Source organism: Zobellia galactanivorans (assembly GCF_000973105.1).
In the GTDB taxonomy this organism is placed as follows: domain Bacteria; phylum Bacteroidota; class Bacteroidia; order Flavobacteriales; family Flavobacteriaceae; genus Zobellia; species Zobellia galactanivorans.
The window spans coordinates 3,879,133-3,994,475 of record NC_015844.1 but is presented as its reverse complement, the minus strand read 5'-3'; the positions used below and the strand labels follow the sequence as shown (position 1 = coordinate 3,994,475).

Genomic DNA, 115,343 nt, shown 5'->3' with positions numbered 1-115,343 from the left:
CCGATGAAGCTATAGAGGCCATATTGATGATTACCCCTTTGGTCTTCTTTAATGAATCAATACCGGCATACATACAATTGTACACCCCTTTGATATTTACATCGTACAAGCGATCTAAATCTTCTTCCTTACAGTTTTCTAAGTTTCCGATGTGGGCAATACCCGCATTATTGATCAGAATATCTATGGGGCTTTCTGCCGTTATGGCCTCAAATGCGGCAACTACCTCTTTCTGGGCCGCCACATTGCAGCTATAGGTATAGGCCATACCGCCCATATCTTCAATAAGTGTTGCGGTTTCCTTTGCATTTTCTTGGTGCATCTCCAAAATATGAAGAATAGCACCTTGTTCGGCAAGGGCCAAGCAAATGGCCCTGCCTATACCGCTACCGCCACCGGTAACCACTGCCGATTTATCCTTTAAACTAAATTTCATAGGTATTTTATAATGTTGTGCTTAATTCCTTTTCCCAATAACTCCCGTTCGGAAAGCTGTACTCCGCCAAGGATCCGGGTTTCATAGTAATACTATAACCAGCCATGCTAGGTGGCATATACGCCCCATTTTTGATAACTACAGGATCAAAAAAATGTTCGTGCAAATGGTCTACAAATTCAATAATACGATTTTCCAAGGAACCGCTTATGGCAATATAGTCGATCATTGACAAATGCTGTACATATTCACAGAGTCCGACTCCCCCTGCATGCGGGCAAACCGGAATATTGAATTTAGCCGCCATGAAAAGGATGGCCAATATTTCATTGACGCCCCCTACCCTACAGCTATCTATCTGGCATATTCCTATGGCATTGGCCTGCATCAATTGCTTGAACATCACCCTGTTCTGACAGTGCTCGCCCGTAGCCACTTTAATAGGCGCTACCGCCTTGGCTATCTTGGCATGCCCTAAAATATCATCAGGACTTGTAGGTTCTTCAATCCAATATGGGTCGAATTTTTTCAGTTCGGCCATATTTTCGATAGCTTCGTCCACATCCCATTTTTGGTTGGCATCCATCATTAACCGTAGCTCGCTCCCAATTTCTTCACGAATGATGGCCGCACGGCGCATATCATCTTGCAAATCCGAACCGACCTTGATTTTCATATGGTCGAAACCTGCTGCCTTTGCTTCCCGACAAAGCCTACGCATCTTATCATCGGAATAGCCCAGCCATCCTGCAGAAGTAGTATAGGCGGGATAACCCGACGCTTTCAAACGGGCTATACGTTCTTGCTTTGTTCCTTCATTTTTCTTTAGCATGGCCAAGGCCTCTTCTGGCGTGACCGCATCGGTTATATAGGTAAAATCAACGCAACGAACCAACTCTTCGGGAGTCATGTCGGCCAACAATTTCCACAAGGGCTTCCCTTCCGCCTTGGCGTATAGATCCCATACGGCATTGACCACGGCTCCGGTAGCCAAATGTATGACCCCTTTTTCCGGCCCGAGCCATCTCAATTGGCTATCGCCCGTAATCATTTTCCAAAAGGCACCCATATCGGCCGTAAAACTTTCCAGTGTTTTTCCGACGACCAAAGGCGCTAAGGATTGGATGGCAGCCGCACATAACTCATTGCCCCTCCCGATGGTAAACGTCAAACCGTGACCTTCGAGGCCGTTCTCGGAATCGGTCTTTAATATTACATAGGCCGCGGAGTAATCCGGATCAGGATTCATGGCATCGGAACCATCTAGGGACTTACTCGTTGGAAAACGGACATCTTTGATTTCGACCCCCGTAATTGTTATCTTCTTTGACATAAATTCTATATTAACAGCGCAAAATTAAACGCTCATGTTTTTGAAAACCACCTTATAATCTACCTAAAGTGATACTTTTTTTGCCCAAAAATGGATTTCACTTGCAATTAAGACATCAAACAACCATAAAAGTAGATTAAAGAAAGGTTCCTAAAAACTTTAAAATCACCCTTTTGAGCAAGCCGCATTCAAACTAAAAAGGAAACTTTTATTTGGAAAAGCATTAAAAGAAAAGCTACTACAAGCATTTACGCTTTTCTCTACCCCCTTATTTCCTTACACTTGAACTACCGAACTACTTTCCGAAGTTCTTTTAACAACTTCAACGATTCACTTGATACGGAACCATCTTCATACATTTCTAAATTAATGGAGAGCGGGTATCTGTTGTGTTGTGCATTTTTAACATAGCCACGAAGTTCTTCCACCGAATATTTTGATTTTTTGATGGGCGTATTAAAGTCTATATGCCCCCATCTTTCCTCTAGCGGAAAACAAGTGTGGGCCATAAGGCCTTTGTGCTTACCATCGACAAAGCTACCTTCATCTAAATTTTCAAACTGTTGTAGTCCTTCCCCCGAATAATAATCTTGATACTCGGTTACCCTAGGTAAAATCCAAGAATTATAGGTCAACACCCTTTCTTCGTTGCCCTTTCTGGCCGCTTGGCTCATTTCTTTAAACGACGCGCTCAGCACGCCTTCCTGGGTACCGTCAAAACGGGAATCGTAATAGCGTTGCCCCCCGTCAAAAAACCATCCGTTCAATTTATCACCATACCTATTGCCTACTTCCGCGATAATGTCGTTTACGTTTTTATACAATCGACTTTTATCCGCTTCATAACCTCCGGCATGGTTTAACCATTCAGGGTCTGTGGAATGATAGCAGTCATAACCATAGTGGTAATAGAAAATCAGTTTAATGTTTTTGGCATAAAGTTGGTCGGCCATTTCCCCGAGCAAATCGCGTTTTGTAGTACGGCCTTCAATCAATTTATCCAAAGAGGCTATGGGTGCAGAAATATACTGCTGTCCCCAGGTAATCGACCAAATCACATACGCCGCCCCGGTTTCCTCGACCATATCGACAAACTCTTGCACATCAAAATCGTTTATTTTTTTCTCCCAATCCTTGATGCTATCCCCTTCTTTAGGTATTGCCCTATTGGTCCATTGAAACATAAGTCCGTATCCGGCATCCTTAAACCAATCGGGGTCTTGCCTTACGGATAAAGCCTCATCCATTATTCCTTGTGCAACACTTGGCCTTGTCAGCTCCAAGGCTGAAATTTTGATCGTTTCTTTTGACTGGATCGCCAACTCGATCGTGTTACTTCCTTTTTTAAGCTGAACACTCCCTAAATCTAGCCTACTCCAGTCTTCCGACTGTACTTTTACATTTCTTTTTTCTCCGTTACACAAGAGCTCTATGGTAGCATATTTGCCCAATATTTCCGCAGTGACCGAATACACTCCCGATGTAGCTGCCCGCACTTCCCAAGACAAGGAGTGCTCCCCTACGGCAGTTGATTCTACCCATAGGAACATAAAATTCAATACCTTGGGCTGCATGTTTTTACTTTTTAATGCACTCCCTGCCGAAAGCACATTAATCGTTTCTGAATCTATAGGAATAGGAGAAAGTGTTTCATTCGTAATTTTATCTACCGTTTCCGCATAGGGATCCGGGGCCTCTTGTGCCATCAAAGTTAAATTTACCGAAAGAAGAAAAAGTAAACAGCATCCTTTTACCAGCGTTACCATAGGGAAGTCGATTTTGAAGTTCTTTTTTTTAACCATTTTTGTTGCCTTGTATTTCGGCCCTATATGCCATTGAAAGCCCTTAGAACCATAGTTCCAAGGGCCTAAATTTGCAGTTATTATTGATGCTTTTTAAATTTCAATCGGCTACAGCTTTTCAATATAGACGTAATAGGCCGGGTGCACCCTTTTGTCTTTATCGATCAACTGGGCTTCCATATCGTATTTACCGGCAGAAACCTTGGCGGTAAAGGACACTTCTTTCTGGCCCTTTTCAATTTTAGCCGTCTTTTCCAAATCGGCTACGTAGATATAGGCCTCTTCAAAATCGGACTTTGTACTTGCCGGCATAGCCCTTTCTAGTTCAACCCTTTGTTTTTCCGCTGGGAAAGTTTCGTTGATGGCCAAGCCACTTTCCCTTGGGAAACGGCACAGGCTAATTTTGTAATCGCCATCTTCTACGAATTCAATTTTCCAGTTTCCCGTGGCCTGCGAGGCGTTCGTTGCACCGTATTGATGCCACATATGTCCGAATTTACCCGTCATCATATCATGTGAGGAAATGCGGCTAGGGTTTTCTTCGGGCGAGCCCACTTTAATATAGGCATAACGTTCATTGACGTTTTCATCCATAATGGACTGCCACCATTTTTCATAACCCACGGCCAATCTTTCCGCCACTTCGGGATGCCTATCGAATACATTTGTGGTCTGGCTACGGTCTTTATTCATATCATACAGCTCGGTTCCGTTTACCAGGCGCCAGTTATCGTCCATAACGGAGTATTTTCTGTATTTTACGAGGTTCTGTAAGCGTTGGGTATCCATATATAAAATCCTATTCGGCCATTCCTCGGCTTGATCGTAGAGCAAAGGCTTTAGACTTGTACCGTCCAAGGGCTTCACCGGATTAAAATCAAAACCTAAAAGGTCTACGAACGTAGGCAATAGGTCGTAATGTGCGACCAATTTATCTATATCCTTACCTCCGGTAAGTTCTCCATTGGGCCATCGGATAAGTAATGGAACCCGGTGTCCACCTTCGTACTCACTACCCTTCCCTCCTTTTAAACCCGCGTCAAAAACCTTATTTCCTCCAGCGGTACCATTGTCCGTTGTAAAAATTAGAATGGTGTTGTCGGCAATATCCAAAGCCTCCAACTTATCTTCCAGAAGCTTGAAATTGTCATCTATATTGGTAATCATTCCGTAGAACCGTTGAAACTTCTCTGCCAGTCCGTCTACCCCTTTATACATATCCATGTACTTTTTAGGTACGTTCAAAGGCCCATGGGGAGCATTGGTAGCGATGTAGCAAAAGAAAGGCTTATCCTTGTTGGTCTCTATGAAGTCCAATGCCTCCGAAAAGAACACATCGGTACAGTAGCCCTTGTATTTTTCGGTTTTACCATTGTGCCAATAGGTATCATCAAAATAGTCGTTGTTCCAATAATCGGGGCCTTGGGTAATTCCCCCGCCCCCATGACGGACCACCTCATGAAACCCTCGGTCTTCAGGACGGTAGGGATAATTATCCCCCAAATGCCACTTACCGAACATACCATTGGTATATCCGTTTTGGGCAAAAATCTGCGGTAGTATTACTTCGTCTTCAAAAAGAATGGAACGCCCTGTAATCGTATGAAAAACATTGAGTCGATTGGTATGTCGCCCGCTCATTATGGCCCCTCTACTAGGCGCGCAGGTAGTGGATACGTGATAATTGGTAAACCGCACCGCATCTTTATAAAAGGTGTCAATATTCGGGGTTTTGATATAGGGGTTTCCATAACATCCCAAATCGCCCATACCCTGGTCATCGGTAATCACTACGATTACGTTCGGTTTTTCTTTGGCTGTACTTTGCGCCCGCATGACAAATGCCGACGCACAGACCCATACCATAAACATTGAAAGACTTTTTACGGCAAGTTTCCGATTGTTACCACATACGATCTCCTTACCGCTGGTTACCATTTTTAAATTCATTTGCATTGCTTTATATATCTAAAAATTATTTTCTATTCCTATGTACTAACAGCATAACTATTTGAAACAAGGGGACATTAATAGCCCGGATTTTGGACCAAGTTCACATTGTTACGTAGTTCATCGGTAGGAATGGGAAATAACAATTCGCGTTCCGTCAATGTTGGGCCGTAAGCAAATTGATGCCCAACAAAATCCTCAAAACTCCCTGTTGAGACATTAAACGCCTTTCTTAACCTGACCATGTCGAACCAAGTAACGTTCTCATAACTAAGCTCATGCCATTTTTCCTTCCAAACCGCTTCCCGAAACTGGTCTTTGCTAAGTCCTTCCAGATTAGGCAATTCCGCCCTGGTCCTAATTTCGTTTACGGCATTATATGCCGCCGTGGTAGGTCCTGAAACCTCGTTCGATGCCTCGGCATAAATTAGCAGCACCTCGGCATAGCGGATCAGGTCCCAATTTAGATCGCTACTGGCCGTTTCAAGATTGGCCACGATATCAAAATGCTTATAGAGAAAATGGCCTCCCAAGACTATGGTCTCATCCCTATCGAATTTAGAGGTATAGGTGGTGTAGTAAAATTCCTTTTCCGCAATCCTTTTATCGTTCTCGTCATACGAATTCACAAAATCTTGATTGGCATAAATGGCTCCCGTTTGTTCCGAGTAAGCCGAAATATTCATGTTATACGGTATGACCAAGGGTTGCCAATCGGAAGGATCTACAAAGGCCTCGTATTGAACCATAAAGATGTTCTCGCCTATATTGTTTTGCTCTGGGTCATGTAAATCGGCATAGGTAGGGAACAAGCTATATTCGGCCGAATCGATTACTTCCTTGGCCTTGTCCGCGGCTTTTTTATAGTACTCGTCTCCCTTTTGCAAGGGGTAGCCCGCCATGGTCAGGTATACACTGGACAATAATGATTTGATCGCCCCAAGGGTCACCTTTCCCGTACCATCGTTAAACGGGAGGCCCGACGCCTCTGCAGTAGTCAAATCTTCTACGATTACCGCATAAATATTCTCCACTGTTTCTTGGGAGGAATACAAGTTTTCCGAACTTAGATCGATCGGGTCGGTAATTAAAGGAACGCTACCGAAAATCCGGACGAGATTATAATAGTAATAGGCCCTTAGAAACCGGGCTTCCCCCAATATTTGATTTTTTTTGCCTTCATCCATAGCAATATCAGGAATGTTCGCAATCGCCAAGTTGGCATTGGCTATACCTTTATAGCTGCTGTCCCAGTATACCTTGCCATATGCATTATCCGAAGTATTGGTCAAGTTTCGGATGATATTGCTGTTATCGGCCTGCCCTAAATCGCTATCGGCCAAACCTGTAGCAAATTCCAACATGAGCCAAGGACTACCTCCGTAGGATCCCCCGCGTACTTCCCTCAAATTGGAATAGATAGAATACACGGCAGATTCTGCATGCTCCGCAGTCTTAAAATAACTATCAGCGGTAATATTGGAAGGGTCGGTTTCATCAAGAAAGTCGGAACACCCTACTCCCGTACCTAGCAAGAGCCCCATCAGCGCTACTTGAATTCTGTTTTTTATACTATTTTTCATGTTTGTCTATTTTTGTTTAGAAAGTTGCGTTCAATCCGATCATAAATACCCGAGGCTTTGGGTATTGATCAAAGTTTACCTCTCCTTGTCCAAAAGTGTTATCAGTGGTTTGCACTTCTGGATCATAACCTTCGTATTTTGTGCTTACAAAAAAGTTTTGTGCCGATGTGTATATCTTCAACCTGCTCAGCTTTAATTTTTCAGAAATATCCGGTGAGAAATTATAGCCCAACAACAGGTTTCTCCCCCTAATGAAAGACCCATCTTGGATCATGTGGGAGGTATCTAAATTATCATAACCGGCAGATACAGGTCTCCACTGAGCAATTTCCGTATCCTGATTTTCAGGCGTCCATGCATCCAATACCGTAGCAAGACTGTTGGCTATACCCTGTCTGTTTTCTTGTGGACGGGTAGTGATGTACATAATATCATTACCGTACTGAAACTGTAGATCGACCAACAGTTCAAAATTCTTGTAACGGAAGGTGTTGATCAAACTTCCGTAACCATCGGGAATCCCTTTTCCGATAATGGTCCTATCGGCTTGGTTGATAACCCCGTCATTATTTCTATCCTCTATTTTGACATCTCCAGGAAGCCTGAAGTATTTTGCCGCTTCTTCGGCTTCATCACTTCCCCATGTACCGAGATTGACCAGGCCAAAGAAAGAACCAACGGCCTCCCCTTCGCGAATGATGGTCCGACTAGAAAAAATATCGCTTCCACCCGAAAGCGCAACTACCTCATTTTTATTCATGGCGATGTTGAAATCGGTGTCCCATGAAAAATTATCGGTTGCGATATTCCGAGTACTCAAAGAAAATTCAATCCCCTTATTTTCCATACTCCCAATATTTCGAAATACAGAGGCATAACCACTACTGGTGGGTACAGGTGAATTCAAGAGCATATCTTCGGTCAACTTACGGTAGATATCCGCCTCAAAGGAAATTCTTCCATCAAACAGGCCAACTTCGATTCCGGCATCAACTTGGTTTGTTTTTTCCCATTTCAAATCAGGATTGGCCAAACGGTCGATACCAATACCGTTCACTACCGAGTTATTCACCACATAGGCATAGTTCCCTAAGCCAGGTAATGCTCCGTATGCAGGTATTTCTGAGTTACCGGTAACCCCATAACTTGCCCTTAATTTAAGGTTGGATATCGTTTTAGATTCTTTCAAGAAATTCTCTTCGGAAACTTTCCAGGCCAAGGCCGCTGAAGGAAAGAAGGCGTATTTATTGGTATCCCCGAATTTAGACGATCCATCTACCCGGCCCGTGACCGTCAAGAGATACTTATTTTGAAGACCATAATTGATCCGTCCGAAATAAGAATTCAGCCCATAGGCGAAAGCACTTGAAGTCGGATTGCCGACCACTGATCCCGCGCCTAAATTATCGAAGCTAAAAAAGTCATCCGAGAAATTTTCGGCTCGGGCACTAAATGCCGTGTTATTTATATGTTGCCATGATATCCCCAACAAACCGGTGATGGAATGGGTATCAGCAATTTCCTTGTTATAAGTCAGGTAATTTTCAAATTGCCATGAAGTATATTCATTAGCTGATCTTTCTGCGTAACCGTTTGTATTCGTTCCAATAAAACTTAGTTCACGGCCCGCATATTCATCGGTTTTTTGCTCTACGTTATTTACACCTATGGAAGTTCTAAAATCCAGTCCTTTTGCCAAGGTAATATTGGCGAATATGTTTCCTAATATGGTATTGGTGCGCAAGAAATTCTTGTACTCCTCTCCTACCCTAACCGGGTTCGGACCTCCTTCCATTCCTGGATAATCGGCATTACTGGCCCAGCTACCATCTGGATATTTTACCGGTACGATAGGAATATTTTCAATCATATTTCTACCGACCCATGAGGCGTGAATAATTCTTTCCTTTTGATTGTTATAACTAAGACTACCGCCAACTTTGAGCCAATCCCTAATATTGGAATCGAAGACAAATCGACCGGAATACCGTTTTAGCCAAGAATCTTTCATGATGCCTTCTTCGTCCATATAACCAAGGAAGGCACCGTAACTACCTTTCTCGGTTCCTCCCGTAAATGACAGTTGGTGGTTCTGGGTGAAGGCTGCCCGGGTTACCTCATCTTGCCAATCGGTATCGTAAAGGGGATTGCCATTGGCATCAAAAAGTTTCGGGTCGTTTCTTTTTAAGGCCGGGTCGGTATACTTACCATTGGCAAAGCCTACGGCATCGTATTTTTCCGCATTCTGATAGGCGACCTCCTCGATCATTAAAAATTCTTCCGAGTTCAGCACGTCTACTTTTCTAGAAAGGTTTCCTATACTGTAGTAACTGTCATAACTGATTTTTCCTCCAGATCGACTTCCTCTTTTGGTAGAGACCAAAATAACCCCGTTAGCCCCTCGAGAACCATAAATTGCCGTTGCCGAAGCATCTTTTAAAACTTCAATGGAAGCAATATCGTTAGGGTTAATGTAATCTATGGGAGAGCTGTTATTGCCCAATCCCGATGAGACCAATATAATACCATCAACTACGTACAAAGGATCATTGGAAAGGCTAACCGAAGAATTTCCCCTAATCCTGATATTGGATTTTCCTCCCGGCCTACCCGAGTTAATGGATACGCTCACACCTGGCATCTTACCCGATAGGGATTGGGTAAGGGAAGCAGCCGGACGCTCTTGCAATTCCGCTGACGACACAGAACCAACGGCCCCGGTCAAATCACTTTTCTTTTGGGTACCGTAGCCAATTACAACCACCTCATCAAGGCTGGCGGCGTCTTCCTCCATGGTTACATTTATAGTGCCTGAGGCCCCAACCGTAATAGATTGCGTTTTCATCCCTATATACGAAAAGACCAATACATCGCCGGAACTCGCCGTAATGGTGTAGTTTCCGTCAAAATCGGTCTGTGTTCCCGTTGTACTTCCCTCAAGCAACACATTTACTCCTGCGAGAGGTATTCCCGCATTATCCAATACAGCACCTTTAATTTGCTGTTGTACCGTTTCAAAATTCGGTCCTGAACCTATGGGAATCGTACTCGCATGTACTTCCGGCAGAAATGTCGGCATCAGGAATGCACAGAAGCAGACCTTAAGAAGCTCCTTGTGGGCTATCCGAAAAGGATAGATTTTGGTTTTCCGTTTTTTCATTTTCCTAGTAATTAAATTAGTTTGAGTAGTCGGGCCTTCAAGTTTAGATATACCGTACAAATGACGCTTCAAAGGCTACATATCGTCATAAATAAAAACCGAATAATATCATTTCAATAAAACGACATAGCCAAAACTAAGAATATGAAAATCAACACACTACCCAAAAAAATACCAGATTCAATACTTTTTTTGCAATTATAGCCCTATCCATCGTTTATATAGATGATTTTTACACCTAAACTTGCAATGCCTGTATTTCCATTAGAGCAGTCTTAAAAACCCTTGCATTTTATACTAGTTTATTCTTAAAGAGAAAGGACTCCCGTAAAAAAATGCTCCTTTTCCGGAGTACTCTTGATTCGTTCTTAATCTTCAGAAGTAAGCCTACTCCGCACTTCCGAAAAGCAAGTTGAAGGCGGGTCTATAGGCAAGGACTTTTTAAACGTTTTGAACTTTTGCATTAGTTCCTTTACTTTTTGGGGATTTTCAGCGGACATATCTTTCTGCTCCGCCCAATCGGACGTAATATCATAAAGCTCCTCCCTTCCTAATTCTTCGTTTGCCAGCAACTTCCAATTTCCCTCTTGCACCCCTGCACTTGGCCAAAAATCGGGTCGGTCATTCGGAAAACGCCAATCCCAAAAAATCGGTTTTTGCCGCTCAAAAGGTTTTCCCATAATAGCCGGGACGATACTTACCCCATCAGGCTCATAATTTTCGGGATAGGTAGTTTTTGCCAACTCCAAAAAGGTAGGCAGTAAGTCGACCGTAGCCAATTCGGTAGTTTTATCGACTACGCCGGCAGGCGTTTTACCCGGCCAACGCACTAGAAAGGGAATACGCACCCCGCCTGCGAACAAAGACCGTTTTTCCCCCTTGAGTCCTGCTGTTTCACCTACGGAATAATAGGTGCCCATACCAGGGCCCGTGGAATTGTCTTCTATAATTTTCTTTTTCCCTGTAATTTCGGGTCCGTTATCCGAAGAGAAAACGACCAAGGTATTTTCATCCAAGCCCAAGTTTTTCAAAGTTTCGAACAACTCACCGATACGGGCATCATATTCGGCGATCACAGCCGCATAAACCTGTTGCTGCTCATTTAGATGGGCAAATTGCCGCATATACTTTTCCTTAGGATAATGCGGGGTATGTGTGGCGTGGATCCAAGCGTTTACAAAAAACGGCTTCTCCTTGTTCCGTTTTACAAAATCAATCGTTTTATACAGCGTTGAGTCGGCCTGCATTTGATGCAGCTTACTCGGCAGGTTAAACGCCCCATATTCGTCATAGCCATATTCCAGTGGACTGGGCGCATCTTCAACATGGGTATTGGAAAGGTGCCATTTTCCAAAGTGGGCCGTGGCATAACCCGCTTCTTTTAGCATTTTTGGAAGCAAGGGGGCCTGGGGATTTAACCAGTCGGGCATACCTCTTTGCATATGGGATTCTACGGATGCGAAATGCCCGTGTACACTTTGGCGCGCCGGAAACTGGCCCGTCATAACCCCGACCCTACTGGGCGAACAAACCGGGTTTACCACAGAGAAATTCTGAAAATCGATGCCCTCCACAGCCATTTTATCAAGGTTGGGGGTTTTACAAAAGGTACTACCATGAACACCCAGGTCGCCGTAGCCCCAATCATCCGCAAAAACGAATATGATGTTGGGTCGGGTATCTTGTTCAACCGCTATTTCCTTCTTAGCTTCTTGTTTTCCGCCACAGGAAAAGAATATGAAGGAGCTAAAAAGCAAGAGTTGTATTCTTAGTTTCATTTTTGCGTCTTATTTATTTTTATTCGCTCTATGGTGAATTACGACTTCGTCCAATCGGGCATATTCCACCCTTCTTTTACATAGGGTTGGGGCTTACCGGGTGTAGTTCTACCCTCTTCAATGATTTTGTTAATTTTCTGGGTAAGCCTTTTTACTACGTCGGGATAATCAAAATAAAGATTTGTGGTCTCTCCTGGGTCTTTTTCCATATTGTATAATTCGTATATGGCTTCACCTTCTTTGGGTTCAATGGCTCTAGGTTCTAAAGAACCCCCGGAGCCTCGAAACATATTCAGTTTCCATTTTCCGTCGCGAATGGCAAAATGGCCCGATACCGAATGGTGGATTACCGGCCCTCTTAACGAGCTGTCATAGTCTTCCCCTTTTAGAATGGGCCATAAACTATAACTGTCCTCCCCAGCATTATCGGGAAGTTCCACTCCAAGAATATCGGCAATGGTAGCCAGGTAATCGGTCTGGCAAACGGGTACATCTGATTTTGTCCCTGCCTGTATTCCGTTGGGCCAACGCATAAGAAAAGGAACCCGATGGCCTCCTTCATAGATATCTCGTTTACCTCCTTTAAAGTTGAGGCTGCTATAGTGTCCGTATTTTTCTCGCTGATAAACGTAGTTGGTTTCCGCTCCGTTATCCGAAGAAAAAATCACTAGGGTATTGTCTTCAATTCCATTCGATTTTAATGCTTCAAGAACTTGTCCAATTCTATAATCGGTTTCTTCCATAAAATCACCGTAATTGCCACAGTTACTCCGCCCTTGAAAATCGGGATGCGTGCAATGCGGTAAATGCGGACTCGTCAATGGCAGGTATAAAAAGAACGGCTTGCCGGTTTTGGCCTCCGTTGCAGATTCGCCAATATAATCAACCGCTTTATCAGCAAATGTTTTTAAGACCAATTCATCGTTAAACGAGGGCGCCACTTCTACCCATCCCCCTGTGCCTTCTATGCGGGTGCTTCTATAGGGCGGTGTCATTCGATACCCTTTCGGATTAATACTATCGCTAAATGCCCGAGATCTTTTGTCGGCCTTCTTTTTGGTCCATAAGACAGGTGGATCCAAGACCCTATCATTCTCCAAATACGTTAAAATACCGTAATTCATAGAGGCGGGAATACCGAAGAAATAATCAAATCCCTTCTCTATTGGACCATCCGTAAAAGGCTTTGACCAATCACGGTCTTTCCCCAGGCTTCCTTCAAATTCCATTTGAAGATGCCACTTTCCTATCATGGCGGTTGTATAGCCGTTTTCTTGGAGCAGGGAAGCTATGGTCATCCTGTCATTTTCTATCAAACAAGGCCCGTCGGCCCCCAAGACTCCTTTTTTCAGGGAAGTTCGCCAGCTATAGCGCCCGGTTAAGAGCGAGTACCTAGACGGTGAGCAAACCGCATCACTGCTATGCCCATCGGTAAAAACGATGCCCTCATTGGCCAATTTATCCATATTGGGCGTATTGAATTTAGCATTGGGGTTAAGGGCACTTACATCCCCATACCCTTGGTCATCGGTATAAATTATGACGATATTGGGTTTTTGGATGTTTTGTGCCCCCGCGATCATTGAAAACAACAACAATAAAATTCCGAAGGTTTTGTGTTTTGATATATTCATTATCGACCGTTTCATGAGTTTTTTGATTCTTCCTTTATAACCCTCTGTCCATTTTAAATATAGGGTATGAAGAGGGTACAATCGAGTCTTACTCTATACTTCCTTCCGGTGTCAATCGTATTTCTTTTAGACTTGCGTTCTTCCTTTTCCCATCTACCAAAGAAACCGTTATGGTATGCTTTCCGGCCTTGTCAAACTTTATGAGTCCCATTTCGTAGTAATTATATACCGCCGAAGAATTCTGCTGGTTCTGGACGACCACTCCCTCGTCTGAAGTAATGTTCCAAACCAAGCGGCCTTCACCTGCATAATTCAGTTCGGTTTGATAATAGCCTGGGTCTTTCACCTCTATCTCCCAAGTCACTTTACTTCCTTCCTTCCAATCTTGGGCCTGTTCGATATGCTTCCATTCCCCAAATTTCTCCATCCATCTTTTCTCGGAAATGGCACATCCCTCCGCTTTAGCAAAGTCAACCGGGAGCACCGTGGAGAAAACAGGATCTAGGGCATTGGAAACGGCCACTTCGGGGCTTCCCTCTATTTCTAGCGCTATAACCGATATTAATTTTTCGCTTCGTCGTGCCGGTAGAGAAATGGCCAGCCAACCATCATGAATTTCGGTTTCCAGTTTTTGACCTTTCCCATCCACCCATAGATCGGCAGACTTGACCGTATTCTTTAACCCCGGAAGCCATAATTTGCCATCTAAGGGCCATTGGTAAACACAAAGGTTCAATTTGCCATCTTCCGCTACGGTTACATCGCCCCATGGCAGGGCATGGCCCCATGGCGAAGCCCCTGTTTTATAGACCACCTGGGGATATTTTCCTATCCATTCCCCCGAAGCCCTAAGCGACTCTTGGGCCTCTACTGGAATTGTTCCGTCCGGTGCCGGCCCTACGTTTAACATGTAAGTCCCACCACGGGCCACGGTAGAAATGATGCTCTTTAAAATCCGCTTTGGACTTTTCCAATTTTGGTCGTACCAAGCATAGCCCCAAGAATCGTTGGTAACGTCTACGGTTTCCCAAAGTCCGCCAATATTTTTTCTGGGGATGTTCATATCGCCCAAAGACTTATAATCGCCCAAACCATGGCCTGCCCGTCCTGAAATCATGGCATTGGGTTGGTGCTTGCGCACGACCTCTACCAATTCTTCCACATATTTTTTCTCCATATTGCCGGGCGTATCGAACCAGACCATGGCGATATCGCCATATTGGGTTACGATTTCCTTGACCTGTGGAAGGCATTTTTTCTTGAAGTAGTAATCGAACCCGACCTCTTTACCTTTTTCGTTCACCTTGGGTCCCCCATTGCCTCCGGGAAAGGTCCAATCTTGATTGTGCGAATAGTAAAAGCCAAAACCCAGCCCCAGTTCCTCGCAGGCCTTTGACAGTTCCTTCATGGGATCTCTGGCAAAAGGCGTGGCCTTTACGATATTGAAGTCGTTGCTTTTTGAATTGTACATGGCAAAACCGTCGTGGTGTTTGCTGGTTACCACGATATATTTCATTCCCGCATCCTTGGCGAGCCGGGCAATGGCCATGGCGTCAAAATTTACCGGATCAAAGCTTTTTGCCTCGGCCATATACTCGTCTACCGGAATATTGGCGCGTCTGGGGTTCATTATCCATTCACTAATACCATAGTAGGTGCTGTCTTTCCACGTATTCGCAATCTTCGAATAGATGCCCCAGTGGATGAACATGGCATAATTACCGTCATCAAATAAGCGCGTTCGAGATTCAGGGGCGTTTGCTCCCAATGAATTTTGATGCCCCCACATCTCGTCCATATTCTTTTCCTTTTTTTGCCCGAACAAGGAACCACTTTGTAAAAGGAAGGTGACCAGGAGTATCGATATTACATTTACGCTGTTCTTCTTAAGTTTCATGATCTCGACTTTAATTTGAATTCGACTAATTATGGCATCTATTATGGACGATTACTATCGACTTTCCATATAGGCAAGCTATACGTTCTGACTTCTGAATTGATGGTGTTCCTTATGAGTAAGCGCTTCGTCAGGAAGCTTGCTCAAATTGTTTTATTGGCATCGGGAACTCAAGATGAATACACGGTCAAAAAGCAAAAGCCTCACTAAAGAACACCTTACGACCAGATTGGAACTATACCCATCGACCCACCCGATTTTTTTAGATTTTGAAATAGAATATATTTATCATCCTTCCTAATCGCAACAATAGGCTTAGTGCTTGATTTCGAGTAAAATCTAAGATAAATGGCTTACGACTAAGAAATACACAATTAAACCCTTAAACTATCAGAATAACCCAAACAATCAGAATAATTTTTATCAATATTTCAACACGGTTAAAACTAATCATCTAGGCCGTGGTCGACTACCAAAAAAAATACCAGATTCAATACTTTTTTTGCCCAAAAAGACCAATTCTAGTCGTTAGAGGAGTGATATTTCAAATACGCGGAAGGTGCTAGGCCATGAATAACCTTAAACTGTCTATTAAAGTTGGAGATATTATTAAACCCGGATAAGTAGGCAATGGAGGTGATGCTCTCTTTATTTTCCAAAAGCAACCTACAAGCATAGCCTACCTTTATTTCATTCAGATATCGGGTAAAAGGCTTTTTATGGGCCTTCATAAAGAACCTACTAAAAGCCGATTTGTTCATACCTATCATTTCGGCTACATCACTGGCACTGATCCCATCATTGAAATTCTCGAATACATAGGCATATATTTTGTCCATACGTGAATCATCGGCCTTTTGAAAAGCATTTACAAAACTGGCACTCGACAGCAACTGATAGTTATCGTGCTTAGACAGATGGGATAGTACTTCAATGATCTTATATACACGAGTGGTGGGGTCTAAGTCGATAAGTCGCATAATTTTAGCTATAAGGTCTTCATGCAGTCCGTTAAACTTAACACCCCTATCCGCCCGGGCCAGAAGGGCCGATATCTGTTTCATTTCGGGAATATCGAAAAACCCCTTTCCCAAAAAATCCCTTGTGAAGTGAATGGCCAATGCTTCGGCCTCTAAGGCGCTATCGGGCTGAAAATAAACCTCATCGTTCAACCACATATGCGGAACGTTCTTGCCAATGAGCACTACCTCTCCTTCTTGAAATTTTTCGATACTGTCGCCAATAAACCGTGTACCCGAGCTTTTTAGAATTACGACCAGTTCAAGCTCAGGATGATAATGCCAAACCCTCAAGAAATTAGGGTACAGATTATGATTGACCGAAAATGACCGGTCCGATACAGATGCCCTATTTAATAAATGAAGTTTCATCTACCACTATTGAATTAAAAAGTCACTCTTTTTTCCATTTTATCCTAAACGCCGATGCCTCCCGGAAACACAAAAGTTTATGATGCGCATTACTTGGTACCCTAGTAAACGAAAAAAAATAGGCTAAGAAAATGCTACTTTTTGAACCAATTATATACTTTTTACAGTTTTGAAGGAAATCCTTTTGGCAAGGGAGGTACATTTAAAACCTCCTTTTCGTCCGGAGCCCGGTTAGATGTTGTTTGTTTATCGCCATACCAATACATCCCGACACCATAGCCCATTTCACAATCCGTCCAACTCCAGACTTCCATATCTAATTTCAATGAAGTCTCAAAAGGCATAATATCAAGAGCACGGGTCCTAGTTTCGGTACTATAGCCCAAAGTGTTTTTTTCCTTGGTTTTTTTTCGGTTCAACTTATTGTACACATAACTTCGGGGTTGTGCATGAAAGGGGTGCTCATAAAAATCGGTGCTTCTTCCTCCCCAGGAATAGGCGTAATAATCTTCGGTTCCCGTTCCAAAAATGGACGGAAAATCCTCTCCATCGACCCATATTTTTTCATCGCCTTCGCCCCACCATCTTTCAACAGGGTTCATTACCGTTAGCGCATCCCCCACATATACACCACGGCCTTTAAGCGTAACGTAGTTCCAGTCGGAAAACGGACGGGTCGGTACGGGATATTGCCCTCGCCACGCCGCGTTGAAATACATACTTTGGTCATCCCATTCCCATGTGCCAACGGTGGCTTTTAAAACCAGGTCTATAGGGACATCCCCAAAATTAACCACGGATATTTTTCCTGATTTTTGATAAGGCATAACCCATCTGCAAGTCATTGTACCATCTTCACTTACCGTTCTATACCAGCCCTGAAAAGGGTTTAACCCTATACCACTTCCAAAAAAATCCCCTATGGGAGACCAAACCGTCTGTTCTCCATCAAACTCTATTTTTAAGACCACAGAGCGCATTACTTCCGGGTTTTTATAATCCTTTAATTTTACACTAAGCACCCTGATCGCGGCATTCCCTATGGGGAGTTTTACCGATTTCCCTTCTTTAGAACCTAGTTTCGATTTTAATACCACCTGTTTTCCTTTATGATGGTTTTCAGGATCCAACAATAATTTACCTACCTTTTGAGCTGTGGGCATGGCCTTATCAAAACCTGCCTTTGTAAAAGTCTCTACCTGTGTGCCTTCACGGTAGGCCCTATAGGTAAACTGGTAAAAGAACGGTCTTGAATCTGTAGTGATTTTGCAACCTTTCGCAAATGGAATCGGAAAAAAAGATACTGCCGACCGTAAGGATTGATGGGCCAAGGGATATGGAATTAGTCCGGTTCCATCAAGCAAACCCAACATATTCCCTTGTAAAACAGGCTCAGGGTTTCCATCTAAATATATTTTGATCTGTATATCCGTATCAGGTTTATCCGGACTCAAAAAGGGCATCCAGGTACGCACAATGGCCCCGGGTCCTTCATAATCCATCAACACCCATTCCTTTTTCCCGTTTTTCTCTTCTATTCTAATAAAATTGTGATCTTTTTCACTGCTGTTAAAATCCTTGTTCGTGAACCAACCTACAGAATCCGCAGGAGTTTTAGAGGCCCTGTTATAGCTGCTTTCCTGTTCTAACCTAAAATTGGTTTTTGGAAAGCGGGCTATAGCATCTCGATCGACCATATCATTCAATAAAGATGCAATGGAAACTTTATCTTCGGTTTGGGCAAAGGCCGTAAATACCGATACCGTAAACACTAGGCTCAGGATCGCTTGAGTTGATTTCATATTTTTTAAAACTGCCGTTACCATTTTTCTAAAAGTGGGTTACTTGGTCTTGCCGGGTTGGTCCCATAATCGATACGGGTCTTCGTGGGCTTCCATTTCCGCCAGCAACAAGGCTTCCATTTCCGCCAGCTTATCGGCATATTTAGGATTATCCGCCAAATTGGTCAGCATTTCGCCTTCCTTTTGGTGTTCTTTTAAATACTCATTCGGATTTTCGGCTAGGTTAAACAGTTGTGTTTCCCGTACCGCTCCGTCCATTACATCGTACTTGATCAGTTTCCAATCATCTTTCTTTACGGTACGCATACCGGGTTTTGTTCCTCCGCAGTATACACCGTACAACACATCCCTAACCGTTTCTTTTTCACCTTGTAAAACAGGCTTAAAGCTTCTTCCTTCTACGGTTTCAGGAATTTCAATTCCCGCCAGGTCACATAAGGTAGGTAAAACATCCAACAAATAGACATTCCCCTTCGTACGCTTACCCGATGGGAGTCCGGGCCCTTTTATGATCATAGGTACCCGCCATGTATGTTCGTATAGGTTTTGCTTGCCCATAAGTCCGTGTCTTCCTATAGACATTCCATGATCCGAAGTATAAACAATATAGGTATTGTCCAATTCGCCCATGGCTTCCAACTTTTTGAGGACCTTGCCCAGCTGGATATCGATATTTTCGGAACAGGCATATTCCCTGCCCAATTCATTTCTAACGGTCTGCTCGTCCCTATTCTTCCAAACCCCACTTACGCGTTCTTCATCACGAAGTTCCGGATGTCCGTGGAAAAAAGGATGTGCTTCCAAATAATTGTCCTGAAGCGGCGGTTGCTTATCATTCGCGGGAGGAAGACTATTCTTATCGGTATGGTTGACCGCCCCGTACTTTGCCAACAACTCTGGCGTACCATCTCGGGTATCATGTGGATGGGAAAATCCAAAATAAATGAAAAAGGGATCTTCCTCCTTCGTTTTCTCCCGATCCCCCAAATACTCTAAAACCTGTTTGGAGTGCCAAGCGCTTCCGGTTTCTTCCGTGCCCCCTCTTTTTGTGGCATCATGCACTACCGTAAATTGTTTATTGGCCCCAGGATATGAATTTCCTTTTTTACAGGTTCTCATAGTGTTATAGCCGGCCCTATTGAATATAGCCCCTATGGTCTGTTCGTCCAATTCATGAGGAGCCGTATTTTTTTGAAATTCCGCACTAGGTGGCAAATGCCAAAGGGTACGTCCCGTCATTATCATATGTCTGGAGGGTGTGCATACCGCACCGTTCATCGAGCCCATGTGGTGGGCGGTTTCTATAACCGTACCCTCCGATGCCAATTTTGAAATAACAGGGGTTTCCAATATGGACTTTGGATCGTACACCTGTAAGTCATAAGGCGATTGGTCATCCACCAAAACAAAAAGAAAGTTCGGTCGTTTTTTAATTTCCGTTTTTTTCTCCTCGCTTTTGCAGGATGCTAAAACCATCATCACTGAAAAAGCCCATAAGAACCCCCTGTTATAAATTTTCATCTTGTACTCTATTTAAAAAATATTGTTCCTCTATTATCTACCCATCCAGCCACCGTCAACCAACATTACGGTGCCCGTCATATAATTTGAAGCTTCCGAGGCCAAGAAAACGATCGGCCCTTTGAAATCTTCCGGTTCGCCCCATCTTCCGGCTGGTATCCGTTGTAAAATAGAGGCACTTCTATCGGCATCTTTACGTAAGGCTTCTGTATTGTCCGTAGAAATATATCCTGGAGCAATGGCATTTACCTGTACCCCTTTGGAGGCCCATTCGTTCGACAAGGCCATGGTCAATTGGCCAATAGCCCCTTTTGAAGCGGCGTATCCCGGTACGGTAATTCCTCCTTGGAAAGTCAATAAAGAAGCTGTGAAGATGATCTTCCCGCTTCCTCTCTTGACCATTTCCTTGCCTATTTCCCTAGACAGGATAAACTGGGCATTTTGGTTCACTTCAATGACCTTGTCCCAATACTCATCTGTATGCTCGGCAGCCGGCTGTCTTAAAATGGTACCCGCATTGTTTACCAAGATATCTATCGTAGGATTTTCATTTTTTACCTTTTCGATAAAAGTGTACAAAGATTTTCGATCGCTAAAATCACATTGGTAGGCCTTAAAGCTTTTATTCAATTCGGTGATCCGCTTCTCTATTTTCGAACCCGAAAGTTCTAAGGTGGCGGAAACGCCAATGATGTCCGCACCTGCTTCGGCCAAGGCCTCGGCCATGGCAAAACCGATACCGCGTTTGCAACCCGTTACTAAAGCCGTTTTTCCTTTTAAATCGAACTTATTCAATATCATATCCCTTCTTACTAGTATTTATTAAAATCTTAAAGTACGCTCTGTAGCGGTTCGCCGTCCATATCGGTAAAAGCCTTGTTCTCACCGGCCATTCCCCAGATAAACCTGTAGTTACTGGTACCTGAACCCGAGTGAATCGACCATGGCGGGGATACTACGGCCTCATAGTTTTTCATGGCAATGTGCCGCGTTTCTTGAGGCTGTCCCATATAGTGCATAACAATATTGTCTCCTGGAATATCAAAATAAAAATAGACTTCCATCCTACGCTCATGGGTGTGCGGTGGAAAGGTATTCCAAACGCTACCTTTTTTCAGTTCGGTATACCCCATGACCAACTGGCAACTTTGAATGCCGTCTTCGTGAATGTACTGGTACAAGGTTCTCTCGTTACTGGTTTCCACAGCGCCCAACTCTACAATATTGGCATCGGATTGCGTCGCTTTTTTAGTGGGGTATTCCTTATGCGCCGGAGCGGAATTCAAATAGAATTTTGCAGCGTCGGAACCATCCGCACTGGCAAAAGTAACTTCTTTAGAGCCTTTGCCTACGTATAGGGCTTCGAGGTTTGCAAGTTCAAATACTTCACCATCTACGGTTACGGTACCCTTGCCCCCAACATTGATTATTCCCAATTCCCTTCGCTCTAAGAAATAATCGGCTTTCAACTCGTCGTAAGTTGGCAATGAAAGGCCTTTTGATTTTGGAAAAGCGGTGCCATAGATAAAACGATCATAATGTGTATAGATCATTTTTATGGCGTCTTCGCCCATAAGGTCAGAGCTATGAAACTCTTTCCGTATTCTCTGTGTGTCGTATAATTTGGCATCATCGGGATGCACAGCGTACTTAACTTCCATGTTATAATTTTAGATTTAATTATTTTGTTATCATTTTTTGAAGTTCTTCCAAGGTTTTTCCTTTGGTTTCAGGCATCATAAAGATGACGAACAGCAACTGCAGTACCATCATTCCGCTGAAAAAGAAGAAGACTAGACCCGGGTTGGATAAACCGCCCATGGCTATGGGCATAAAAAGCGTGATCAATGCGGCCAATACCCAATGGGTGGAGCTACCGAAGGACTGGCCTTGCGCCCTTAAATTGGTAGGGAATATCTCTGAGATAAAGACCCAGATGACCGCACCTTGACCAATGGCATGTGATGCTATGAACAGGAATAGGAAAATAGGAACCATTAGGCCCTCCCACTCAAGAATAAAGGCCAAGCCTACCATGGTCAGTGAAATAATATATCCTACCGAACCAATGTACATGAGCACCTTACGTCCCACTTTATCGATCAAGTAAAGCCCTAATAGGGTAAACACCAAATTGGTAACACCGATACCTACACTACTCAGCAGGGCCGTATTTTCCCCTAGGCCGGCAGAACTGAAAATTCGTGGGGCATAGTAGAGAAAGGCATTGATTCCCGACAATTGATTGAAGAAAGCAATCAAAAAGGCCAACATTAGGGGAAACTTGTATTTTTTGACAAACAAGGCCGATTTCTCGGTCTGTTCCTCTTCCAATTGAGCGATGACCAACTCGTCCAATTCGGTTCCGGTGAGTTCCAATTGAATTCTTTTGGCCCCTTCCAAATCGTTTTTTTTCTCTAACAACCATCGTGGACTTTTAGGTACGCCTACCATGGCCACCGTATAGACCAATGCAGGGAGGGCCTCTATACCGATCATCCAACGCCAAGGTTCCGAACCGAAATCCTTCAACAGGTAGTTGGAGACAAAAGCAATTAAAATACCGAAGACGATATTGAACTGGTACAAGGCCACCAATCTACCACGACTTTTGGCCGGTGCAATTTCAGATACATAGGTCGGTGCGGCAACGGTCGATGCCCCTACCCCTAGCCCCCCGAGAAAACGGAAGAAGGAAAACAAATAAGGATCATCTGCGAGACCCGAACCCAAGGCCGATACAAAGTATAATACCCCTATCCATAAAAGGGTATTCTTTCTCCCTATTTTATCACAAGGGATAGATGCAAAAATAGCCCCCAATACGGTACCCCATAAGGCCATTGACATGATGAAGGTTCCGTGAAAGAGGTCCGAGGTTCCCCACAAAGCTTGCAATTGTTGGTCGGCGCCAGAAATCACCACGGTGTCGAAGCCGAATAAAAATCCAGCCAAAGCGACTACAAATGAAGTAAATAATAGTTTGGTTTTCATTGGGTTTATTTAGGTTGTTCAATGGATAGGGATAGTGGACTTGCCATTATCTGCACTTGTTTTTTTAAGAGGTCCTCCCAATCTTCCACAGAAGCTACCTGTCCGCTTTTTTCCCATGCAAAACCAGCATAGTAGCTCAATTCCTCTTGAGGTTCGGTAATGATCAACAGATTACTTTGATCTGTGACTTCGGACTTGTGGAGTATCGCATTTTTGACTATTTCAGGAGCTATAACGACCCCTTCGCCCACTTTTGAACCATCGATGGTTTCCCAATGACGGAACCAGCCTTCTTCCTTATATATCGCCCCTTCACCCTCGTTTTTGTGCAAGGTGATCCCTATGGTATAATTGGGCACTTCCCTTTCGGAAGAAAGACGTATATCGAACTTGGAAAAATTGGAGCCCAAATCGAGGGTTATCCTTTTTGTCTCTTTTACTCCGTATGCACTCCACGGGGCGTAATCCAATTCAAATACCGTACGCAAAGGACCTGCCGCCAATGTTCTTGAAGCCGTAAAATTATTGGAAACAAGAAGGCTGTCGTTTTCCCAGATACCGATACCCCCGGTACCCCGGCTAGCGCCTACGTGATAAGGGTCATAGCCTTCGCCATGGTCTATATGGTAGTAGCCCGGTTCGGTCAAATGGGCCTTGTACCACTTGTTGATTATTGACTTATCGGTTCGTTTTAACCATAGGTCGATACCGCTTGAAAGGGTGCTGCCGGGTACGCCTTCCAAAGCCTCTTTTTCGCCCGTAGGCCCGTAGGTCCTAAAGGCCACTTTGTCGTTCTCCCATGTATAGTCGTCGGTTCTTTCTGGTACGAGACGGGAATAGGCTATGACATCGCTTTCGGGTACCGTTTTAGTGCTATCTACTAGAATGATGAATTCCGAACTCCCGTTGGCCGGAACTTCGGCCTGAAAAAGTAGTTCGTCGTTCGCGCCGTCTTGGTCATAATCGATCCATTGGGTGCGGAGGTATTCTTCATTGCCTACTTTCTTTACTCGGATATCACCTTCCTTATTATTATTTAATAGTGCGCCCAAGTCGTTAATGTCTGCGCCCACAACTTCATTTCTGGAAAAGTTAAGGTCATTTTTAACCATAACCGAAATCGTTTCGGTCTTAGGCGTAGGTTCGCAAGATACCATCAAACAAACAATTGTTAGATAGGTAAAGTTTAAAGGATGGGTTAGATTTATTTTCATTGTTCTATTTTTTTATTTTCTAAACTGAAGACCTTAAAATTATCTATGGTCATATGATTGTTAACCGTTCTAAGTCCAAAATGCCCCGAGGTATAAGGCTTAGGGTCATAGAAATCAATAATCCGTTTCCCGTCTCGGTAATATTGAATAATTCCGTTATAGGCAACAATCTTGATCTGGGTAAGCTTGTTGGGTTTTATCAGGTATTTCTTTTCCGACAAATCATGTTCCGGTAGCAAGGGACGCTCCCCGTTTCCTGTATATCTCCGAAAACGAGTTTTTGAATTATCGTGTCCACCAACACCCATGTAATACAAGCGGAGGCTATCGTAATTAGAGAACTTTCCGCCCCTATTTTCTGAATTGGCAAAAAGGTCTTCAGGATTGTCCATATCCTTTGCCATCCAAAAACAGTTTAAATCGGATACGCGGTCTTGCGGGCCGCCTTCATCGATAACATAGGCATCATAGGTAATCATAATCGGACCTTCGAGCTTCTTGGTGAGCCAAACGGTACATCCGGAAACATCGGTGATTTCCATTTTTTCGTTTTTTTGCTCGACCCTTCCTTTCGGCATCTGCTCCACTTGCCAGTTTCCCAGCCCTAGTTGAAAAGAATCCAAAAAAATCAAACTGGCGTTTGCGCTTAGTGTATCATTGATCACAACGCGCTCATCTTGGCCCATGGCCTTAATCGAAATTGACAAAACCAATAATAAGGTCAATTGTATTTTCTTCGTTATTCTTCTACTCATATACTTTTGTATCTTCTTCATAAATGTTACGTTCCCTATTTTTCTCATTTTTAATGCTTCAATACGATTCGAAAATCGACTAAAGATACAAGTTGAAAAGATAATCAGGGGTACATTACAACTTTTCTACACTGACAAAATAAGCTCCGAGGGTCTCACCAGTATCTAATGTAAACCAGGTTTGCAATTCCGCTTCGCCCTGTGTCAGGCGTACCGTGAACTTTACATATTCTGCGGAAGGGTCAACATCTACCGTCTTATCGAAATCTTGGACTTTCAACCTTGCCTTTTCAATATTCAAGGCTACACTCGGTTTACTTTCACTAACACTGGTTCCCGAAATGGCCGGTCTTATCGGGGCTTTTGCATTTAAGGGCAGTTGGGTCTCTTCGGGCCATCTACGGAGTTTTACCTCATAGCTTCCCGTTTCGTGAACATGTAGTGCCCAATACCCGTTATCGATATAAGCCGTACGTATATGCCTCTGATGCCACGGGCTATCACCTGTAGTATGCCAATCGTGACAATACAATTTAGCGGGGTTTTCCGCTTCATGGCCTACATATATTCGAGGCAGGTCTTTATAACCCGGCGCCAAATTGTTCCACCAAGCGTCATAGGCCCGTTTGTATTCCTTTATTTTTTCAGGATGTTTATCCGCAATATTCGTACGCTGTTCTGGATCCTTTTTTAAATCATACAGCTCCACTCCATCGATCAGCCTCCATTTTCCCTGCATTAGGGAAGTCCTTCGCCACGGCTCCGGCACTTCGGTGCGCTGTGAATTGGCAATGACGATTCGGTCTTTAAACTGGCTATTGTCTCCGTTCAATAAGGGAACAAGGCTTTGTCCGTCAAATTCGATATCGGCATTGGTCTTCAGCCCGCACAGTTCTACAAGGGTGGGCAATACATCATAATGGGCGGTCAGTTCGTCAATATCCTTTCCTACCGTAATGCCCCCGTTTTTCCAATGTAAGAACAAGGGAACCCGATGTCCGCCTTCATACTTACTCGCCTTAATACCACGCATACCCGCGTTGTACCCTTTGCTCACGAAGCCATCCAAGCGATGTCCTTCAACCCTTGCCCCTTGGGCAGTACCATTATCGGTTGTAAAGATAATGATGGTGTTATCGAGAATATCGGAAGCTTTCAAGTACTCCATCAACTTGCCGATGTTCTTATCAATATTCGCGATCATACCGTAAAAGGCAGGGAGCGGAATGTTTTCATTGTCTTGGTAAGGTGCCGAAAACTCATCGGCCACAAAATAGGGCGAATGCGCGACATTGGTAGGCAAATAGCAAAAGAAGGGGTTGTTTTTATTCGCCTCGATATACTTAATGGCCTCGTTGAACCAAACATCGGTACAATAACCTTCGTATTTCTTCAGTTCCCCGTTATGGACATACATATCGTCAAAATAGTCGTTGTCCCAATAATCCATGGTCTGCTCCATACCGCCGCCACCATGGCTTAAGACCTCATCAAAGCCTTTATCTTGGGGTCTAAAAGGATAATTATCGCCCAAATGCCATTTGCCGAACATAGAAGTTACGTAGCCATTCTCTTTAAATATTTGGGCCATGGTAGTCTCTCTTTCCAATAGTAGGGAGCGACCGTTAATGGTATGCCAGACCCCTGCCCTATTCGCGTGGTGACCGGTCAACAAGGCCGCTCGCGTGGGGGCACAGGTCGGGTTGACGTGATAGTCGGTGAACCGTGCACTTCTAGCATGCAGGTCGTCGATATGGGGAGTTTTGATATAGGGATTTCCCAAGGCGGCAATATCGCCATATCCTTGGTCATCTACCAAAATAAGAATGACGTTGGGCCGTTCTTTACTTTTCTGTCCATATCCCATATGAACCGTACAGAACAAGAGGACGGCAAAGCCTAGGTGCTTGAGCCATTTTCCATACCCCTCTTTACGAATTGATATCATAAAATATTATTTATAATTTTCTTCGATTAATTGGGCCAATACCGCCGGGTAGTTTTCCCCAATAACGGTACCCCCGTTTTTTACGCCCGATCCGTAGGTAATAGAATCCCCAAAACAGACAATCTTTTTATTTTCTCCGATGAACTGGTTCTCCTTGAGAAAATGAAAAACGGATTCAGCAATAAACCGATACCCCAAGGCCGTAGGATGCACCCCATCTTTGGCCCCACTGTTCCCTTCATTTCTAAAAAACAGGTCTTTATTGTGTTCCGGCAAGTTCATTTTACCAAAAGCTTGATAAAGATCCAAATAGCCCACTCCATTGTCATGGGCTACGCCTTCGACTATTTTTCGGGCGGTATCCAATTTTACATTTGGTGCTTCTTTAAACAAGCGCCGGTCGTGTCTTTGAAATAGGTATACCGAATCTACCGGCGGCGGTGACATCAATAACACCGATGCCCCGACCTCTTTGATCCGCTTTACGATTTCCCATAGGTTGTTCTTATAAGATGCATAGGATATCATCTTCTTTGAATTGAGCATATCGTTCGTACCGACCAATAGGATAACAAAATCGGGCCGATGTTCCAACACATCCGTATCCGATCTTTGCAATAGATCTAGGGTCGTATTTCCGCTCACCCCGGCATTACGGATTTGGGCTAGGGCCGTATTTACAGCTAGCAGGAAGAGAAAAATGACCCCGATGTTCACCTTTAAAAGCTTCATTTTAGTTTTCCGGATTATATTCCAAAACCTGTCCGTCTGCCAATAGCTTTTTCCGAAGTTCCCCATACGGCACATCATGAATGGCCCTATCTTTATCTAAGGCCATACTTGCCAAGGTAGCCGCGCTCTGCCCGAGAATCATAAAAACGGGCTCCATACGAATGGAACCAAAAGCGATGTGGGAAGACGAAATCGCCGCAGTGACCAATAAGTTTTTGCATTCCTTCCTTTTAGGGAGGATGGTCCCCAAGTGAATCTGATAAGGCTTTTCGGGCTCGACCCCTAAATCACCTTCGTTCTGCACATATCCTTCCTTGGTAACATAACGTTGTACATTGTGCGAATCCATAGCGTACGACCCCATACCTATGGGTTTTCGCACTTCGCTTTTTCCCAAGATTTCATTATCGGTCATCACAAACTCCCCGATCATACGCCGAGCCTCTCGCACATAAATTTGATAGGGCCAGTGGCCATTATCAACAAATTCGTCTTTGGCCAGCCCCCATTTGCCTATACTTGTTCTAAACCTTTCAGGTACGCTTTCATCGTGTCCCCAGAAATAAAGCAAGCCTTTATGGTAGTTGATATGCTCTTCTAAGATTTCCTTTCTTTTTTCATAGGAAGCCTCAGGATACTCGTAGTTCATACCGATGTTATCCGAACTAAACGGCCCTACATTGTTCACATCTCGTTTCATATTCGGGATTTTGCCCCCTCCAAACATGGAATAACGCCCCGCCTTAAAAACCCTTCGCAACAACTCATATTCCTTAGGATCATAATTTTCAGGTTTTTCAAAGGGCACGACATTCCCTTCCGCATTGGTCGTACACAATCTATAGTTGTAGGCCTGCACGCGCTTATCCCCTGAGCCTTGTTCCCCTGGGGCTTCCGCCGATATACGCGGAAGCAAGCCACTAGTAGAATCGCCTGGAATTATATAAGGACTAATATTTAGTTGTTGAAAATTATGGCTGTGATGATAAACACCTTTTTGAACCCCGTTCCACTCCTCATTGTACACACTGTTTGCCTCACGTCCCACATGGTAGTTCACCCCTGCCGCCGCCATAAGGTCTCCCTCGTAGGTTGCATCTACAAAGATCTTGCCTTTGTAGCTTTCCCCATCCAACATGGTTATGGAAACAATTTCACCATCTTTTACTTCAACCCCGTTTTCTCGGTCTAGCCATTTATCGCGAAGGATGGTAATATTATGGTCTTTGACAAACTTTTCAAAAATCTGTTCGGCTACATGGGGCTCAAAAGTCCACATGGTCTTAAACTCATCATCAATGGCCGTGGTACCTTGTCCTTCATTGCCGTATTCACTTCTAGGTTGCCAGTTCCAGGCTTCCTCATTCTGATAGTGCTTATACACTTCTTGGTAGAACTCTTTTGAAATACCGCCAATCACCCTTTTGTTTCCCAAATCGGTAAAGCCCAAGCCACTAGCCGACAGCCCCCCAATATGCTTTTCGGGACAAACAATCAATACCGACTTATCCATTCGGGCCAATTGGACTGCCGAGGCAATCGCTGCCGATGTACCTCCGTAGATAATCACATCTGCATCTAAGTTTTCTGATTTTTCCCGTGACGTACATCCTATCTGGAGTATACATACACACAAGCATAAAATAAAGCGAATTGACATGGTTTTCATCATCTTATTCCGTGATTTTTAGTTGGATCATATTTAGGCTTTCGTCGAAACTTTGGGATTTCACATTTTGACCTATGTCTACGGAAGTTCCCGCATTCTTAGCATGGATACTGAGCGTGGTATTGGCCTGTCCTTGAAATTCAACTTTTAAACTCCCTGAATTAAAATCCTCAACCAATGCGGTGTATTTTGAGTGGGAATGCATTAGGGCCTTCCCGTCCCTTCTCAAGTAGCTGCCGTGGCCGATGAAGAGTTCATCTATATTTTCGATATTGGTCACATCGGCCCCTTCCTTAAAAGTTAAAATAGTGAGATAAGCATCTGTTTCCCAACCATTCATATCAATCACGCTGTTCCTATGCTTTAGCCTTCCATCTGCCAACAAGTTCAAATACACTTGGGTAGTCTTGCCGTCTTGGGTGATGGACACGCCTAAAAAATCCGTCCCTTCAAAGCGTTCGATGACAGGGAGCTTCCCTTTATTTTCCTCATCCTCCAAAATAATGGCGGAAACAAATTTGGTCCGCGCCGTTTCCTCAAAATGACTGATGGACCAATAGGGTTTGGTCTGTTCGGGGTGATGGTCTTCATAGCCCATTTTTTCCGTCAGCAGCATATGTTCGGGGAAATCATGAGGGCGTTCACCTCCTGGAGGAAAAGTCTCTGGAAAAAGTGGACGAACCAAAACCTTGGCATCATCTTTCTTTATCGTCAAATCGATACCCCCTTTTAGCGTTGATTCGCCGTTGTAGTGCAGCAACCACTCAAACTTACCCGGCTTATGGGCCAAGAGGTCGTCTATGACCAAAATAACATCGCCTACCCAAACAAAATTTCTGTAGTTGCGAGACAATATATGGGAGTACGGTCCAGTAGCATTGGCCAAAAGGTATTTGAAATTCTCGCCTTCCATCAAATTATGGAGCGAACCTTGGTTTGTCACCCCAAAGTATATATCCTTTCGATTTTGCCCTTCGCCATTGAAAATTACCACGTTATGGGCTTCGCTCTGACAGTAGTATTCGGTATAAAGGGGACTCAAATAAGAGGCATTTCCTGAATCGATTATCAAGTTCTTTCCTTTGTGGAAGAGAATATAAGACCCCGCATCGGCATGGGTATGGTTCCAGGTGAAACCGGACTTTACCGCAAGCATGGTGGCATTATCGTCCCAAGAATTGCGAAGGGTCGCCCAGCCCATATCCTTATACAAATGTGATGTGGGTAAGTCGGGAACGAAATCATCGGCCAACTTAGGAAGCACGGGGTGTAACAATAGACCATTGGGCGTTTCCAATTGCATCCCTTCATTGTCGCTCCCTTGGCTTACCTTGTCAATATACCAAGCGTATTTATCATCGGTATAGCCTAAATGCCATAATAGGGTTACACAGCTATTACCCGTTTTATTGATAAACGAATCGCCGAAATTGACCGACAAGACCTTATCGTCTTTCACATAATAACTGGTCTGTATAAAGAAATCCCCTATTTTATCCAGAATAGGCAGCTCTACCTGCTTGACCTCGGGCAAGGCCGATTGAAAGGCATAGCGAAACAATAAATATTGCGAGACCCCATAGGAGGCATAGTTGATACTTTCGTAAAACCCGCCATCTTGATCAAAAGTAGGAGGCTTGTTTTGAAGTACGCTACCGGAGTAATCTATCCATTCTTTGGCGGTATCCGCAATTTCATCGACCCATTTTTGGGCTTCGGGAATTTCGTTTCTGATCGCCAAGGAACTAAAACCGGCCATGTACACACAGGCACTCCACCAGTTATGGCCCATGGTATCGAAGGTATGAAAGTCGGTATTAGGAAGCAGCCAGTCTTCTCGGGCAGGCGTTATTCCCACCTTAACAAAATCTTCCGCGATTTCCTGTCTTTCGTTTTCCGTCAAATAGTTATAAATACAATCGTATCCAATGGCAATATAGAAACTCGTATGTGAGGTCTTCAGCCCCCCCTTCCACTTTGGGGTCCGACTCAAAAGCGTTTTACTTTCCCAAGTATCCCTTTTTGTGTAATCGATTAAAATCGCCTTTATGGCTTCAGCAAATTTCGGTTTACCCGTCATGCGGTAGGCCAGCCCCAACAATTGGCAATCGGCAGCCTTCAATTTGTCTTTTTTTAGGAGTTTTTCGGCTTTTTTGTATTGCGCATCCCAACTCTTACGAACCGCTTCGTTACGGGAAATCTGGTTTTTCAGTTGTTTTATATTGGCATCGGTATGTAGAAGGTAGTTTCTTTCTTGGGCCTTCCCTACAAACACCAAAGCAAGAAAAATATATAGAAGTGTTCTTTTCATCGTTTCATTTTCACAATTGGTCAAAACTCAATGATCGGCCTATTGCGGCTAAAAAAACCAAGAACCAATCACATTACAATGTTATCGGTTCTTGGCTATTTATAATATAATATAGTATTCAGGCTCTATAAATTATAGCCCATTGACCGTATATCGGGCGATAAGGCATCAGATTCAAAAAAAAAATTTACTTCTACTTCACAGTGTTCGAATGTATTTTAAACCATCATTATCCCCATGAAGTCGTATGTATCTTTCCTTGACCAACATCATTCCGCCCTTATCTTATTTTCATTTTAAGGCTTTTTTGATCGCTTCTTTTACCAAGGGTTCCATAACCTTGTACCCTTCAAGGTTCGGATGTACGCTATCCCTACCGTACTCGCTTTTCAAGCCTTTTTCACCATCTACCATAGGCGTGTAATAATCAAGGTATACGATCTTGTTCTTATCGGCATAGGCCTTGATCCTTTTGTTAAGTTCGATAATCTGGTCGGCGGGTGCGATCGAGGGGCTCCAAGAATAGCTATTGGCCGGTAATGCCGAGGCCAACACAACCTTTATACCATTGGCCTTGGCGAGCTCTGCCATTGAAAAGATATTCTTTGCGATCATATCGTTGCTGATGGGCCCACGGTTACCGGCAATATCATTGGTACCGGCCAAAATAACGACCGCCTTGGGTTTTAAATCGATAACGTCAGGCCTGAAACGCAATAGCATTTGAGTAGTTGTCTGCCCACTAATACCGCGATTGATATACGAGGGGTTTTCGGTAAAAAATTCGGCATGGTGCTTTCCCCAGCCTTCGGTAATGCTATTCCCCATAAAAACTACGCGATCTTCCTTTTTAGAAGGGGCTTGTAACTGCTCGTTGTCCGCCCTATATTTTCCAAAGTTCGCCCAATCGTCCTTAGTCAACAAGGTCATTTTAATCACGCTGACGGCAGCATCAGGTGCCGTTTTCGGAAGCTGGATCGTCAAGCCTTTATCGGTGAGCCCCGCTTTCAGTTTAGTACCGTCGGCCAATAACGAGGCCCTTTGTAATTGGATATCCCTATTGATTACCAATTGTCCATCTTTCGGCCAATCAAAAACATGGGCATAAAGAATATCATCCTTAATAGTATAACGCCCCCATTCAGGACGGTCGTAAGGACTGGCACTGCTTCCGTAAATGGCCTCACCGTTGACATCGGTCCAATCGCCAATTTCCTTTAATCTTTCTACACTTTCCGGGGGAAACTGGCCAAGTCCGTCAGGACCTATGTTCAAAAGAAAATTACCGCCTTTTGATACGATATCTACCAAGTTCTGAATCAACTTTTTACTGCTTTTCCAGTTTTTATCGGAAGGTTTATAGCCCCACGACCCGTTCATGGTCATACAAGACTCCCAGTCGGAATCGATGCCCGTAGCCGGTATCTCTTGTTCGGGCGTACCGAAATCACCTGCAAAATTCCCTTCGCGGTCCATACCTTCCATTCCCATACGGCCCTTGTCTACCCTATTGTTGATAATGGTATTCGGTTGGATCTCGCGGATGAAGTCGTACATTTCCTTGCCCATTTCGGTGGTGTAATCGGCAATCCAATCGCCGTCGAACCAAACCACGCCTATATCGCCGTAATTGGTCAACAGCTCTTTTACCTGGGGTTTTAGGTAATTCTTAAAGTATTCGGGAAATTCAGGGTTCACAACAGTTTGGTCTTTTTGACCTGCATTATAATTAGGGAATAAATTGCCCTGCGCCTGAGGATGATGCCAGTCTACGATGGAGTGATAGAAACAGAAAACGATATCCTGCTTTTTACAGGCATCCGACAACTCCTTGATCACGTCTCGCTTAAAAGGTGACGAATCCATGATATCATAATCTGACACCTTAGAGTCCCACAGACCAAAACCATCATGGTGTTTTGAAGTGATTACGATATACTTCATTCCGGCATCCTTGGCCATAGCAACCCATTCATCGGCATCGAACTTAACGGGGTCGAATACAGGAGGTAATTTTTCGTACTCCTCAATGGTATAATCTAACTTGTCCATAATCCATTCGGCACCCCCTCCACAGATTTCTCCGTTTCTTTCCCCTCCGGGAATGGAATAGACGCCCCAATGGATGAACATTCCAAATTTGGCATCGCGCCACCAGGCCATACGTTCATCATCAGACAGTTTTTTTACTTCCTTATCTTGGGCCAGGCCCTTTCCCAAAGTCAATATCGCAACAAATGCGAACAAAATTGATTTTACTATTACTTTCATTTTCTCTTGATTAAGGTTACTTGGTTCTAATAGATAATTGTATTTCCGATTGATTTCTAACTACGGTAATGTCTAATTTTTCTTGGGTCTTCGTTTCCATAACGACATTGATGAAGTCCCTTATTCCTTTTAGCCTTTTCCCATTGGCCTGTACGATTACATCCCCCGCTTTTAGGCCCTTGTTCAGTACGGCCGGACTTTGCTCCCAAACATTTAAAACGATGACACCTTCGGCCGTGTTAAGACCGTAGGCCGACTGCTCTTCTTTTGAGGAGACGTTTTTCAACTTGTTCCGCAACCAGGTCATAACCGGTGCCGTTTCCGCCCCCTCCTTCGTTTTTTCATTCAAATTAGGGACTTCAGGTGTTTTGGCAAGCGCTTTCAACTCGGCCTTTTGCACGCCAAATTTGTCCATCGGGAAATTTTTAAATCCGATTTTGAAAGCAGGCGAATTTTCTAGAACGGAAAAGTCAAGGTGTGCGGGATCCTTGAACAAGGGGTCTCCATAAGCACTGTTCAAGTCCCTATCATACAGTCTAGATTTCATCATACTTACTTCATTAGGGAACAAATTATAGTCCAATTCCTTTCCCCAACCGTCTAGCCTTATATCTTGATAGGCCTTTTGGACAATGTTGTGCCGGAATACATCTTGGCTGTTTTTAAACCATACATGGGGATGCAGGGAGTTGTTGACCATAATGTTATTCTCTGCGACCCTAGCAAATCCTTCCCTTAGTTTTAAGCCATTGTTCAACAGTAAATTGTTGTAGATATGGTAATTGGAAGACCCATCGTCTAAATCAATATCCCAACCGTGGTCACAACGAAAGCGGTTATTCCTAATGATAGTGGTATGCACGGCATCCCATTTCCACATATTGGGGTTCGCATCGGTCAAACTGTCCATCACCGCTCTTTTGGGGTGCCAAAACCTATCTCTCCCCCACGAATTGAAAGACCCATGATCACTGGTCTCCAATACGGTATTGAACACATCATTGTATTCCAAAATATGTCCGCCCCAAGTACCGTCACCAATATTGATGCCCGCCCTGGGCACATCGTATATGCTATTGTGCCGAACGGTAATATCCATAGCCATGGAAATTTGAACGCCAGCCGTTTGCTTTTCTATTCTTCCTATTCTGTAAATGAGGTTATCCTCTACCAAGCATTCCCTTGGGAAAAGTTCGTTTTTAGGACCCGACACGGTATCCATTTCGCTTACCGGAACAAACTCTTTATAATTAAAGGACGGTGAACGTACTGCCGACGGATCGCCTATAAAGGATATGGCACTGGCCCCCGAATCATGAATATGATTTCCCTTGATCTCAAGGTTTTTATTATACTTACTTGCCAAGATTACATTACCGCCAAGGTTCGTGAATTCGTTATTGGTCACCTTGCAATCCTCCGTTCCCTCCAAGAAAACGGCGCCGCCTCGGTATATCGTCCAATCGCTTCTTAAGAGAGGCTCATATTCGTCCATAAAGGTGCGTTGCGAATTCTCAAACTTCACCCCTTCTATGGTGACATTCCTTACCGGGTTCTCTAAGGTACCCGTAAGCTGAATTAAATTTTTTAGTACGGAAACCTCAAATTGGGCCGTATTCAAATCCATATCGTCCAAAGGCCAGTAGTAGAGCTTGTTTTCTTCTGTATTCAGGTACCATTCTCCCGGGCTATCCAATTCCTCAAAGACATTCTCTACCATTCGGAATACTTTGTGCGGTTTAGAGGCCCTATTGTTTTGATGTCCGCCTTCAAAAACCGGGTTCCCGTCGGCGTCAATACCTGTAATTCGAAAATGGAAACCGCCCCATCTACCACCATGTAAGGCGTGAAAATAGGTTCCAACCGGGTTCTTCCATGATGCCACACGTTCTTTGGACAAGGCATCTTCGGCAAAACCCTGCCAATACTGTGCGGCTTCATCGTAATTGGGATATCGGGCCAGAACCTGTGGTTTCCCATTGACCACAAATTGGTCGAAACTTGAGACTTGCCCCACATCGGCTACATACATATGGTCTTTATATTTCTGCCAATCCAATTGTATGGGCGCCGCCCCTTTTAAAGTCACTTCCGACGCACTCGTACCCTTAATGGTCAAATTACTCAATGAAGGAGGTATGGTAATCGATTCCGACAAGTAATAGGTTCCGGGGAGAATATTTATAATTATATGGGCTTCTGGGCTATTTTCTTTTAATTCCGATGTTTTTTGAACCGCTTCCGCAACGGTCGTATAACTGAGGCCATCGCCCTTTTCATTTTCCGCAGTTTGGGAAACATAAATCTCTATGGGTTTCTCTTCTTGAGTACACGAAAAAAGAAGAGCTATAAAGCCGACTAGAAATAGTATTTTATTGAGTTTTTGCATGTTTTTTTGATCTGTTTAATATGTAATCAAAACCTTGTCGTAGCTTTTGGAAAGCTTAAACACGACTTGGCCCGAGTTATTCCTATTGGTGGTTCCCTTTCTGCTCGCTACGAGCTTGCCATCTTCGAACAAGTGTATTTCAGGTTGACTTCCCTCCTTTGGCAGGGGCATGTTGATGGTTATGGGCTTATCATTGCTAACGGCATACCCATTTGGAGCCTTTTCCAGTGTAAAGGAAAATGGGCTTCCCGATGAAACGATATCCCAGCCATGCGATTCAAACTTTTCCATTCCCGACAAAAACATGAATTCGATATCGGCCTCGTTATGGGTCGTCCGTAAAATGGACAAGAATCCTTTTTGATAGAAACCGTCTTTAGATACCACATCGCTTTCCGAGGCATTTAAAACCGTTCGGTCCAAGGTGGTTTTATCGTTTAACAACACATCGATAATCTGCGTGTTCGGGTACTCGGGCACAGACGAAAAAGACACATTTGCTATGGGGTTGGCCTCCCCTTCCATAAACGGATTGAAAATTACCGCGAAGGGATGCTCCCAAGCCGCTTCGTCCCTTTTCAAGATTAAGGTCGGTATGGGTTTTTCAAGAACCTCTTTAGGAGCGGTACCCTCACTAAGGGCATTCGATTTTGGCGAATTGACCTTATACAAAGTTTGGTTTTCACTTCCCTTGACCCATAGTTTCATGAAATTATCGGGACTTTCACTGCTTTTTAGGGTAAAAATGGCTCGAATATCCCCAGAATTGATCGTTTTCGTCTTATCCGTAAAATAATCATAGCCCTTTAAATCCCCTTTGATAGAAGACAGTTCATCTGTAGGCATTGTTTTTAAGGGGTTATTTTTTACGTCAAAAAGCTCTAACGATTGCCCTAGGTTATGATAGATATATTCGTGCTTCTGCCTTCCTCCCTTTTGTTTTTTAGAGCGAAATACATCGATTACATATGGTTTTTTAGTGTTGGAAGCAATTACCGCCGTAAAGCGTTGCTGGTCGGAAACCGTCTTAGGTTCAACAAAGGACACGTTCGAAAAAGTTACTTTATCAAAAGAAGGTCTTTCCCCTGATTTCGGAAACACATTCTCCAGCTTAAAAGGAAAATAGGTACGCATGGCCGCATAATCCGATTGACCATCGACCACTACGGTGTTATGGGCCGGAAAACGGGAATAAAAATTCCTATGGTCATCATGCCAATAACTCGGTCCGCGCCCCATATCGGTACCCAAAACGTAATTGTTCGCATACAACTCCAATGAAATGCCATTGGCGTGGGCATGGTTACCAAAAGACCCAACTATAGATGCCATTACCGCATTTTCTCCCTTTCCCATGCGCTGGTTGAGCATACTTACATTAGGCGCATAAAAGGTGGGCGACACGAGCTTATCGGTGTTTACATCTTCCTTTGAATGGTTCTCGATCAAATGATCCGTATAGAAAAACAGTTCAAAGAAATCTTTCGCCCTTCGGTCATATACCCCCTCATTTACCATTTGCGATAGGAGTCCCGATATCAATTTCTCCTTTTCCACTTGACCGTACTTTCTATAGTTGGCCACCAAAAGTTCAAAGTTTTCCGGGGGAAGCATTTTATGGTGGGAATCGCCAAAGCCAACGGTATACCCACTCGGAAACAAATACTGAAAAGAAGCCAAGGCCGCCCTTTCCACAATAGGGAAATTGGCAAACTCATTGGCATTGGTAGCATGGTCCAATAAAGTGAATATGCGTAAAAAGGTAGTGATTACATGAACCGAATACGAGGCGCACTCGGGCCACATGGCATTTTCTTGGTCATAAACCAACAAGCTTTCCTTGATGGCAATTTGCCGATCCGTAGATATATTGAAAGTATGGTCTAAAAAATACTCCTGTCCCTTTCCGTTCTTGTAATTTTGATTTCCCTCTAGCACCAAACCGATGTAGGTAAGAAACCTGGCTTGGAATAGGTTCCAGTTATTATCGGGAATTCCCTTCTTGATAATCTGGTCGCCCCATTTTTGGAATACGGCCACCGAAGTATGGAGGTCTTTTTTATTCGCCTTAAAGTAATTGTAGAGAAAATCGTAGGTGGTTACCAAGGAGACCACAATGCCTTCGTGAATGACTTCAAAAGTGGCGAGGCCCGAAATGTTGGCCTGTTCCGATTTTTCAAGATCTATGGGCGCATCCCTATAGTACATTCCCTCCATATAGGTAAAGAAAACGGGGGCGGCAAAATCGGCATATTTTTGTTCGCCGGTAAGCCAGTACAAAAAAGCGGCATCCGCCACGAGTTCCATGATCTGTTCGTTGATCTTATCGATGGCAAAGCCTGATCGGGAAGGGTGTACCCATTCCATTTTTCCGCCTTCCTTATGCCTTAGATACAGGCCCCGAGGGTCGTCGAAGTAGGGTTGCACCTCTTCCAATTTCGGACGCTCGTAATCCGTTGCCCAATCACGTGTACCCGAATACCTCACCGTGGGAACGGGAGCCTTTCCTTTGGAATGTGAAAAATCACCGCCTTTTAAAAAGACTTTATCATGTTTGGTGTTCCAGTTCATTTGAAGCCGTGAAACCAACCATTCGGGATCCTTTTCCCAATAGGAAATATACTTTGCCAATCGCTCCTTCTTCGTATTGACCAGTTCCTTCTTCCATTCAACACTTTCCAAAGATTTTACAAAAACCGCTCTTTCTTGATCGGTTACGTAAATTCTTGGATGCGCCGTGCTTTGTGCCATGGCCATAACCGAAACCCATACCATACAAATGGCAAACCACATTTTTTTTCCTTTTACTTGCTTCATCGCCTTTCTAAGATTCATTCGCATGCTATACCTTAAACCTATTCCTTTGTGGTTGTTCTATCCCCTTAATACTGATTCGGGTGTTCGTAATCCCCTATTCTGTGGTAGACATTCCTTTTCAAAGGGATTTGCATACCGTCGCTATCTTCCAACCAGTCGTAGAGGCTATTGGCAAACTCCTTTATCATGGGTTGTAATTCGGGTTTATCGATAAGGTTGACGATTTCATTGGGATCGTTTTCTATATCGTAAAGCTCGTTCGTATCCCAAATGCCATTGTAACGTATGTATTTGTACTTATCCGTACGAACGCCAAAAACCGTCGGCGTCATGGGGAAATCGTATTCAAAATAATACTCATAGAATATTTTGTCGCGCCAGTTGTTTTCGTCTCCTTTAAGCAATTGAACAAATGATTTACCCGGCATATGATCGGGTTTTTCAAGACCGGCACACTCTAAAATAGTTGGGGCTATATCTACGTTCTGAACCATGCGCTCTATGGTCTGTCCTCCTTCAAAAATTTCAGGACAACGTACCAACATAGGCACCTTAACCGATTCTTCGTAAAAATGACGCTTGTCTATCAGGCCGTGTTCCCCCCAACTAAATCCATTATCCCCCATATAAATGACCATGGTAGATTCATCGAGGCCATTGGTCTTTAGCCAATCCATGACCGCACCCACGCTTTCATCAACCCCCATTAAGGTTTCGCAATAGCGCTGTACCAAGTCATCAAAAGTGCCATCGGCCCTACCGTGGTACATATAATCTACACCATGCCAGCTATCGCGTTGCTTTTTCACCCATTCCGGCCAGTTCAACTTTTTATAGGCACTACCGATGGTTTGGGTGTAAGAGTCGGGTTTTTCTATTTTTTTACCCGCGTACATGCCCTCATGGCGTTTGGCCGGCTTAAACATGGCGTGTACGGCCTTGTGCGAGAGGTACATAAAAAAGGGTTTATCGACATCCCTTTTATCCAACCAATCGACCGCGTGTTCGGTCAATAGATCGGTCACATAGGTGTCTTTATCGTACTGTATGTTCTTTCCGTTGATGTTAAGGTTGGGCGCGTAGTAATCTCCCTGCCCCGCAAAACTTTCCCAATGGTCAAAACCGGGTCTCGGACTATCATTGTGATCCCCCATATGCCATTTTCCAAAAAAGGAGGTTTGATATCCTGCTTTTTGAAGGTATTCAGGGAAGAAGGTCAGGTTTCCCGGGTTGGGCGCCACATTATCCACTATGGTATGCACATGTGAATATTCTCCCGTTAGGATACTAGCCCTACTTGGCGAACATAAAGACGTAGTTACAAAGGCATTTTTCATATGTGCACCTTCCGCCGCCATCTTATCCATATTAGGAGTCTTCAACCAAGGCACCTTTCCCGTAAAGCCCATAAAATCGTAGCGGTGGTCATCGGTCAAGATAAAAATGACATTGCGCTTTGCGTGGCCCTTGAGTTTCTTTAGGTTCAGGTTGTTTTTTTTCTTTTGTGGCTGTTGAAATCCGAAACTAGGATTGGGGGCAAACAGCAACATGGTAATTGCGAAAACAAAAAACTTATTTTTCATATCTACTCTATTTTTTGGTCAGTTAGTTTTATATGTCCTATAAGGACGTTCGCCCGTTTTCCTTCTATTGATTTAGAGCCTTCGTATCCTTAATTACGGGCCCAAATATGGCTATCGTCCAGCAGCTCTTCGTATTCTTGAACCAGTTCCGTTTTCATCCGTTCGAAAAGTTCAGGATGCTTTTTCGACACTTCTTGACTTTCCCCAATATCTTCCTTTAAATGGTACAAGACAAAATCTGAGAGCTTCGCCTTTTTTACCAAGGCTTCATTTCCGCTATGGATATTAAGAATCTTTGGCAGGTAGCCCTCTTCCGTTTTGAGTCGGGCCATTATTTTCCAATCGCCCTTACGCATGGCCACCACATGTTCGTTAAGGGCATTGTAAAAACTCCACACCAGTGGTTTTTGGCGCTCGATAGTACCCGTTTTTAGAAAGGAGGCAATTGATTGTCCGTCCAATTCCTTTTGAGGTAAGCCTGCGCCTGCCAATTCAGAAAAAGTAGGCAAGAAATCCAAGGCCGATATGACCGCATCCGTAGTACCGTTATACGTATCCTTTCCTAACCAGTTGATGATACAAGGCACCCTAAAACCCGCTTCGTTGGTCCATAACTTCATTCCCCTTAAATCGCCTGGGGAACCAAAAGAACGTTTGGCCTTGGGATACCTATTTAAGGTCTCAGGCCCATTATCCGAAGTAAAAACGACCAAGGTATTTTTATCCAATCCCTTTTCTTTTAAGTAGGCCATCAAACGCCCCACGGCAATATCTACATTTTCAACATTGGCAAAAAACTCGGCTTCCTCCTTAATATCCGTAAACGCGAGATATTTCTTGACCAGTGTTTCCGGGGAAGCTATGGGCTCATGCGGCTCATGAAAAGCTACCTCAAGAAAGAATGGACTGTCACCCTCCTTTTTATCGAGCCAATCTATGGCCTCGTCTACGATCAGTTGGCTACTATAGCCCTCTAAGGGGCCAACCTTGGAACCATTACGTACAAAATTCTTAGGGTTTTTATGTGTAGGTGAGGCATTGTTATGGGTCGCGAACCAATGTTCAAAACCGAAGTGGTCCGGTTGTGGTTGTTTTTCAGAGTTAAACAGTGAGCTACCGTGCCATTTCCCCACCAAACAGGTACTGTATCCGACCTCTTTGAGCAAGGCCGGAATAGTTTCCTCTTCGGCCCTTAAATGCACCACATCCTTCAGGTCTTCCCTTGGGGTATTTCCCCCAACAATAAAATCGTACAACCCGGCCCTATTGGGACTTCTCCCGGTTAAAAGTCCGATTCTCGAAGGCGAGCAAACGGGAGCGGTCGAATAAAAGCTGGTCAGTTTGATACCTGACTCCGCCAATGCGTCTAAATTAGGGGTTTCTATCAAGGGATGGCCGTAGGAAGAGAGGTCGCCATACCCTAGGTCATCGCATAAAAGTACAATGATATTCGGCTGTTCCAATTTCTTCGCATGACCTTCTTCTTTGGTCGTTTTACAGGAAATTAAAAGTCCACAGCCTAAGAGTGCAACAAGTATTTTTATAGCGCCAATACGTCTCTCTTCCATGGGATTAAATTTTCGGTTTTCCTTTTAGGTAGCCAATGGATTTCAAAAATATATCGGCCTCACGGGTCGTTTTGACATAAAATTCGCCATTACTTCTGGGCTTATTAAAAAATCCATGGGTTTGGTCTTTGTACAAAAAGATATCGCAGCGGCTTCCTACCGCCTCCATTTTCGTCTTATATTTTTCTATGGTAGCTACCGGTATCAGGGCATCCTTTGTTCCTAAAAAAATAATCGTAGGAGGGGTTCCCCCTTTAATATTGTGCATTGGGGAGATTTCCATGTGCCGCCCTCCCATTCGTTTGTACTCAAATCCCTCCGGACCATTATCGATCACGGGATTGTAAAGCACCAAGGCATTGGGTTTTGCGCTTATGGAAAGGTCGTCGGTAGCTTCGTCCAATCTGTCAAGGGTTGCCGTGGCGGCCGCCAAATGCCCACCGGCAGAACCTCCGGAGGCGACTATTTTATTCGGGTCTATATGGAATTTATGAGCATTGGCCCTTACGAACCTCATAGCCGATTTTGCATCGCTGACCGCTTCAAAGGGTGTGGTTCCGTGCCTTGATTTTACGCGATAATCGACCAAAACCCCGATCATACCCCTAGAGGCAAAGTATTTGGCCTGGTCTTCAAATTGTGTAATGGTACCGCCATTCCATCCCCCTCCAAAAAAGAATACTATCGCAGGGTATGCTTTTTTTTGCTTGATCTTTTCGGGATATAGAAATTGCATCTTTAGCGTGTCGCCATCCACAATTTTATAAACCATCTCCTTAGGAGGAACAAACCCTGCACTATTTTCTTTTTGGGCATGGAACTCCAATGCAAAAAACAACGCTAAAACTATTAAAACCTTTCCCTTCATCTTTTCTATGCTTTTATTAAAACTATTCGGTTCTCCAATATAAGGTAGAAAAAGTACCTTATATCGATGGTTCGTAAAAATCGCCAATAGCGTGGCCCTTCGAGAGGTTTTTATTGTTTTATAGAAAGCCCCAATTTCTTCAGACGCAACAAAGCTTCCATATAATAGTAATCGGCATACACAATGGGCATATCAATTTCTGAATTGCGGGGATGATGACCTGTGGAATGCAGTAGAAGTGCTTGATTTGTATCCCCACTTAAATAGGTGTCGGACGACAACTTTTCGATTAGGTCTTTAGCGGCCTGTATATATTTTTTCTTTTGGTCCTTTTCTTCTACCAATTCAGAAAGTTCAAGCATGCCGCATGCTGCAATTGCCGCGGCAGATGCATCCTTGGGTGCATTCGGGATCTTGGGGTCGTCAAAATCCCAGTACGGGATACCATCTTCGGGCAAGCGTTCCAAAAAGTGATCCGTGAGTCGAATAGCGGTATTTAAAAAGTCCTTATTACCCGTTTCCCTATAGGCTATGGCGAAACCATATATGCCCCAGGTCTGCCCCCTGGCCCACATCGAATCGTCGGCATAGCCTTGGTGGGTCATTCCCTTTAAAAACTCACCCGTTTCATCGTCAAAAGAACCCAAATGAAACATAGAAGCGTCATCTCTTACCAAATTATCCATGGTAACCTTTGCATGACTTTCGGAAAGATTATACAAATGTTGGCTACCACCATTCTTCGCCGCCCAAAAAAGCAGCTCCAAATTCATCATATTATCTACAATGGTATTGTGCTTATATTCATCTTTCTTTATAGGCCAAGACAAAATACTACCTACATTTGGATTATACAGCGTAGCCAAGGTATCTGCTGCGGCCAATAACACTTCTTTGTAGTCTTCGTTCCCGGTCAACCGATAGCCGTTGCCGTAGCTACAGTACAACATAAACCCGATATCGTGGTTTTCTGCGGGGCTATAGGCTATTTGCCTTAGGGCCTCCGTAGATTTCATGGCGCTGGTCTTTAAACCAGAATCTTGGGAATGTTCATAGGCATACCATAAAACCCCCGGCCAAAATCCGCTACACCAATCACGGGGCCCTACCGTCTCCCATTGGGTCTGTCCTTTATGAATATTTCTGGGAAATTGATCGACACTCTTTACCGTTTTCTGTACGTCCTTGATTTTCTTGACATTTTCATCAAGTATTTTTTCCGGAGAAAATTGAACCGTTTCTTTCTTTTGTGAAGCACATGAAAACATTAAAAACGAAGCGAATAAAATTAGCTGTAGCCTGACTCTCATCTGAAGTGTTTTTCGATACCTTAATAGGATATCATTAAAATTGTTTGATTAATTCAAAACAAAAAACCGGTTCTGCGACCCACAAAATACGGTGCGCTATGGCCGTGTCTTAACGTGGTTTTTTGTTCCATACAATTTTACCTAGAATGCAGATAAAGACTCATAAATTATGATTCATAAGCTATAAAAAATAGCCTTTTGCCCCCGCCAAGGGCGGGTACGCCCCCTCTTCGTCCGTTCGGAAGGATTTTTCTTTCCTTTTGCAGAAGATGTAGTGCCCTATAAAAAATAGACGGTTATCGCCCCTTAAAATAGGGGTCCTTTTTTGCGGGAAATTCAATGTTATGGGACTCGCGATTTGCTTCCTTCCTACCCCAACAAAGGCCTTCATTTTCCCTTAATGCCCTGTTTATGGTACTTCAAAACGCCCTGTCTCATTCACCTTATGACATTCCCTTAGTGAATCATTTATTTTTTCCACAGAAAGACCTATGGGTTTTGGCCAAGGAACATCCTTAAAATCCCCTCTGTACCCAAGCCTTATATTTTCGTTTTTTCAGGTCTCTTTTTTTACGAATACCACAATTTTAGGCCTGTATAACTGATAATGAACAATAGTTTATCATCTATGAATGATAATTTATCGCCCCTACCTTCAATTATTTTTAACATTGGCTTAACAATTTTTATGGATACATGTTCAACGATATGAATTCAAAAAACTAATTCAACAAAAACTATTAAATAACACTTTTATGACCACTTTGAAAAAATTTCGAGCCAACCTTAAGTATGTTGCCGGTCTATTAGGAATCTTAGGGTTTCTGATAAGCGGTACATTTACGCATTTATATGCTGCGACAAGCAGTATTAGCCCTCTTGACATCACGGCTGTTCAAGACCTGACCGTTACAGGTACGGTAACCGCCTCTGAAGACGGTATGCCGATTCCTGGGGCAAACGTTATTATAAAAGGAACGACCACAGGAACAACGACCGATTTTGATGGAAACTTCTCTATAAAGGTCGCTTCTTCCAACAGCGTACTCGTATTCTCTTCTATCGGGTTCGCAAAACAAGAAGTAACGGTAGGGAATAACACCACGATCAATGTCGCACTCGACATGGATGTCAGTGCCCTTGAGGAAGTCGTGGTCGTAGGTTTCGGTACGCAGAAAAAAGCGACGCTTACCGGTTCGGTTACCCAAGTAAAAGGTGACGATATCATGAAAGGTAAAGGAACCTCCAACGCGGCCTTGGCATTGCAAGGTGAAGTACCGGGGGTTGTCGTTACCCGTACCTCTTCACGACCAGGTAACGAAGGCACCAACATTAAGATACGGGGTGATATTTCGGTAAACAACATTGGGCCCCTCATTTTGTTAGATGGTCTAGAAATACCCGAATGGCAACTTGCCACCTTAAATGCCAACGATATAGAATCGTATTCCGTATTAAAGGATGGTGCTGCCGCTATTTATGGTACCAAAGCTGCAGGTGGGGTTATTTTGGTTACCACAAAAAAAGGGAAACAAGGTAAAATGAAAGTGAATTACAAAGGGGAGACCCAAATGAACATTCCCCACGATTTTCCTACGGCCAACCTACAAGAATGGGCCCAACTATGGTTACGGGCAGGTGACAATGACGGAATCAGCTACGTAGATACCGATGGTATCACACAACAGGCGGCCCCCAACTATCGCTTTTTCACAAGGGACGAATTGGTCTCTATTGTTGACGGCACCCTACCCATGGCCCCTGATTCGTATTTCTGGTTGACCAAAGAGCATAGGTTTGACGATGTGAACCAGTTCGATGCGGTTTACGGCTCTACCCTATCGCAACGTCATGATCTTTCGGTTTCCGGGGGTAGTGAAAATGCGACCTATAGAAGTTCCATCGGTTATGCCAACGAGCGTTCGCCCATTTCCTTTGTATATGATGGAGCCAAAAAATACAACTTCAGAACCAACCTTACCTATCAGATGAGCGATATGGTAAAGACCGAACTTACCGTGTCATATGACAATAGATTGGTAGACGAACCCACCCAAGGTGTGGGACACGGGGTTCAAGATATGTACCTTTTCCCTTTGTACAACCCCCAAGGACAATACTACGATATCTTTGGTGCCAACAACCTATTGGCCAAACTTGACGAAGGTGGACGTATCAGAAACAAAGAGGAAATTTTCCGCTTAGGCGGTGTGGTTACCTTAAACCTAGATAAGTATGTAAACGGATTATCACTTAAATACAACGGTAATTTCAGTTCTAGAAACGGTAGAAAAACCGAAAGGACCACCTCTGTAACCATGTACGACTGGGAAGGCAATATCAGCTACACCCCTACTACCCTATTGACTTCAGGGGTCAAGATCTACGAAACGGAAATCATGTTTCAAAACCATGTCATACAGGCCAATTACAACAAATCTTTCGGGAAACACAACATTGGTTTCCTTTTGGGCTTGACAGCAGAGGAAGAGCAAAGCTATAAGTACTTTCAGTCACGAAGCAATATGGCTTCCGATGAGCTAGACGATATCAATACCGGTGATGTTACCACCCAAGTGAACGGGGGATCGCCAAAAGATGCCAACGGAAATACCTTTAACTCGGGAAGTAATGCCGTGGGACTTGTATCGTATATCAGTAAATTAAACTACGACTATAATGGCATTTACCTTTTAGAAGTCTTGGGACGTAGGGATGGTTCTTCGCGACTACACCCCGATTATAGATGGAAAAATTTCTACAGTGCCTCGGCAGGTATACGTTTATCTGAAATGGCATTTATGAAAGATGGTTTTTTCAACAACTTAAAACTGAGAGCTTCTTATGGTGAAACGGGTTCGGTAACCGGTATCGGTGCATATGACTACATTTCGAACATCACCGTTGGAACCACAATTTTCGGTGCTAGCCCCGCTTTGGCCAATACCGCTAGAATTGCCTCGCTTACCTCAACGGAAAGAACCTGGGAACGCGTGGCCACGACCAACTTCGGTATCGATTTTTCGATACTGAACAGTCGCTTGAGCGGTAATGCCGAATACTTCACAAGAAAGAACAACGATATGCTTATCCCTATCACCTACCCTCAAATTCTTGGGGCATCGGCACCAAAGACCAATAGTGGTGATTTTAAGACCAATGGTTGGGAGATTGCCTTGAACTGGAGAGACCAAATCGGGGAACTCAAGTACAACATTGGCGTAATGGCCTGGGACAGTGAAAGTGAGGTAACCCGTATGGAAGGTGCTACAGCCATCAAATTAGGTGTAAACAAATCGAGTGGATCAGATGCCAATATCATTGAAGGAAAACCCCTTAATGCAATCTACACGTATAAGACCGATGGTTATTTACAGACAGAAGAACAGGTTTTAAACTACTACAACCAATATGGCTTTGTAGATCCTGCAAATCAGTTGGAAATGAAACCCGGTACGGTTCTGCCCAACTATAGAAGTGCCGACCGTCTGGTGCCCGGTACGGTAAACCGTATTGATGTGAACGAAGATGGGGTGATCAATGAAGACGACCTCGTTTACTTTGGTGATGCAAATCCCCATAAGAGTTATGGTATCAACCTTGGGTTAGAATACAAAGGTTTCGATTTCAGTGCCTTCTTTCAAGGCGTCGGAAAGCAGAACATCGTTCGCGAAGGTGCCTTGGCCTACCCCTTTAGAAGCTGGTGGACCAACCAAAACTCGGCCTTCTTGGGTACTACTTGGACAGAAGACAACCCCAATGCGGAGAATCCTGCAAGCTTTTACAATGGTCAAAGGAAAAACTGGAACTACGGTCACATTAACGACATCAACGTTATCAAAGCTTCGTATTTACGCGCCAAGGTGTTGACCTTGGGCTACTCCCTTCCTCAAGATGTATTGGCCAAATCAGGACTTGAAAGAGTGAGACTATCGGTTACCGGAAACGACCTCTTTGTCATTTCGAACGTTAAGGATGGTATGGATCCTGAAATGGGCAGCAGTGCCAACCAAGGAAACACCGTACCCTATACCTCTACGGTATTATTAGGACTTGAAGTAACATTCTAACAACCATTAAAGATCAATAAGATGAAAAATATTAGATTAAATTCAAGAATATCATACCTGATGCTACTGCTCTCGGCAGTGTTTTTAGGAGGATGTGAAGATTATTTGGAACAGCTCCCCCAAGATTCGTTAAGTGAAGCGGTCTATTTTGAGACCCCCGAGCAATTTACCAGTGCCGCCAACCTGTTCTACACCCGGTTGGGCTTTGACTACGGGGATGAATCTTCCGACCTTTCGGGAAACATTTCGGGCGACCCGCTATACGGCCAAGGAAATTCCATTACCCCGACAAGCGATGATATTTGGGAAGACAATTATTCCTACCTGCGCCCCCCCAATCAACTCATAGAGAAGGCGGCGGATTATCCTGGAGAGTTTTCGGAAATAGCCGAATCTGTGGCTACGGCCTATTTCTTTAGGGCCTGGCACCACTTTCTATTACTAAAACGCTTTGGAGGTGTGCCCTTGGCGACCGAAGCGTTCAACCTAGATTCAGAAGAGAGCATTTCAAAGTTTTACGGCCCTAGAAACAGTCGTTATGAAGTGGTAGGCCAAATCTTGAAAGATCTTGACCAGGCCATAGGCGACCTGCCTTCCCAAAATGACTTGGCAGATGACAAGCAAGGGAAACTTACCCTAGAAGCCGCCAAATCTTTTAAGGCCCGTGTTCTTCTTTACGAAGCTACCTGGGAAAAATACGTGGGTGCAGCCACCGATGGCGACGGAACCAGTGAAGGGGCCGGATCAAACAAACCCGCCGATTACCCCTCTATAGCGGAGATGTTCAACGGAGCCAAGCAAGCCGCCAAGGAAGTTATGGATAGCGGTGCCTATGAATTATGGGACCAACGCGATGCCATTGGGGAAGAACACCTCTTCTATTTGTTCAACTTAGAAGATGGGGGCTCGAACCCGGCCGGACTTTCAAAAGCCGATAATAAGGAGTTCATCTTTCAAACGGTATATGATTTCACCCTAAGAAAGATCAATCAGAACCTGACCCATGCCAAGCCCGTCAGTCCGAGTAGAAAATTGATGGACATGTACCTTTGTACCGATGGCCTACCCGTACAGCACTCCGATGTTTTTGAAGGATACGACGATATGGCCTCCGAATTCGAGAATAGGGACTACCGTTTAAAGAGTTTCGTAAACGAACCCTTGAAGCAGTACTGGGGATGGGGTTCCAATACCAATGGCGGAGGGGCCCAATACGGTGTTGCCTTTGAAGATAGCGGTATTAATTACGACTACAGGTACGTACCTCAACTGACCTCTCCCGGTGGTGCCAGAAACGTAGGCTACCAAGGAAGAAAATTTACCACGGAGTACAGATTGCGGGAAACCAAGGAAGAGTCGTACAACTACCCACAAATTCGTTTGGCGGAAGTGATGCTCATCTACGCCGAAGCAACCTGTGAAATCAACGGTGGTACCATCTCTGACGGAGATCTAGACATCTCGATCAACAAAATTAGGGAGCGCTCCGGTGTGGCCCCATTGACCAATGCCTTGATCGCCCCTTTCCCTGACCTGAACATGTTGGGCGAGATACGCCGTGAACGCGCCATAGAATTAAATGGGGAAAACTTCCGCTTTGACGACCTTAAGCGCTGGAATGTTGCCATAGAAACCCTTAACAAAAACGTATGCCTTACCTATATCGAAGGTACCGAATACGAAACGGCCTTAAACCCTAAAGATCCAGGAAACCCTATTTACGTAGCCGGGGCATTTCCTTACGGGTTGACCCAATCGGAACAGAGTGTATCTACCTATTCAGGTATAGCCACCACAAAACCGGGAGCTTTGATCCTTGATCCTTCCGGTAACCGAAACTGGACCTTAAAGAATTATGTGGATCCCATACCAACGGATCAAATAGAACTTAACCCCGCACTAGTACAAAACCCGGGGTGGTAATATTGTTTTTCTGCGAGTTGGGTAGAAAAATTGTTTTGTAGTTTTGAGTTATTGACTAAAGCAGCTGTACTTTCCGTACAGCTGCTTTTTTTTAATGCCCCCAAGCCAAGATGGCTTATTCCTTTGGGGCTTCCTTTTGCTCCATGAATTCCGTTGGGGTAACACCGAATAGTTCCCGAAATGTTTTACTGAAATATGCGGTGGAATTGAAACCGGTCATATAAGAGACTTCCTTTATGGAATACTTGTTCTCCTTCAATAGTTCGGAAGCATACCTCAAGCGTACCGTACGCATGTAGTGGCTTGGGCTTTTCCCCGTAAGGGAATTTATCTTTCGATAGAGTTGTGAACGGCCAATGCCCAATTCCTTGAGAAGGTCTTCCTGTTTAAAGTCCATATCCCCTACGTTGTCTAAAATGGTTTTCGTTACCTTGTCCAAGAACACCTCGTCCATGTTATTGGAGGTGACCTCACTAGCGGGAAAAATACCACCGATTTCCGAAAACCGCTGTCTAAGTCTCTTTTTTGTTTCCAAAAGATTGTTTATCCGGGCAATGAGGACCCGCGTTACAAAAGGTTTTGACAAATAGCCGTCCGCACCACTGTGATAGCCTTCTATCCTATCATCGTCAAGACTTTTGGCCGTCAACAATAATACGGGAATATGGCAGGTTTCAAATTCATTCTTTAACTTCTTACAAAGCTCGAAGCCATCCATGACGGGCATCATTACATCGCTTATAATAACATCGGGGAAATGCTTTTTGGCCATTTTGAGTCCTTTTTCCCCATTGGCGGCCTGTTTTACCTGATAGAACTCCCTTAGGTCATTGACCAAATGGGTACGCAGCTCTTTATTGTCTTCAACCACCAGTACCGTTGGGCGGTCTTTATCGTCGGGCTGTTCCTGAAAATCTTTGGCGGCCACCAATTCATTGGTCGTCAGCATTTCGTATTCAACGGCCTTCATGGAGTTGATACGGAATTCGTTCTTGATATTTTCCGTTTCCATAGCTTCCTTGTCGAGGTTCAATGGTAGGCGAACCCTAAATTTACTTCCTTTGTCGGCCTGGCTTTCCACCGAAATATCACCACCGTGCATTTCAACCAAGGCTTTGCTAAAGTTCAGTCCGATACCGGTTCCGGTCTTCGAGGGATCTAGATTGTAGAACCTTGAAAAAATGTTCTTCAATTGCACCTTATCAAGTCCTCTACCACTATCCTTAACCACGATCTCTACATAATCGCCCATTTTTTCCCTAGAGAAAAAGAACGAATCATAAGTGGTTACCTTTTGGGTGACCTTGTTGATGGAAACATCGATCGTCCCTTCTGGCGGCGTAAACTTAATGGCGTTGGAAATGAGGTTGGTGATTATTTTTTCCACCTTGTCCAAATCAAAATGGGCCTGTATATTCTTTGCATCGGAAGTAAACGTATAAGCTAGGTCCTTCTGGTCGGCCAGATCTTTAAAGAGCATAAAAATATCTTCACAGAACGCAACGATATTCCCTTTCTCAAGCTGAAGCGGCATCATGCCCACATCCATCTTTCTATAATCCAAGAGCTGGTTCACCAAATGCAATAACCTTCTGGCGCTACGTTGGATCGTCTGTGCCGAGTTCATCATCGGACTTGACTCATTGATGCTCGAAAGTATTTTGTCTACCGGGTTCAAGATCAAGGTCAATGGCGTTCTGAACTCATGGGAAACGTTTACAAAAAACTGTAGTTTCATTTGATCCAGTTCGTGCTTTTGGTCTTCCCTTACCTTTTGGGTGTAGTAGTACATAATGGCCCAAATGAGCAAGCCGCCGGCAATGGCATAAATGAGATACATCCACCACGTCTTCCAAAAAGGCGGCAGGATCTCTATGTTCAATTTGGCCGAACCGGCATTCTCCCATTTGCCGTCGACCGAGGCCTTGACCTCAAAGACATAATTTCCAGGTTGTAGGTTGGAATGGTTCACCACCCTATTATTGCCTATATTGACAAAGTCGTCGTCAAGCCCGTGCATCTTATACGCGTATTGCACTTGTTCCGGATTTTCAAAATACAGGGCTACAAATTCAAAAGAGATGTAGTTTTCATCGTATTTGAGTGTGATGTTCCCTATAGAATCCAAAGCACTGTTGATCAAGACCCGTCCGTTTATGGAATCGCCCTTGACCACCTTTTTGTTATTGAGCTTAAAGCTTGTGATCAGTGGATTTAGCTTTACATCGGCCGGAAGCTTTATATTTTCGGGGTGGAAGATATTGAAGCCATTGATTCCCCCCGCCAATATTCTGCCGTCTTTGGTCTTATGAATCGATTTGGTCTGAAACTCGGAGCCTTGAAGTCCGTCGTGTACATTGAAATTTCTAATCTCATCGGTTTCAGGGTTTAAAAATGAAAGTCCACTTTTTGAGGTAATCCAAAAATTGTGATTATCGTCTTCCTCAAGGCCTACCACTAGATTATTGGGAAGTCCGTCATGTGAAGAATACGATTTTATCCGTTTCAAGGTATCGTCAAGGACAAAGATTCCCGAGTCGGTGCCCAACCAAATATTGCCCTTGTGGTCTTCGGTAATGTAGTTGATCCTATTGCCCTCTACGCCCTCTTCATTGACCCTTTCAAAATCAATTTCCTCCGGTGCAAACTCTTGAAGTTTATCGAGCGCTACTACGTTCAGGCCCAGTGTTGTTCCGATCAACAAGCGCTTTTTGGAATCGACATACAAATACAAGACAATATTGCTCGTCAATCCAATGTCCTTTACGGCCGTATTCTTGTACTTGTAAAACGTGCCCGTTTTGGGATCCAGCAGGTTGAGGCCTTCGGTACGCAGGCCGATCCATATTCTTTTTTCAAAATCTTCAAGGCCTGCCCATACGGAATTCTGGTCTATTGATTTCGGGTCGAACACATTATGCTCGTACCGCGTAAAGATTTCTTTTTCGGGATCAAAACTGTTGAGTCCCCCATCTAGGGTACAGATCCATATTTTGCCATCGGAAGACTCGAAGGTGTACAAAATCTTGGTTGAAGAAAGCGACCGTTCATCGCCGGGGACGTTCCCGTAATGCCGATACGACTCGTTTTTTTCATCGAACAGATCGAGTCCACCATTGTAGGCCCCGAGCCATATCCTCCCCTTGGAATCTTGTAGAACCGACTGTACGATCTTTTCACTTAGTCCGTTCGCCTCGTTGGGTTGGTAGTAATAATGGCCGAAAGAATATTTTGAAGGATCTAATTTGCTCACCCCTTTATCATAACTCCCGATCCACAAAATGCCATCACGGTCTTCGTATATAATAGACGGTTTATCATTGGCCAAGGAGAAAGGGTCAAAAAGGTTGTTCGTTATCTGCCGGGTTATGGCCTTCTTCTTCTTGTCGTAAAGAAAGATACCATGGCCATCGGTAGACAACCAGAAAACCCCCTTATCATCTTGATAAATATTGCTTACGGGAATATGGGAATCGGCCAAGGAAAGGTGTTGGAATTCATTTTTCTCGCGTATCCAAAATATCATATCCGACATATCGTTCCCTATCAAAAAATCCCCATCGTCGTCAATAAACACCATTTTAGGAATATGGTTGAGCTCATACGGGTTTCCGCTATCGATAAAGACCCTGTCGAAATCGTCTTTAGACCGGTTGTATTTGTTGAGATATTGGCCATCGGTCGTAATCCACAACTCGCCTTCCCTACCCATTACAATGGCATTTACACCATTGGAATCTAAGGACCTATCATTGGTGGTGTCGTTTAAATAGTATGAGAATTTTTCGTTGTGCAGGTTATCGGCATCGGTCAGGTCTATTTTAACCACGCCATTTTCCGTAGCTACCCAAATGGCATTGCCTACCGCATCGTACTCGACATCGTTTATGATCTTTCTCGGACTGGTTGACAAAGACAATGGCCCATAGAGGTCGATAAGGGTAAACTTATCGGTTTCCTTATTATAGACATTCAGGCCATTATTGGTACCCACCCATAGTTTTCCGTACTTATCTTCGGTGATGGTATTTATTCTATTGTTGCTGATGGAGGTGGTATCGTTTAGCACCGACCTAAAGATTTCAAATTCGTAGCCATTGTATCTATTGAGTCCGTCAATCGTACCAAACCAAAGGAAGCCCTCCCTGTCTTGAAATATTTCGGAACAGGTACTACTGGATAGGCCTTCAGGGGTCTCAAAATTTTCGAATTTTAGGGTATTGAACTGAGCCTCCAATGTAAAGGAGATAAGGAAAAGGAAAAGACAAATATGTTTGGTGATAGGCATGTATGAATTTTACTTTGACAGGTCCGTAAACGGCCCCTTTAGTTAACCGACAAAATCTACGAAAAGATGCGTTAGAACCACAGTAAAATCGCCATTAATTTTCAATATTTGGCGAGAATTTCGTTGTATTTGACGAGAATAAGTCGGGAAGCCCAAACCCCAACCTTTTCCAAAACCTATAGCTGCTTTTCCTAAAATCGGACTCTTTTATCCTATATTTTTAGAAAATCTAGCCAGAAGGTGACTTTTGTCACTTTCCAAACCAAAACTTGCCCCTACTTTTGTCAAGTGAAACCATCTCAACTTGTCATATCGCTTCTATTCTTGGCCATAACCCTGGCGGGTAGCTTAAAGATTGTTGGGACCATAGGCTACTATACCCTGTTCACCGAAAATTTTATCGAAACCCTTTGCGAAAACAAGAATAAACCGGAATTGCACTGCGATGGAAAATGTGCCCTCTCCCAAATGATCGCCAACGAAAACGACAAAAACGATGGCATCAACCTCGATTTTCTAAAAATCGAAACGGTACTCTTTCTACATACCGTTTCCGAGATCCATTTTCCCTTTACCCCGCTTACCCCTACTTTTGATGTGACCTATACCGACAACTACCGCTTTCGTTTGATGGACCGCATCAAGCATCCGCCTAGGGTCTAAAATGATACCCCACTCCTATTCCGGAGGCTTCAAGGCTTCCGAAAACATCATTATACATCATTTTAAAGCATTAAACTATGGATTTTAAATATCTATTGGTATCCCTATTGTTTTCCATTGGGCAATTCAGCATGGCCCAAAATTTCACCGGAACGGTACTGGATAGCCAAAATAACAGTCCCCTCCCAGAAGCACACGTCATACCACGGCAGGGCAAGGCCACCTACACCGACGCGGATGGAAATTTTCAACTTTCCATTCCCGAAGAAGGAACGACCCTCACCATTTCCTATATGGGCTACAAGCCCATAGAACAGTTTATTGGGCCTTCTGACACCACCACAATATTTCTCTTGCAAGAGGCGCCCATTGAGGTAAACGGGGTAATGGTAACCGGTAATGCCAAGATCGACCCTGTATTTGCGGTAGTCACCAACGACTATGTCAAGAAAATAGTACAGCCCAGAAATGTGGCCGACCTCTTTAACGACCTCAACGGCTTTTCCCTCATCAAACGAGGCAACTATGCCATTGACCCTTCGTTCAGGGCTTCGCAGTACGAACAGCTCAACGTACAGTTTGATGGCGGTACCAAGGCCATGCACGCCTGCCCCAACCGTATGGACCCTATTACCACCCACGTCATTCCGGAGGAAATAGAAAAAATTGAGATCATTAAGGGCCCTTATACCGTACGCTACGGCGCCACCTTTGGCGGTATCGTAAATTTGGTCACCCAAAAACCGGGCATTGATGACTATGGCCTGAGCGGAAGTGTTCAAGGGGGCTATGAGAGCAACGGCAATTCATTGGTCTCCATGGCCCGCATACAACAGGCCACGGAGAAGTACGATGTGGTAGGAAACCTAGGCTTTAGGGATTTTGGCAATTACGAGGATGGCGACGGCACCGAGATCCCTTCCTCCTTCAGAAGCTTGGATTACGGACTGCGACTCGGCTATAACTTTACCGAAAACCAACGCCTACAGGCCCATTGGCGACAGTCGTACGGAAGGGACGTATTGCATGCCGGACTCCCCATGGATACGGAAGAGGACAACAGTTCCATCCTTTCCCTCGATTACAGCCTACAAAACCAGGGCGGGCTACTTAGAGGGATAAACGCCAAGGCCTATTACAGCTATGTCGACCACTTGATGACCAATGCCCAACGCCCTACTTTTATGATGGTCGATGCCGTTTCCGCCGTAGATGCCGTTACCGCCGGGGGAAAAGTGGAATTGGAACTCAAACCTAGGAAAAACCTGAACCTGTTCACCGGGGTCGACTTGCTCCATATTGCCCGGGACGGACAACGTACAAGATTGGTAAAACAAAATGCTATGGGGCCCTTGGACACCCCCATGGAATTTACCGATAAGGTTTGGCAAAATTCCTATATCGACGATTTTGGCGTGTTCCTAGAAGGGAAATACGCCATTGGCCCTAAGACCATAGTAACCGCAGGTTTGCGCTATGATGGGGTAGTATCGGAAACCAAAGACCCCGAAGCCGATTTTGCCGCGCTGTACACCGACCTGGATCAACGCACGGAACACAACATCAGCGGTACGGCATCGGTAAAATACGCCCTCTCGAGTCAGTTTTTAATGGAAGTGGCCTACGGAAGAGGGGTGCGTTCCGCCAATATGATCGAACGTTTTATCAACCACTTTAGCGTGGGGCAAGACTCCTATGAATATGTGGGCAACCCCAATCTCGATGCGGAGGTCAACAATCAATTCGAAGTGGGCTTTAAAGGAAAAATTCCCTTGGAAGGCAAGGGTTGGGATCAATTCACTTACGGTAGCTCTTTTTACTATTCCTTCTATAAAAACTACATAGTAGCCCTTATCGATCCCAGCCAAAGCCGAAAGTTTATGCCCATGCAAGAACCCACAAGCGTTAAGGTCTTTCGGAATTTAAACGATGCCTATAAAACCGGGTTTGAAGTGAACGCCGGTATTGACTTTCTAACTGATTTCAATTTTACCACCGAGCTGTCTTATGTCTATGCCAAGAATAAAGACCTCGGCGAATCCCTTCCCTTGGTGCCGCCTTTGACCACTCGTTTCAAACTCGGCTTTGAGAAGGAAAAATTCTGGGCCAACGCCAATTATACCTTAACCTCAAAACAAGACCACATTGCTTCTTCCTTTGGGGAAACCGAAACGGATGGCTACAATACCTTGGATATCCGCCTTGGGGTCATTCCCTTGAAAAATATAACCATTGGGGTCGCCGCCTTAAATGTTTTCGATACCACCTACCACAACCACTTGAACTTCGCCTTTAACAACCAGGCGGATTTTGGCAGCGTACCGATCAATGATCCGGGGAGAAACCTATCGGCCTTTGTACAGTACCGTTTTTAAGACCCTCTGACAAATACAATGGCCTCGCCCTATGAGATATAGGGCGAGGCCATTTTTATTAGGGGTATGCCATCGGTTGGGGCCGATGCCAGGGCGACTTACATCTTACAGCCTTTGCCTTCCTTCTTGATCCCCAGTTTTACAAGGATGGTTTCCAACAAACACCATTTGGTAAACGCCGACTGTATCAGGTTTACCCCAATAAATACGGTAAACCACAACCAGTTGATGTTTACATACACGGCCAAGGCCACACTTAGCAAGACCATGGTCCCTACAATTACCCTAAAATATGTGTTTAACATTGCAATACGTTTTAATGATTAAATAGATCTTTCAATAGGAACCACAACCGCCTTTATGGGGTTATTGGTATCCAGGTTTTGATTGAATGCTTCGATAAGTTTGAACAGGGCATCGATATTCCCGTCCTCGGTAAAGGAGAAGAACATACTCGATTCCACTCCCCCTTTTTCACTGGGGAACCAACTTGATGTCCGGAGCGTTGACGTGGCATTTTTATACCCATCTATGTCCGAACCACTATAGCTCTCAATGCCTGCCTCCTTAAAGAGTCGCAGAATTTCCTTTTCGAATTCTTCCACAACGGTTACGATCAGTAGTTTCATTTTTTCTTCTTTTGGGTTAATCCTCTTTCGTATCACCTACTTCCCTACTTTCCGTTTCGGGGTAGTTCTTGCGTTCGATCATATAATACACCAGCGGTACTACCAACAAGGTTAGCACGGTAGAGACGATGGTACCGCCCATCAGAGAGATGGCCAAGCCCTGAAAAATGGGGTCGAACAAGATCACGAAGGCACCGATCACCACGGTTCCCGCGGTCAATAAAATAGGGGTGGTTCGTACGGCGCCGGCCTCAATGGCCGCTTGTTTTAAGGGAACGCCCTCCGCCAAGCGCAGATTGATAAAGTCGATGAGCAATACCGAGTTCCGCACCATAATACCCGCCAAGGCGATCATTCCTATAAAAGAGGTAGCGGTAAAAAAGGCGCCCATGATCCAGTGTCCCAAAACAATACCGATCAGCGATAAGGGTATGGCCACCATCATAACAATGGGTGCCTTAAAGTTCTGGAACCATCCAACGATCAAGATGTAGATCAAGATAATGGCGCCCATAAAGGCGATACCCAAATCTCTAAATACCTCTAAGGTAATCTGCCATTCTCCGTCCCATTTTACGGTATAGTCATCCTCGAAATCGGGCTGGCCCAAATACATTTCGTTAATGGTATACCCCTGGGGCAGGGCAATTTCCTTTAGCTTTTCCTCCATTCCCAAGATCGCGTAAGCGGGACTCTCCAATTCCCCGGCCATATCGGCCAGTACGTACACCACGCGTTTTTGGTTTTTACGGTAAATGCTCTTGGCACTTGTCGTTTCCTTAATGTCTACCAAATCCGATATCGAAACCATGTTCCCCTGTTTCGAGGCCACTTTCAATTGGGCAATATCCGAAATGGTCGATTTCTCCTTTTCATCCAAGGCCAATACCAGTCCTATTTGCGTACTCGCATCCTCATCGTAGAGGTTGGTAATGGCCCTGTTCGATAAGGCCATGTTCATGGTATAGGCAATTTGCTGGGGCGCAACCCCGTAGAGCATCGCCTTTTCCTTGTCGATCTCGAACTGATATTCGGTCTGGTCGGCTTCCACCATCCAATCGACATCCACCACATCGTCGGTAGCCTTCAAGATATTCTGAACGCTGTTGGCGATCCGCATCTGTTCCCCGTAATCGGGACCGTATACTTCCGCAACGATCGTAGAAAGCACCGGAGGTCCTGGTGGTACTTCCACCAGTTTTACGTTGGCATTGTACTTGGCCGCTATCTTTTGAATGTCGGGCCGAAGCAACTTGGCAATATCATGGCTCTGGGCCGAACGTTCGCCCTTGTCGATCAGGTTCACCTGAATATCGGCCATATTGCTACCACCGCGTAGATCGTAATGGCGTACCAGGCCGTTAAAGGTTATGGGCGCCGAGGTACCCACGTAATTTTGATAGTTCACTACCTCGGGGCGGGTAGACAGGTATTGTGCTATTTCCTGGGCCACCACTCCCGTACGCTCAAGGGTCGTGCCCTCGGGCATATCGATCACCACCTGAAACTCGTTCTTGTTATCGAAGGGCAACATTTTTACGGCAACGGACTTCGTAAAGAACAAGACCATGGAGCCCATGAGCAATAAGAAAGTCAAGCCCAAAAACATCCAGCGTTTTCCCTTACTTTCGATCAAGGGGCGTTCAAATTTGTTGTAAAGCCTGTAGATCAAAGTTTCCTCCAAGGGCTTTTCCTTTTTCTCCACCTTTCCTTTTTTCTCCTTTTCCCTAAGAAAAACATAGCCCAAGTACGGTGTTATGGTCAAGGCCACGAAGAGGGACAAGATCATGGCAATCGATGCGCCAATGGGCATCGGGGCCATATAGGGGCCCATCAATCCCGATACGAAGGCCATGGGCAATACCGAGGCGATTACGGTAAAGGTCGCCAAAATGGTAGGGTTCCCCACCTCGTTAATCGCATAGAGGGCCGCCTGTTTAAAAGGCAGGCGCTTCATCTTAAAATGCCGGTGCATGTTCTCGGCGATGATGATGGAGTCGTCTACCACGATACCGGTAACAAAGACCAAGGCAAAAAGCGTGATCCGGTTCAGGGTATAGTCGAGCATATAGTAGCTCAACAGCGTCAGGGCAAAGGTTATCGGAACCGATAAAAATACCACCAGTCCGCCCCGCCATCCCATGGCCAGCATCACCACAAGGGTTACGGCAAAGATAGACCCGATAAGGTGCAACAGCAGTTCCGACACCTTGTGCGAAGCCGTTTCACCATAGTTTCGGGTAATTTCCACATGAACATCGTCGGGAATCAAATCCGCCCGCAAATGCTCTACCTTATCGATTACGATATCGGCGATCTTCATGGCATCGGCCCCCTTTCGTTTCGCTACCGAAATGGTAACCGCAGGGTACTCCGATCTATGATCGGCCACCTTATCGCTGCCCTGCCCAAAACCGAGGGACACGTAACTCTGTGGAATTTCAGGTCCGTCTACAATACTGGCAATCTGCTTCAAATAAATGGGGCGGTTCTGCTGTACGCCCACCACTAGGTTTTCAACATCGGTGACCGAGGCCAAAAAGCTGCCCGTATTCACCAAAAATTCGGTATCGTTCTTGTCAAAACTACCGGAACTCAACTGGGCGTTGTTCGCCTTGATCATTTCAGAGACCGATAAGAAGTCCAATCCACTGGCGGCCAATTTATCCTTGTCCAAAACCACCCGCAATTGGCGGTCTTGGTTCCCGATTTTATGGGTCACCGCCACGTCGTTCACCTTCTTGATCTCACTCTCCAGTTCCTGCGCCATCTGGCTCAACTGGTAGCCATCGTAATTTTCGCTCCACAGGGTGAGTCCCAACATGGGCACATCGTCGATGGCCCGGGTCTTCACCAAGGGAAAGGTTACGCCCTGGGGCATAATATCCATATGCTTGTTGATCTCGTTGTAGAGCTTTACGAAGGAGCGTTCAATATCCTCGCCCACGTAAAACTGTACGATCACCATGCCCTGTTCCTTCATCGAGGTCGAATACACATACTCTACCCCCTTAATGTTCGAGATCAGTTTCTCCAAGGGCTTGGTCACCCGGCTTTCCACTTCAGTGGGACTCGCCCCGGGGTAGCCCACAAAAATATCGGCCATGGGCACGTCTATCTGGGGTTCCTCTTCCCTCGGGATCAAAAACGAACTGTACACCCCAATGACCATAAACACAATCATCAACAGTACTGTCAACTTGCTGCCTATGAACATTTTGGCAATTTTACCTGCTAATCCTTCTTTCATCGCTATTTATCTTATTTTGGGCGTTCGGGCGGGCTTTTCACTCCTACTCCTCGTGTTCTTGATCGAAGACCGATCAAAAACACTGTGGGGTATCCGTTGCAATCCCTAACGCAACCGCTCGTTATCTTTTATTCTGTTTTACTGTATACTCACCTTGGCCCCGTTGAACAACTTTCCGTCGGAGGAAACAATGTATTTTTCGTCTTGTGAGAGTCCTGATAATACTTCCACCTTGTCCCCGAAGCTTCTTCCGAGGCGCAACCAGCGCAACAAGGCCGTATTGTTCTGGCTTATCGTATAAATACCGGTCAACTGTCCCCGTTCTACCAAGGCCTCCTTGGGGACCATCACGGCCGCTGCATTGGCCCTACGCTCTACCGGAAACTGTACCGTGGCGTACATCCCCGAGAGTAGATTCACATCGGTCGGCCCGAGTATCACCTTTACCAGGTATTGCCCCCCGGTATTCTTGGCCGAGGTACTGACCTCTACCACCTTGCCCTTAACCGATTGCCCCAATGACTTTAAGCGTACGCTTACCTCGGTATCGGGCCGGATCTCCAATATTTCCGATTCGGGCACCATGGCCAATACTTGGTATTGCCCAGGCGATTCCACTTCCAACAAGGGCATTCCCGGGTTCGCCATATCGCCCGCACTGATAAATTTATTGGTAACGACCCCGCTAAAAGGGGCACGTATATTGGCATAGCCCATTTGGGCGTTTACCCCGTTCTTCATTTGTTTGGCACTTTCCAAGCGTGCCTTGGCCATGTTGTAATGGGCGGTGATATCGTCCAGCTCCTTTTGCGAGGCACTGTTCTCGTTGAACAGGTTCGTAAAGCGTTGGTAATCTTTCTCCGCATTGGCAAAGGCCGCTTCGGCCTCGGCAATGCCTGCATTTACCTGGGCCAGTTTTGCCGAAACATCGGCATTGTTCACGCTCAATAAAAGTTGTCCGTTTTTCACCTTATCGCCCACCTTCACGTAGATCTTGTCTACATAGCCCATCATACGGGTACTGATATTGGCGCTCTTGGCCGCCTCGATCTTTCCGCTGGCCGTTACAAAGGAATCTTCCGTGTTTTCGGCTACCGATCGTACCTGTACCGGAACGGCCGGCGAATTGTCGGCCACGGCCTTCGTTTCTTTATCCCCACAGCTCGCCAAAGCCAGGCTTAAGGTGAGTACTGCGGCTATTATGTAGTTTCTGTTTTTCATCATCTTAGAATTAAATACTGGGTAAAACATTTATCGTAGGGTGTTACTCGATAATCGAGATTAAATGCTCCGAGGCTTGCCTCGAAATCAAGGTGTATTCCTTTTAATGCCTCGCGGGCTCGCCCCGAGGTAGTTTACTTGGTCAAGAATTGCACATAGGCCAAGGCGTAATTGTGTTGAAAAATGGTACTGTAATATTCCAATTGCTTTTGGGCGTATTGGGTCTCGGCCAACAAGAGGTCGGTGGTTTTCTCCAAGCCCTGTTGAAAGCGGTTGGTACGTATGCGCAACGATTCTTTCGATTGTTCCAAGGCAAGGGCCGTAAGCTCCAAGTTGTTCTTGGCATCTTGGAGCGAACGTATGGCCCTATTCAGCTCTACCTGACTTTCAGCTGTATATTGCTCTAATTGTAATTTTGATTTTTCGTATTCCGCCTTGCTCTTTTGGGCCTTCCCGAAACGCTTGCTCCCTTCCAGAATGTTCCATTTCAGCTCGGCCCCGAACAAATAACCGTTGGAAGCCCCCTTGAAAATCTCGTCGTCATGAAGTTCATAGGTACCAAAGGCGTTCAAGCGCGGCAAGAAACTCATCTTATCGGCCTTGTGCATCTGTTCGTAGGCTTTGCTCGCCGAAGCCATCGCCTGTATGTCGGCCCTGTTTTCCGAAAATGCCGGACGTTCCAGGTCGCTTACCCTTAGGCTTAGCGAATCAGCGGGACGCAAGATGGCATAGGTGGTATCGTTCATTAAGACCGATAGATAATCCGAGGCATTCTTTATATGGCTCTGTGCATATTGCAACTGGTTCTCTATCTCGCCTACCCGGACTTCCACGGCCAGTACATCGGATTTCTGCAAATAGCCCTGCTTAAAGCTATTGTCGGCTATACGCTTGTTCTCCAAGGCGGCGGCCTTGGCCTTTTCCAATACCTCTACCGTCTTATAGGCCAATTGCAGTTGCATATAGGCCTTGTCCAGTTCCAGCACAATGTATTCCTGTGTACGTTCCGATTGAAATTGGGTCGCCCGGTACTTGGCCTTGGCCGCCTTGCGTTGAAAGATACCATCAAAATTCACCAGCGGTTGTTGCACCTCGATCCGGGTGGCGTAGTCTTCGATCTGCCTCGGGTCATTAAGCAGATCAGGTGCAAAATCACCTGTCGTTAAAATGGATTGGTTCAACTTGGAGCCAAAGGCCATTAGGGGGTTGGTCGTGGCAATGCCCGTATGCGAAACCCCTACGTTGGGCAAGAGAACGGCATTGGTCTGCCTGTAATCGCCCAGGGCGGCCTTCACCTCCTGCTCGGCCATTTTTAGGCTGTTGTTGTTTTCGCTTACCCTGGCCATGACTTCCGCCTTTGTTATCAATTGCGTTTCCTGTGCTTCCGCAGAAAGGGAAGTCGCCAACAAAATCAATATCAAGAAAATATACTTCATCGTTCATGTATTTTCCACAAAATTACGCCCGGCTTCCGCCCTCCACAGTAACCATTGTTACCATTCAAAAAGAGCCGTTCGGGTTTCGGTATCGGTCACAAAAAAAGACACCCCGTTTACCGAGGTGCCTTCCTAAAACAACCAAATTAACAACCACCTATTTTTTAGGGGACTTGACAAAGGTATTGACCAGCAAACCTCCCATAAAGGCCCCGTACAAGGTACTGTTCAGAGGGTTCGAGGTAATGGCACAAGTGCCCGAAACACAACCTATCTCCGAATAGTACAGGTAACCGGCCATTGCCCCCACAGCAATGCCCAGGGCCGTAAACAAAATCAGTTTTCGTGTCATGTTCATGTTGTTTTTCGCGTGCCCCCGTGACCTCCGGCCACGACCACCAATATTTTTAGGCTCAACCAAATGAACTTAAAGAACTGGATGATGGGGTTGCGCATTACAAAGCGTTTGGATCTTGATATTCTTTTCATCTTTTGCGTTTTTACGGTTTACGGTTTACTGCTTCCCTCACACTCCTACTCGGGAATGAGCCACCAAAAGGGTTTCATCTTGGCCTTGTAGATAAAGGCATAGTGCAAGGCCAGTTTTAGCCAATGCCCCGCAAGTCCGATTTCACCAAAGGTCTTGCCCAATTTTCTACCGTGGGTATCGGGGTATTTCTCAAAATCGGGAACAATGGGAAAAGTGGTAATACTGATCCCGCTTCCCTCGGTCATCCCATAACCGGCGGAAGCGATACAGGCCGCACCCATATTCCCCATAGAGCCTTTGTGCTTCAGTTTGTTTCCCCCTTTAATGAGGTCTACAATGTTATCGGCGACCAATTTGGCGGTAATGCCCGAGGGCATTCCCGTACGTGGTGGTGCCGGTGAGATCGAGGTGCCGTTTTTGCTCGTCCTGGGCCTTGAAATGGCATGGGGCGGTGCAAAGGCGATACCCGGTGCGAAGATGTTCTTATAGCTCGGGTTTTGATAGGTCTCGGGCCAATCTTGCACGCTCCACTCCTCGTAGGGCTTGGGCGTGTAATCGGCATCGACCAGCATAAAGCCCTTAAAGAGCCTGTCGGTGATGTCGTCGTTGTTTTTGTCGTAGGCCTTAAAGCCGTGTCCCGAAAAGGCGGGGATCAGCATGGCAAAATCGTAGCGTTCCGATTTTTGCTCGCCCTCCAAGTTTTCGTAGTGGGCCACTCCGTCTTCAATTTTATTTACCCCGGCCCCGAGGACCCACTTGATGCCGCGGTCTTCAAAGACCATTTCGACCATTTCGCTGGACTTCATAATGTTGTTGCCGTAGCTCATCAAGACCCCGTCCATTCCAAAATCGCCCAACTGGTATTCGTTGGATATCCACGTGATTTCGGCCTTGTCCCTTACCTTGTGCCGGCGGAGCTCCCGCTCTACATTTAAAATGTATTCAAAGGCGGCGCCCTGGCAGGTGGACTTCGCATGGCCCGTACCGATCAATATTTTTGTTTGTTCGCCCTTTTTCATACGCTGGATCAGGGCGTCGAGGGCCTGCCACGCGTGTTCGGCGTGGGTATAGGTACAGACCGAATAGGCCTTGTTGGTGCCCGGATTAAGGCCCTCGGTCATATCAAAGGCCAGTTTGGGGCCCGTGGCATTTATAAGGTAGTCATACGTCAGCTTTTCGGTCTTGCCCCTATCCTCGTCGAGGATGTATTCTATGTTGACATAGGGCTTAGGGGTTTCGGCATCGCCTTCGGGATGGAAGGTAGTAACCTTGGCCCTTTTAAAGGTGATCCCCTTTCTTTTGTATAGGGGCGCCAAGGGAAAGAGAATGTCATCGGACTTCATACGCCCGACGCCCACCCAGATATTGGAGGGAATCCATTGGTAGTTTCCGTTGGGGGAAACCACCACTATCTCATGGGCCTTCGGCAATTTTCTACGGAGGTGGGCGGCGGCCACATGGCCTGCAATCCCTGCCCCCAATATTACTATTCTAGCCATTTTGTTTGGATTTTACGTTAAAGTCGTGCCCTCGAAAAGGCCTTCGCCCCGTGGTAATCGAACAGGCTCGACCACTTCAACACTGTAAATTTCAGTATTAAAAAAGGCCCTTACAGCAACTTTTGTTACAGAAAGCAGCGCCCCAAAAACACGGCCCCTACCGAAGCCGGAAAAAGAGGGCATACAGCAAAATTTTTAGGCCGATTACGCTTTTACGTAAGAATAGCATTGTAGGAATTTATATATTGGGGATGAATTGGGGCTCTTGAACCATTTCCAACAAACATTAAGAGGTATAAAACTTATAAGATGGTTAAGGCTAATGATGAAAAAATCAACTTCAATAACTGTAATGTTAATTTTTTTCCACGTATTAGGATATACACAACGCAGAATTACCAGGAAAAAAATAAATGGAATTTATATGATTCCATGTAAAGAAAATGGTCTTGCCCTAAAGTTTGTTCTTGACACAGGGGCTTCGGATGTTTCAATTTCAGAAAGAGGGCTTTATTTATGTTAAAAAACGGCTATCTCAAAAAAGAAGATATTGGAGAAAGGGAATATGATACACTGGCTAACGGAAATATAACTGAAGGAGTAATCATAAATTTAAAAACAATTGAAATTGGATCCTATATAAAAAGTGAAAAATAATAGTGATAAATTAAACCGTAACTTCCGCATATCATGCCGAATTGGTAGGATAAAAGACGGAATGTTCCGCATATAAACAAGTTGTGGGTAATGTAACCAAACCATATAGAAAGAAATGAATGTAGAAAGTTTACTTAATAAGATTAAGATATTTACAGAATTAGTAATCGACTCTGGATTTAAAAGAGATGTGATTGACTACAAACAATCAATAGCTCAAGCTCAAAACCAGAATTTAGTCTTTATGAAAGGGCTTTCCGAAAATATAAAAGAGAATCTGATATACTTTGAAAACAATTCCCTTGATAGCGAATTAAGTAGTGTTTTAAGAGAGAATGAGCCATTTACTTCTTTGAACACATTAGAGGAATTAGAAGAGTTGGATTCAGACAAAGAAATTGATGGTCAACAATATTTTCAAAAGTTTAACCAGATTCTAAATAAACTTCAAAAAGCAATACAAACAAACGAATCTGAACTAAATACAGTCAAAACCACTTTTGAAAAATATGTTTCAGAAGAAGATGATTTTGACGATGACGGAGAACAAGCCGTTATGTCACTAATATTCAAAGACCTTGAATCCACAGGAAGTTTAAAGGAGTTTTCGAGAGTATTGCATAGATGGAATAGAACTTTACTTATTTACCATACTCTATTAAAATCTGAATCACCAAAAGAAATTTCGCTTGTTGAAATTCAGAATGGTTCAATAGATGTAATCTTTAATATAGACTTTGATGTTGCCATAGATTTGACCGAATTAATCAAAACAGGATTAAAGGTTTATGGTGCATATTTATTGTATAAATCCAAAACTGCTAAAGAGATTATTGCTTCATATATGGGTAATAAAAAACTAATTGCAACGGAGAAAGAAAGAGAAAAATTAATGTTAGATAACATTAAGGATTCAATAAAATTAAAAGCTCTTGAACAACACAAGGAAAATTTAAAAACTGATTCGCCACCAACAAAAGCTGGAGCAACTAAAAAAGCAGATGAAGTTGCGAAAGTTATTACTGACCATATTGTAAAAGGCAATGAGGTTAAGTTGTTGACACCACCTGAACTGGAAGAAGAAGATAAACCAGATATGTCGACTGAATTAAGAACAGAAACTGCAACTGTAAGGGAAAGGTGGAAAAAATTGGACGAAAAAGAAAAGCAACTACTTCTTGACAAATACACGATTAAAGAGGAAGAAGAAGAAAAAAAGGACAAATAAAACACTACCCACAACAATGGCTATAAGTAATTGCTTGTTCTCGCCTACTTTGGAAATTCCTGCGGAATTTCCAACTTGATGTGTACTTGCACAGTTAAGTACTAAAACACGCAACTACTCATAGCCGAGACCGTTGGCAGTAATTTTGAGAGAACTTAATTAATGAAAAACAACTTTACCATTTTTTATTCATGGCAATCCGATTTAAAAGGTAAATCAAATAGAAATCTAATCAATAACTGTTTAGAAAAAGCTATTAAGGAGCTTAAGAAAAATAGTCAAAATGAATTTCATCTTGAAATTAACCTTGATAGAGACACAAGAAACAAAAGTGGAAGTCCGTCAATCTCAAAAACCATTTTTGATAAAATCAATACTACTGATGTATTTGTAGCGGACGTTAGTATAATTAATAATAACTTATATAATAGAGTTTTTAAATCCCGACTAACCCCAAACCCAAATGTTCTCATTGAATTAGGATATGCAATAAACTTACTTGGATGGGAGAGGATAATTTGTGTTAATAATCTAAAATATGGTAAAAATGAAATTCTTCCCTTTGATATTCGTGGACACAGAATTACATCTTATGATAGTCAGAACCCCCAAAGTAAAAAACAACTACAATCGACTTTAAAATCAGCAATTTCTTCAATAATAAATGAATATGAAAATATTGAAGAAAGACACCATTTAACGGAACATAATCGTCATGACAAATTAATTTGGGAAAAATTTAAAGCTATTTGTTCTGAGACTATGTTACACGATAGTATTTCTCAAGCCGTAGACAGCTTATTTACTACTAAATATTACTTTGATAAATGGGACAACTTTGCTGATTTCTATAGAACTACGGACAATCACTTTATTAATAGAGATTTAGACATAAAAATTAAAGATTTTTTGATAGAAATCGACCGATTCAATTCAATTTGCATGTCCAAATTCTTTCAAAAAAAAGATGATGCGATGGATGAAATTAGAGCAATGAAAAGTGCTGGGATTGAAATTACAGAAGATATTAAGAGAGAATACTATCAAAGTGTTGTTTATATGATAAAAAAAGACCCATACCCTGAAGAAGAATGGCGTGATGCAGATAAAAGAAATATGAAAACACAAGATGTATTATTTGAAAAAGGACAAGAAGTAAAAGCCGCGTATCAAAATCTAGTGTTAGAAGTTAAAAAACGAGGGTTAAATTAAAAAACTACTGCCAACAATGGTAACCGTTGCACAACCCCATAATCATTAAAATAACGACTCACATAACCGCTTTTTAAGGCGGTTTTATCTTTTAGACCACTGGCCAACCTATATTTTTTGGGTAGCCTACAAGTGAACTTTCAAGTGCTTGGAAGCAGTTTTTTGCGATGCGCGGCAAAACAAAGCTTTCCGCCCCGCTTTTTGAACGCTTTTCCGTGAATTTCAGGTACTTTTTCAGGTTGTAGGCAATCGCCGAGAGGTGCATCACCTTGTTCGCCTGTTCGAGCCCTATGGTGTTCACCTTCCGCATGCCCATGAACTGTGTCAACGTTCCAAAAACGGGCTCTACCGTACTCTGTCGCTTGCCCTTCATATAGCGCCCCAATTTACTGTTCACCCTTTTGATGTTACGTTCATATTCTTCTCGGTAATAGGTAACACTGAACTTCTTTTCCTGAGCGCTTTTGCCCAAACAGGTCCGTCGTAAGGGACAATCGATACAAACATGTTTCCGTGCCCTATATTCCTTCTTTTTGGTGCCCGTACGGTGATCGTTGAACACCTTGGTGAAGGGTATCACCTTGCCCTGCGGACATACGTAATGGTCTTCTGTATTGTTATAGGTGAATCCGTCCGGACCGCCCTTGTAAGTGCCATGGGGCGGAATGAAGCTCTTTAACCCTGTTTTCTCCAAAAAGGCATAGTTCCCGCCACTGCTATACCCGGTGTCCGCTACGCAGTTCTCCCAGACCAGGCCCTGCTTCCACAACCTTGCCCGAAGTCTTTGGACGATATCCGGCAACTGTTGGTTGTCCTTCCCGTCGGCATGGTAGGCCCTGATGTCCGTGATCACATGGTTCGCCGTATCGACGCTCAATTGGGAAAGGTAGTTCAGTTTTCTGGCCTTGCCCGGTTTTACGCTGATGCGTGCATCGGGATCCGTGGGGCTGTAGTGCGTTTTGTTGCTCGTATACTTGGCCCCCTTGTTCTTGGCGCCCGGGCGTTGGTCCTGGTCCTTCGCCCATTTTTTGTTCCTGCCCTTTATCGCCGCCAGTTCGTTCTTGCTTGCAGTGACACTACGCTGGCCCTTGTCGGAGCTGTCGTTCTTGCTCTTGCGATGCGGCTCCCCTTTTTTGTCCATTGCACTCAGGACACGTACCTTGCGCAGGTGTTCGTCCAGTTCCCTTTCGGGCACCTTAAGTTCCAAGGTGTCCATGCTCGCGTTGGCCTTCACAGGTGCGGAATCTATGGCCTGGGTATGGCCGCTCACCATTCCCTTCTCCACGCACATACTCAACACCTTGGTGAAGACTTCCTCGAAGACACTTTCGGGGAACAGTTGACGCGTACGGCTTATCGTACTGTGCCAGGGCAGTTCCTCGTCGATATCGTAGCCGATAAAATAAAGGATGTCCAACCGCAGGGAACAATGGGCCATGAGCCTGCGGTCGCTGATGATGTTCTCCAGATAGCCCACAAGGCAGAGCTTGAAGAAGACCACTGGGTCTATGCTCTTTTGGCCGCTGTTCCCGTAATAGCCTTCGGTAAGGCCGTAAAGGAAGCGTAGCTCCAAAACCTCTTTCAACCGCCTGTAGAAATTGTTCTTGGGGATTCGCTCGCTCAACTGGAAATGGGCGAACAGTTTTTCTTGATACTCCTTTTTTCCCTGCATACCTAAAATTAACGACCCAACGTTAAGATCTCCTTTAGCCTATGTGGTTTTTTCGTTAACTTGTGCAACAGGCACAATGCCTAAACGTAATGCGGGCTTTAGGGCTAAACCGAAAGGTCTGTGTATATTTATGAAGTCGCTAAATCTTTGGGATTTAGCTTTGGACAAGAAAAAAATAAAACTAAACCAAAAGCTTTAGCTTCGTGCGTAGACGGAAACGAAAAGTTTCCTTGCCTCCGCACTACGCTTAGCCGAACCGTTGTAAACAATGCTAAAAAAAAACCCGAACTCAAATGAAAATCACCAAATTAAGACTTTTTAATTTTAAAAAATTCGAGTTTTTAGAAATAGATTTCAAAGACAATTTAAACGTTTTAATTGGAGATAATGAATCTGGAAAAAGTTCCATTTTATTAGCAATTGATTTGGCATTAAGAGGTAGTAAAAATCGAATAGAAACTGAAGGGTTGGATTTGCTTTTTAATTCTAAATCCATTGAAGATTTTTTTCTTACCAATACATACGAAACCTTACCAAAACTTAAAGTTGAATTATATTTCGATAATCTAGGAGACAAGGACGATTATTATGGCAGAAATAATACTCTAGGAACTGACCAATTTGGACTTTCACTAATCTGTGAGCCAAGAGATGAATTAAGTAAAGACATCACGGAAATCTTAGCACAAGGAAAACAAAATTTCCCGTTTGAATATTATTCAATTGCCTTTCATAAATTTTCAGGTCAACCCTATTTAAGTTTTAGAAAAGATTTTAAGCATTTGCTGTTAGACAACACATTAATCAATAATGAATATGCAACAAATCAATATATAAAAACTTTGTATGATAGTCACGTTTCGCTGTCTGAGAGAAACAAACATCTAAATGAATATCGCAAATATAAAAACGACTATAGGGAAACTATTCTGGCAGACGTAAATAAGAAAACTGGTGACTACCAATTTGGAATTAAAAACGACAAAAAATCAAACTTAGTTACGGACTTAACTATTACGGAAGAAAATATTGATATCCAAAATAAAGGAAAAGGTCGCCAATGTTTTATAAAAACAGAGTTTGCGTTACAAAAGAACCAAAATGAATTGGATTTTGTTCTTCTAGAAGAACCTGAAAATCATCTGAGTCACTTAAATATGAAGAATTTAATCGCAAGGATAAATGATTCAAAGAACAAACAAATTTTCATTGCGACTCACAGTAATTTAATAAGTTCAAGATTAGATTTAAGAAATACAATTTTACTCAATAGCAACAGTTCAATTTCAATTAATCTTACCCATTTAGAAAAATCAACTGCAAGCTTTTTTATGAAAGCACCAGACAATAATATTTTAGAGTTTATCCTTTCTAAGAAAGTAATTTTAGTTGAAGGAGATGCAGAGTTTATATTATCAGAAAGATTTTTTGAGATAATAACTAACAAAAAACCTAATGAATTAGATTGTCATATAATTTCAGTCGATGGTACAAGCTTTAAGAGATATTTAGAGATTTCTAAGTTACTAAGTATTAAAACAGCAGTAATTAGAGATAACGATAAAGACTACCGAAAAAACTGCGTTGACCGTTATTCCAAATATATTGCACCAAATATTAAAGTGTTTTCTGAGACAGATAATTCAATCTCAACATTTGAAATCTCGATGTTTAATGCTAATTCTAAGATTTGTAATGATTTGTTTTTACCAGCAAGAAAAACTCGAACTGTTCAAGACTTTATGCTTGATGAAAAAGCCGATTGTGCATTTGAATTATTAGACAAAAAGAGTGAGGATATCATAGTTCCTACTTACATTAAAGAGGCTATAGAATGGTTGATAAAAAATTAATCTTAGCTGTTGCAGGTTCTGGAAAAACTACCAATCTAATTGATAAGCTAAATTTAACAGAACGATTTTATTTAGTTACTTATACAATTACAAACGCAAGCCTAATTCGATTAAGAATTATAAAGAAGTTTGGTTACCTACCGAATAACATTAAAGTATTCACGTATTTTAATTTCCTGTATAGCTTCTGCGTAAAGCCTTTTTTATACTACAAATACAACCTGAAAGGCATATTTCTTGAAAATTCACCAGAACCTACTAATTATTTCAAAAACGAGAATATAAGAAAGTATATTAGTAAAAGTGGTTATGCCTATCATAATAGGCTAGGTAAATTAATTGAACAAGAAAATTTAATTGATGATATTAAGTTACGATTGGAAAAATTCTGTGACCACTTCTATTACGATGAAGTACAAGATTTAGGAGGTCACGATTTTAATTTTATAATAGAGCTATCAAAATCAAAGGTTAATTTTCTATTTGTGGGCGATTTTTATCAGCAAACGTACGTAACAAGTTTTGATAGAAATGTTAATGGTAATCTACACAAAGATTACGACAAATATTTAAAAAGATATCAAGACAACAATATTACAGTTGACCTAGAGACTTTAAGCAATAGTTGGAGGTGCAGTCCAACAATTTGTAACTATATCACAGATAATTTAGGAATACAAATCGGCTCAAACAGAACTGACTTAACAGAAATAACTTATGTTGAGGACAAGGATGTTTTGACCTCAATCTTAAATGATAATGCAATAATCAAATTGGTGTTTAATAATGCCAGCAAAAGAACTTTTAGAGCGAAAAACTGGGGAGAATGTAAAGGAGAAGATGACTTTATTGATACTTGTATAATAATGAATGCTACTACCTTCAATTTATATAAAAAAGGAACTTTAGATAAGTTAGCAAATAGAACGAAAAACAAATTATATGTTGCTCTATCAAGGACACGTGGAAATTGCTTTTTAGTTAACGAGAAACTGTTGGGATAAAGCACAGTTTACAACAATGGTAACCGTTGCACAACCCCAAAATGATTGAAAAAATGGCTTCCATAACCGCTTTTTAAGGCGGTTTTATCTTTTAGACCACTGGCCAACCTATATTTTTTGGGTAGCCTACAAGTGAACTTTCAAGTGCTTGGGACCAGTTTTTTGCGATGCGCGGCAAAACAAAGCTTCCCGCCCCGCTTTTTGAACGTTTTTCCGTGAATTTCAGGTACTTTTTCAGGTTGTAGGCAATCGCCGAGAGGTGCATCACCTTGTTCGCCTGTTCGAGCCCTATGGTGTTCACCTTCCTCAGCCCCATGAACTGTGTCAACGTTCCAAAAACGGGCTCTACCGTGCTCTGTCGTTTGCCTTTCATATATCTGCCCTGTTGGCTGTTCACCCTTTTGATGTTCCGCTCGTGCTCGGCCCGGTAATAGGTGACCGAAAATTGTTTTTCGTTCACCTTGCCCAGACATGTGGATTTCAACGGGCAGAGCTTGAAGAAGACCACCGGGTCTATGCTCTTCTGTCCGCTGTTTCCGTAATGACCTTCGGTAAGGCCGTAAAGGAAGCGTAGCTCCAAAACCTCTTTCAACCGCCTATAGAAATTGTTCTCGGGGATTCGCTCGCTTAACTGGAAATGGGCGAACAGTTTTTCTTGATACTCCTTTTTTCCCTGCATACCTAAAATTAACGACCCAACGTTAAGATCTCCTTTAGCCTATGTGGTTTTTTCGTTAACTTGTGCAACAGGCACAATGGCTAAACGTAATGCGGACTTTAGGGCAAAAACGAATGGTCTGTGTATATTTATAAAGTCGCTAAATCTTATGGATTTAGCTTTGGAACAAAAAAGAAAAAGCAAAACAATAAGCTTTAGCTACGTCGGCAGACGGAAACTGTGCCAGCGCCAACTCGCCCACTGCTGTCGCAGATGTCGTACCACCGCACTACGCTTAGCCTAACCGTTACCCACCATATGAAAAGAGAGTTCGTCATATCAATAATAATTAGTCTGACTTTTTTGTCTTTAGGCTTCGCATTGCTTCATTACGAACTAATTGGATATGGACTGTCATTTTTTGTGTTCCTGCCTTTTGCACTTGGATACATTTTAGGAAAATCAACAATTAAGACTATTAGCTTGTGGGGGCTTATAATTTCACTTGCTATTTTCTTCATTTTGCTTTTATCAGGTGGACTTGAAGGAATGGTATGCATTTTAATGGCAATGCCGTTAATTATTGTAGCGGTTGCACTTGGTGCATTCGTGAAATATTTGATTAAGAAGAACCAAAACAAAGACAAGAAAGGCAACTTGATTAAAAGCTCAATTTTACCGTTTTGCCTTTTTCTGACATTTGCATTCATAGAAACGGAACTGACAAAAAATGAACAATTCGTAATAGAAGTCAAATCAGAGATAATTCTTCCTTATTCTCCCATTCAAGTTTATGAGACTATAAAGTCAGTTGACACACTTGATGCTGAAAAACCTTTCTTGATGAAACTTGACTTACCAATTCCACAAAAGTGTGTGCTTGAAGAAGAAAAGATTGGCGGAATAAGGACTTGCTATTTTGAAGGCGGACAAATAGTTGAAAAGATAACCGAACTTGAAAAAGGCAAAATTTTGAGAATGGACGTAATAGACTATCAACTAACAGGAAGAAAATGGCTCGGCTTTAAGGAAGCAATCTATCTCTTTGACGAGTTAGAGAACGGACAGACTAAAATGACAAGAATAACGACTTATACTTCTGAACTGTATCCAAGATTCTATTGGAGACCATTGGAAAAAATTGGAATAGAACAGGAACATGAATATGTGTTCAGTAACTTGAAAAAAGATTTAAAAATAAAACACGGTGGGTAATACTGTATATGAAATCATAGCCGCCTAACGGCAGGCTACGCTTCATATACTAAACGTTAGGCATAATTTGGTACAAAAAACGCTTAAAAACTATGAAAAACACTCAAAAATATAGAAAACTCTACTTAGAACAATCTCAAGAAAGTTTTGAGAAATGGGGTTATTATGACCCCCCAAGAAATTGGGAAGAATTTGAGCAAAATAATATAAAAGTTTTTAGAAAATACCTGACAAAAGAAAGATTTAAGGAGAAACAAACAACTCCTGAAATACAAGTAAAATTGTATTTGGGTTTATTAGGAGATAACCTTGAACACTTTGGTTTTTTTACAGTTTTTGATAAAAATCATTTTGAAGAAATAAATGATGTTATTTTTCAAACTTCCAGAAATAAACTTTTGTCAAGAGCTACAACGGCAAGTGGCACAGACCACACTCTTTCTTTAATGGATGCTTTATCAGCATTTTCTTGTAATGATTTTGAGATTATTGATTCCTTTTTCCCTAAAAATCTTTTTTCAGAAGATGTGTATTTTCCCGGTATTTGTGTCAATCTATTGAATGTAATATATCATAAACAAACTAATTCGGCACAAGAAGCATTACGACGAGCAGACAAATTTTTGAAAAAGAAAAATACCACTTGGGATAAAAATATTGTGCTGTATTTTTTGGCTTTGTACCACAGAGATGTGAGTGAAGCCAATGAGGCTTTGCAAAATTTATGCACAGCATATCAAAAAATGGAACATTCTGTGATGAGTATTTATAACAAAATGGAAAAATGTTTTGCTACAGAAATTCACGGTTTGTATCGTTTGGCAAAATTGATAGATGAAGAATTTTTTGAAAATCTCACAATACCCAAACATCATTGTTTTTTTCAAGAATTTGAACTTTGGCACAAAGAAAATAATTACCCCAAAGGAAAAATATTTTATACCTATCCACAAGAAATGGATTATCTGAATAGAATTTATAGAGCAAAAATTCCCAAAGTAACTCTGAAAAAACACAAATCAACTCCAAAACTTATGAAAGATGTAGAACTCTTTGCTCAAGAATTAGCAGAATCGGTAGCACTTGTTCCACCATCAGAAAATTTAAATCCATTGCAAAGAATACAGATGCAACGGAAAAAACATCAATAACCCAAAAATTATTTAAGTTTTTCGGAAAATAACATTTGTGAAAATGGCAGTTGCCAACAAAGTAACCGTTGCACAAGCCCTTAATGATTAAAACAACGCCCCCAACCTCGCCCCGAGCCTCTCGCTCATCCCGCAAAAACACCCCTGAAAAGCGACTTTCAGTCCCTTCGCCAACGCACCCTCTCGCCCGCTGCCAACGCAGACGGCGTCCTCAAGGGGACAGTAATTCCCCCACCTCGACAAGCGCCGTGCAGGCTTTGAAGGGGGTGCCCGAAGGGCGGGGGATGTTAGAGGCTACTTTCTTAATTATTAAAACAAGTTCCCTCTGGTAAGTTTAAGTTTGTTAAACCACTATCAACTGAAAAGCTATTGCAAGCTGTTACATTGTCGGTTTCCCAAGCACTTAAGTCTTGATTAAAACTCTCCGCATTGTGAAACATATGATCCATACCGGTTACATTACTAACATCCCAATTACTTATATCGATGTTGAAGTTGGTAGCGTAATGGAACATGTAGCTCATATTAGTTACATTACTAACATCCCAACCACTTATATCGCTGTTGAAGTTGGTAGCGTTCTGAAACATATTCCTCATACCAGTTACATTACTAACATCCCAATTGCTTATATCGCTGTTGAAGTTAGTAGCGTATGAGAACATGTAATTCATATTGGTTACATTACTAACATCCCAATTACTTATGTCGCTGTTGAAGTTAGTAGCGCCATAGAACATGCGATACATAGTTATATTATTACCCAAGTTAGGACTATCAGTAGCATTTATGCTGGTTAGGTTTTTACATTGATAAAAAGCCTGATACATAGATTCCCAGACGATATTGCTACCCCAGTTTTCAACAGTTATTAGTTTGGCAGCATTGGGGTTAATCCCCGAATTAAAAGCTGGAAAATCTCCTGTTATGGTTACTGTGTGAGTGCCTGCAGTAGTGTAACTATGCGTAATAGATTCAGTTACATTGTTATCAATGTTTCCATCTCCCCAATCAACGTTGTAATTATAGGGCGTCGTAATTCCCTCGTTAAAATCTTTTGTGATGGTAATTTCTTCGTTAGCTACTGTTGTTTTCCAAGTGGTTATAAAGCCTTTTTCTGTTATGGGTGTCTTACTACCGCCATTATCATCTTTATTACAAGAGGTTACTACCATTAATAGTATTGAACATGCCAGTACTACTTTTTTTAAAATTTGTTTTGTTTTCATAGCTTGTTGTTTCTATTTAAATACCTTTCGATATAATTGTGGATTACATAATCAAAACATTTAGCTTCCATGTTTTTAACCTTTTCTATTCTATGCTTCAGTACGGTAAAATCTACACTCACAACAAAGACTATGCTTGAAAATTTATGCCTTGATAAAAAACATTGCATTTTCCGAAAACCTGAACACTTTAAGTTTGGTATCTAAACCACTAATACTTTATCTACTACAAAAATTAAACGCCGTTATTTGCGATGGTTTTTGGTCTTTTTAATCGAAAGCCCAAACATCATTATATCTTTCTACATCATACCCTCCAATAACCCATAGTTTATTATTAAAGACTACTGTGGTATGGCCATATCTAGCAGAAAAAGGGGCTGTTGCAGCAACTTCTGTCCAAGTTTCCCCATCAGATGAAGCCCAAACATCATTTTTTCTTTCTCCATCATACCCTCCAATACTCCATAGTTTATCATTAAAAACTACTGTGGTATGACCGTATCTAGGAGGAAGAAAATTTGTTGCAGTAGCTTCTGTCCAAGTCTCACTAGTATCAGTCCAAGTCTTCCCATCAGAAGAAACCCAAACACCACCTACCAACCAGTTAGCATCATACCCTCCAATAACCCAAAGTTTATTATTAAAAACTACCGTGGTATGTTCTCTTCTAGCAGAAAAAGAAGTTGTTGTGTTAACTTCTGTCCAAGTCTCCCCATCAGATGAAACCCAAACATCGTTTTTCCAATCGCCATCATACCCTCCAATAACCCAAAGTTTATTATTAAAGACTACTGTGGTATGATCGATTCTAGCAGAAAAAGGAGCCGCTGTAGTCACTTCTGTCCAAGTCTCCCCATCAGATGAAGCCCAAACATCATTATTTATTTCTCCATCATCCCCCCCAATAACCCATAGTTTATTATTAAAGACTACTGTGGTATGGCCATATCTAGCAGAAAAAGGGGCTGCTGTAGTCACTTCTGTCCAAGTCTCCCCATCAGATGAAGCCCAAATGTCGTTTTTTCTTCCTTCATCATCTCGCCCCCCAATAACCCATAGTTTATTATTAAAAACTACTGTGGCATGATCACTTCTAGCGGAAAAATCGGCACTAGCCGTAATGGCAGAAACATTGGTGTTTAATGATATGTTACTACCTCCATCGTCGTCTTTACTACAAGAGGTTATTAGTAGTGCACTAAAAAGTGTGATGGCACATTTTTTAAAATTAATTTTTATATTTTTCATAATTATATTTTAGTGTTTATCTCTTGAATTCAAGATATTTTTAATTTCACTTGAATTAGAATATTCCTTTTGTGTTTTCAACCTCTTGGTTTTCATCTATCGATGTATTATAATTACCTGAAAACCTTTGTGCTTTTTTTATGAATCGAATTTAGAATGTGTACCCTAGCTGAGTTTGTAAATAGCTTTAATTGAATACAAAAGGAGCAGGAATCAGTTTTACGTCTTTATCAAATACTGTATCCATCTGAAGACATTCTTAATTGGTTTAGAGAGACTGTTGGATTTTCTAAAACTTCTATATCTTCAAATTCATCAACAGTAAAATCAAACTCCAGTTATTTATTATCTAGTATTTGCCATATAAATCCTGTTTTAAAATACCCTATGCGCTTGTGTCTAAAATAATTGGGGCTTTCTTTTAAATCGTCCCAAGCAACATCTTTATTCTCAAGCATCCCTTTATATTCATTTTTAATACTGTTATCTGTGTATGAGGCTAGAAAGCCAATAGTTATGGTCTTAAATTTGGATGAAGCGGCTATAGAGATGCACGAACATTTACCTTGATGTGGTACATTGTGATTGTGCAATTATTAAAAAACAAACAAGGCTTTTATAAAAACAACAGCCCTCTACTTTATAAAAAAAGCGAGGGCTATTGGTGTTATTATTTATCAATATTAAAAAGAGTTGTAATTTCTTCGTAGGACATACTGGTATAATCTTGAGAAGATTTTGAATTTGAAGATTTTCCTGAGATACCACCGATACCATTACTGGCTTCAACACCTCCAGGAATTATGATATATCTATATTGTTCTAAAAAACTACCATCACCTGCACTTCCACCTTCTTCAGTTGAAACAACGGTTATACGTAAATTCCCTTCTGTAGCCCTGAAATAATAACTTTGCTGTCTGTTTGCTCCAAAAACTATTGGCAATTGATAGATGTATGGTATAGAAGTAAAAGGATCTACCCTTCTTGAGTACACCAATATCGTTCCGAAATCCAGTATATCGGAATCAATAGTATTAACTTCTATGTCAAAAGAAGATGTATCACCATCAAGTTCTGTATTAACCCAATTAGAATAAATAACATTTGCCGTTCCAGTATCTCCTTGTTCCCCATCTGCACCATCTACTCCATTAACACCGTCTATACCGTCTATACCGTCTACACCGTCAATGCCGTCTGTTCCATCTTCACCATCGGAACATGAAAAAATTGAAATAGATACCATAAGTAGCATTAATAAATTGACTAATTTCATTTTTGCTTTCATAATTTTATAGGTTATAATGAAGGGGCAAATTTAGATATGGAAATTGATCAAGTCTTGTATAAAATGGACGCCATCATTTAATTTTAGAAGAATAACATTGGTTTACCATTATCAAAGTTTTTAAATAAAGCACTAGAATATTGGTTTGAGAGGACTCACAATATTATATGAATGGCATTAATATGGAGGTTTAAAAAAAGATATTAATCATTTCTTTTAAGAACTAATTCAACCAATCGAATTTCACCGTTAATAAATTCGCTTGGAGATATCTGCATAAATTTTTTGAATTCCTTTGTGAAGGATGGATGGTCGTAGAAACCACATTCCAACGCTATCTTGGTTAACGACTCTTCTTCATTTTGGTTAATCATGGTCATGATCGTATTCCACTGTAACGTTCTGTAATATTTTTTAGGAGATACCCCTATGACTTTTTTAAATAAGCGAAAAAGATACTTTTGGTTCACATCTACTTTTTCACAAATGTCCCCTATACTTCTTTTCCCTATAACGTCTGTTTGCATTAATTCTACAACTGTATCTATCAAAGGAATTTTAGGAAGAGCATTAGGTACTCTACTCAATAGATAGTTTTCAAAAACTTCTTGTACACTTTTTATATTTCTAGAACAGTTTTCTAATTTACTTTCCAACATTTGTGCATCTATAGTAGATAAATCGGCAGGAAGACTATTTGTAAATTTGCTTCCGTCCTTATGAAATAAACGATAAAACCCTGTAGGTGTAAACTCAATATAGATTTGCTTTACACAACCTTGATGTATTACAGTAATGCCTCCTTCTGTTATAGTACCTAATACAGAAGCTCCTTTAGGTAAAGGTTTAGTTTCATGGTTAACAATATGTCGCATGGGAGCTCCAAAGTAAAAAGAGAGTCCATTGGCACCTATGGGAGGTATAGAGTGAAACTGAGGTTCGACAGTTTCATTTTCAATATAAGATATACGCTTTACAAAAGGTTCTAATGCTCTTTGTTTTAGTGGTAGTACTGTATATTTTAATATAGACATGTTTTAACTTGAGTTAAATTGTAATATTAATGTAAGATCGATAAAAAAATAGAAGCTACTCACGCTAAATGTATAGATGCCCCAAATTTTAGTACAGTAAGTTTAATTATTAAATTTACTGAATATGACACGAAGAAAATTCACATCAAAATTCAAGACCAAGGTAGTATTGGAAGCCTTGAAAGAGCGGCACAGTCTTGCCGAGATTGCCCAAAAGTATAAAATACACCCGACCCAGATAAGTAGTTAGAAGCGGGATTTTCTTTCGGGAGCCGAACAGGTTTTCGAAAAAGGGAAGCTTACACACCCGCGGCCGGTGCCGACTTTGGACTCATTGCTTTGGCCTATAATTTAATAAGACTTATCAAATTGGGTTGGAAGCCCGAAATCAGGGCAAAACGTCGAACCAACATCCCAAAAACGCCCCTTATGGCCCTAAAAATCTCAAAAATGCCTTCTTGGACCTTATATCGGCATTTATCAAAACCAAACCTTCTTTCAGCCCAATATCCCGTATATCCCAAATTTTTATTCAAGATCAGAGGCAGTTTTGAGACAGACTGCCGTTGTAATCAATAGCTCAAAAAATCAAAAAGAGCCTTTAATTAAAGGTTTAAAAAAAAAGATGCGTTTTATTATTTTGAATACATTTGACCTCGCTAAAACAAAATATATCTAATTAAGATTTTTCTTACTTAAACGACATTCGAATTCTCGCCCCGACCGAGGTTGGACCTTTCGAAAATTAAAAACAAGAATCTGAAATTATAATATATCTTCAATGAAAAATAGCATCAAGCGTTCTCCACGCACATTTTCAACAATATTTCTTTTTTTCTCTTTTTACTGCCTTATTCTTAACATTAGCTGTGATTCTAAAGATGAAGATTGCACAAAAACTGCAGTAGTCAGCGATACTTACTTCTTGAACAACCAACAATACTTCCTAGATAGAACTATTGAACTACCCTGTAGCTTTCCTGATCCAGAACCATTAACTCAAATTGACCCACCTGAGTTAGATGGCTTTACTTACGATGTCTTATTTTATGAGTTTATACCCGATACCGGAAATAATACGTCGCGTTGGCGATTTGAAATTCAATTAAACAACCCAAATGATTACGAAGTTACAGGGGTGCCTATATTGACCGTAAAGATAGGAGGGCTAACGTCCAGTCAAAGTTATTCAGATAAAACAACCTCGCCTTGCTTCGAACTTGGGGCTAAATCGAGTTGTACTCTATCTTATGACCAGGAAAGCTCCCTGGATCTAGGTATAATCGATGATATAGAACTTATAGACGTTCAATATTTTTTAACTAATTAGAATTGATCGTTTTATCAAAAGTACCAAGGTTGTAACTGCAAAACTTAACAGTCTTTTAGTAGATATTGGCCACTCTTTTCAATTCGTTTGAATCAAATGGATTTATGAGTTTGTTTGACAAATGGACTTCACTCAAACCTAATCGTTCGTGCTTACTCGAACGTGTCGCACCAACTGCTAACAATAGTAATCATTGCACAACCCCATAATCATTAAAATAACGACTCACATAACCGCTTTTTAAGGCGGTTTTATCTTTTAGACCACTGGCCAACCTATATTTTTTGGGTAGCCTACAAGTGAACTTTCAAGTGCTTGGAAGCAGTTTTTTGCGATGCGCGGCAAAACAAAGCTTCCCGCCCCGCTTTTTGAACGTTTTTCCGTGAATTTCAGGTACTTTTTCAGGTTGTAGGCAATCGCCGAGAGGTGCATGACCTTGTTGGCCTGTTCGAGCCCTATGGTGTTCACCTTCCTCAGCCCCATGAACTGTGTCAAGGTTCCGAAGACGGGTTCCACCGTGCTCTGTCGTTTGCCTTTCATATACCTACCCTGTTTGCCGTTCACCCTTTTGATGTTTCGCTCGTACTCGCCCCAGTAATAGGTGACCGAAAATTGTTTTTCGTTCACCTTGCCCAGACATGTGGATTTCAACGGGCAGAGCTTGAAGAAGACCACCGGGTCTATGCTCTTCTGTCCGCTGTTCCCGTAATGACCTTCGGTAAGACCGTAAAGGAAGCGTAGCTCCAAAACCTCTTTCAACCGCCTGTAGAAATTGTTCTTGGGGATTCGCTCGCTTAACTGGAAATGGGCGAACAGTTTTTCTTGATACTCCTTTTTTCCCTGCATACCTAAAATTAACGACCCAACGTTAAGATCTCCTTTAGCCTATGTGGTTTTTTCGTTAACTTGTGCAACAGGCACAATGGCTATAAACAATTGGGGAGAAAGTGATAGAACGAAACTATAAAAATAAAACAAAGGTCGGTGCTAAACTGAAAAGTTAGTGCTTAAAAACCCCAACTGTTCATAGCCTAGACCGTTGTCATTAATACTGAAAAAGCAGGAACTAACATTTGAAAGAATCACTAAAAAATATATTTGACTTCCTAATTGAGAACCGAATCTACAATAAGAAACTGCAAACCAGATACTATTCTGGAATTGTAAAACCGCAGAATAATCAAGCAGAAAAAATCGTTTCTTTATTGTATCACACAGCAAATACACAAAGCCAACCAAAAATTGACAACCTAGCAGAATTTTATAAAAAAGCATACGAGAAACCTGATTTACTAAATTCGTTTTCGACATTTATGTCTGTAATTGACCCTAATGGAAAAGAAACTAAAAATTACGACGGACTTTATAACGGAATGAAAAATCAAAAAGGTTGGGGCGAAAAGACTTCTGCCCTATTCACAAAGAGCATATTTCATTTACACAATAACGAATATCCAAACGAACTGAAAATTTGGAATGATGCACCGAGTGATTTAGAAAAGAACGATTTGTTTTATTTACCGGTTGATGCTGTAATAATTACAATTTTCAAGAATATTCAACCAAAAAATTGGAACTTTAAGAACATAAACAAAACTATAGGAGAAAGTTATAGCGGAACGGATTTTGAAGTTTGGGACGATTTATGGTTTTGGGGTTTTATAACTCAAATCGGGACTGGAGACGGAAGAAAAATGGGTTGGAATTTGAACAAATACTGGACTTTAAGAGAAAGTGATAAAAGCCCTAAAATGATTGCCGAAATCAAAGAAAAAGCGGAACAGTTTCTGAAAATATTGCGGGAAAGTACCAATGACAACAAAACCTAAACGTAATGCGGACTTTAGGGCGAAACCGAAAGGTCTGTGTATATTTATGAAGCCGCTAAATTGAAAATTACGCGATAGCGAAATATTCAAAATTTAGCTTTGCAAAAGAAAAAATAAATCAAAACAATAAGCTTTAGCTTCGTGCGTAGACGGAAACTGGCCAGCACGCCAACTCGCCCACTGCTCTCGCAGATGTCGTACCACCGCACTACGCTTAGCTAAAACGTTACCTGTAAGCTAAAAAACATGATTAAACTTTCAACAGAATTCGACCAGGAAAATGAAAACCAGTTTTATTGGACAGACGGTGAAAGTGTTTTTCATAGAGGAACTGAAATAGAAGGAGCCGACCTTGATACTTTTGAACACTTCTATGGTATTTGGGCTAAAGACAAAAAAAAGTGTTATTCTGGTGCTACAAGAATAAATAGCGCTGATACTAAAACGTTTAAAGCATTAAATTTCACATACGCTAAGGACAAAAACAACGTATATAGTTTAGCGGGTAAAATTAAGGATGCAGATTCCTCTTCTTTTGAAATCTGTGATGACGGCAAACACTCGCTGGGTAAATCAATAGAATGGGTTGATAAAAAAATGTTTTTATACGACGAATCTTATGTTCCGTATGGTTATGGCAAAGATGTAAACCATGTGTATTACTATAACTTCAGCGGTAAAACTAAAATCGTAAAAAAGGCAGACACTAATACATTTGTTTCATTGAACGACAGTAAGTATGGTATCGATGAAAATAACGTGTTCTATGGTTTTGCTGTAATTCCAAAAGCAAACCCTAAAACATGGAAAAAATTAAAAGAAAAGTATTTTTCTTATTCAAGAGATGGAAATAAAATATTCTATCTCAATCGCTTAATTAAAGATGCTGATGCAGAATCTTTTGAAGTAGTTGAAACCCCATTAATTACAGGCACTCCGCCACAACTAGCAAAAGATAAAATATCAGGTTTTAGAAATGACAAAAGAATAAGTTTTGAAAAACTTCAAGAAGAAGTAGATTACAGAACTAGTTATTATAAAAAAATAATGGAAAAGTTAAACTGAAAAGCCTACAGGTAACACAACCTATAAACAATACGGGCTTCAAGCTTAATCGAAAGGCTTGCGTATTTTTATGATGTCCGCAATCCCGATAGCTATCGGGATGGGATTTCGCTTTTGAACAAAAAAAGAAAAAACAAAACCAAAAGATTACGCTACGTGCGTGGCGGAAAGCAAACGCCAATTTGCTCCCGCACTACGCTTAGCCTGAACGTTGGCAACAAGCTAATAAAACAGAGTCAAATTATAACAAGATTTGAAAATAAGTCAATCATAGCCCGTAAACTAATCCTTTTTCTATAATGAATTATAAAATTTTAGTTGATTCCAAATCGTTATACGAATTTGCAGATGAGAAAACGCGTCTATCGGTATTTGAAGCTTTAATTCTTAGTGGTAAAACTACGAACTATCAGTTTAAGGAATCTCTAAATATACAAGGTCAAAAGAATATTCCTGATACCAATTTTGAATACGAAAGAAAGCCAGTTCAGTTTATGACTGCAGGTGGTAAAATTTTTATTTCTCAAACCATAAGAAACATCTTTGAAAACCATAAAGTAATTGGGGAATATTTTAGTGCTCAGGTAAAAAAAGAAGGAATAGCTTTTAATGAAAATTATTATCTGTTTAATCCACTAGTGGGAATTGATTGCTTAGATTACAAAAATTCTACATATCACAAAGAGTATGATGATTGGAGTAAGTTATATAACATTTCTAAAATTTCTCCTTTGAAAATTGATGAAAAAAAAATCCCTGACAATCCATCTTTATTTTTTTTGGGACAATTTCCAAACAAAGAAAATAATAATAGAATTTTAGATAGTATCATTCTTATAAGGCATGATTTGGCAAAAGAATTACTAGAATCTAAATTATTGGGAGTTAATATTTTCGAAATTGAAAAATATGAGCGTAGTTGGAAATGGAAATGAATGGAAAAACAGTACGTAAAAGCCAGTTGCCAATCGAGTAGACGGGTCCGCCCCTAAGGAACGGACTGCGCCTCTCACACCACCTGCCATACGGGTCTTCCCGAAACAAGTTCGGGACAGGCTGTATACGGCGGTTCGCAATCCATCTTTTCAATCGCTCTTTACACCAATCGAAACTATTCTGTACTTTTTTAAAAGGCTACAGATTTTCTTGGGAATCGGTCACCCAATTAGCGAAAATCAATGCTCCCATCGTAATTTCCAGAAGGACAGCGTTCAGTCCTTCCCCATTTGTGAGACCTGTGCAGTTTTATGCAACTCGTTTCCCGTGGGTACTATGACCTCTGCTGACTTCTCCATATAGTTACACGTAACTTTGGAGACCTCCCCAGAGCCTGCCCCGATCTTTATCGGGGTAATTGCATCCTCTTTCCCTCGATTCCTGCCAGATCTACTGCTTCGGCATTCACTTAAATGTGTTTCGGACTTTACAATGATGTGCTTGCTCATCCATCCTAACAGCCTCATATCTGGTTCCTGTTCGTCAGTACCGAGTTTTGTAGTCTCGCTTCCTTCAGATGTAACCTCGCAGCTACCACCCTTGCGACTTACTAATGGTTCAAGGCGTTACCCCTGCCCATAAGGGACTTGCACCCTCTAGATTAATTAACTACTTTTCTGTAGCTAAAAAGATGCCCATGCTGGGCACACACACCGTATATAATTTATTGCTAGTTTTCGCCTACTTACGAAAATCCTCGCAGATTTTCTATTCGGTTTTTATTTGCTAAATTAGGTGCTTAAAACACGCAACAAACCATATACAAACACGTTGGCAACAAGCTAAAAAAACATCGAGAAAACCGAGAATGAACAACGAAAAATGGAATGAAATATGCTTTTATCTATCTGAAAATATTCGGACTGACATTAGCGAAAGTGAATTTGAACAAAATGTAATCCAAGCTTTGAGAGTTTTGGACTGGAAAGAATTTTTAGGAGATATACAAATCCGACCTTCATTTCAAATTGGAGCTTCAAACAGAATAATGCCTGATTTTGTTATCAACTCAGCCGAAAAGAAAAACCTCTTTGTAATTGAAATTAAGCAACCGAGCATCCCATTAAACATAAATTTTCAGCAACAGTTATTCTCGTACATGCGTCAATTAAGACTTCAATATGGCGTTTTAATCGGACAAGTAATCCAAATATTTTACGATGGAGATTTAACGGAACACGATGACCCAGTTTTACTTGAAACAATCGAGTTTAACAAAGACAATATAAAAGGTCAAAAATTTGTTGAATTGTTTTCAAAAGAGAATTTTAGCAAAGAATTATTGGTGTCGTTTACTTTAAATTCGCTGAAAAAAATTAACCGTAAATCGGAGCAAAAAAAATTGCATCAAAAAATATTATCACCAGATTATCATATGGAAATTTTGGAATTGATTAAGCAAGATTTTCTTAATAAATATGATGCCGAATTAATCGACAACGTTCTGAAAGAAATTTCAATAACCATTTCGGAAAATGCTGCAACGGAACAAATAACTCAAAAAGTACCTGCGAAAGTTTGGGAATCAAATGGTCAGCAAAATACAAGAGACAAAACCAAGTATATAATTAACGGAAAAGGTAAAAAACTGCCGAAGAACAGATTTGTCTTGGAATTGGTAAAAGAATATTTAAAGAAAAAACCATCAAGTTTCAACAGTTTGAAAAATGTTTTTCTTGATGAATATCAAGGCTCGACAGGAGTAATTAATACGCTCGAATCAGTAGAAATTAAATATGCAAACAAAGGCAACAAAAGACACTTTATTGCACCTAATGAAATTTTAGAAAGTGAAGATAACATTAAATTCGTTGTATGCACGGAATGGGGAAAAGACAATATAAATAACATTGTTGATTTGGCGAGAAAACAAGGATTTGAAATAGCTGAAGTTTAAACTGAATAGAAAAGCCAGTTGCCAATCGAGTAGACGGGTCCGCCCCTAAGGAACGGACTGCGCCTCTCACACCACCTGCCATACGGGTCTTCCCGAAACAAGTTCGGGACAGGCCGTCCGAATCCACGCGGAATTGCTAACGTCTGTGCGAAACCGAAAATAATCGCTAATTTAACCCGTAACTGACGGTTATACGAGAACGATGGTCGATGATACCTCCGGCCCGTAAAAAACCGGGCGGTCGAGGCCGCCTCCCTACCTTTTTTTCCTACCAACGACCATCGGCCAGACAGTACGACTGCTCATTCGCCCATAAAATTTGCTATATTTCATCCAAGAAAACTCCGACGGAGCCGTTCGCGGTCGGTACCATCGACATCACTGGCTATAGCGAATGTGCGTCTAATGGCGCCCCCTTGCTAAGGTATGCAAAGCATACCACGCAACTCGCCATAGCTGTCTGGCCGTTGGGCAGCATTAAAAATGAACCGAAATGAAAGGAAAAAACACATTCTCAGCAATGGAAATCTCTGAGCTAAGAAGTCTGATAAAAGAAAGAATCAAAGCAGACAGATCTCGACAGAAAGGGATAAGGGCTAAGATGCGAAGAATCGGATTTTATGGTTCTGACGATTTTGGAATAACAGATTTGCAACCAGCGGATTTTGAAAGCTTGATAAGCTCAGGAAGAATTAAAATAATAGGACAAGCAAACCTGAAGAAAGAAACACCAAGGACGACACAGACCAAAGAATTGAAAGTCGTTGATAAACCTATAGAAAAAGGAAGTTTCACCTTATTTGACCCTAAAATTCATTCTTCAAATGATATTCCTGACAATCCAGGAAATTATATAGTCTGCTTGAATGAAGGTTCAAAATTACCGAGTATTGGAATCGAATGTGAAATGAAATCGTTTCAAAATCTAAATGTAATTTACACAGGAATTGCAGGCAAAAGTCTAAGAAAACGAGACTATAGACAACATTTTACAGGTAACAATGCAGGTAGTTCGACTCTTCGAAAATCCCTCGGTTCTTTATTTGGTTATCCTAAGGTTGCAAGGGATAAAGACCCGACAAATGGAAAAACCAAGTTCAAAGAAAATGATGAAATAAAATTGAGCGAATGGATGAAAACGAATCTTGTACTTTATTACAAGAGTAATTTAAATCCAGACAAATTAGAAGATGAATTGATTAAGGAATATAATCCTCCATTGAACTTGAGTAAGAATAAAAATATTGAAAATCTGAATTACAGAAAAAGGTTGTCTGAATTAAGAAGCAAAAAATAACGCTGCACAACAACAGTAACCGTTGCACAAGTCATTGATCAGAAATAATTACTATCGATATAAGCCTCTTTAAGGGGCTTTTTTTTTTATGCCATGTCAGAAGCTGAACCTAAATTTTAGGTGCACTTGAGAAAGGCTTTTCAAGTATTGGACCATGATTTTTACGAATAATGGCAGGGCAAGCTTTCCTGCCCCACTTTTCGGGTGTTGTTCTCGAATTTCAGGTACTCCTGCCCGTGCCGTTCAGGCGGGTCTTGAGATTGTAGGCAATCGCCCCGCTGGGGCAAGCGTCACGCTCGTGTCTGCAACAGACAATGAATCCCCCTCCGAAGAGGGTGCCCGAAGGACGGGGGGAGGTATCCGTTTTACAAGTGAAAGCCGAACATCCGTTAGCGCGAGCGTCTTGCCCGTAACGTTCACCTACTACCCCAAGCCTCACACTCGCGAGCATGGCAGCAACAAAATATTGAACCCAAACACAGCGTTATAATACATAATAAGCACTCAAATACAACTGTATTTGTACCTGACAATTGGGAGGTATGGGTGTTAGTCGAATTCTATATCTATCGAATGGACATTTCTTTTTTTGGTAAACAAAGAATTGAAATCAGTTTGCAGCACATCCATAAACGGAAGAAAGAGTTTTAGCAATGAAAACGATATTGGAAACCACTCAACTTGAATTTGACAAAAGTAATTTTCTTATCGATTTGGTGGAACATAGTAATGGTCGATTATATATCGAAATTGTACAAACGATTTTAAACACTAACAAAAAATCAAAAACTCTTAAAATAAACCCTTCTGTATTATCGGACATTATTAAAGTACTTCAAAATTATCAAGCAAAACTTCAGAAAGAATCGAACCCGGAATTGAAGTATATAACCGAATCTGACCAAGAAAAAATTCAACAAAATTACCTAAAAGGTGTATCAATCAAGGATTTAGCAATGCTTTTCGACCAAAAACCTGAACTGATTGAAATGATTTTGAGAAACAAAGGAATTGAAATTGTTGAAAATACAATGCCCAAACCAAAGTTTTGGAGGAATTACAAAAATCGAAAAAAGAGAAAACGAAAATAACACACTCCCGAGCCCCACGCCCGCGCTATAGCATCCATAACACCAACAAACATTTAAAAAGAAAACAATGAAAACGAATAGCCTCACCCTAATAGCCTTATTGCTTTGTACCGCGGCCTTTTCGCAACTGCAAAGCATAAAAGCCGAACACTTGAATTTTAAAATTAAAAGCGACTTTACCCTATCGGATACGGACGGTATGCCCATACAACTAACGGATACGGTAAGCATTGGAAACGAAACCATCATCAAAACCGTTTCTGTAAGCCCACAGGCCATGAACCCCATCACCAACAACATCAAGGATATTTCCGATATTTTAGATTTAGAGACCCTTTCGGTCATACAGGATAATTTTGTGAAAGAGAACGAAATTGATGGCACCACGGAAATAAATGGACGGAAAATTCTGTTCCGGGAAAATTTCACGGAAATCTATAAGGACTATAATCTTACCGAGCTGATAGGCTATGAATACTCGAACGTTTATTATTTTTTCTCCTCAAAGGACTGGATATCGTCAATAGAATACGTAGTGCGCACCGATATCAAGGATGAAAAACTTCCGGACCCCTATGTGGTCGCCAAACAAATGGCCAAGCACATCAATCTTGGGGACATCAATATGATCATCAATAGCCTGGAGCAATAAGGTGTGCCCCCACCTAACGCGAGCGTCACGCTCGTTCCTGCAACAGACAATGAATCCCCCTTCGAAGGGGGTTCCCGAAGGGCGGGGGGTTGTATTTCCCTACCCCAACAAAAAACCAACACACCGACCAAAAAAGAAAAATTTATAAATTAAGATCTGAAAAATCGTAGTTCAATATGAAATTTATCTTACCTGTGCCCCACCCCATAAATAGTTCGGGCAATGGCCTTTTCAAAGCGACCGTTTATACCGCCCCCCCTAAGAATCCCTCACCGGCGGGGGACATTCCATTGTCCGTACTAACCGGACCACGGCGGCCCAACTATACCACCAGAACCCGACGAACCAAATATTTATAATTATCATGGAATCATTTTGGTGGAGTCCCAGGATCCTCTTTATAAAAGGCGCTTTTCTCCTTTTGCTACTACTTGTATACCAACTTTTTAAAAAACCCTTTCTATCCGACTTTGATATTTCAAGTGGCGAGCTCAAAAAATATGAGATGAAAAGGTCTAGAGGAATGGAGAATAAAAGGATTCTGTACCTATGGCTTAACGATACCATATCCCAACCCTTTACGACCGAATACAAAGAGCCACAGAAGAATATAAATACGAACATAGGCTTTATTGAAAAATACGGCCTGACCATATGGCATGATAAAAGAAAGGAGATAAAGCAATTGCAATCCAATAAAACGCTAATCGTAGATTACGACTGGTTTTGGTGGCCATCACTCTTGTTTTACCTATATCCCCTTGCTATACACTTTGGCATATTTCTATTGGTCAAGAAAGATTCAATCAATATCAATTCTTACGTCGATATGTGGAGTTACACCATAGGTGAACGGGAAATCATCGAAAAGCACAATTATAGAAAATACGAACGGGGAGGTATACTTCCCTTTATGATATATAATCCCATGTTCCGATCAAAAAAGAACAGGGAATCAATTTACGAGGCCGAAATAACCTTTTGGCGTCAATTCTTCAACATTTGCAATGCACGCGCAATGAAGCCCGCGGTAAGGGAATGGATGGAACAAACCCCAAAAGGGAGGGCGTTCTTACAAGGTTACGATTTCTATGAAAAACTGATCAGAAGTGAAATTTCCCCTTGGAAACTGACGAGGACTACCGATTCCATATTTGAATTTATCTCGTTACGCATTGATTTGGGCCGTGAGCATTACGAGGATTTTGGACGCTTGTTTCGTGAAGAATTTCCAAGGGAGTATTTTAAAATGCTAAAGGAACTGGACAAGATAAGGTAAGCCTTCCCCCCCCCCACTAACGCGAGCGTCACCCTAGTTCCCTGCTCAGAACACCCCTAAAAAGCAGCGATAACTCAGCTTTGCCAACGCGCCATCTCGCCCGCTGCTAGCGCAGACGGCGTCCTCAAGGGGACAATACGCTAGGGCGCCTCGAGGGGCAATTCCCCATTCGTTAACGGGACACCCATAAAATATTCAACTGAAAGTCAACGTTATAATACGTAACAAAAACCATATAAAACGGTACCCATACCCGATAAGTGGGCGTCTCACTCGTACCCAAAATCAGGTTGCACTTACTCTTTCATGTAAGAAATTAATTATAAAAATTTTTATATTGTAAGCGAATTTGGGTAGCCTAAAACTATTGTTTTATACCCCTATATAATGAGGTATAAGGGTATAGGGATACGCCTATAAGATTACTGTGATAATTATAAAAAAACTGACCAAATGGACGAAATATCAAAAGTAATATCTGATTTAGTCTATAAAAAGTATAATAAGGTAAGGATAGCTCAAGAGCTTTTAAAGAGGGAATACGCAACACAGGAAATAAAAGATGCTCTCAAAAAAAGTAAGGTCAAAGAAATACAAATCAAATCTTAGGAGTTTTACTAATTCTAATCGGTGTTCTATCTAATTTTTACACCAAATCAACGTACATAAACAATTACTTTAGATTTGATTTTTCTTCACAAGCAGATTTTATGCTTTTCAACGAGCGGATATTAAAACCGACCATAGCGATTTCCCTAATTTATTTAGGAATCAATCTTTTGATCAGTAGAGTAAACATTAACAAGAATGTGAAAATAGTTTTATTCACTTTGTTAGGTGTTTTTACTTTATTCATTATCTCCTACGACTCCTACATTCTCCCTATTATTTTCAGCGTAGTTTCTTTATTTCTAGTCTCAATGACTGAATTACCGCAAAAAATCCAAAATTTAGAAATGGAGAAAATATTCCCATATATGAACAAAAAATGGAAAGGTTCCCCTGTTTATATTATGATAATATTTGGGGTAATTCTAATGGATTCCTCACAAGTTGAATTCGTGTTTGTTCAAACTGGAGAAAGAAGTTCATCAGCCTCTTTGGGCTTTATAGACCATTTTCTTTTGTATGCAAAACCAATCTTGTTTTATGGCGGACTCTTAACTGCATTTTTGTTAAGTATGAATTTTTCCAAATTTAAAATTTCACTTTTCATTCTTACTGGACTTGCAGTTATCACACTAATTATCAGCCTTTTTCATACGAATTTTCAAAATATAATATATGGTTGTTGCGCCATTAATATTTCCTCTATTCCAGTATTATTTAAAAAAGACAAAAATGATTAAGAATTTATCCATCGTAATGAGCTTTATACTAATTACAGCTTGTTCTCAAAAAGAAAAAGCGACATTTTCAAATGAACATCTTTTAGGCGAATATTCGTCAACAAAAAATGGAAAGACAGAATTCGTAATAAAAAAAGATGAATCTGGGTATTATTTTCAACAATCCATTGAAAACGGAACAGGTTGGTCTCCAAGGGAGGACTTAACCGAAATGACGGAAGAGCAACTCAAAGAAGAGTTGGGACCAAACTGGAAGGAATTCACCCTTGCGGGGTTGACCTCTGGTTTCTGTAGTTATTTTAGGGTTTCAGACAACAGCAAGACGGGTGGCATCAGTATGGGAAAACAACCAGAAACCGAATATTTCAGTCGTTGTTTTGGAGATAATTTTTTCTACAAAATCAAGTAAACAAACAATCTAACTAGACAAAACATTTGCTATACCCCTAGCGCGAGCGTTGCGCCCGTGCCCTGTTCAAAACACCGCTGTAAAGAAGTATCGCTACTTTGCCAACGCACCAAGCCGCCCCTAGCTTTCGCTATGGTGTCCTCAAGGGGACAATTCCCCATTCGTGAACGGGATACCCACAAAAAGGGTAAGGCTACAGGGCGACACCTATTATTTTTAAACTACCCATAAAATGACAATACGGATTTTAACCCTTATCAGCATCTTGACCTTCTCTACAAGGTGTTCACAAAAAAAAGTAACACACAAAATATGATTTTCGACGAACTCAAAAATTACCAATGATTTGGATGATACCCATGCCGATTTTCAGTTCCTTTTAGGTTTCAGGTTTTTGAACGATAAATCGATTCCTTTGGTCCCCATCAATGATTACAAAATAGAAGTAATCGCAAATCGAAGCATCCGTTTTTGAAGATATGCCCGTTTTGCCCGATATCCTTGGTAGCGATCGATAAATTAACACTGTTTTTCCCAATTAAAAAATTCACAACTCCCTGACATCTTGACGAAAACACTTTTTTTTATTTGCTCACACTTGGGGTAATCATTACTTTAATCCCGAAAATACTAACATATGTCCAAAATAGTAAACAGCAAACTCCTTGTAGGAGGAGAGGAATTCTTACCCAATTCGGGCTATAGCGTTACCGTAGAACAGTCCATTGGAGGGCACAGTGCCTTCCGTATCGCCTTCCCTTCCAATGCCACCGAAGGCTACGCGGGCGCCTTGATGGACAATGCCCTGGCCTATGTGGGCAAGAAGATCACCATCGGCATCAACGAAAACCAAATGGAATTCAAGGGCGTGGTCACCTCGGTAGACCTCCAAAAGGGGTCCGATGCCGCAGGTACCATCGTACTGTCGGGCCATGGGCCGGCGGCCCTCTTGGCCAATTCCGTCCAGTGCCTTAGCTACGAAGAGGGTACGCCCCTATCTCAGGTGGCTACCGATACCGTGAACGGACATTCCACCGAACATGTAAAACTTTCCATCGGCAAGGGCACCGACGTAAGCCTGCCCTATACCGTACAATATAACGAGAGCGACCTGGCCTTCCTCCAGCGGCTCTGTAGCCGCTACGGGGCCTGGATCTACCATAACGGTACCGATTTCTGCGTGGGCAGGACCGGGGACAAACAGGTGCACGGCGTTTACGGACAGGACGTACTGAGCTTTAACCTATCCACCGTACTCAGGGAGCAGTCCTTCGGGCTTAAGGCTTGGGATTGGGTCAACGACACCCCGTTAGAAGCCGACTCCGCCGCTTTCTTCCCCAATTCATCCCATCCCTACCAAGACCGGATAAAGGGCGAATCGGAAAACGTTTTCGCGAAAAAAAGTGCTTACGATTGGAGTATTGGCCAGCACGAGTACAGTGCGCAAAGCGGCGTAGATACCGCCACAAAGGTGAACACCTTGGGGAAAGCGGCCAGTATGATATTGGCCTCGGGCACTTCGGAGCTCGTAAACCTTACCGTTGGCGACACCCTTACCTTGGAAGGGCTTAATTTTTCCGACCAGGGCAAAAAGGACCCCTACGGTTCCTATGATATCACCAAGGTCGTACACAGGTTCGACCATAGCGGACACTACCGCAACGAGTTTGAGGCCGTGCCCGAGGGCACCGAACACCTGCCCTACTCCAACAGTTTCGCCGCACCCCGATCGGGCGCACAAAGGGGCTGGGTGCTCGACAATGCCGACCCGGAAGGTCTTGGACGCATCAAGGCACAGTTCCCTTGGCAAAAGCCCATGGGTACCAGTACACCCTGGATAAAGATGGCCACCCCCTACTCCGGTAGCGACAAGGGCTTTTACTTTATCCCTGAAAAAGGCGAAGAAATCTTGGTCGGCTTCGAGGCCGACAACCCCGAGAAACCCTTTGTGTTAAGTTCTGGTTTTAACGCTAAGGCCAAAAGTGCTTATTCCGATCCCGATAACAATATCAAAGCGATCAAAACCCGAAGCGGTAACGAAATTATTATGAACGATAGCGATGGGAGCATTGCGATACAAGACCCTAGCGGTAATTCCATTGTGATGGACGGTGAGGGAGGTATTACCATTTCCGCTCCAAACGCGTTAACACTGAATTCCAAAGAAATCAATATTATCGCCTCGGAGGTAGTTAACCTTGACGGAACCAACAACGTAAACCTTACTTCAAAGGAAATTTATAGCGATGGCAGCGCCAAGGTTACGGTAAACAGTGGGGCAAAAGTTGAAGTAACCGCACCGAGCACACAAGTAGAGGGGTCAGCAGAATTAAAACTTAAGAGCAACGGTATTCTAAATGCCGATGGTACTACAATGACCAATATAAAAGGAGGGCTCTTGAACTTAAACTGTGGTTAATCTAGATGAACAACGAGCACAATCCGGTCGCACTTTTAGTGACCCAAATTCAACAAAAGTGGTTACAAGACGTTAGCCCCCATGACGAGGTCAATTGGGTACGTTGGTTGATAAAACCGGAACAAGCGCGATTGTATGAAGGCTTTTTAAAGTTAGAATCGTCCCCTCACGGTATCATCCCCGATATTCCCGTAGTGTTACTTACCCCTTTTGTAGATAGCAAGGTACACAGTAAAAACCTGATATCGGATTGGCTGGAAAGTTTTAAGAACGACGAACGCCTGAAAGAACAAATAGAGGGCAATTTCCTTCAATTCGACTGGGACCCTGATTATTTTAAGCAAAAACTCAAAAATAAAGAGGCTGATTTCGACAGCCTCCTCATCGAATTTTTAGCGAGTTTCCAAAAAGCCCTCCCGAACCCCGAACAACATTTGGTTCTGGCTCTATTTCCATACACGGTGCAAGCCACCGAAGATTACAAAAATTGGATGGAAACCATGCTTGGGCTCGGAATGCCCCCAAAAACCCGTTTGATGGTTTTTGACCATCATCCTAAAAACTATTTTGAATCGGTTCAAGTAAAACATAAAGCTACGTGCGTGTCGCTTTGGGTAGACCTTGACCTTGACGGCGCCATGAAAAAGATAGCCATGTCAGGCGACCCCAACGATCCGGAAGTACAGTTTAGGGAGTGTATGGTAGAAATGGGCAACAGCGCCGCCAAGAACAATCGTAAGCGGCTACATCTTTGGGGCGAAAAGGGTCTTGAAGTAACGCAGAAAACAGGAAACAAAACCGCCTTTGCTACCGCCCACGGGGTTTACGCCGGTATGCTGTTCCAGTTCAAGGAATATGATACGGTCGACAAATTATTGCGACGTGGCCTCGCCATTGCAAAGCAGGTCAAAGCTAGTGGTGACGATACGGCAAATGCTATCATTTTGCAACTGTACGCTTATATGGCTTCAAGTGCCCATCATCAAAATGAAATAGAAAAAGCGACCGACCTTTTCTGCGAGCAAGCCGAACTGGCCATATCGTTCGGTCTAGGGCAGCAGGCTTTGGCCATTTACATCAACGCCTATACCTTGATCAAGAAAAAGAATCCGCCCCGTTATAAAGAGCTATTGAAAAAAGCATTCGATTACGGCCGAACGCTTCCCGAAGAGCAACTGAAATCCAGCGGCATAGGTCAAATTGCCTGGGATTACTACAATAGCGCGCAAGGAACGACACTAAAGACCATTGATAGTTTTATGGTCGATTTAGAGGGAAAAGATTGGAAGCAAAAAATGGAGCTTCAAGCCCAGAACATGAAAAATAGTATTTCCATATCCTAAAAAAGAGAAAATATGTTATTGGCCAATAAACATTTTACCCCCGTATTAGGAATCGATATCCATATCGTAATTCTGTTCGGTGTACCCGTACCCCTTCCCCATCCCTATATCGGTATGGTGATGGATGTTATGGATTACATCCCTTTTATGGGATCAACGGTCAATATCAACAACGTACCAAAAGGCAACAGTCAAACTTCTGGAGTTTTGGCCACCTTATTTCACATTCCTATGGGAGGCCCCTTCTTGATGGCGCCCATGATCGGCCATGACTCCGTTAACTTCTTCGGGAGTACAACGGTACATGCCGAAGATAATTTTATGTCTCCCGCAGGGTATATGGTCATGACCTGTAACGATATCGGAATCCCCCTGACCTTGGCACCTGGTAAAAAATTGCGCCCTATTCCTAGTTTCTACCTTCCCAGCTCCATGTCGATTCCTATACCTATGGGGCAACCCGTTTTTGTGGGAGGTCCCTATGCCCCTGATTGGGCAGGCGTTATAACAGGGCTGATCATGTCGTATGGCATGGGAGGCCTTATGAAGAAAGCTGGGGGGAAATTCAAACGCGGACTGAAAAACGGAATGAAAAAATTGAACCATATGTTGCCTATGAACAAGGCGACAAAGGGCTTGAAAAAAAGCCTTTGTAAGTTTGGTTTTGAACCCATTGACCTGGTTACGGGCCGAATGGTCTATGAAGGTGAAGATTTTGTTCTTTCCGGCCCCATACCTATTAGATGGGAACGGAACTGGTACTCCGATTCAGAGTACGAAGGACTCATGGGTTATGGATTTTCCTGTAATTATGACCTGGGAATGCACATCAATACCCAAGACGGGAATATGGGACTAAGGCTCACCGACGGCAGACTTGCCGCCATGCCGATATTGAACATACCCGGCGAACAATACTATGACCGATCCGAAAAATTAACGCTTACCTATATTGATAAATACACCTACGAAGTAGAAGACCACGAAGAGCAGCTAACCTATACCTACAGCAAACGTACCCCTACCCTTTTTAAACCGACGGAGATTCGCAATCCTGAAGGGTTTACCGTTCAAATGAAATACAATTCGGCCAATGTCCTTACCCATATCGTTGACAGTGTGGGCAGAAACATTGCGTTGCGCTTAGACTCAAAACAAAGGGTTACCGAAATTACGGCGGAACATCGGGGAGAAACCAGAAAACTGGTTTCTTACGGATATAACAATGATGGCGACCTGATTCGAATCAGCGATGCCCTCGACCAGCCCACCCTGATGGAATACGAAAATCACCTGATGCTGAAAAAGACCGACCGAAACGGCCAGTCCTTTTATTGGGAATACGACGGAAACCAAACAGGTGCCAAGTGTATCGCGACCCGAGGTGACGGCAATATTCTTTCAGGAACTTTGGAATATCACAAAGGATACAACATCATCACCAATTCCCTCGGGGAACAAAGTATCTATTATTTTAATGAATTGAATCTGTGCACCCAAGTCACCGATGCCATGGGCGGGCATATCTTCCATGAGTATACCGAATACATGGAACCCTATCGTGATATCGACGAAGAAGGCAATGCCACAGGATATAGCTATGACGAAAGGGGCAACTTGGTAGGCCTCCATCAGCCAGACGGTTCGACAACCACGTTCGTTTATGACGAAAAAGATAGGTTGGTCTTGACCAAATACCCTGTCGGAGGCTCCGTAATCCGTACTTTTAAAGAAGATCGCCTACATGCCGTTATTGACATGGATGGCGGGGTAACTTCCTTCGGATACAATGAAAAAGGATTGATAAACGAAGTACGCGATAATGCCGGAAATATTTCTTCCCTCGCCTACGATAAAGATTTTAACCTTTCTAAAATGGTACTGCCCAACAAAGCAGTAGCCACTTGGAAATACGATGCCTGGGGACGATGCCACCAAACAAAAAATGCGGCCGGACACGAACAGAACTTTATCTATGACGACCTCGACCGTGTACGCCAGGTGGTAGAACCCGACAACAATGCGATCCAACTAAAATACAACGCCTACGACGAAGTTGTAGAACTGCATCAAAAAAACGGAAAAGTAAAGTTCGAATACACCCCAATGGGAAGCCTTAAAATGCGCGAAGAACGCGGGCGAAAAGTATTCTTTGATTATGATACCGAAGAGCAACTACGTTATATCGATAACGAGCATGGGGAACGCTACCGTTTCAAACGCAATCCCAACGGACAGATCATTACCGAAATAGGCTTCGACGGCCTTACCCGCATGTACCAACGCGATCGCGCGGGAAAAGTTTACAGGGTAAACCGCCCTGATGGCAAGTTTACCGAATATGAATACGACAACAATGGTAGAATTACGAGGGCCGAACACAGCGATGGTACATGGGAGACCTATAGTTACGACCGTAACGGTAATCTTATTGAAGCCGTTAACCAAAATAGTACCGTACAGCTCATTCGCGACAATGCAGGCCGTGTTATCGCCGAAAACCAAGACGGACACCTTGTTGAAAGCACCTATGACAACTTAGGCAACCGGATACAAATCACCAGTAGTCTAGGCGCGGAAATTGACCTATTGCGAAACAAAATGGGCCAAATCGAAACGATGAACGCCCAAGTCTCCGATGCAGCGGCCGAGGAGAGCAAAGAGCATGGTTTCGCCCCACAGAAAAAGGCCGGAACCTGGTCCGCCAACTTCGCCTACAACAGTGTAGGCATGGAAATAGAACGCCTACTTCCGGGTGGAGTACGGGCCGAGATGGAATATGACGAAGCCGGGCGCCCCGTACGCCAAAAAGTTACCCGCGGCCGTAGTGAAATGCGCCACAGAACCTACAACTGGAGCGTGAACGATCGCCTTAAGGTAATGGTAGACCAATTGACCAAGGGACATGTTTCCTATACCCACGACCAGTTCGGTAATTTGGCCTCGGCCAAATACGAAAACCATGATATGGACTATAAGTTGCCCGATGAAGTGGGCAACCTTTATAGGAGCCAAGGCAAAAACGACCGTAAATACGGTGCAGGAGGGCAATTATTGCAAGATGGCCGTACCACTTTCAAATACGACGACGAAGGCAACCTCATCGAAAAACGTTCGCCGAACGGAACCGAAGTATACGATTGGTATGGCAACGGCATGCTACAAGCGGTAACCAAAACCAATGGAGAAAGAGTAGAATTTGAATACGACGCCCTAGGAAGGCGTACTGCCAAAAATGTAATACCGGCACGGGCCAAGTCGAGAAGCAGCATAACGCGCTTTATTTGGGACGGCAACGTACCGCTACATGAATGGAAGTATCCTTTAAAAGACCGCCCGGAATGGGTGGTAGATGAATGGGGCATGCTTACAAAAGATAAAGAAGAACCCGTTGAAAATTTGATTACCTGGGTATTTGACGAAGGCACCTTTAAGCCCGCCGCCAAGATTGTAGATGGTGAACACTTTAGTATCATCACGGATTACTTAGGTACGCCCGTAGAAATGTACAACGCGCAAGGCGAAAAAACTTGGGCGGTCGAATATGATATTTACGGAAAAGTACGTAAACTTGTTGAAGGTTCTTTGGAAGATTGTCCGTTCCGTTACCAAGGAATGTACTTCGATGAAGAAACTGAACTTTGCTATAATAGGTACAGGTATTACAATCCCGATAGTGGAAGTTATATTTCTCAAGACCCATTAGGCATAGAAAGTACCAATCCAAACATATATTCTTATGTACACGATTCCAACACATTCATAGACCCTTTTGGGTTAAAAGAGCTTTATGCTTTATTGGCAAAAAAAGATGGTTGGTATCCAGTAATGGAATATGGCAAGAAAAATCCAATTGGAGAAATGTACTTAAAAAAAGGAGAATTATGGAAGCTAGGAGAAACTAAAAACCCAAAAACAAGATATACTCAAAAGTGGTTACGAAAAATGAATTTGCAAAAAGTAACAACACATAATGGTCCTAAAAAATTAATGCAAATGCTTGAAGGAATGAAGTTAAAAGGATATTTAGCTTGGAAAGGATTTTTACCTCCAGGAAACAAAGCTTGTCATTAGAATAAAATAAATATGGAAATATCAGTAGTTTGCGATACTTATTTGACTTACATAATCGAATTAAGTGATGAACTTGAAGTTGTATGGAATAAAGTAAATAATAAATATAAAGGTATAAATGAACCAAAAATAATCGGTTTTGCTTTTAGATGTCTACCTGAAGAAATTGGCAGAAAAACATTTAGACGATACGATAAGGATAAAGAATTGACACTTGACTTAACAGTAAGTTATGAGGAGTACAAAAAAATGTACAAAACAGAAATACGTCACGATTTGGGTCATACCTTTTACAATTATTTAGAAGAGTCTTTAAAAAAATATAAGTTCAAAGAACTAAACAACAAAGAATTACTATCAGATATAAAAAACTGGTGTAATGAAATTGGTTGGTTGGAGGAAGAAGTAGATTATTCAAAAGATTTAGATTACCCAAATTAAACAGTTTCTTCTTCAAATCTAAAAAAAATGCCCCGCTAGCGCTCGTATTTTACGAGTGCCGTACAGAGTAAGAAACAAGAGTTAAAACAAAGCTATCTAAACATTTAGATAGCTTTTGTATTTTTAGACAATGAGCAGAAAGTACAAGTTTAAAAATCCAACAGCGGCCTATTTTGTTTCTTTTGCTACGGTATATTGGATAGATGTATTTACCAGACAAGAATATTTCAATATCCTACTGGAAAGTATAGACTATTGCAGAAAAGAAAAAGGCATGGAATTATATGCTTATTGTTTTATGCCTAACCATATACATTTAATTTTCAGGGATTCTAATGAAAATCCAATGAATCTATTAAGAGATTTTAAAAAACATACCTCTAAAAAAATCCTAAAAGCAATTCAGGAGAACCCTACCGAAAGTAGAAAAGAATGGTTACTATGGATGTTTGAAAGAGCTGGAAAACAAAAAGGAAATATATCTAAATATCAATTTTTGCAGCACAACAACAAGCCCATTGAACTATGGAGTACTGCCGTTATAAAACAAAAAATAGAATATATACATAGCAACCCGGTTGTTTCCGGATTTGTTTGCGACCCAATAGATTGGAAATACTCTTTTGCGGATGATCATACGGTCCTTAAAATTGACGATATTGGTTTCTTAGAATAAAACTGGTACGGCACCCCCCGCTAGCGCTCGTTTGTAACGAGTGCCGTACAGAGTAAGAAACAATAAACAAAGCTATCTAAACATTTAGATAGCTTTTGTGTTTTTAATACCATGAGATTATAGCAACTCAAGAAACTTTGTAAATGCCCCAATGTTGTTAAAATTAACGATATTGATTACTTAGAATAAGAAACAACAGAAACGGCGCCAACTCAAAAGAAGCACTTTGGAAATCAGCACAAGTGAAACCGCATGATAAATTTGGTTATAGAAGTCAGGTTCAAGGCTATGTGCTTACGGAAGATATAAAAGTAGGCAAATCGACTGTTTCAGCAAATTCTCATTTAGGAAAAGGTGGGGCAACACAATTTTATATTGAAGATTTTAAAACCAAGCTGAAACCTGTAGGAAGTCCAATTGATTTAGATTCAATAAAATGCAAATAGAAAAAGTCACAGTGTGTAAACCAATAGAAACCCTTGTTAAAGAGCTTAAAAAAAATGGTTTTGAAATAATTGAGCAGAAAGTTAGCGACTACCATTTTCATCAAGTTTCCATAAAAATGAGTGGTAATATCAATCTTGTCAAAAATATTTCAATTGACAACATTGAGAAACATGATGAACATACTTACTTTTGCAAGTGTCACTGGTCAACTGTTGAGATTTCCCCTCGCTAGCGCTCGTTCAATGTCATTAAGTTAAGCATTTTTCAGATTGTATCTTTTTGATTCTTAGTAATTTTGGGTTTCATTCTAGATTTATATTTTCCAGAATTCCTTTCATTGTATCCCCCGCTAGCGCTGGTGTTTTACGAGTGCCGTTCAGAGTAAGAAACCAGAGTTAAAACTAAGCTATCTAAACATTTAGATAGCTTTTGTATTTTTAATACCATGAGATTATAGCAACTCAAGAAACTTTGTAAATGCCCCAATGTTGTTAAAATTGACGATATTGATTACTAAGAATAAGAAACAACAGAAACGGCACTCGATACAATAGGCTGACAGACGGTAGAATATGATATTTACGGAAAAGTACGTAAACTTGTTACAGGTTCTTTGGAAGATTGTCCGTTCCGTTACCAAGGAATGTACTTCGATGAAGAAACTGAACTTTGCTATAATAGGTACAGGTATTACAATCCCGATAGTGGAAGTTATATTTCTCAAGACCCATTAGGCATAGAAAGTACCAATCCAAACATATATTCTTATGTACACGATTCCAACACATTCATAGACCCTTTTGGGTTAAAAGAGCTTTATGCTTTATTGGCAAAAAAAGATGGTTGGTATCCAGTAATGGAATATGGCAAGAAAAATCCAATTGGAGAAATGTACTTAAAAAAAGGAGAATTATGGAAGCTAGGAGAAACTAAAAACCCAAAAACAAGATATACTCAAAAGTGGTTACGAAAAATGAATTTGCAAAAAGTAACAACACATAATGGTCCTAAAAAATTAATGCAAATGCTTGAAGGAATGAAGTTAAAAGGATATTTAGCTTGGAAAGGATTTTTACCTCTAGGAAACAAAGCTTGTCATTAGAATAAAATAAATATGGAAATATCAGTAGTTTGCGATACTTATTTGACTTACATAATCGAATTAAGTGATGAACTTGAAGTTGTATGGAATAAAGTAAATAATAAATATAAAGGTATAAATGAACCAAAAATAATCGGTTTTGCTTTTAGATGTCTACCTGAAGAAATTGGCAGAAAAACATTTAGACGATACGATAAGGATAAAGAATTGACACTTGACTTAACAGTAAGTTATGAGGAGTACAAAAAAATGTACAAAACAGAAATACGTCACGATTTGGGTCATACCTTTTACAATTATTTAGAAGAGTCTTTAAAAAAATATAAGTTCAAAGAACTAAACAACAAAGAATTACTATCAGATATAAAAAACTGGTGTAATGAAATTGGTTGGTTGGAGGAAGAAGTAGATTATTCAAAAGATTTAGATTACCCAAATTAAACAGTTTCTTCTTCAAATCTAAAAAAAATGCCCCGCTAGCGCTCGTATTTTACGAGTGCCGTACAGAGTAAGAAACAAAGCTATCTAAACATTTAGATAGCTTTTGTATTTTTAGATAATGAGCAGAAAGTACAAGTTTAAAAATCCAACAGCGGCCTATTTTGTTTCTTTTGCTACGGTATATTGGATAGATGTATTTACTAGACAAGAATATTTCAATATCCTACTGGAAAGTATAGACTATTGCAGAAAAGAAAAAGGCATGGAATTATATGCTTATTGTTTTATGCCTAACCATATACATTTAATTTTCAGGGATTCTAATGAAAATCCAATGAATCTATTAAGAGATTTTAAAAAACATACCTCTAAAAAAATCCTAAAAGCAATTCAGGAGAACCCTACCGAAAGTAGAAAAGAATGGTTACTATGGATGTTTGAAAGAGCTGGAAAACAAAAAGGAAATATATCTAAATATCAATTTTGGCAGCACAACAACAAGCCCATTGAACTATGGAGTACTGCCGTTATAAAACAAAAAATAGAATATATACATAGCAACCCGGTTGTTTCCGGATTTGTTTGCGACCCAATAGATTGGAAATACTCTAGTGCTAAAAATTTTGCAGATGACCATACGGTTCTAAAAATTGACGATATTGGTTTCTTAGAATAAAAAGCAACTGGGACGGCACTCGTTGCAAACGAGCGCTAGCGGGGATTACTCCCAAGACGGCGATGAAGAAGCTCTTTTTAAAGAAGTTGCCCTTGGTTTCTTATTTTTGGGGAATGAACAATGGAATTAGACCATACCCTAAACGGACTATTTGAAATGCCGATGCGTGTCGGAGCCGAACGAAATGGGATTGAAAAAAAAGGAATCCGTTTAGAACTTAAACCGAATCAACTAAACCGAAAAAATAACGATACACGAAGACTACACATAATGAATGGCCGGTTCGTGCCCCAGACTCCCCGGAGGACCGTTGGCAAAAAAACCGCTCATTGAAATGGATTAAAAAACCACAAGCTATCGCCCCATCAAATTATGACGACAAAAACCGAGGATTATTCCAGACAATTGAAGTATTTGATTATTTTAGGTAATGAGATTATTAAAGAGGACGGCATCTTTAGGGAAGGAGCATTTTTCACCAAGCTCCGGGACTTTATTTCCTTTTATAAAGAAATAAAACGATCACTTTCAAAAATTATCGAAGAGGAAAACAAACAAGAATTATCAAATTACACCATGGATTTACAGACGCAGTTGAAATTCGTGAACTATCAGTACCCTTCACTACCCGTATTTGTTTTGATGCTCGCTTTTCCTTTGTTTGCACTGGGATATTTTATACTAAAATATCGCTACGTAAAAAAAACAAAATCAAAGCTGAGAATTTTGCTGCAGAAACTTTCATCAATTCAGTTTATCGTCGAGAACAATAAGTATTAAAACCCCAACAACTTATAGGCCATGGCCATTTGAAACATTCGCTTTTAAGGGAGATTACAATAATTCGCCTTAACTTACCTCACATAGAAGTACAGGTGTTTTACAAATCTTCAAGTTGCCATACCCTAACCCAATCGAATTGGGTATATCTGTCTTCCAAAGGCCTGTTAAAACCCATGTCTTCCGCCGAAGTTTCCTCGATCCAATCATAAAAATTACTCGACATAATCAAACGCAAAGCTCCTTTAAACGGAATTACGGGAGTAATCGATTTTTCCAATTCACCATCGATATAGAAGTCGATTTTACTACCGTCGGCATGCCAATAGGCCGCGTAAATATGAAACTCATCTGAGTTTTTTTTGTCAAAGTTGGCTTTACCTCCCTTGGTCTGCCTATCCCCTATATTGTTACATGGGCTATTGTGTCTATGGGTGTTGTAGTGAAATATTCTATCCCAATTCGCATTTACCGCCCAATCATCCTTGGTCCATTCATCACCTAATTCGCCGGTAAAAACCCCAACACATTCTTGTATGTCTATCTCAAGGTTTTCTCCGTCATTCAAGTTTTCCCCGCACGGCTTTGTTTCCGTTTTTAGCCAAAAGGCCGCTGACATCGCCGTTTTACTGGCCCTCATTCTGGCCTCTATATAATATCCTGGCTCAGCCAAGGTCTTACCGTACACATAAGCTCCCCCATATCTACGTTGTGGGGGAGTATCGGTATTATCTTTAGGGGAATACTTGGGACTATCGAACTTTTCTCCCTCAATTCTTAGAAAGCCATTGCCGACACTTACATTATCCGCTTCAAAAAGAGACCTACTTCCCCCGTACCAACCTCTGTCTTGGCCATTCCAAATAAATTCAGGGGTCGGGCTCCATTTGGTCAAATCCAATTCACTATCGTTAAACTCGTCTGAAACACCTTCGACTTTTATCCATTTTTTATCATCGGGTTTGGGGTCTTGATCTGCTAAAAAAGTAGGTTGAAGGCCATCTATCCCATCTTCCTTATCCCGTTCTTCGCCTTGTCCCTTTTTCTCCCCCTGTTCTTGGGCCTGCTCCTGTTCCTCAACTTTATCTTTACCATTATCCCCCGAATTGCTACAGGCCATAATAGCTATTAAAAAAACCAAGGGTATACGTTTAAGTGTTTTAATCATAATTTTAGTTTTCCTCAAAATTAACCGGACCTAATGAAAATGAGTTGTCTAGATGATTTGAAGGCTAGGACATATGTTTTTTTTCATTTTGCAGGTGTAGCACGTATGGGCGGCAAAGGTTGAAAAATCAACAAAATCTGGCACGAGCTGCCGATCAACAGCGCCCAAAACGGTATTGACCAACGAGCTCCTTGACATGAACAGATGGCTTCAAAAAGTTTGTCCCTATTACAAATAGCATGCATTCCCCCACAATAGCTGGGAATTGCAAGGCTTATACATTTTATATACAAAATTTGGCCGCCCTAAAATCGATATCACATAAACCGGTAGCTTGTACATCGCATCGACCTAGGCCCGATAGGTCTTTATATTTTTTGGAGGAATAAAAAACACGAATAGCTTCAGCTGCTCGCACCCTTTGTAAAAATCATATGCAATTAAAGGAAATACAGAAAACAGACTTTAAAGTTTCCGGCCATCGGAATCAAAGGGCCGTTTTTATATTTAAGGGTTCTAAATGTTGGATAGTTCTTGAAAAAATTCAAGAAATCAGAATGTCGGTCGATGTCTATTTTGATGTAGGGTTCTTTAAAAATCAAAAATTGGTTTTATCGAGAGCAATGCAAGAACCAGACCGGTAGTACGAACCGTATTCCCTCCCGCCTATAAAAAATTCGCTTACATTCCATTAAAAGGGAGAGAGGAAATAATCATTTTAGAGACAACCCAGAAAATAAAAAGCTCAGTTCACCGGGTTAACGGTAATATATTCAATTCTTCCTCTACCACTAAATTCCCCCAAATAAACTTCCTTTTTTTAAACAGCCGGTACAGCAACTTTTTTATAAAAAACAAGGGATATGAAAAGTGGAATATACCGAAGTAGGCCCAAAAGCAATTTTTATTTAATGCTTACGTTTTATGTAGGAAAATAAATATTCCCTTCATAAGGATTCGAAGTGAAGGGAACTGTATTGCCCCATATAACAGGCGATAAACGTACACTTATACAACATTATAAAATAGTTAAAACAAAAAAAGATGAAAAGACACTTATTGAGCCAGTATAATTCCCTAGAAGAAATTATGGAATTCCTAAAGACCAAAACCGATTTGACCTTATCTATCGTACAAGATCAATGGGTAACTGACGGGTCTTTATCGATTACCCCTGGCAAAAAATGTATTCTCGTTAAAAAGAGTGCTACGGCCGGCGCTAAGATCAACCTATTGGAGTCGAGCATAGTCGATGTTCATCCTGTGCCACCAAGTACTTTTGTCAATAATATGACACAAAGGGGCATACTGGCCATTGTTGTACATATGATCATATCCGGTTCTCAAAATAAAGTGGCCGAAGAAGTCGAAAAACTCTTACTTGAAATACAAAAGGACTAAATGGAACAAAAACTATTTATATACAAAAGCAAGTTTTCGTATTGGACCTTCTTACCGCCCTTTGTTTTTTTGGGTATAGCTTTTTACTGCTATCAATATGACCTCAATATCGCCTATAAAGGCAGAAACATACTTGAATCGCCCAATAGTTACTATGTAGCGGGAACTATTTCTCTTTTGCTGCTGGTATATTCAATTTATAAATTCAAACAATATAAAGATTCGATTGAAAATAGTAGTAACATTAAAATCAGTAAAAACGGTCTGGTCTTTCCTCATAAAAAATCAACGCTTAGTGTTGATTTCAAAGATGTATCCGAACTATATGTAAAAGATAGTTCAGATGATGGGGAATCTGTTATCATTTACTCTGACAACGGAAAAAATAGATATGAATTTTTTCACGATTACTTTGAATCTACTGAAAAATACCTAGAATTTAAGACCACTATAGAAAAGTCCGTACCCCTTGTAGAAGCTTGATCGCATTCCGATTACGCATCATTCTACCAAGAACCCTTTATATTCCCAAGGAAACGCTTTGGCCCGATAAGCCTAAATTACTTTTTTTGGAACAATAGAAGAAAACCGAGCCATTTTACCAAGGAAGATATGATTTTACCCTTATTATTCGGAGTTGGATCACTCATCTGGGGCGGAATACATTTCAGAAAGTATTTCCTCTTCATCACTGGAATTAAAATGAAGGGAACGGTCACCAAAGCGGAGTATAAGGAACAGGGTATAGGAAGAAGAAAAGTGCACATGACGGAAATCACCTATAGGTATGAAGTCAACGGCAAGGAATATACCCATACGGAAATAAGCGACGAAGAAAAACACCTGTTCAAACCCCAATCCATGAAAGGCGAATCTATAGCCCTTATGGTTTGGAAAAAATCGCCGGAAATCTCAACATGTCGATCGTCCGGCCATTATTTAAAGAGTAGCATATTTTTTCTAGTAATCGGACTCCTATCGACTTTGGTTGGCATAGCAGGTATGTAGAAAAACAATCGCCCCATGTACATAAACAGGGGCACAATGGAATAAAAAGGCCCGAAAATCAAGATTTTCGGGCCTTTTTTATATGATAAGAGTCGATTAGATCGTAATGGACTCCCCTACTTCCAACAGCAACAATTCCTTTTCGGCCCTTTTAAACTTTTCTTGGGCCGCCCCATGGTCGATTTTTATAAAGGGAAAAGAGTCGTAATGCACGCCTATGACGCGATTGCATTCTACAAAATCGCTGGCAGTAATGGCATCGTCCACCCCCATGGTAACCACGTCACCGACCGGAAGGACGGCCAGGTCTATTTTCGCATATTGGGGTATCAGTTTCATATCCATGGTCAATGCGGTATCTCCCGCAACATAGATGCTCTTGCCTTGGTGGGTAAACACAAATCCGCCAGGGTTGCCACCATAGCTCCCATCGGCAAAACTGCTGGAATGTATGGCGTTTACGTATTTTACCCTGCCAAAATCAAAATCGCGTATGCCGCCGATATTCATGGGCATGGCCTCTAGCCCCTTTTCGGCGTAATGGCTATAGATCTCAAAATTACTTACAATGGTTGCACCGGTGTTTTGGGCAATGGCTTCGGCATCGAGGGTGTGATCGTAGTGGGCATGCGTCAAGAAAATATAATCGGCCTTAAGCTGCATAATATCTACCTTGTCTTTTGCCAGGTCGTTTTCCGTAATAAAAGGGTCGACGATAATATGCTTGTTTCCTATTTCCAAGGCCAGACAATTGTGGCCGTAATGTGTGATTTTCATAGATACAGTTTTAAAAATGGGAATGAAATTACTAAGGGAAATATATTTTTCCAACCCCAAGGAAGCAAATAATACAAATCGACCGTAAAGAAAAGGCATTTCAAAAGCTTGGTAATACGTAAATATCGGGCTATCTTTAGGTCTAGGTTATATCGGTCATCTTTATGTCAATTTTTGATATGGAATCCAATAAATTGAAAATCATCTTTCCGAAATAACGGGCACCCGCGAGTGTGCCTGCAAACATCCTATATACCTTATTGAACATTTCTCCCGTCCCATTTCGTATTGGGTCGGACTACTCGTTATGGAAAAAATCGAACCACATATAGGATGCCTTCGTGGTCTATTTTGTAATGATTAAAACTATTCCTATGGCTGCGCCTAAAAAAAAGCGTTCTAAAGCAGAATTAAAAGCAAAAAAGCAAGAGAAGATTCTTCAACGCATGGAAGAAAAAAAGACGAAGAAGCGTAAATCAAGAGTGTAAGCTAGCGCTTATAAAAGACCCGCAAACGATGTGTTGCGGGTCTTTTTGTTTAGTCCGGGTTTAAGGCTTAAAAAACGGCCATTGCTTCTTATGACCGTACATCAACACAATCCCCCGCTTCAACAGTTGCCGTGCAGGCTTTGAAGAATAAAGGGCCGGGAGGGGTCCACCTCCCGGCCCCTATTTTAAACGGCCGCCAGCCTGTAGAATTCCTCCAGTTGCGAGTTACAGCTAAAATTAACGTCCAGGTCCTTTACGATTCCCGTTCCCACTCCGTAGACCCAACCGTGAAGGTTAAGGTCTTGCCTTCTTTCCCATGCACTTTGAACGATCGACGTTTTTGCCAGGTTATACACCTGCTCCATGGTATTGTATTCGACAAGGCGGTCAAAAAGTTCGGTCTCGTCCTCTATTCTTCCCAGGTCGTCTTGGTGCTGCCTGTATACGTCCCTGATGTTGCGGATCCAATTGTCGACCAGGCCGTAGGACTTATTGCCCAGGGCGGCCTGTACCCCACCGCATCCATAATGCCCGCAGACGATAACGTGTTTTATCTTAAGAACGTTTACGGCATAGTCGAGCACACTGAGCATGTTCATATCGGAATGCACCACCATATTGGCGATGTTCCGGTGCACAAAGACCTCCCCGGGCTGCGCGCCGATAATCTCATTGGCCGGCACGCGGCTGTCGGAACATCCGATCCACAGCAATGGGGGTTGTTGGCCCTTTTCGAGTCGTTTAAAAAATTCCGGGTCAAGGTCCAATTTCGATTGTACCCATGCCTTATTGTTTTCGATCAAGCTTTTATAGAAGTCCGGTTTCATAGTTTTTTCTTTTTTGATATCAATGTTGCAATTGAAACACCCGGTGTCCGAAGTATTCCCTAAAACTTTTCGAATGCTCAAGGGTTTCGTTTTCCGCAATCATTTTAATATTAATGTCATTGTTCTTCGCCTTTACCGAGAACTCGTCCAAATACTCCAGGATATCGTAGTCGAGCACCTTGGTCTTTCTAAAATCCAATTCGAGGTAAGCCCCCTTTTCAAGGGCGTCCAACTCCTTGATAATGCGTCCCTTGTTAATAAAGGTCACCTCTTCGGCAAAGTTGATGTGAAAAAGGTTCTTCTTCCCCTGGTACTCCTTTAAGAGCAATTGGTGCGAGTTGTAGTACGACTTTAAAAGAACGGTGATCAAGCCCACGGTCAGTCCGATCATTATCCCCTTTAACAAATCTGTAGACACAATGCCCACTACCGTTACGATAAAGGGAATGAACTGGGTCTTGCCCAATTTGTACATCTGGACAAAGGACTTGGGCTTGGCCAGCTTGTAACCGATTATTAGCAGTACGCTGGCCAAAACGGCCTGTGGTATAAGGTTCAACAAGGTGGGTATGGCAATTACGCTCATCAGGATCAAGAAACCGTGCATAATGGCCGACAGTTTGGTCACCGCCCCGCTCATTACATTGGCCGTACTGCGAACCACCACCTGGGTTATGGGGATACCGCCAATCAGGCCCGAAACGGCATTTCCGACCCCTTGGGCAACCAGCTCCTTATTGGTGGGCGTCTGCCGCTTAAGGGGGTCGAGTTTATCGGAGGCCTCAACGCTCAACAAGGTCTCCAAACTGGCAACGATGGCAATGGTAAAGGCCGTTACGTAGACATCGCCCTGGGTCAGGGCCGAAAAATCGGGAAAGGTAAACTGCCCTATAAAAGACGCCACCCCATCGGGAACCGGCACGCTTACCAACTGGTTTTCATGAAGGGCGAAGAAGCCCGACTGCCCCAAGGTAACGTAGATGACAATCCCCACGACCACGGCGATCAAGGGAGCCGGGACAAGCTTGAATATTTTATTCCTTTTCGCCAAGATACCGTCCCAGAGCAACAAGATGCCCAAGGATATAAGAGTGACGAAGAGGGCCCCGGGCGAAATCTGGTCGTGGAGTCCGCTAAAATCGATCCGATCCGTGTTTACATCGCCGGTAAAGCCAAAAGCCAACGGAATCTGTTGAACAAAGATCATGATCCCTATCGCGCTCAGCATTCCCTTGATGACGGCCGAGGGAAAATAATAGCCGATCACACCGGCACGAAAAACGCCCAGTGCTATTTGAATGATCCCCGCCAAGATTACCGAAACGAGAAAGAGTTCGTAACTGCCCAGGTCGTTTATGGCATTATAGACAATGACCACAAGGCCGGCTGCGGGCCCGCTGACCCCGATCGAAGAACCCGAGAGGTAGCCCACAACGACCCCTCCGACCACCCCGGCGATAAGACCGGCAAACGGAGGTGCCCCACTGGCCAGGGCCACACCTAAACATAATGGCAATGCGACAAAGAAAACCACAAGACTTGCCGGAAAGTCTTTTCTCCAGTGTTTAAATAAACTCATACTATATAGATTTGTAGTATACACGCCGTAGATCATCTGGGACCCATGCGGTACAGACAGCGCGTATGATTGCTAATTAAGGATGTTGAACAAATACCGATAGCCGCCCCATAGGCGGTATGGCAAGGTGAGTATCAGGCGATATGTTCAGGAGGAGGGGTGGGCTGGGATGCCCCAAGGGTTTGGACATCGCAATCCATGTCTGCGACAATTTGGGACCGGCCCCCATCCAAAAAAGTATCGGGCAGCAGGCTTTGCCCCAGGGGAATATCAAAGTCGATGACATCCTCATCGATATCGGAATCCGTATCGTTCGGGTTATCGTGATGCTCCAACTCCATCGAAACAAAGGCAGCATCGTCATTGGACACCACGATTTCCTGAACCAGTCCCATGACGAAAACAACAGCTAAAAAAACAAACTTAAGGACCTTATTTTCGATTATCATATTTTAAGCAAAACAACATATTTGTTGGATTATTGATA

87 protein-coding genes and 1 pseudogene (1 of these 88 running past the window's edge) are annotated in these 115,343 nt (G+C 42.3%); 37 read left to right on the top strand and 51 right to left on the bottom strand.

The annotated features are described in order from the left end of the window. From ZOBGAL_RS16315 to ZOBGAL_RS16180, 28 genes are all read right to left on the bottom strand, one after another. A protein-coding gene (locus tag ZOBGAL_RS16315; protein WP_013994800.1) for an SDR family NAD(P)-dependent oxidoreductase crosses the window boundary here: on the bottom strand, positions 1-436 show its 5' portion. 341 nt of this gene lie to the left of the window's left edge; 436 of the gene's 777 nt are visible here — the first part of the coding sequence; its start codon is at positions 434-436; its stop codon lies beyond the left edge, outside the window. Positions 437-443: 7 nt separating this feature from the next. Further along, entirely contained in the window at positions 444-1,769 is a 1,326-nt protein-coding gene (locus ZOBGAL_RS16310) for an L-fuconate dehydratase (protein WP_013994799.1), read from the bottom strand. Between the two features lie 287 nt (positions 1,770-2,056). Beyond that, positions 2,057-3,475 (bottom strand): alpha-L-fucosidase, encoded by a 1,419-nt coding sequence (locus tag ZOBGAL_RS16305; protein ID WP_158499743.1) that lies wholly within the window; start codon positions 3,473-3,475, stop codon positions 2,057-2,059. Positions 3,476-3,679: 204 nt separating this feature from the next. Further along, positions 3,680-5,521 carry an arylsulfatase gene (locus ZOBGAL_RS16300; RefSeq protein ID WP_197541276.1) on the bottom strand — a complete coding sequence of 614 codons (1,842 nt, stop codon included), beginning with the start codon at positions 5,519-5,521 and terminating at the stop codon, positions 3,680-3,682. A gap of 77 nt (positions 5,522-5,598) precedes the next feature. Continuing rightward, a complete protein-coding gene (locus ZOBGAL_RS16295) occupies positions 5,599-7,104 on the bottom strand; it encodes a RagB/SusD family nutrient uptake outer membrane protein (RefSeq protein WP_013994796.1) in 1,506 nt (501 codons plus the stop codon). A gap of 16 nt (positions 7,105-7,120) precedes the next feature. After that, entirely contained in the window at positions 7,121-10,264 is a 3,144-nt protein-coding gene (locus tag ZOBGAL_RS16290) for a SusC/RagA family TonB-linked outer membrane protein (RefSeq protein ID WP_013994795.1), read from the bottom strand. 368 nt (positions 10,265-10,632) lie between these two features. Continuing rightward, complete coding sequence (locus ZOBGAL_RS16285; protein WP_013994794.1) at positions 10,633-12,042, bottom strand: sulfatase-like hydrolase/transferase; 1,410 nt, start codon at positions 12,040-12,042, stop codon at positions 10,633-10,635. A 38-nt stretch (positions 12,043-12,080) separates the two neighbouring features. Then, positions 12,081-13,676, bottom strand: coding sequence for a sulfatase family protein (locus tag ZOBGAL_RS16280; RefSeq protein ID WP_046288006.1), 1,596 nt, complete (start codon positions 13,674-13,676; stop codon positions 12,081-12,083). 88 nt (positions 13,677-13,764) lie between these two features. Continuing rightward, a complete protein-coding gene (locus tag ZOBGAL_RS16275; protein WP_013994792.1) occupies positions 13,765-15,573 on the bottom strand; it encodes an alpha-L-fucosidase in 1,809 nt (602 codons plus the stop codon). Between the two features lie 521 nt (positions 15,574-16,094). Beyond that, positions 16,095-16,964, bottom strand: coding sequence for an AraC family transcriptional regulator (locus tag ZOBGAL_RS16270; protein WP_013994791.1), 870 nt, complete (start codon positions 16,962-16,964; stop codon positions 16,095-16,097). A 161-nt stretch (positions 16,965-17,125) separates the two neighbouring features. After that, entirely contained in the window at positions 17,126-18,766 is a 1,641-nt protein-coding gene (locus ZOBGAL_RS16265) for a glycoside hydrolase family 172 protein (RefSeq protein ID WP_046288005.1), read from the bottom strand. A 39-nt stretch (positions 18,767-18,805) separates the two neighbouring features. After that, positions 18,806-20,287, bottom strand: coding sequence for a sulfatase-like hydrolase/transferase (locus ZOBGAL_RS16260; protein ID WP_013994789.1), 1,482 nt, complete (start codon positions 20,285-20,287; stop codon positions 18,806-18,808). Between the two features lie 33 nt (positions 20,288-20,320). Then, positions 20,321-21,085 (bottom strand): SDR family NAD(P)-dependent oxidoreductase, encoded by a 765-nt coding sequence (locus ZOBGAL_RS16255; protein WP_173427292.1) that lies wholly within the window; start codon positions 21,083-21,085, stop codon positions 20,321-20,323. A gap of 32 nt (positions 21,086-21,117) precedes the next feature. After that, positions 21,118-21,948 carry a 5-dehydro-4-deoxy-D-glucuronate isomerase gene (gene kduI / locus ZOBGAL_RS16250; RefSeq protein ID WP_013994787.1) on the bottom strand — a complete coding sequence of 277 codons (831 nt, stop codon included), beginning with the start codon at positions 21,946-21,948 and terminating at the stop codon, positions 21,118-21,120. A gap of 19 nt (positions 21,949-21,967) precedes the next feature. Next, positions 21,968-23,281, bottom strand: coding sequence for a sugar porter family MFS transporter (locus ZOBGAL_RS16245; protein ID WP_013994786.1), 1,314 nt, complete (start codon positions 23,279-23,281; stop codon positions 21,968-21,970). Between the two features lie 5 nt (positions 23,282-23,286). Further along, positions 23,287-24,495: a DUF4861 domain-containing protein gene (locus ZOBGAL_RS16240; protein WP_013994785.1), complete on the bottom strand. Its 1,209-nt coding sequence runs from the start codon at positions 24,493-24,495 to the stop codon at positions 23,287-23,289. Then, a complete protein-coding gene (locus tag ZOBGAL_RS16235) occupies positions 24,492-25,250 on the bottom strand; it encodes a DUF6250 domain-containing protein (protein ID WP_158499742.1) in 759 nt (252 codons plus the stop codon). The genes ZOBGAL_RS16240 and ZOBGAL_RS16235 overlap by 4 nt, the downstream gene beginning before the upstream one ends. A gap of 115 nt (positions 25,251-25,365) precedes the next feature. After that, the gene (locus tag ZOBGAL_RS16230; RefSeq protein ID WP_013994783.1) at positions 25,366-27,198 is read right to left on the bottom strand and encodes an arylsulfatase; all 1,833 of its coding nucleotides are present in this window, start codon (positions 27,196-27,198) and stop codon (positions 25,366-25,368) included. 6 nt (positions 27,199-27,204) lie between these two features. Next, the gene (locus ZOBGAL_RS16225; protein ID WP_013994782.1) at positions 27,205-27,930 is read right to left on the bottom strand and encodes an SGNH/GDSL hydrolase family protein; all 726 of its coding nucleotides are present in this window, start codon (positions 27,928-27,930) and stop codon (positions 27,205-27,207) included. Between the two features lies 1 nt (position 27,931). After that, on the bottom strand, positions 27,932-29,602 hold the full coding sequence (locus tag ZOBGAL_RS16220; RefSeq protein WP_013994781.1) for an FAD-dependent oxidoreductase: 1,671 nt from the start codon (positions 29,600-29,602) through the stop codon (positions 27,932-27,934). Position 29,603: 1 nt separating this feature from the next. Then, positions 29,604-31,910, bottom strand: coding sequence for a heparinase II/III domain-containing protein (locus ZOBGAL_RS16215; protein WP_013994780.1), 2,307 nt, complete (start codon positions 31,908-31,910; stop codon positions 29,604-29,606). A gap of 291 nt (positions 31,911-32,201) precedes the next feature. Then, positions 32,202-34,181 (bottom strand): alpha-L-fucosidase, encoded by a 1,980-nt coding sequence (locus ZOBGAL_RS16210; protein WP_013994779.1) that lies wholly within the window; start codon positions 34,179-34,181, stop codon positions 32,202-32,204. A 16-nt stretch (positions 34,182-34,197) separates the two neighbouring features. Next, the gene (locus tag ZOBGAL_RS16205; RefSeq protein ID WP_013994778.1) at positions 34,198-36,570 is read right to left on the bottom strand and encodes a PDZ domain-containing protein; all 2,373 of its coding nucleotides are present in this window, start codon (positions 36,568-36,570) and stop codon (positions 34,198-34,200) included. A gap of 15 nt (positions 36,571-36,585) precedes the next feature. After that, positions 36,586-39,387: a heparinase II/III domain-containing protein gene (locus tag ZOBGAL_RS16200; protein WP_197541275.1), complete on the bottom strand. Its 2,802-nt coding sequence runs from the start codon at positions 39,385-39,387 to the stop codon at positions 36,586-36,588. 65 nt (positions 39,388-39,452) lie between these two features. Then, positions 39,453-40,970: a sulfatase family protein gene (locus ZOBGAL_RS16195; protein WP_013994776.1), complete on the bottom strand. Its 1,518-nt coding sequence runs from the start codon at positions 40,968-40,970 to the stop codon at positions 39,453-39,455. Positions 40,971-41,059: 89 nt separating this feature from the next. Then, positions 41,060-42,538, bottom strand: a complete 1,479-nt coding sequence (locus tag ZOBGAL_RS16190) for a sulfatase-like hydrolase/transferase (RefSeq protein WP_013994775.1) — start codon at positions 42,536-42,538, stop codon at positions 41,060-41,062. Positions 42,539-42,542: 4 nt separating this feature from the next. Next, complete coding sequence (locus ZOBGAL_RS16185; protein ID WP_013994774.1) at positions 42,543-43,406, bottom strand: alpha/beta hydrolase; 864 nt, start codon at positions 43,404-43,406, stop codon at positions 42,543-42,545. Between the two features lie 110 nt (positions 43,407-43,516). Further along, positions 43,517-44,716 carry a glycoside hydrolase family 88 protein gene (locus ZOBGAL_RS16180; protein ID WP_013994773.1) on the bottom strand — a complete coding sequence of 400 codons (1,200 nt, stop codon included), beginning with the start codon at positions 44,714-44,716 and terminating at the stop codon, positions 43,517-43,519. A 755-nt stretch (positions 44,717-45,471) separates the two neighbouring features. Here ZOBGAL_RS16180 and ZOBGAL_RS16170 point away from each other — a divergent pair. Continuing rightward, positions 45,472-48,786 (top strand): SusC/RagA family TonB-linked outer membrane protein, encoded by a 3,315-nt coding sequence (locus tag ZOBGAL_RS16170; RefSeq protein ID WP_013994769.1) that lies wholly within the window; start codon positions 45,472-45,474, stop codon positions 48,784-48,786. Positions 48,787-48,807: 21 nt separating this feature from the next. Continuing rightward, a complete protein-coding gene (locus ZOBGAL_RS16165) occupies positions 48,808-50,709 on the top strand; it encodes a RagB/SusD family nutrient uptake outer membrane protein (protein ID WP_013994768.1) in 1,902 nt (633 codons plus the stop codon). Between the two features lie 115 nt (positions 50,710-50,824). On the opposite strand, the gene ZOBGAL_RS16160 is transcribed toward ZOBGAL_RS16165, so the two are convergent. Beyond that, complete coding sequence (locus tag ZOBGAL_RS16160) at positions 50,825-54,997, bottom strand: hybrid sensor histidine kinase/response regulator transcription factor (protein ID WP_013994767.1); 4,173 nt, start codon at positions 54,995-54,997, stop codon at positions 50,825-50,827. 288 nt (positions 54,998-55,285) lie between these two features. On the opposite strand from ZOBGAL_RS16160, the gene ZOBGAL_RS16155 reads away from it, so the two are divergent. Then, a complete protein-coding gene (locus tag ZOBGAL_RS16155) occupies positions 55,286-55,660 on the top strand; it encodes a hypothetical protein (protein WP_148560725.1) in 375 nt (124 codons plus the stop codon). Between the two features lie 77 nt (positions 55,661-55,737). Continuing rightward, positions 55,738-58,035, top strand: a complete 2,298-nt coding sequence (locus ZOBGAL_RS16150; RefSeq protein ID WP_013994765.1) for a TonB-dependent receptor — start codon at positions 55,738-55,740, stop codon at positions 58,033-58,035. Between the two features lie 98 nt (positions 58,036-58,133). Here ZOBGAL_RS16150 and ZOBGAL_RS23180 read toward each other — a convergent pair whose 3' ends face one another. The 8 genes from ZOBGAL_RS23180 to ZOBGAL_RS16115 all read right to left on the bottom strand — a co-directional run bounded on the left by ZOBGAL_RS23180 (position 58,134) and on the right by ZOBGAL_RS16115 (position 66,560). Then, complete coding sequence (locus tag ZOBGAL_RS23180) at positions 58,134-58,340, bottom strand: YgaP family membrane protein (RefSeq protein ID WP_084724364.1); 207 nt, start codon at positions 58,338-58,340, stop codon at positions 58,134-58,136. 18 nt (positions 58,341-58,358) lie between these two features. Next, a complete protein-coding gene (locus ZOBGAL_RS16140) occupies positions 58,359-58,664 on the bottom strand; it encodes a hypothetical protein (RefSeq protein ID WP_046287551.1) in 306 nt (101 codons plus the stop codon). A 16-nt stretch (positions 58,665-58,680) separates the two neighbouring features. Beyond that, positions 58,681-61,914 (bottom strand): efflux RND transporter permease subunit, encoded by a 3,234-nt coding sequence (locus tag ZOBGAL_RS16135; RefSeq protein WP_013994762.1) that lies wholly within the window; start codon positions 61,912-61,914, stop codon positions 58,681-58,683. A gap of 138 nt (positions 61,915-62,052) precedes the next feature. Next, positions 62,053-63,135, bottom strand: a complete 1,083-nt coding sequence (locus ZOBGAL_RS16130) for an efflux RND transporter periplasmic adaptor subunit (RefSeq protein WP_046287550.1) — start codon at positions 63,133-63,135, stop codon at positions 62,053-62,055. A 134-nt stretch (positions 63,136-63,269) separates the two neighbouring features. Beyond that, the gene (locus ZOBGAL_RS16125) at positions 63,270-64,571 is read right to left on the bottom strand and encodes a TolC family protein (RefSeq protein WP_013994760.1); all 1,302 of its coding nucleotides are present in this window, start codon (positions 64,569-64,571) and stop codon (positions 63,270-63,272) included. Between the two features lie 157 nt (positions 64,572-64,728). After that, complete coding sequence (locus ZOBGAL_RS16120) at positions 64,729-64,923, bottom strand: DUF6132 family protein (RefSeq protein ID WP_215930586.1); 195 nt, start codon at positions 64,921-64,923, stop codon at positions 64,729-64,731. 2 nt (positions 64,924-64,925) lie between these two features. Then, positions 64,926-65,060 (bottom strand): hypothetical protein, encoded by a 135-nt coding sequence (locus ZOBGAL_RS23960; RefSeq protein ID WP_262507920.1) that lies wholly within the window; start codon positions 65,058-65,060, stop codon positions 64,926-64,928. A gap of 45 nt (positions 65,061-65,105) precedes the next feature. Next, a complete protein-coding gene (locus tag ZOBGAL_RS16115) occupies positions 65,106-66,560 on the bottom strand; it encodes an NAD(P)/FAD-dependent oxidoreductase (protein ID WP_013994757.1) in 1,455 nt (484 codons plus the stop codon). A 772-nt stretch (positions 66,561-67,332) separates the two neighbouring features. On the opposite strand from ZOBGAL_RS16115, the gene ZOBGAL_RS16110 reads away from it, so the two are divergent. Continuing rightward, on the top strand, positions 67,333-68,445 hold the full coding sequence (locus tag ZOBGAL_RS16110) for a hypothetical protein (RefSeq protein ID WP_013994753.1): 1,113 nt from the start codon (positions 67,333-67,335) through the stop codon (positions 68,443-68,445). A 162-nt stretch (positions 68,446-68,607) separates the two neighbouring features. After that, positions 68,608-69,657, top strand: a complete 1,050-nt coding sequence (locus ZOBGAL_RS22825; protein ID WP_013994752.1) for a hypothetical protein — start codon at positions 68,608-68,610, stop codon at positions 69,655-69,657. A 91-nt stretch (positions 69,658-69,748) separates the two neighbouring features. Here ZOBGAL_RS22825 and ZOBGAL_RS16100 read toward each other — a convergent pair whose 3' ends face one another. Then, the gene (locus ZOBGAL_RS16100; RefSeq protein ID WP_013994527.1) at positions 69,749-71,329 is read right to left on the bottom strand and encodes an IS1182 family transposase; all 1,581 of its coding nucleotides are present in this window, start codon (positions 71,327-71,329) and stop codon (positions 69,749-69,751) included. A 293-nt stretch (positions 71,330-71,622) separates the two neighbouring features. Between ZOBGAL_RS16100 and ZOBGAL_RS16095 the strand changes: the two genes are divergently transcribed. Together ZOBGAL_RS16095 and ZOBGAL_RS16090 are read left to right on the top strand one after the other, a co-directional pair. After that, positions 71,623-73,182: an ATP-dependent nuclease gene (locus ZOBGAL_RS16095; protein WP_013994750.1), complete on the top strand. Its 1,560-nt coding sequence runs from the start codon at positions 71,623-71,625 to the stop codon at positions 73,180-73,182. Beyond that, positions 73,164-74,186 carry a DEAD/DEAH box helicase gene (locus tag ZOBGAL_RS16090; protein ID WP_013994749.1) on the top strand — a complete coding sequence of 341 codons (1,023 nt, stop codon included), beginning with the start codon at positions 73,164-73,166 and terminating at the stop codon, positions 74,184-74,186. Before ZOBGAL_RS16095 ends, ZOBGAL_RS16090 begins: the two co-directional genes overlap by 19 nt. A gap of 91 nt (positions 74,187-74,277) precedes the next feature. On the opposite strand, the pseudogene ZOBGAL_RS23175 reads toward ZOBGAL_RS16090, so the two are convergent. Beyond that, a pseudogene (locus ZOBGAL_RS23175) lies at positions 74,278-74,682 on the bottom strand (transposase); the annotation flags it as partial. 480 nt (positions 74,683-75,162) lie between these two features. On the opposite strand from ZOBGAL_RS23175, the gene ZOBGAL_RS16080 reads away from it, so the two are divergent. Beyond that, positions 75,163-76,059: an MFS transporter gene (locus ZOBGAL_RS16080; RefSeq protein WP_197541274.1), complete on the top strand. Its 897-nt coding sequence runs from the start codon at positions 75,163-75,165 to the stop codon at positions 76,057-76,059. Positions 76,060-76,151: 92 nt separating this feature from the next. Then, complete coding sequence (locus tag ZOBGAL_RS16075) at positions 76,152-77,210, top strand: hypothetical protein (protein WP_013994745.1); 1,059 nt, start codon at positions 76,152-76,154, stop codon at positions 77,208-77,210. Positions 77,211-77,512: 302 nt separating this feature from the next. Here the strand turns inward: ZOBGAL_RS16075 and ZOBGAL_RS16070 are convergent, their stop codons facing one another. From ZOBGAL_RS16070 to ZOBGAL_RS16050, 4 genes are all read right to left on the bottom strand, one after another. Then, a complete protein-coding gene (locus ZOBGAL_RS16070) occupies positions 77,513-78,439 on the bottom strand; it encodes a BspA family leucine-rich repeat surface protein (protein WP_013994744.1) in 927 nt (308 codons plus the stop codon). A gap of 270 nt (positions 78,440-78,709) precedes the next feature. Further along, on the bottom strand, positions 78,710-79,690 hold the full coding sequence (locus tag ZOBGAL_RS16065) for a Kelch repeat-containing protein (protein WP_013994741.1): 981 nt from the start codon (positions 79,688-79,690) through the stop codon (positions 78,710-78,712). Between the two features lie 670 nt (positions 79,691-80,360). Continuing rightward, positions 80,361-80,981, bottom strand: a complete 621-nt coding sequence (locus ZOBGAL_RS16055; protein WP_013994739.1) for a lipoprotein — start codon at positions 80,979-80,981, stop codon at positions 80,361-80,363. Positions 80,982-81,184: 203 nt separating this feature from the next. Then, positions 81,185-82,015 carry a helix-turn-helix transcriptional regulator gene (locus tag ZOBGAL_RS16050; RefSeq protein WP_013994738.1) on the bottom strand — a complete coding sequence of 277 codons (831 nt, stop codon included), beginning with the start codon at positions 82,013-82,015 and terminating at the stop codon, positions 81,185-81,187. Positions 82,016-82,139: 124 nt separating this feature from the next. On the opposite strand from ZOBGAL_RS16050, the gene ZOBGAL_RS23955 reads away from it, so the two are divergent. Continuing rightward, positions 82,140-82,265, top strand: coding sequence for a transposase (locus ZOBGAL_RS23955; RefSeq protein WP_013994410.1), 126 nt, complete (start codon positions 82,140-82,142; stop codon positions 82,263-82,265). 531 nt (positions 82,266-82,796) lie between these two features. Further along, positions 82,797-83,345 carry a hypothetical protein gene (locus tag ZOBGAL_RS16035; RefSeq protein ID WP_013994735.1) on the top strand — a complete coding sequence of 183 codons (549 nt, stop codon included), beginning with the start codon at positions 82,797-82,799 and terminating at the stop codon, positions 83,343-83,345. 258 nt (positions 83,346-83,603) lie between these two features. Here ZOBGAL_RS16035 and ZOBGAL_RS23170 read toward each other — a convergent pair whose 3' ends face one another. Next, positions 83,604-84,191, bottom strand: a complete 588-nt coding sequence (locus ZOBGAL_RS23170; protein WP_013994734.1) for a transposase — start codon at positions 84,189-84,191, stop codon at positions 83,604-83,606. A 227-nt stretch (positions 84,192-84,418) separates the two neighbouring features. Here ZOBGAL_RS23170 and ZOBGAL_RS16025 point away from each other — a divergent pair, with 227 nt between their 5' ends. The 3 genes from ZOBGAL_RS16025 to ZOBGAL_RS16015 all read left to right on the top strand — a co-directional run bounded on the left by ZOBGAL_RS16025 (position 84,419) and on the right by ZOBGAL_RS16015 (position 87,174). Continuing rightward, positions 84,419-85,174, top strand: coding sequence for a hypothetical protein (locus tag ZOBGAL_RS16025; protein WP_013994733.1), 756 nt, complete (start codon positions 84,419-84,421; stop codon positions 85,172-85,174). A 246-nt stretch (positions 85,175-85,420) separates the two neighbouring features. Further along, entirely contained in the window at positions 85,421-86,239 is an 819-nt protein-coding gene (locus tag ZOBGAL_RS16020; RefSeq protein WP_013994732.1) for a DKNYY domain-containing protein, read from the top strand. Positions 86,240-86,538: 299 nt separating this feature from the next. Continuing rightward, complete coding sequence (locus ZOBGAL_RS16015) at positions 86,539-87,174, top strand: imm11 family protein (RefSeq protein ID WP_013994730.1); 636 nt, start codon at positions 86,539-86,541, stop codon at positions 87,172-87,174. Between the two features lie 276 nt (positions 87,175-87,450). Here the strand turns inward: ZOBGAL_RS16015 and ZOBGAL_RS23410 are convergent, their stop codons facing one another. Continuing rightward, positions 87,451-87,702 carry a hypothetical protein gene (locus ZOBGAL_RS23410; protein ID WP_013994729.1) on the bottom strand — a complete coding sequence of 84 codons (252 nt, stop codon included), beginning with the start codon at positions 87,700-87,702 and terminating at the stop codon, positions 87,451-87,453. A 341-nt stretch (positions 87,703-88,043) separates the two neighbouring features. Here ZOBGAL_RS23410 and ZOBGAL_RS16010 point away from each other — a divergent pair, with 341 nt between their 5' ends. Both ZOBGAL_RS16010 and ZOBGAL_RS23730 read left to right on the top strand, forming a co-directional pair. Further along, a complete protein-coding gene (locus tag ZOBGAL_RS16010; protein ID WP_013994728.1) occupies positions 88,044-89,132 on the top strand; it encodes a type I restriction enzyme HsdR N-terminal domain-containing protein in 1,089 nt (362 codons plus the stop codon). Between the two features lie 493 nt (positions 89,133-89,625). Then, positions 89,626-90,429, top strand: a complete 804-nt coding sequence (locus ZOBGAL_RS23730; RefSeq protein ID WP_193789290.1) for a GIY-YIG nuclease family protein — start codon at positions 89,626-89,628, stop codon at positions 90,427-90,429. Positions 90,430-90,649: 220 nt separating this feature from the next. Here ZOBGAL_RS23730 and ZOBGAL_RS23405 read toward each other — a convergent pair whose 3' ends face one another. Further along, positions 90,650-90,880 (bottom strand): hypothetical protein, encoded by a 231-nt coding sequence (locus ZOBGAL_RS23405; protein WP_123772416.1) that lies wholly within the window; start codon positions 90,878-90,880, stop codon positions 90,650-90,652. Positions 90,881-91,082: 202 nt separating this feature from the next. On the opposite strand from ZOBGAL_RS23405, the gene ZOBGAL_RS15990 reads away from it, so the two are divergent. From ZOBGAL_RS15990 to ZOBGAL_RS15905, 17 genes are all read left to right on the top strand, one after another. Beyond that, positions 91,083-91,520: a hypothetical protein gene (locus ZOBGAL_RS15990; RefSeq protein ID WP_013994725.1), complete on the top strand. Its 438-nt coding sequence runs from the start codon at positions 91,083-91,085 to the stop codon at positions 91,518-91,520. A 67-nt stretch (positions 91,521-91,587) separates the two neighbouring features. Next, positions 91,588-92,172 carry a hypothetical protein gene (locus ZOBGAL_RS15985; RefSeq protein WP_013994724.1) on the top strand — a complete coding sequence of 195 codons (585 nt, stop codon included), beginning with the start codon at positions 91,588-91,590 and terminating at the stop codon, positions 92,170-92,172. A 505-nt stretch (positions 92,173-92,677) separates the two neighbouring features. After that, positions 92,678-93,451: a hypothetical protein gene (locus ZOBGAL_RS15975; RefSeq protein WP_123772417.1), complete on the top strand. Its 774-nt coding sequence runs from the start codon at positions 92,678-92,680 to the stop codon at positions 93,449-93,451. Positions 93,452-93,904: 453 nt separating this feature from the next. Next, on the top strand, positions 93,905-94,060 hold the full coding sequence (locus ZOBGAL_RS23610) for a hypothetical protein (protein WP_013994722.1): 156 nt from the start codon (positions 93,905-93,907) through the stop codon (positions 94,058-94,060). A gap of 311 nt (positions 94,061-94,371) precedes the next feature. Then, on the top strand, positions 94,372-94,800 hold the full coding sequence (locus tag ZOBGAL_RS15970; RefSeq protein WP_123772418.1) for a hypothetical protein: 429 nt from the start codon (positions 94,372-94,374) through the stop codon (positions 94,798-94,800). Continuing rightward, positions 94,793-95,209 carry a hypothetical protein gene (locus ZOBGAL_RS15965; protein WP_046287546.1) on the top strand — a complete coding sequence of 139 codons (417 nt, stop codon included), beginning with the start codon at positions 94,793-94,795 and terminating at the stop codon, positions 95,207-95,209. Before ZOBGAL_RS15970 ends, ZOBGAL_RS15965 begins: the two co-directional genes overlap by 8 nt. A 637-nt stretch (positions 95,210-95,846) precedes the next feature. Continuing rightward, positions 95,847-97,628: a type VI secretion system Vgr family protein gene (locus ZOBGAL_RS15960; protein ID WP_013994719.1), complete on the top strand. Its 1,782-nt coding sequence runs from the start codon at positions 95,847-95,849 to the stop codon at positions 97,626-97,628. A gap of 5 nt (positions 97,629-97,633) precedes the next feature. Then, the gene (locus tag ZOBGAL_RS15955; RefSeq protein ID WP_013994718.1) at positions 97,634-98,971 is read left to right on the top strand and encodes a hypothetical protein; all 1,338 of its coding nucleotides are present in this window, start codon (positions 97,634-97,636) and stop codon (positions 98,969-98,971) included. Positions 98,972-98,983: 12 nt separating this feature from the next. Then, the gene (locus ZOBGAL_RS15950) at positions 98,984-103,045 is read left to right on the top strand and encodes an RHS repeat-associated core domain-containing protein (RefSeq protein ID WP_013994717.1); all 4,062 of its coding nucleotides are present in this window, start codon (positions 98,984-98,986) and stop codon (positions 103,043-103,045) included. 12 nt (positions 103,046-103,057) lie between these two features. Then, complete coding sequence (locus tag ZOBGAL_RS15945; protein WP_013994712.1) at positions 103,058-103,486, top strand: hypothetical protein; 429 nt, start codon at positions 103,058-103,060, stop codon at positions 103,484-103,486. Between the two features lie 130 nt (positions 103,487-103,616). Next, positions 103,617-104,162: an REP-associated tyrosine transposase gene (locus ZOBGAL_RS15940; protein WP_013994716.1), complete on the top strand. Its 546-nt coding sequence runs from the start codon at positions 103,617-103,619 to the stop codon at positions 104,160-104,162. A gap of 242 nt (positions 104,163-104,404) precedes the next feature. Then, positions 104,405-104,608: a hypothetical protein gene (locus ZOBGAL_RS15935; RefSeq protein ID WP_013994715.1), complete on the top strand. Its 204-nt coding sequence runs from the start codon at positions 104,405-104,407 to the stop codon at positions 104,606-104,608. After that, complete coding sequence (locus tag ZOBGAL_RS15930; RefSeq protein WP_013994714.1) at positions 104,599-104,841, top strand: hypothetical protein; 243 nt, start codon at positions 104,599-104,601, stop codon at positions 104,839-104,841. The genes ZOBGAL_RS15935 and ZOBGAL_RS15930 overlap by 10 nt, the downstream gene beginning before the upstream one ends. 345 nt (positions 104,842-105,186) lie before the next feature. Next, positions 105,187-105,711 (top strand): RHS repeat-associated core domain-containing protein, encoded by a 525-nt coding sequence (locus tag ZOBGAL_RS15925; RefSeq protein ID WP_046287545.1) that lies wholly within the window; start codon positions 105,187-105,189, stop codon positions 105,709-105,711. Between the two features lie 12 nt (positions 105,712-105,723). Then, positions 105,724-106,152, top strand: coding sequence for a hypothetical protein (locus tag ZOBGAL_RS15920; RefSeq protein ID WP_013994712.1), 429 nt, complete (start codon positions 105,724-105,726; stop codon positions 106,150-106,152). A gap of 118 nt (positions 106,153-106,270) precedes the next feature. Next, positions 106,271-106,828: an REP-associated tyrosine transposase gene (locus ZOBGAL_RS15915; protein ID WP_013994711.1), complete on the top strand. Its 558-nt coding sequence runs from the start codon at positions 106,271-106,273 to the stop codon at positions 106,826-106,828. A 372-nt stretch (positions 106,829-107,200) separates the two neighbouring features. After that, the gene (locus ZOBGAL_RS15905) at positions 107,201-107,608 is read left to right on the top strand and encodes a hypothetical protein (protein WP_013994708.1); all 408 of its coding nucleotides are present in this window, start codon (positions 107,201-107,203) and stop codon (positions 107,606-107,608) included. A gap of 100 nt (positions 107,609-107,708) precedes the next feature. Here the strand turns inward: ZOBGAL_RS15905 and ZOBGAL_RS15900 are convergent, their stop codons facing one another. After that, the gene (locus ZOBGAL_RS15900) at positions 107,709-108,776 is read right to left on the bottom strand and encodes a LamG domain-containing protein (protein WP_013994707.1); all 1,068 of its coding nucleotides are present in this window, start codon (positions 108,774-108,776) and stop codon (positions 107,709-107,711) included. Positions 108,777-109,820: 1,044 nt separating this feature from the next. Here ZOBGAL_RS15900 and ZOBGAL_RS15890 point away from each other — a divergent pair. From ZOBGAL_RS15890 to ZOBGAL_RS15880, 3 genes are all read left to right on the top strand, one after another. Continuing rightward, positions 109,821-110,177 carry a hypothetical protein gene (locus tag ZOBGAL_RS15890; RefSeq protein ID WP_013994704.1) on the top strand — a complete coding sequence of 119 codons (357 nt, stop codon included), beginning with the start codon at positions 109,821-109,823 and terminating at the stop codon, positions 110,175-110,177. After that, entirely contained in the window at positions 110,178-110,660 is a 483-nt protein-coding gene (locus ZOBGAL_RS15885; RefSeq protein WP_013994703.1) for a hypothetical protein, read from the top strand. Between the two features lie 129 nt (positions 110,661-110,789). Further along, positions 110,790-111,185 carry a hypothetical protein gene (locus tag ZOBGAL_RS15880; RefSeq protein WP_013994702.1) on the top strand — a complete coding sequence of 132 codons (396 nt, stop codon included), beginning with the start codon at positions 110,790-110,792 and terminating at the stop codon, positions 111,183-111,185. A gap of 96 nt (positions 111,186-111,281) precedes the next feature. Here the strand turns inward: ZOBGAL_RS15880 and ZOBGAL_RS15875 are convergent, their stop codons facing one another. The 4 genes from ZOBGAL_RS15875 to ZOBGAL_RS15860 form a co-directional block, all read right to left on the bottom strand. Continuing rightward, a complete protein-coding gene (locus tag ZOBGAL_RS15875; protein WP_013994701.1) occupies positions 111,282-111,962 on the bottom strand; it encodes a metal-dependent hydrolase in 681 nt (226 codons plus the stop codon). 673 nt (positions 111,963-112,635) lie between these two features. Then, positions 112,636-113,277 carry a carbonate dehydratase gene (can, locus tag ZOBGAL_RS15870; RefSeq protein WP_013994698.1) on the bottom strand — a complete coding sequence of 214 codons (642 nt, stop codon included), beginning with the start codon at positions 113,275-113,277 and terminating at the stop codon, positions 112,636-112,638. A 19-nt stretch (positions 113,278-113,296) separates the two neighbouring features. Next, positions 113,297-114,856 (bottom strand): SulP family inorganic anion transporter, encoded by a 1,560-nt coding sequence (locus tag ZOBGAL_RS15865; protein ID WP_046287544.1) that lies wholly within the window; start codon positions 114,854-114,856, stop codon positions 113,297-113,299. Between the two features lie 134 nt (positions 114,857-114,990). Further along, complete coding sequence (locus ZOBGAL_RS15860) at positions 114,991-115,305, bottom strand: hypothetical protein (RefSeq protein ID WP_013994696.1); 315 nt, start codon at positions 115,303-115,305, stop codon at positions 114,991-114,993. Positions 115,306-115,343 lie beyond the last annotated feature (38 nt).

Coding starts and splice junctions, on each gene's coding strand:
- ZOBGAL_RS16215 (WP_013994780.1), bottom strand. CDS start 31,910: ATGAAAAGAACACTTCTATATATTTTTCTTGCTTTGGTGTTTGTAGGG.
- ZOBGAL_RS16115 (WP_013994757.1), bottom strand. CDS start 66,560: ATGGCTAGAATAGTAATATTGGGGGCAGGGATTGCAGGCCATGTGGCC.
- ZOBGAL_RS16295 (WP_013994796.1), bottom strand. CDS start 7,104: ATGAAAAATAGTATAAAAAACAGAATTCAAGTAGCGCTGATGGGGCTC.
- ZOBGAL_RS15880 (WP_013994702.1), top strand. CDS start 110,790: ATGATTTTACCCTTATTATTCGGAGTTGGATCACTCATCTGGGGCGGA.
- ZOBGAL_RS16070 (WP_013994744.1), bottom strand. CDS start 78,439: ATGAAAACAAAACAAATTTTAAAAAAAGTAGTACTGGCATGTTCAATA.
- ZOBGAL_RS16055 (WP_013994739.1), bottom strand. CDS start 80,981: ATGAAAGCAAAAATGAAATTAGTCAATTTATTAATGCTACTTATGGTA.
- ZOBGAL_RS16305 (WP_158499743.1), bottom strand. CDS start 3,475: ATGGCACAAGAGGCCCCGGATCCCTATGCGGAAACGGTAGATAAAATT.
- ZOBGAL_RS16180 (WP_013994773.1), bottom strand. CDS start 44,716: ATGAGAGTCAGGCTACAGCTAATTTTATTCGCTTCGTTTTTAATGTTT.
- ZOBGAL_RS15960 (WP_013994719.1), top strand. CDS start 95,847: ATGTCCAAAATAGTAAACAGCAAACTCCTTGTAGGAGGAGAGGAATTC.
- ZOBGAL_RS15975 (WP_123772417.1), top strand. CDS start 92,678: ATGAAAAGGTCTAGAGGAATGGAGAATAAAAGGATTCTGTACCTATGG.
- ZOBGAL_RS16280 (WP_046288006.1), bottom strand. CDS start 13,676: ATGAATATATCAAAACACAAAACCTTCGGAATTTTATTGTTGTTGTTT.
- can (WP_013994698.1), bottom strand. CDS start 113,277: ATGAAACCGGACTTCTATAAAAGCTTGATCGAAAACAATAAGGCATGG.
- ZOBGAL_RS16080 (WP_197541274.1), top strand. CDS start 75,163: ATGAAAAGAGAGTTCGTCATATCAATAATAATTAGTCTGACTTTTTTG.
- ZOBGAL_RS23610 (WP_013994722.1), top strand. CDS start 93,905: ATGGACGAAATATCAAAAGTAATATCTGATTTAGTCTATAAAAAGTAT.
- ZOBGAL_RS16165 (WP_013994768.1), top strand. CDS start 48,808: ATGAAAAATATTAGATTAAATTCAAGAATATCATACCTGATGCTACTG.
- ZOBGAL_RS16275 (WP_013994792.1), bottom strand. CDS start 15,573: ATGAAACTTAAGAAGAACAGCGTAAATGTAATATCGATACTCCTGGTC.
- ZOBGAL_RS16290 (WP_013994795.1), bottom strand. CDS start 10,264: ATGAAAAAACGGAAAACCAAAATCTATCCTTTTCGGATAGCCCACAAG.
- ZOBGAL_RS16235 (WP_158499742.1), bottom strand. CDS start 25,250: ATGAGTAGAAGAATAACGAAGAAAATACAATTGACCTTATTATTGGTT.
- ZOBGAL_RS15860 (WP_013994696.1), bottom strand. CDS start 115,305: ATGATAATCGAAAATAAGGTCCTTAAGTTTGTTTTTTTAGCTGTTGTT.
- ZOBGAL_RS16050 (WP_013994738.1), bottom strand. CDS start 82,015: ATGTCTATATTAAAATATACAGTACTACCACTAAAACAAAGAGCATTA.
- ZOBGAL_RS15970 (WP_123772418.1), top strand. CDS start 94,372: ATGACTGAATTACCGCAAAAAATCCAAAATTTAGAAATGGAGAAAATA.
- ZOBGAL_RS23960 (WP_262507920.1), bottom strand. CDS start 65,060: ATGAAAAGAATATCAAGATCCAAACGCTTTGTAATGCGCAACCCCATC.
- ZOBGAL_RS23170 (WP_013994734.1), bottom strand. CDS start 84,191: ATGCAGGGAAAAAAGGAGTATCAAGAAAAACTGTTCGCCCATTTCCAG.
- ZOBGAL_RS22825 (WP_013994752.1), top strand. CDS start 68,608: ATGAAAAACAACTTTACCATTTTTTATTCATGGCAATCCGATTTAAAA.
- ZOBGAL_RS16230 (WP_013994783.1), bottom strand. CDS start 27,198: ATGATATCAATTCGTAAAGAGGGGTATGGAAAATGGCTCAAGCACCTA.
- ZOBGAL_RS15985 (WP_013994724.1), top strand. CDS start 91,588: ATGAAAACGAATAGCCTCACCCTAATAGCCTTATTGCTTTGTACCGCG.
- ZOBGAL_RS16100 (WP_013994527.1), bottom strand. CDS start 71,329: ATGCAGGGAAAAAAGGAGTATCAAGAAAAACTGTTCGCCCATTTCCAG.
- ZOBGAL_RS15885 (WP_013994703.1), top strand. CDS start 110,178: ATGGAACAAAAACTATTTATATACAAAAGCAAGTTTTCGTATTGGACC.
- ZOBGAL_RS16220 (WP_013994781.1), bottom strand. CDS start 29,602: ATGATGAAAACCATGTCAATTCGCTTTATTTTATGCTTGTGTGTATGT.
- ZOBGAL_RS15875 (WP_013994701.1), bottom strand. CDS start 111,962: ATGAAAATCACACATTACGGCCACAATTGTCTGGCCTTGGAAATAGGA.
- ZOBGAL_RS16245 (WP_013994786.1), bottom strand. CDS start 23,281: ATGAAAACCAAACTATTATTTACTTCATTTGTAGTCGCTTTGGCTGGA.
- ZOBGAL_RS16065 (WP_013994741.1), bottom strand. CDS start 79,690: ATGAAAAATATAAAAATTAATTTTAAAAAATGTGCCATCACACTTTTT.
- ZOBGAL_RS15940 (WP_013994716.1), top strand. CDS start 103,617: ATGAGCAGAAAGTACAAGTTTAAAAATCCAACAGCGGCCTATTTTGTT.
- ZOBGAL_RS15900 (WP_013994707.1), bottom strand. CDS start 108,776: ATGATTAAAACACTTAAACGTATACCCTTGGTTTTTTTAATAGCTATT.
- ZOBGAL_RS15930 (WP_013994714.1), top strand. CDS start 104,599: ATGCAAATAGAAAAAGTCACAGTGTGTAAACCAATAGAAACCCTTGTT.
- ZOBGAL_RS15920 (WP_013994712.1), top strand. CDS start 105,724: ATGGAAATATCAGTAGTTTGCGATACTTATTTGACTTACATAATCGAA.
- ZOBGAL_RS16310 (WP_013994799.1), bottom strand. CDS start 1,769: ATGTCAAAGAAGATAACAATTACGGGGGTCGAAATCAAAGATGTCCGT.
- ZOBGAL_RS16010 (WP_013994728.1), top strand. CDS start 88,044: ATGAACAACGAAAAATGGAATGAAATATGCTTTTATCTATCTGAAAAT.
- ZOBGAL_RS16020 (WP_013994732.1), top strand. CDS start 85,421: ATGATTAAACTTTCAACAGAATTCGACCAGGAAAATGAAAACCAGTTT.
- ZOBGAL_RS23180 (WP_084724364.1), bottom strand. CDS start 58,340: ATGTTAAACACATATTTTAGGGTAATTGTAGGGACCATGGTCTTGCTA.
- ZOBGAL_RS16035 (WP_013994735.1), top strand. CDS start 82,797: ATGAAAAATAGCATCAAGCGTTCTCCACGCACATTTTCAACAATATTT.
- ZOBGAL_RS16150 (WP_013994765.1), top strand. CDS start 55,738: ATGGATTTTAAATATCTATTGGTATCCCTATTGTTTTCCATTGGGCAA.
- ZOBGAL_RS15945 (WP_013994712.1), top strand. CDS start 103,058: ATGGAAATATCAGTAGTTTGCGATACTTATTTGACTTACATAATCGAA.
- ZOBGAL_RS15955 (WP_013994718.1), top strand. CDS start 97,634: ATGAACAACGAGCACAATCCGGTCGCACTTTTAGTGACCCAAATTCAA.
- ZOBGAL_RS15965 (WP_046287546.1), top strand. CDS start 94,793: ATGATTAAGAATTTATCCATCGTAATGAGCTTTATACTAATTACAGCT.
- ZOBGAL_RS16095 (WP_013994750.1), top strand. CDS start 71,623: ATGAAAATCACCAAATTAAGACTTTTTAATTTTAAAAAATTCGAGTTT.
- ZOBGAL_RS16185 (WP_013994774.1), bottom strand. CDS start 43,406: ATGAAGGGAAAGGTTTTAATAGTTTTAGCGTTGTTTTTTGCATTGGAG.
- ZOBGAL_RS15915 (WP_013994711.1), top strand. CDS start 106,271: ATGAGCAGAAAGTACAAGTTTAAAAATCCAACAGCGGCCTATTTTGTT.
- ZOBGAL_RS16075 (WP_013994745.1), top strand. CDS start 76,152: ATGAAAAACACTCAAAAATATAGAAAACTCTACTTAGAACAATCTCAA.
- ZOBGAL_RS16140 (WP_046287551.1), bottom strand. CDS start 58,664: ATGAAACTACTGATCGTAACCGTTGTGGAAGAATTCGAAAAGGAAATT.
- ZOBGAL_RS16125 (WP_013994760.1), bottom strand. CDS start 64,571: ATGAAGTATATTTTCTTGATATTGATTTTGTTGGCGACTTCCCTTTCT.
- ZOBGAL_RS15950 (WP_013994717.1), top strand. CDS start 98,984: ATGTTATTGGCCAATAAACATTTTACCCCCGTATTAGGAATCGATATC.
- ZOBGAL_RS23730 (WP_193789290.1), top strand. CDS start 89,626: ATGAAAGGAAAAAACACATTCTCAGCAATGGAAATCTCTGAGCTAAGA.
- ZOBGAL_RS16270 (WP_013994791.1), bottom strand. CDS start 16,964: ATGAAACTTCATTTATTAAATAGGGCATCTGTATCGGACCGGTCATTT.
- ZOBGAL_RS15990 (WP_013994725.1), top strand. CDS start 91,083: ATGAAAACGATATTGGAAACCACTCAACTTGAATTTGACAAAAGTAAT.
- ZOBGAL_RS23405 (WP_123772416.1), bottom strand. CDS start 90,880: ATGCTCGCGAGTGTGAGGCTTGGGGTAGTAGGTGAACGTTACGGGCAA.
- ZOBGAL_RS16285 (WP_013994794.1), bottom strand. CDS start 12,042: ATGAAACTAAGAATACAACTCTTGCTTTTTAGCTCCTTCATATTCTTT.
- ZOBGAL_RS16265 (WP_046288005.1), bottom strand. CDS start 18,766: ATGAAATCAACTCAAGCGATCCTGAGCCTAGTGTTTACGGTATCGGTA.
- ZOBGAL_RS16190 (WP_013994775.1), bottom strand. CDS start 42,538: ATGGAAGAGAGACGTATTGGCGCTATAAAAATACTTGTTGCACTCTTA.
- ZOBGAL_RS16110 (WP_013994753.1), top strand. CDS start 67,333: ATGAATGTAGAAAGTTTACTTAATAAGATTAAGATATTTACAGAATTA.
- ZOBGAL_RS16160 (WP_013994767.1), bottom strand. CDS start 54,997: ATGCCTATCACCAAACATATTTGTCTTTTCCTTTTCCTTATCTCCTTT.
- ZOBGAL_RS16300 (WP_197541276.1), bottom strand. CDS start 5,521: ATGAATTTAAAAATGGTAACCAGCGGTAAGGAGATCGTATGTGGTAAC.
- ZOBGAL_RS16135 (WP_013994762.1), bottom strand. CDS start 61,914: ATGAAAGAAGGATTAGCAGGTAAAATTGCCAAAATGTTCATAGGCAGC.
- ZOBGAL_RS16260 (WP_013994789.1), bottom strand. CDS start 20,287: ATGAAAATTTATAACAGGGGGTTCTTATGGGCTTTTTCAGTGATGATG.
- ZOBGAL_RS16130 (WP_046287550.1), bottom strand. CDS start 63,135: ATGAAAAACAGAAACTACATAATAGCCGCAGTACTCACCTTAAGCCTG.
- ZOBGAL_RS16205 (WP_013994778.1), bottom strand. CDS start 36,570: ATGCAAAAACTCAATAAAATACTATTTCTAGTCGGCTTTATAGCTCTT.
- ZOBGAL_RS16090 (WP_013994749.1), top strand. CDS start 73,164: ATGGTTGATAAAAAATTAATCTTAGCTGTTGCAGGTTCTGGAAAAACT.
- ZOBGAL_RS23955 (WP_013994410.1), top strand. CDS start 82,140: ATGACACGAAGAAAATTCACATCAAAATTCAAGACCAAGGTAGTATTG.
- ZOBGAL_RS15905 (WP_013994708.1), top strand. CDS start 107,201: ATGACGACAAAAACCGAGGATTATTCCAGACAATTGAAGTATTTGATT.
- ZOBGAL_RS16120 (WP_215930586.1), bottom strand. CDS start 64,923: ATGACACGAAAACTGATTTTGTTTACGGCCCTGGGCATTGCTGTGGGG.
- ZOBGAL_RS15865 (WP_046287544.1), bottom strand. CDS start 114,856: ATGAGTTTATTTAAACACTGGAGAAAAGACTTTCCGGCAAGTCTTGTG.
- ZOBGAL_RS16015 (WP_013994730.1), top strand. CDS start 86,539: ATGAATTATAAAATTTTAGTTGATTCCAAATCGTTATACGAATTTGCA.
- ZOBGAL_RS16195 (WP_013994776.1), bottom strand. CDS start 40,970: ATGAAAAATAAGTTTTTTGTTTTCGCAATTACCATGTTGCTGTTTGCC.
- ZOBGAL_RS16200 (WP_197541275.1), bottom strand. CDS start 39,387: ATGAAGCAAGTAAAAGGAAAAAAAATGTGGTTTGCCATTTGTATGGTA.
- ZOBGAL_RS16240 (WP_013994785.1), bottom strand. CDS start 24,495: ATGAAAATAAATCTAACCCATCCTTTAAACTTTACCTATCTAACAATT.
- kduI (WP_013994787.1), bottom strand. CDS start 21,948: ATGGAAGTTAAGTACGCTGTGCATCCCGATGATGCCAAATTATACGAC.
- ZOBGAL_RS16210 (WP_013994779.1), bottom strand. CDS start 34,181: ATGAAAGTAATAGTAAAATCAATTTTGTTCGCATTTGTTGCGATATTG.
- ZOBGAL_RS15890 (WP_013994704.1), top strand. CDS start 109,821: ATGAAAAGACACTTATTGAGCCAGTATAATTCCCTAGAAGAAATTATG.
- ZOBGAL_RS16170 (WP_013994769.1), top strand. CDS start 45,472: ATGACCACTTTGAAAAAATTTCGAGCCAACCTTAAGTATGTTGCCGGT.
- ZOBGAL_RS23410 (WP_013994729.1), bottom strand. CDS start 87,702: ATGAGGCTGTTAGGATGGATGAGCAAGCACATCATTGTAAAGTCCGAA.
- ZOBGAL_RS16225 (WP_013994782.1), bottom strand. CDS start 27,930: ATGAAGCTTTTAAAGGTGAACATCGGGGTCATTTTTCTCTTCCTGCTA.